The sequence below is a fragment of the Streptomyces sp. NPDC060027 genome (assembly GCF_042737005.1).
Lineage (GTDB): Bacteria > Actinomycetota > Actinomycetes > Streptomycetales > Streptomycetaceae > Streptomyces.
This window is the reverse complement of the sequence record NZ_JBHWVI010000007.1, coordinates 1-94,069: the sequence shown is the minus strand read 5'-3', so window position 1 is coordinate 94,069 and position 94,069 is coordinate 1. Positions and strand designations below refer to the sequence as shown.

Annotated in this window: 76 protein-coding genes and 1 pseudogene; 42 read left to right on the top strand and 35 right to left on the bottom strand. The window is 72.4% G+C overall.

What is annotated here, in order from left to right:
- Positions 1-19 precede the first annotated feature (19 nt).
- The gene (locus tag ACFWBT_RS03635) at positions 20-2,089 is read right to left on the bottom strand and encodes a HelD family protein (protein ID WP_385695370.1); all 2,070 of its coding nucleotides are present in this window, start codon (positions 2,087-2,089) and stop codon (positions 20-22) included.
- A gap of 378 nt (positions 2,090-2,467) precedes the next feature.
- On the opposite strand from ACFWBT_RS03635, the gene ACFWBT_RS03630 reads away from it, so the two are divergent.
- Positions 2,468-2,662: a hypothetical protein gene (locus ACFWBT_RS03630; RefSeq protein ID WP_385695367.1), complete on the top strand. Its 195-nt coding sequence runs from the start codon at positions 2,468-2,470 to the stop codon at positions 2,660-2,662.
- 386 nt (positions 2,663-3,048) lie between these two features.
- Here the strand turns inward: ACFWBT_RS03630 and ACFWBT_RS03625 are convergent, their stop codons facing one another.
- Positions 3,049-4,695, bottom strand: coding sequence for a DNA repair helicase XPB (locus ACFWBT_RS03625; RefSeq protein WP_266759973.1), 1,647 nt, complete (start codon positions 4,693-4,695; stop codon positions 3,049-3,051).
- A gap of 71 nt (positions 4,696-4,766) precedes the next feature.
- Here ACFWBT_RS03625 and ACFWBT_RS03620 point away from each other — a divergent pair.
- A pseudogene (locus ACFWBT_RS03620) lies at positions 4,767-5,174 on the top strand (zinc ribbon domain-containing protein); the annotation flags it as partial.
- Between the two features lie 104 nt (positions 5,175-5,278).
- Here the strand turns inward: ACFWBT_RS03620 and ACFWBT_RS03615 are convergent.
- A complete protein-coding gene (locus tag ACFWBT_RS03615; protein WP_385695363.1) occupies positions 5,279-7,822 on the bottom strand; it encodes a helicase-associated domain-containing protein in 2,544 nt (847 codons plus the stop codon).
- A gap of 196 nt (positions 7,823-8,018) precedes the next feature.
- On the opposite strand from ACFWBT_RS03615, the gene ACFWBT_RS03610 reads away from it, so the two are divergent.
- Positions 8,019-9,029: an HAAS signaling domain-containing protein gene (locus ACFWBT_RS03610; RefSeq protein WP_385695360.1), complete on the top strand. Its 1,011-nt coding sequence runs from the start codon at positions 8,019-8,021 to the stop codon at positions 9,027-9,029.
- 43 nt (positions 9,030-9,072) lie between these two features.
- Entirely contained in the window at positions 9,073-9,693 is a 621-nt protein-coding gene (locus ACFWBT_RS03605) for an HAD family hydrolase (RefSeq protein ID WP_385695357.1), read from the top strand.
- Positions 9,694-9,735: 42 nt separating this feature from the next.
- Here ACFWBT_RS03605 and ACFWBT_RS03600 read toward each other — a convergent pair whose 3' ends face one another.
- Positions 9,736-9,987 (bottom strand): hypothetical protein, encoded by a 252-nt coding sequence (locus ACFWBT_RS03600; protein ID WP_266759965.1) that lies wholly within the window; start codon positions 9,985-9,987, stop codon positions 9,736-9,738.
- A gap of 195 nt (positions 9,988-10,182) precedes the next feature.
- Between ACFWBT_RS03600 and ACFWBT_RS03595 the strand changes: the two genes are divergently transcribed.
- Positions 10,183-10,566 carry a cold-shock protein gene (locus tag ACFWBT_RS03595; RefSeq protein WP_351537385.1) on the top strand — a complete coding sequence of 128 codons (384 nt, stop codon included), beginning with the start codon at positions 10,183-10,185 and terminating at the stop codon, positions 10,564-10,566.
- 61 nt (positions 10,567-10,627) lie between these two features.
- On the opposite strand, the gene ACFWBT_RS03590 is transcribed toward ACFWBT_RS03595, so the two are convergent.
- From ACFWBT_RS03590 to ACFWBT_RS03575, 4 genes are all read right to left on the bottom strand, one after another.
- Complete coding sequence (locus tag ACFWBT_RS03590) at positions 10,628-11,491, bottom strand: 1,4-dihydroxy-6-naphthoate synthase (RefSeq protein ID WP_385695354.1); 864 nt, start codon at positions 11,489-11,491, stop codon at positions 10,628-10,630.
- A complete protein-coding gene (locus ACFWBT_RS03585) occupies positions 11,475-12,173 on the bottom strand; it encodes a futalosine hydrolase (RefSeq protein WP_385695352.1) in 699 nt (232 codons plus the stop codon). The genes ACFWBT_RS03590 and ACFWBT_RS03585 overlap by 17 nt, the downstream gene beginning before the upstream one ends.
- Positions 12,174-12,199: 26 nt before the next feature.
- Positions 12,200-12,697 (bottom strand): DUF2771 domain-containing protein, encoded by a 498-nt coding sequence (locus ACFWBT_RS03580; RefSeq protein ID WP_385695349.1) that lies wholly within the window; start codon positions 12,695-12,697, stop codon positions 12,200-12,202.
- A 75-nt stretch (positions 12,698-12,772) separates the two neighbouring features.
- Positions 12,773-14,197 (bottom strand): MFS transporter, encoded by a 1,425-nt coding sequence (locus ACFWBT_RS03575; RefSeq protein ID WP_385695347.1) that lies wholly within the window; start codon positions 14,195-14,197, stop codon positions 12,773-12,775.
- A 456-nt stretch (positions 14,198-14,653) separates the two neighbouring features.
- On the opposite strand from ACFWBT_RS03575, the gene ACFWBT_RS03570 reads away from it, so the two are divergent.
- The 3 genes from ACFWBT_RS03570 (at position 14,654) to ACFWBT_RS03560 (ending at position 20,369) form a co-directional block, all read left to right on the top strand.
- Positions 14,654-15,580 (top strand): DUF3027 domain-containing protein, encoded by a 927-nt coding sequence (locus tag ACFWBT_RS03570; protein ID WP_266759955.1) that lies wholly within the window; start codon positions 14,654-14,656, stop codon positions 15,578-15,580.
- Positions 15,581-16,188: 608 nt separating this feature from the next.
- Entirely contained in the window at positions 16,189-19,353 is a 3,165-nt protein-coding gene (locus tag ACFWBT_RS03565; protein WP_385695346.1) for a sacsin N-terminal ATP-binding-like domain-containing protein, read from the top strand.
- Between the two features lie 233 nt (positions 19,354-19,586).
- On the top strand, positions 19,587-20,369 hold the full coding sequence (locus tag ACFWBT_RS03560; RefSeq protein ID WP_385695344.1) for a calcium-binding protein: 783 nt from the start codon (positions 19,587-19,589) through the stop codon (positions 20,367-20,369).
- A gap of 15 nt (positions 20,370-20,384) precedes the next feature.
- Here the strand turns inward: ACFWBT_RS03560 and ACFWBT_RS03555 are convergent, their stop codons facing one another.
- Positions 20,385-22,784 carry a cation-translocating P-type ATPase gene (locus tag ACFWBT_RS03555; RefSeq protein WP_385695342.1) on the bottom strand — a complete coding sequence of 800 codons (2,400 nt, stop codon included), beginning with the start codon at positions 22,782-22,784 and terminating at the stop codon, positions 20,385-20,387.
- 150 nt (positions 22,785-22,934) lie between these two features.
- Complete coding sequence (locus tag ACFWBT_RS03550) at positions 22,935-23,210, bottom strand: DUF2530 domain-containing protein (RefSeq protein ID WP_385695339.1); 276 nt, start codon at positions 23,208-23,210, stop codon at positions 22,935-22,937.
- A gap of 239 nt (positions 23,211-23,449) precedes the next feature.
- On the opposite strand from ACFWBT_RS03550, the gene ACFWBT_RS03545 reads away from it, so the two are divergent.
- Complete coding sequence (locus ACFWBT_RS03545) at positions 23,450-24,901, top strand: NCS2 family permease (RefSeq protein WP_385695336.1); 1,452 nt, start codon at positions 23,450-23,452, stop codon at positions 24,899-24,901.
- A gap of 22 nt (positions 24,902-24,923) precedes the next feature.
- On the opposite strand, the gene ACFWBT_RS03540 is transcribed toward ACFWBT_RS03545, so the two are convergent.
- The gene (locus tag ACFWBT_RS03540; RefSeq protein ID WP_261701844.1) at positions 24,924-25,106 is read right to left on the bottom strand and encodes a BrnA antitoxin family protein; all 183 of its coding nucleotides are present in this window, start codon (positions 25,104-25,106) and stop codon (positions 24,924-24,926) included.
- A gap of 143 nt (positions 25,107-25,249) precedes the next feature.
- Between ACFWBT_RS03540 and ACFWBT_RS03535 the strand changes: the two genes are divergently transcribed.
- The 3 genes from ACFWBT_RS03535 (at position 25,250) to thpR (ending at position 27,881) form a co-directional block, all read left to right on the top strand.
- On the top strand, positions 25,250-25,687 hold the full coding sequence (locus tag ACFWBT_RS03535; protein ID WP_385695334.1) for a MarR family winged helix-turn-helix transcriptional regulator: 438 nt from the start codon (positions 25,250-25,252) through the stop codon (positions 25,685-25,687).
- Positions 25,688-25,798: 111 nt separating this feature from the next.
- The gene (locus tag ACFWBT_RS03530) at positions 25,799-27,163 is read left to right on the top strand and encodes an MFS transporter (protein WP_385695331.1); all 1,365 of its coding nucleotides are present in this window, start codon (positions 25,799-25,801) and stop codon (positions 27,161-27,163) included.
- A gap of 127 nt (positions 27,164-27,290) precedes the next feature.
- Entirely contained in the window at positions 27,291-27,881 is a 591-nt protein-coding gene (thpR, locus tag ACFWBT_RS03525) for an RNA 2',3'-cyclic phosphodiesterase (protein WP_385695329.1), read from the top strand.
- A 133-nt stretch (positions 27,882-28,014) separates the two neighbouring features.
- Here the strand turns inward: thpR and ACFWBT_RS03520 are convergent, their stop codons facing one another.
- Positions 28,015-29,007, bottom strand: a complete 993-nt coding sequence (locus ACFWBT_RS03520) for an aldo/keto reductase (protein ID WP_385695326.1) — start codon at positions 29,005-29,007, stop codon at positions 28,015-28,017.
- 154 nt (positions 29,008-29,161) lie between these two features.
- Here ACFWBT_RS03520 and ACFWBT_RS03515 point away from each other — a divergent pair, with 154 nt between their 5' ends.
- Positions 29,162-29,944 (top strand): SAM-dependent methyltransferase, encoded by a 783-nt coding sequence (locus tag ACFWBT_RS03515; RefSeq protein ID WP_385695324.1) that lies wholly within the window; start codon positions 29,162-29,164, stop codon positions 29,942-29,944.
- A 47-nt stretch (positions 29,945-29,991) separates the two neighbouring features.
- On the opposite strand, the gene ACFWBT_RS03510 is transcribed toward ACFWBT_RS03515, so the two are convergent.
- A complete protein-coding gene (locus ACFWBT_RS03510; RefSeq protein ID WP_385695321.1) occupies positions 29,992-30,675 on the bottom strand; it encodes an SGNH/GDSL hydrolase family protein in 684 nt (227 codons plus the stop codon).
- Positions 30,676-30,966: 291 nt separating this feature from the next.
- Here ACFWBT_RS03510 and ACFWBT_RS03505 point away from each other — a divergent pair, with 291 nt between their 5' ends.
- Entirely contained in the window at positions 30,967-31,968 is a 1,002-nt protein-coding gene (locus ACFWBT_RS03505; RefSeq protein ID WP_385695318.1) for a WD40 repeat domain-containing protein, read from the top strand.
- 84 nt (positions 31,969-32,052) lie between these two features.
- On the opposite strand, the gene serC is transcribed toward ACFWBT_RS03505, so the two are convergent.
- The 7 genes from serC to ACFWBT_RS03470 form a co-directional block, all read right to left on the bottom strand.
- Positions 32,053-33,171, bottom strand: a complete 1,119-nt coding sequence (gene serC, locus ACFWBT_RS03500) for a phosphoserine transaminase (protein WP_385695316.1) — start codon at positions 33,169-33,171, stop codon at positions 32,053-32,055.
- Positions 33,172-33,286: 115 nt separating this feature from the next.
- Positions 33,287-34,510, bottom strand: coding sequence for a cytochrome P450 (locus ACFWBT_RS03495; protein WP_385695313.1), 1,224 nt, complete (start codon positions 34,508-34,510; stop codon positions 33,287-33,289).
- A gap of 105 nt (positions 34,511-34,615) precedes the next feature.
- Entirely contained in the window at positions 34,616-35,836 is a 1,221-nt protein-coding gene (locus ACFWBT_RS03490) for a cytochrome P450 (protein ID WP_385695310.1), read from the bottom strand.
- The gene (locus tag ACFWBT_RS03485) at positions 35,833-36,471 is read right to left on the bottom strand and encodes an ATP/GTP-binding protein (RefSeq protein WP_385695307.1); all 639 of its coding nucleotides are present in this window, start codon (positions 36,469-36,471) and stop codon (positions 35,833-35,835) included. Before ACFWBT_RS03485 ends, ACFWBT_RS03490 begins: the two co-directional genes overlap by 4 nt.
- Positions 36,452-36,808, bottom strand: coding sequence for a DUF742 domain-containing protein (locus tag ACFWBT_RS03480; RefSeq protein WP_385695304.1), 357 nt, complete (start codon positions 36,806-36,808; stop codon positions 36,452-36,454). Before ACFWBT_RS03480 ends, ACFWBT_RS03485 begins: the two co-directional genes overlap by 20 nt.
- Positions 36,805-37,212, bottom strand: coding sequence for a roadblock/LC7 domain-containing protein (locus ACFWBT_RS03475; RefSeq protein WP_266759919.1), 408 nt, complete (start codon positions 37,210-37,212; stop codon positions 36,805-36,807). Before ACFWBT_RS03475 ends, ACFWBT_RS03480 begins: the two co-directional genes overlap by 4 nt.
- Positions 37,209-39,059 (bottom strand): ATP-binding protein, encoded by a 1,851-nt coding sequence (locus ACFWBT_RS03470; protein ID WP_385695301.1) that lies wholly within the window; start codon positions 39,057-39,059, stop codon positions 37,209-37,211. Before ACFWBT_RS03470 ends, ACFWBT_RS03475 begins: the two co-directional genes overlap by 4 nt.
- Positions 39,060-39,522: 463 nt before the next feature.
- Here ACFWBT_RS03470 and ACFWBT_RS03465 point away from each other — a divergent pair, with 463 nt between their 5' ends.
- A complete protein-coding gene (locus ACFWBT_RS03465; protein WP_385695380.1) occupies positions 39,523-42,459 on the top strand; it encodes an FAD-binding and (Fe-S)-binding domain-containing protein in 2,937 nt (978 codons plus the stop codon).
- Positions 42,460-42,478: 19 nt separating this feature from the next.
- Here the strand turns inward: ACFWBT_RS03465 and ACFWBT_RS03460 are convergent, their stop codons facing one another.
- Positions 42,479-43,456 (bottom strand): DMT family transporter, encoded by a 978-nt coding sequence (locus ACFWBT_RS03460; protein ID WP_385695378.1) that lies wholly within the window; start codon positions 43,454-43,456, stop codon positions 42,479-42,481.
- 339 nt (positions 43,457-43,795) lie between these two features.
- Here ACFWBT_RS03460 and ACFWBT_RS03455 point away from each other — a divergent pair, with 339 nt between their 5' ends.
- From ACFWBT_RS03455 to ACFWBT_RS03420, 8 genes are all read left to right on the top strand, one after another.
- Positions 43,796-44,599, top strand: a complete 804-nt coding sequence (locus ACFWBT_RS03455; RefSeq protein WP_385695298.1) for a TIGR03084 family metal-binding protein — start codon at positions 43,796-43,798, stop codon at positions 44,597-44,599.
- A gap of 23 nt (positions 44,600-44,622) precedes the next feature.
- On the top strand, positions 44,623-46,371 hold the full coding sequence (locus ACFWBT_RS03450) for an acyclic terpene utilization AtuA family protein (RefSeq protein WP_385695295.1): 1,749 nt from the start codon (positions 44,623-44,625) through the stop codon (positions 46,369-46,371).
- A complete protein-coding gene (locus ACFWBT_RS03445) occupies positions 46,368-47,966 on the top strand; it encodes an acyl-CoA carboxylase subunit beta (RefSeq protein ID WP_385695292.1) in 1,599 nt (532 codons plus the stop codon). Before ACFWBT_RS03450 ends, ACFWBT_RS03445 begins: the two co-directional genes overlap by 4 nt.
- A gap of 8 nt (positions 47,967-47,974) precedes the next feature.
- The gene (locus ACFWBT_RS03440) at positions 47,975-49,900 is read left to right on the top strand and encodes a biotin carboxylase N-terminal domain-containing protein (protein ID WP_385695289.1); all 1,926 of its coding nucleotides are present in this window, start codon (positions 47,975-47,977) and stop codon (positions 49,898-49,900) included.
- A 127-nt stretch (positions 49,901-50,027) separates the two neighbouring features.
- Positions 50,028-51,218, top strand: coding sequence for an acyl-CoA dehydrogenase family protein (locus ACFWBT_RS03435; protein ID WP_385695287.1), 1,191 nt, complete (start codon positions 50,028-50,030; stop codon positions 51,216-51,218).
- Positions 51,219-51,235: 17 nt separating this feature from the next.
- Entirely contained in the window at positions 51,236-52,801 is a 1,566-nt protein-coding gene (locus ACFWBT_RS03430; RefSeq protein ID WP_385695284.1) for a 4-coumarate--CoA ligase family protein, read from the top strand.
- Positions 52,798-53,532: an enoyl-CoA hydratase family protein gene (locus tag ACFWBT_RS03425; RefSeq protein WP_385695281.1), complete on the top strand. Its 735-nt coding sequence runs from the start codon at positions 52,798-52,800 to the stop codon at positions 53,530-53,532. Before ACFWBT_RS03430 ends, ACFWBT_RS03425 begins: the two co-directional genes overlap by 4 nt.
- Entirely contained in the window at positions 53,520-54,137 is a 618-nt protein-coding gene (locus tag ACFWBT_RS03420) for a TetR/AcrR family transcriptional regulator (protein ID WP_385695278.1), read from the top strand. Before ACFWBT_RS03425 ends, ACFWBT_RS03420 begins: the two co-directional genes overlap by 13 nt.
- Positions 54,138-54,197: 60 nt before the next feature.
- Here ACFWBT_RS03420 and pdxH read toward each other — a convergent pair whose 3' ends face one another.
- On the bottom strand, positions 54,198-54,836 hold the full coding sequence (gene pdxH / locus ACFWBT_RS03415) for a pyridoxamine 5'-phosphate oxidase (protein ID WP_385695376.1): 639 nt from the start codon (positions 54,834-54,836) through the stop codon (positions 54,198-54,200).
- A 441-nt stretch (positions 54,837-55,277) separates the two neighbouring features.
- On the opposite strand from pdxH, the gene ACFWBT_RS03410 reads away from it, so the two are divergent.
- A complete protein-coding gene (locus tag ACFWBT_RS03410; protein WP_385695275.1) occupies positions 55,278-56,378 on the top strand; it encodes a citrate synthase 2 in 1,101 nt (366 codons plus the stop codon).
- Between the two features lie 17 nt (positions 56,379-56,395).
- Here ACFWBT_RS03410 and ACFWBT_RS03405 read toward each other — a convergent pair whose 3' ends face one another.
- Positions 56,396-57,451, bottom strand: coding sequence for an isopenicillin N synthase family dioxygenase (locus tag ACFWBT_RS03405; protein WP_385695272.1), 1,056 nt, complete (start codon positions 57,449-57,451; stop codon positions 56,396-56,398).
- Positions 57,452-58,158: 707 nt separating this feature from the next.
- Between ACFWBT_RS03405 and ACFWBT_RS03400 the strand changes: the two genes are divergently transcribed.
- Positions 58,159-59,538 (top strand): PAS domain-containing protein, encoded by a 1,380-nt coding sequence (locus ACFWBT_RS03400; RefSeq protein ID WP_385695270.1) that lies wholly within the window; start codon positions 58,159-58,161, stop codon positions 59,536-59,538.
- A 144-nt stretch (positions 59,539-59,682) separates the two neighbouring features.
- Here the strand turns inward: ACFWBT_RS03400 and ACFWBT_RS03395 are convergent, their stop codons facing one another.
- Positions 59,683-60,438 carry an SIS domain-containing protein gene (locus ACFWBT_RS03395; RefSeq protein WP_385695267.1) on the bottom strand — a complete coding sequence of 252 codons (756 nt, stop codon included), beginning with the start codon at positions 60,436-60,438 and terminating at the stop codon, positions 59,683-59,685.
- Positions 60,439-60,818: 380 nt separating this feature from the next.
- Between ACFWBT_RS03395 and ACFWBT_RS03390 the strand changes: the two genes are divergently transcribed.
- Together ACFWBT_RS03390 and ACFWBT_RS03385 are read left to right on the top strand one after the other, a co-directional pair.
- Positions 60,819-61,511, top strand: a complete 693-nt coding sequence (locus ACFWBT_RS03390) for a metal-dependent transcriptional regulator (protein ID WP_385695264.1) — start codon at positions 60,819-60,821, stop codon at positions 61,509-61,511.
- Positions 61,512-62,485: 974 nt separating this feature from the next.
- Positions 62,486-63,352, top strand: coding sequence for an alpha/beta fold hydrolase (locus ACFWBT_RS03385; RefSeq protein WP_266759890.1), 867 nt, complete (start codon positions 62,486-62,488; stop codon positions 63,350-63,352).
- A 79-nt stretch (positions 63,353-63,431) separates the two neighbouring features.
- On the opposite strand, the gene ACFWBT_RS03380 is transcribed toward ACFWBT_RS03385, so the two are convergent.
- From ACFWBT_RS03380 to ACFWBT_RS03370, 3 genes are all read right to left on the bottom strand, one after another.
- Complete coding sequence (locus ACFWBT_RS03380; RefSeq protein WP_385695374.1) at positions 63,432-65,069, bottom strand: transporter; 1,638 nt, start codon at positions 65,067-65,069, stop codon at positions 63,432-63,434.
- On the bottom strand, positions 65,042-65,839 hold the full coding sequence (locus tag ACFWBT_RS03375) for an ABC transporter ATP-binding protein (protein ID WP_385695261.1): 798 nt from the start codon (positions 65,837-65,839) through the stop codon (positions 65,042-65,044). Before ACFWBT_RS03375 ends, ACFWBT_RS03380 begins: the two co-directional genes overlap by 28 nt.
- 111 nt (positions 65,840-65,950) lie before the next feature.
- A complete protein-coding gene (locus ACFWBT_RS03370) occupies positions 65,951-66,604 on the bottom strand; it encodes a bifunctional DNA primase/polymerase (protein WP_385695258.1) in 654 nt (217 codons plus the stop codon).
- Between the two features lie 305 nt (positions 66,605-66,909).
- Between ACFWBT_RS03370 and ACFWBT_RS03365 the strand changes: the two genes are divergently transcribed.
- Positions 66,910-68,295, top strand: coding sequence for a transcriptional regulator (locus ACFWBT_RS03365; RefSeq protein ID WP_385695255.1), 1,386 nt, complete (start codon positions 66,910-66,912; stop codon positions 68,293-68,295).
- A gap of 451 nt (positions 68,296-68,746) precedes the next feature.
- The gene (locus ACFWBT_RS03360) at positions 68,747-70,462 is read left to right on the top strand and encodes a hypothetical protein (protein WP_385695252.1); all 1,716 of its coding nucleotides are present in this window, start codon (positions 68,747-68,749) and stop codon (positions 70,460-70,462) included.
- 67 nt (positions 70,463-70,529) lie between these two features.
- On the opposite strand, the gene ACFWBT_RS03355 is transcribed toward ACFWBT_RS03360, so the two are convergent.
- Positions 70,530-71,828: an ABC transporter substrate-binding protein gene (locus tag ACFWBT_RS03355; RefSeq protein ID WP_385695249.1), complete on the bottom strand. Its 1,299-nt coding sequence runs from the start codon at positions 71,826-71,828 to the stop codon at positions 70,530-70,532.
- Positions 71,829-71,945: 117 nt separating this feature from the next.
- Between ACFWBT_RS03355 and ACFWBT_RS03350 the strand changes: the two genes are divergently transcribed.
- Together ACFWBT_RS03350 and purU are read left to right on the top strand one after the other, a co-directional pair.
- Complete coding sequence (locus ACFWBT_RS03350) at positions 71,946-72,446, top strand: hypothetical protein (RefSeq protein WP_266759878.1); 501 nt, start codon at positions 71,946-71,948, stop codon at positions 72,444-72,446.
- A 111-nt stretch (positions 72,447-72,557) separates the two neighbouring features.
- Positions 72,558-73,442, top strand: coding sequence for a formyltetrahydrofolate deformylase (gene purU, locus ACFWBT_RS03345; protein ID WP_385695247.1), 885 nt, complete (start codon positions 72,558-72,560; stop codon positions 73,440-73,442).
- Between the two features lie 223 nt (positions 73,443-73,665).
- Here purU and ACFWBT_RS03340 read toward each other — a convergent pair whose 3' ends face one another.
- Both ACFWBT_RS03340 and ACFWBT_RS03335 read right to left on the bottom strand, forming a co-directional pair.
- On the bottom strand, positions 73,666-75,090 hold the full coding sequence (locus ACFWBT_RS03340; RefSeq protein WP_385695243.1) for a zf-HC2 domain-containing protein: 1,425 nt from the start codon (positions 75,088-75,090) through the stop codon (positions 73,666-73,668).
- The gene (locus ACFWBT_RS03335) at positions 75,087-75,668 is read right to left on the bottom strand and encodes a sigma-70 family RNA polymerase sigma factor (RefSeq protein ID WP_385695240.1); all 582 of its coding nucleotides are present in this window, start codon (positions 75,666-75,668) and stop codon (positions 75,087-75,089) included. Before ACFWBT_RS03335 ends, ACFWBT_RS03340 begins: the two co-directional genes overlap by 4 nt.
- Before the next feature lie 493 nt (positions 75,669-76,161).
- Between ACFWBT_RS03335 and ACFWBT_RS03330 the strand changes: the two genes are divergently transcribed.
- Complete coding sequence (locus tag ACFWBT_RS03330; protein WP_266765737.1) at positions 76,162-76,521, top strand: STAS domain-containing protein; 360 nt, start codon at positions 76,162-76,164, stop codon at positions 76,519-76,521.
- Positions 76,522-76,737: 216 nt separating this feature from the next.
- Positions 76,738-77,250: an EF-hand domain-containing protein gene (locus ACFWBT_RS03325; RefSeq protein ID WP_385695239.1), complete on the top strand. Its 513-nt coding sequence runs from the start codon at positions 76,738-76,740 to the stop codon at positions 77,248-77,250.
- Between the two features lie 250 nt (positions 77,251-77,500).
- Here the strand turns inward: ACFWBT_RS03325 and ACFWBT_RS03320 are convergent, their stop codons facing one another.
- Positions 77,501-79,033 (bottom strand): class I adenylate-forming enzyme family protein, encoded by a 1,533-nt coding sequence (locus ACFWBT_RS03320; RefSeq protein WP_385695236.1) that lies wholly within the window; start codon positions 79,031-79,033, stop codon positions 77,501-77,503.
- A gap of 201 nt (positions 79,034-79,234) precedes the next feature.
- On the opposite strand from ACFWBT_RS03320, the gene ACFWBT_RS03315 reads away from it, so the two are divergent.
- The 4 genes from ACFWBT_RS03315 to ACFWBT_RS03300 all read left to right on the top strand — a co-directional run bounded on the left by ACFWBT_RS03315 (position 79,235) and on the right by ACFWBT_RS03300 (position 83,654).
- The gene (locus ACFWBT_RS03315) at positions 79,235-80,422 is read left to right on the top strand and encodes an amidohydrolase family protein (RefSeq protein WP_385695234.1); all 1,188 of its coding nucleotides are present in this window, start codon (positions 79,235-79,237) and stop codon (positions 80,420-80,422) included.
- A complete protein-coding gene (locus ACFWBT_RS03310; protein ID WP_385695232.1) occupies positions 80,422-81,576 on the top strand; it encodes an acyl-CoA dehydrogenase in 1,155 nt (384 codons plus the stop codon). Before ACFWBT_RS03315 ends, ACFWBT_RS03310 begins: the two co-directional genes overlap by 1 nt.
- A 9-nt stretch (positions 81,577-81,585) precedes the next feature.
- On the top strand, positions 81,586-82,713 hold the full coding sequence (locus ACFWBT_RS03305; protein WP_385695229.1) for an acyl-CoA dehydrogenase family protein: 1,128 nt from the start codon (positions 81,586-81,588) through the stop codon (positions 82,711-82,713).
- Positions 82,714-83,192: 479 nt separating this feature from the next.
- Positions 83,193-83,654 (top strand): ATP-binding protein, encoded by a 462-nt coding sequence (locus tag ACFWBT_RS03300; RefSeq protein ID WP_385695226.1) that lies wholly within the window; start codon positions 83,193-83,195, stop codon positions 83,652-83,654.
- A 463-nt stretch (positions 83,655-84,117) separates the two neighbouring features.
- Here the strand turns inward: ACFWBT_RS03300 and ACFWBT_RS03295 are convergent, their stop codons facing one another.
- Positions 84,118-85,044: a cyclase family protein gene (locus tag ACFWBT_RS03295; RefSeq protein ID WP_385695224.1), complete on the bottom strand. Its 927-nt coding sequence runs from the start codon at positions 85,042-85,044 to the stop codon at positions 84,118-84,120.
- A 96-nt stretch (positions 85,045-85,140) separates the two neighbouring features.
- Between ACFWBT_RS03295 and ACFWBT_RS03290 the strand changes: the two genes are divergently transcribed.
- The 3 genes from ACFWBT_RS03290 (at position 85,141) to ACFWBT_RS03280 (ending at position 88,452) form a co-directional block, all read left to right on the top strand.
- The gene (locus ACFWBT_RS03290; protein ID WP_385695222.1) at positions 85,141-86,052 is read left to right on the top strand and encodes an SDR family oxidoreductase; all 912 of its coding nucleotides are present in this window, start codon (positions 85,141-85,143) and stop codon (positions 86,050-86,052) included.
- A gap of 31 nt (positions 86,053-86,083) precedes the next feature.
- Positions 86,084-87,286, top strand: a complete 1,203-nt coding sequence (locus ACFWBT_RS03285; protein WP_385695220.1) for an acyl-CoA dehydrogenase family protein — start codon at positions 86,084-86,086, stop codon at positions 87,284-87,286.
- 107 nt (positions 87,287-87,393) lie between these two features.
- Positions 87,394-88,452, top strand: a complete 1,059-nt coding sequence (locus tag ACFWBT_RS03280; protein WP_385695217.1) for a Zn-dependent alcohol dehydrogenase — start codon at positions 87,394-87,396, stop codon at positions 88,450-88,452.
- A gap of 7 nt (positions 88,453-88,459) precedes the next feature.
- Here the strand turns inward: ACFWBT_RS03280 and ACFWBT_RS03275 are convergent, their stop codons facing one another.
- Positions 88,460-89,506 carry a GlxA family transcriptional regulator gene (locus ACFWBT_RS03275; protein ID WP_385695214.1) on the bottom strand — a complete coding sequence of 349 codons (1,047 nt, stop codon included), beginning with the start codon at positions 89,504-89,506 and terminating at the stop codon, positions 88,460-88,462.
- 71 nt (positions 89,507-89,577) lie between these two features.
- On the opposite strand from ACFWBT_RS03275, the gene ACFWBT_RS03270 reads away from it, so the two are divergent.
- Positions 89,578-90,912, top strand: a complete 1,335-nt coding sequence (locus ACFWBT_RS03270; protein WP_385695211.1) for an MFS transporter — start codon at positions 89,578-89,580, stop codon at positions 90,910-90,912.
- Positions 90,913-90,921: 9 nt separating this feature from the next.
- Here ACFWBT_RS03270 and ACFWBT_RS03265 read toward each other — a convergent pair whose 3' ends face one another.
- Positions 90,922-91,545, bottom strand: coding sequence for a flavin reductase family protein (locus tag ACFWBT_RS03265; RefSeq protein WP_385695209.1), 624 nt, complete (start codon positions 91,543-91,545; stop codon positions 90,922-90,924).
- A gap of 374 nt (positions 91,546-91,919) precedes the next feature.
- Between ACFWBT_RS03265 and ACFWBT_RS03260 the strand changes: the two genes are divergently transcribed.
- Positions 91,920-92,885 (top strand): hypothetical protein, encoded by a 966-nt coding sequence (locus ACFWBT_RS03260; RefSeq protein WP_385695206.1) that lies wholly within the window; start codon positions 91,920-91,922, stop codon positions 92,883-92,885.
- Between the two features lie 209 nt (positions 92,886-93,094).
- Here ACFWBT_RS03260 and ACFWBT_RS03255 read toward each other — a convergent pair whose 3' ends face one another.
- The gene (locus tag ACFWBT_RS03255) at positions 93,095-93,874 is read right to left on the bottom strand and encodes an enoyl-CoA hydratase/isomerase family protein (protein WP_385695203.1); all 780 of its coding nucleotides are present in this window, start codon (positions 93,872-93,874) and stop codon (positions 93,095-93,097) included.
- Positions 93,875-94,069 lie beyond the last annotated feature (195 nt).

Genomic DNA, 94,069 nt, shown 5'->3' with positions numbered 1-94,069 from the left:
CGCCGGGGGCCGCCGACGGTCAGGCCAGCTCGGCCGGGAGCGGCGCCGTGTGCGTCACGATCAGCCCGGACACGGCACGGGTGAGCGCCACGTACAGCCGGCGCAGGCCGGTGCGCTCGTCCGGTTCGCCGTCCACGACGGCCCGCGGCTCGTCCAGGACCACGTAGTCGTACTCCAGGCCCTTGGCGAGCGAGGCCGGCACCAGGGTCAGCCGGCTCTCGGCCGTCGTCTCCTCGCCGGGCCCGATGTACGTCCGCCCGGCCGCCGCCAGCGCCTCGGCGAGCACCGGGATGCGGGCGTCGGCGGCGATCAGCCCGACCGACCCCTCCTGGCCCAGCAACTCCTCCACCGCACCCAGGACATCGGCGTCCGCCGTGCTCGCGCGCACCTCGAAGAAGCCCGGGTTCTCCCGAACCGACGCGACCGGTGTGAGACCGGGCGCGATGTGCGGCAGCAGCCGGGACGCGTAGGCGATGACGTCCGTGGGGACGCGGAAACCCGCGGTCAGCTCCTCCACCACGGCGTCCCCCTTGCCCAGATGGCCAAGGGCCTCCTCCCAGCTCCGGGTCGCCCACGGGGTCGTCCCCTGCGCCAGATCCCCGAGCACGGTCGCCGAACCCGTCGTGCAGCGCCGCCCCACCGCGCGGTACTGCATCGGCGACAGGTCCTGCGCCTCGTCGAGCACCACGTGCCCCAGCGAGTGGGTGCGCTGGACCAGGTCCGTGGCCTCGTCGATCAGCACGGCGTCGGCGGCCGACCACTTGGCGGACTTCACGCTGCGCACCGGCTTCGCCCAGAGGATCTCCTTCTGCTCGGCCTCGTCGAGCAGCCCCTCCGCGTGCGCGGCGAGGAAGTCCGCGTCGGTCAGCAGCCGGAGCACGAGCTTCGCGGGGTCGACCTGCGGCCAGACCGCCTTCACGGCGGCCTTCACGGCGGTGTTGCGGGCGACGGCGTCCTGCACCCGGTCGTCGGGTGCCTCTCCCGAGCGCTCCATCTGGACCAGCACGGCATGCGCGATCCGCTGCGGAAGGGCCTGGTGCGCGGCGCCGTAGCGGATGTCGCGGTCGAGCAACTCCCGGACGATCTGTTCGAGTTCGTACGCCGGGACGCGCCAGCGCCGTGATCCCCTGACCACCATTACCGGCTCGGTCGGCAGGGTCACGTGCGAGCGGAGGGCCCGGCGCAGCACCTGCGCCATCCGGGCGTCGCCCTTGATCACGGCCGCGGTCGCGTCGTCGCCGCCCCGCACCTCGACATGCGCGACGAGATCGTCGACGGTCGCCTGCTTGACCTCCAACTCGCCGAGGGCGGGCAGGACTTGCTCGATGTAGTGCAGGAAGGACCTGTTCGGCCCGATGACCAGGGTGCCGGTGCGGGCGAGCCGCTCGCGGTGCGCGTACAGCAGATAGGCGACCCGGTGCAGGCCGACGGCGGTCTTGCCGGTGCCGGGACCTCCCTGCACACAGACCGAGCCGGACAGCCCGGACCGGACGATCTCGTCCTGTTCCGGCTGGATGGTCGCCACGATGTCGCGCATCGGGCCGACGCGCGGCCGCTCGATCTCCTGCTGGAGCAGCTTGCTGGTGGCCGCGGCCTCGGCCGGGTCGGAGAGGTGCTCGTCCTCGTAGGCCGTGAGGTCGCCGCCGGTGTAGCCGAAGCGGCGGCGCAGCCCGACATCCATCGGGTCCTTCTTCGAGGCCCGGTAGAACGGCTGCGAGACCGGCGCGCGCCAGTCGATCACCATCGGGTCGCCGCCGGCGTCATGCACATGCCGCCGCCCGATGTAGAACTGCTCGCCCTTCGCGCCTTCCGCCAGGTCGACGCCCGGCGCGTGCAGATAGTCGAGGCGTCCGAAGAAGAGCGGGGTGTGGCTGAGGTCGGCGAGGGCCTTGATGCGCTCGCCGATCTGCCGGTGCAGCACCTCGGCGTTCACCCAGTTCGCGGTGACATCGCGGATGTCGAGGTTCTCGGCGTCCTCGCGCATCGCGCGGAGCGCCGAACGGGAGTGCGCGAGGTGGGCGCGCTCGCGGGAGAGGGGGTCGTCTGACGCGGAAGGGGGGCCGGACGGATCGTCGGACAGGGTGGACACGGGGAATTGCCTCCGGGGCCTGCTGCGGGAGTGATTCAGGCGGTGAATCTCTGCGGAACCGGTGTGGAATCCGTGCGGAATCCGCGGGTGACTCCAGGTGCCGTCCGGTTTCCGGCCGGGCGGCGGCACTCCGTGAAGGGAGGCGGGCAAGACGAAAGATTCTAGGCGAGGGACGGATGCCGGTGCCAATGGGTTTTCCGGCGCCGGTTTCCGCACAGTGGGCATGAGCCGCCGTCTCAGGGGCGGGCTCCGGGGTCCCTAGGGGGTGGCGTCCGTCGCGAGGTGGAGGGCGGGCGGGCCCGGAGGTGGACTCGCGGGATGCCGAGGTTCGGTCGGAAGACCGACGCCGTTCGGGGAAGGGGGCCGCACCATGGAGGTATGAGTGCAGCCACTTTCACCCCAGGCCCTGCCCATCCCGGCGCCGCCGCCCGCGGGGCGACGGCCGTCACCTCCGTCCACCACCGCCACCGCCTCGGCGACGCCCTGCGCGCCGTGAAGGTCTTCGCGACGGCCGCGTTCGATGTCGTCGTGCTCGGCGAATACGGCGAGGAAGCGGGCGTACGCCGCCACTGACGTGTACGCCCGCTTCCCACCCCGCTGAACTGCACCCCTGCCTCACGCGGTGGGTTGTACACCCGGCTCACGCGGTGGGCTGTACGCCCGCTTCACGCGGTGGGTTGTACCCCTGCTTCACGCCGTGGGCTGTACGCCCGCTTCACGCGGTGGGTTGTACCCCTGCTTCACGCCGTGGGCTGCACCCCCGCCTCACGCGGTGAGCTGTACCCCCGCCTCACGCCGTGGGCCGCACGCCCGGCTCACGCGGTGATCTGTACGCCCGCCGGGCTGTAGGCCCGTCCTGGCCCGCTGGGCCGTCCGTCCCGCCGGCCGGTCCCCGTGCCTCGCGCGACGCCCTGTGCGCCCCGCGCGGCACCCTCACTGGTGACCCTCGCCGGGGGAGTTCACTCGCTGTCGCTCAGGAGTTCGTCCGCGTCCATGATCCGGTAGGCGTAGCCCTGCTCCGCCAGGAAGCGCTGGCGGTGGGCGGCGAAGTCCTGGTCGATGGTGTCGCGGGCGACCACCGAGTAGAAGTGGGCCTGGTGGCCGTCGGCCTTCGGGCGCAGGACGCGGCCCAGGCGCTGGGCCTCCTCCTGGCGCGAGCCGAAGGTGCCCGAGACCTGGATGGCCACCGTGGCCTCCGGCAGGTCGATGGAGAAGTTGGCGACCTTGGACACGACGAGCACACTGATCTCGCCCTCCCGGAAGGCGCCGAACAGCTTCTCCCGCTGGGCATTGCTGGTCTCGCCCTTGATGACGGGCGCGTTCAGGTGCTCGCCCAGCTCGTCGAGCTGGTCGATGTACTGGCCGATCACCAGGATCTGCTGACCCGCGAACTTCCGGACCAGTGCCTCGGTCACCTTCCGCTTGGTCGCGGTCGTGGCGCAGAAGCGGTACTTCTCCTCGGTCTCGGCGGTGGCGTACGCGAGCCGCTCGGAGTCCGTGAGGTTCACCCGCACCTCGACACAGTCGGCGGGCGCGATGTAACCCTGCGCCTCGATCTCCTTCCAGGGCGCGTCGAACCGCTTGGGCCCGATGAGCGAGAAGACGTCCGACTCGCGCCCGTCCTCCCGCACGAGCGTGGCCGTCAGCCCCAGCCGGCGCCGCGCCTGGAGGTCGGCGGTGAACTTGAAGACGGGAGCGGGCAGCAGATGGACCTCGTCGTACAGGATGAGGCCCCAGTCGCGGGAGTCGAAGAGCTCCAGGTGCGGGTAGACGCCCTTCCGCCTGGTCGTCAGCACCTGATAGGTGGCGATGGTGACCGGGCGGATCTCCTTGCGCGTGCCGCTGTACTCACCGATCTCGTCCTCGGTCAGCGAGGTCCGCTTCACCAGCTCGTGCTTCCACTGCCGGGCGGAGACGGTGTTGGTGACGAGGATGAGGGTGGTCGCTTTGGCCTGCGCCATGGCACCGGCCCCGACGAGTGTCTTGCCCGCTCCGCAGGGGAGCACGACCACACCGGACCCGCCGTGCCAGAAGTTCTCCACGGCCTGCTTCTGGTAGGGCCGCAGCGCCCAGCCGTCCTCCACGAGGTCGATGGCGTGCGCCTCGCCGTCGACGTAACCGGCGAGGTCCTCGGCCGGCCAGCCGAGCTTCAGCAGGGTCTGCTTGATCTGGCCGCGCTCGGAGGGGTGCACGGCCACGGTGTCGGGGTCGATCCGGTTGCCGACGAGCGGCGCGACGCGCTTGGAGCGCAGCACCTCCTCGAGGACGGGCCGGTCGGTGGTGGTGAGGACGAGTCCGTGGGCCGGGTGCTTGCTCAGGGTGAGGCGTCCGTAGCGGTCCATCGTCTCGGCGATGTCCACGAGCAGCGCGTGCGGGACCGGATAGCGGCTGAACTCGACGAGCGCGTCCACGACCTGTTCGGCGTCGTGTCCGGCGGCGCGCGCGTTCCACAGGCCGAGCGGCGTGATCCGGTAGGTGTGGATGTGCTCGGGCGCCCGCTCCAGCTCGGCGAAGGGGGCGATGACGCGACGGCAGGCGTCGGCCCGCTCGTGATCGACTTCGAGCAGGAGCGTCTTGTCGGACTGGACGATGAGGGGTCCGTTCACAGGGTTCCTCCGAGGGTGCCCCGGCCTTCAAGCCGGGGAGGGATTGGACTCCTGCGGAGCAGGACAGGGGAAACCGCAAGTGGGCCAAGCGCGTCGTGCGTGATCATGACTGCCTTGCGGTCGAGGACTTCCGCCCGAGGTTCCTCGCCAGGACCACGATGGCCCGCAAGGCCGCCGACGCTGCGATCGGTGCGACCAAACAGGCACTGATCCACATGGCCCGCAAGCACGGCCGTGAACTGCACCTCGTCAACCCCGCGCACACCACGATGGACTGTGCACAGTGCGGAGCGAGAACGAAGCACGCGCTGCCTCTTTCGGAACGAACCTACGCATGCACCGCGTGCGGAGCCGTGTCCTCCAGGGACAAGAACTCCGCCCGCGTGATGCTTGTCCGGGCTGGTCTCAACCCGGCTGGTGCTGATCGTGCAAGAGCTGACGGACCGCCGGTCCGCAGCCGACGTGAGCCAGGAATCCCCCTCCTTCAGGGGGAGGAGTCAAACCCGTCCCTTTCTGCGTGTCGTGGCGCGGCATCCGGCGCGGATGCTCGGCCAAACCTCCAGTGTGCCCTACCGGCGGGTGATCACGGCTGGTCGTCCGCCAGCTCCGCGACCCCCGTGACCCGGTGCAGCGGATAGGTCCGGACCTCGTCCGCCGTGTGGTCGTACGCCGTGACGAAGCCGCCCTCGACCCGGATGGGGGCGATGACGCGCTGGCTGGCGGCGCCCTCGGCGTTGACGTAGCCGATCCACACCGCCTCACCGGTCATGACGGCGGCCTGCATGGTGGCCAGGGTCTCGGCGGAGCTGGTGCGGGGCAGCTCGCCGTTGCCGGGGCGGTCGCCCGCCGGGTCCGCCTTGCGCGGGGTGGTCGAGGCGAGGTCACCGGCCCGGATGGCGCGGATCGCGGCGCCGAGAAGGGTGGCGTCCGGGACCGGCGGCCCCTCCGGGACGGGCTCCGGTGCGGTGCGCGGCGGGGTGCGGTGGGCGTGCGCCCTGGTGATCAGGACGTCACCCTCCGCGGACTCGGCGGCGGGTGCGAAGCCCATCGACCGGAGGCCCGCGAGAAGGGCCGCCGGGTCGGCCTGTGCGGCCAGCACCGTGGGCGCGAGCCGCCGGAGCCCGAGCCCCTGCGAGCGCTTGTCGGCGAGGATCTCGCTGAGCACCGCGTCGTCGTCGCAGCGGACGTACGCCGACGCCGCCCCGATCCGCAGATGGCCGTGCCGGCGCGCCACGTCGTCGATCAGATAGGTGAGCGGCTGCGGGATCGGCGTACGGGAGTGGGCGGTGAGGAAGGCGTGCAGGTCGGACGCCGAACGGCCCGCGTCGAGCGCCCGGCGCACCGAGCCCGGGGTGAACCGGTAGACGGTCGCCCCGCCCTTGGACTCGACGTCCGCGAGCACACCGAGGGTGTCGGCCAGGGGGCGCTTCAGGGGGCCGGGCGCGACCGCCGTCAGGTCCGCCTGGAGCAGGACGTGGTCGAGCGGTTCGGGGAGCAGCGGGGCGAGGAGCCGGGCGGCCCGGGCCGCCGCGGCGGCCCGCTCGGCGGGGGAGTGCGGCGCCGGGGCGGTCACCGGGTGGTGCCGCTTGTGGGCGGGGAGCTTGTCGCCGGGACCCGAGGGCTCCGCCCCCTTGGCGCCCGCCGCCTCCGGCAGACCCAGCAGGGCCCGGCCCTGCGCGGACAGCGCGCCCCGGCCGGTGACCCCGAGCAGCTCCGCCTCGGACAGCGTCCACCGGGCCAGCCGGGCGCGCAGGTCCTCCGGAGAGGGCCGGGCGCCGCGCTGCGGGCGTTCCCAGTACAGCCGGGCCAGGACGGAGTCCGCGGCGGGCGTGGCGCCCTCGGGGAGCGCGGCGAGGAGGGTGAGGACGCGGTGGCGGACCTCGGGCGCCGCGGAGCGGTCGAGTCCGGGGCCGAGCGCCGACAGCGTGCGGTCCTTCGTGTCCCGTCCGCCGACCAGCCCCGCCGTGCGGGTCGCCGCGAGCCACGCCGAGGCGAGCCGTGTCCAGCGCTCGGCGGCGGGCAGCTCCAGCCACTCGTCGTAGGCCGGGGTCGCCGCGTACCGCTCCTCCGCCTCGCCGTCCGACGCCACCAGGCCCGCCGCGTGGGCGAGTTCCACCCAGAACGCGGCGACGGGCTCGGAGACGTCGAGCGCCACCGCCGTCCGCTTCAGGTCGCGCACGCTGAGCCCGCCCGCGCGCAGCACCGCCGGACCGCCCTCGTGCCAGTCCTTCATCAGTTCCTCGACGGTCGCCAGCGTCGTGTACGCCTGGCCCGCCGCGGCGGCGTCCACAACCTGTGGACGGTGCGTCGTCGCGGCCTCGACCGCGGGCGCCACCGGCTCCGTCACCCGGTGCGCACGGCCCGCGCGCATATGCAGGGCGACCTCCCGGGGCAGGACGACCGTGCCGGGCCCCGTCGGCAGCAGCAGCCCCCGTCCGATCAGCCAGCGCAGATGCGCCGCCGGTTCGGCCGTCACCTGCCCGTACGGCGGCCCCCACACCAGCCGTGAGAGCACCTCCACCGCCTCGGCGGGCGCTTCGTCCAGCAGCGCCGACATCCGGGGCCGGTCGCTGAACAGGGCACTCAGCGACGCCACCGCCGACACGGAGTCATGGGTGCTCGGCAGCCCCGCCGCGGCCACGATCTCCTGGATGCGCCCCGGGGACATGCCCGCCGTGGACTCACCGACCGTCGGCCCGAGCCCCGTCGGGGACGGGTGCTGCGGCGACGGCGCGAGCAGTTCGCGTGCCGTCCGCACCAGCCGGAGGCGGTCGTCGCCGCCCCAGACGAGGGCCTGCTCGCGGAGCGTCCCGAGAGCGTGCGGGTAGGCCGCCGTGACCGTGGGGTCGCCGTCGTCGCCCGCGAGCAGCCCGAGCAGTTCGTCGTACGTCGCCGGTTCCGGCGCCACCGCCAGCGCCTCCGCCGTCTGGAGCGCGAAACGGTCCAGGCGCTCCAGGGCACGGACCACCGAGGCACGGGTGCCCGCCCGGGTGGCCAGCTGGGTGAGATCCGTGGGGACGGGCGTGATCAGGTCCGGACGGGACCGCAGAAGGGTGGACAGCGAGGCGTCGTCCCGCGCGCGGAGGGATTCCGCCAGGGACCGCTGAGCGGTCGTCTCGGGGCTCATCCTGTCAACGGTAGCGGGTGGCGGGCCCCCGGGGCCCGGTCCCCGGCCCGTGGACCGTCCACCGGCCGCGCGGTTCCGGCGGAGAGGGGAGCGTCGTACGGCTGCCCGAGCCCTGGGCGGGGCGCTCCCGCGCACGGAAAAACCGGTACCTTCGTCACCGCGGGGTATCCAACGCACCGGCCCCGGAGGGGACTTCGTGGGCATCGAGAGCGACCAGCTGGTCTTCGACTATCTGAGCCGGGTCGGCGACCTGGCCCAGCAGCGGCAGTTGCCGTCGGCGACCCGGATGCGCCTGGTCTCGGAACTGCGGGGCGAGATCGACCGCCGCAGGGCGAAGGGCACCCCCGACAGCCCCGCCGCCGTCCGCCGCATCCTCGACCGCCTGGGCACCCCCGACGAGATCGTCGCGGCGGCCGGACAGGGCACCGAAGGGCCCGGGCCCGGTACGCGGAGCCGGACCGCCGTGCCCACCCAGCGCGCCGCCGCCGAACCGGAGGAGCGCCCCAAGGGGCTGCGCCGCGTCGTCCCCCGCCCGCGTCCCGCGGAAGCGCGCCCCGCCGAGAGCGCCGGGGCCGACGACCCGTCCCCGCCCCACCTGGCGAGCGCGCACGAACTGGGCGACAGCGTGGGCCGGCCGGACTGGTGGCGCGTGGACAACAGCCCCTTCGGGCTCGGCGACAGCGTGCCGGGGTTCGTCGGCGGCGTGGAGATCCCCGACCTGCTCAAGCCGCCCCCGGGCGAGAGGGACCGAGGGGCCGAAGAAGGCGAGGGGGAGCCGAAACCGGCCAAGGAGAAGGCGGCGGCACCGGGCCCCGAGGACGAACCGGACGCCGAGGGCGCCGTCGCGCGCCGCCGCTTCCCGCGCCTCGGCGGCTACACCAACCCCCTGCTCCTGATCGCCGCCGCCCTCCTCGTCGCCGGCGCCCTGCTCGGCAACTGGTTCGCGCTCGGCCTCGGCTGGCTGATCGCCTACGGCTCGCGCCGGCTGACCCCCGCCGAGTCGAAGTGGGCCGTCCTCGTCCTGCCGGGACTGTCCGCCACGGCCGGCATCGTCTGGATCTGGGGCCGCACGACCGGCCGCTGGGGCACCCCCGTCGCCGAGGGCCGGATGAACGAGGCGATGACCGAGACCTGGCCCTGGATCGTCCGCGGCGCGGCCGTCGCCTCGGCCCTGTACCTGGTCTGGCGCTCCCAGCGCCGCACCTGACCGCCGAAAAGGCCTGGACCGGTTCCCCGGCGGCCCGGGCACAATGGTCGATATGACGTCCCCCGCGCTGACCGTCGGCTTCGACCTCGACATGACCCTGATCGACTCCCGCCCCGGGATCCACGCCTGCTACGAGGCGATCTCGGCGCGGACCGGGACGTACATCGACTCGGATCTCGTGGTCACGCGGCTCGGCCCGCCGCTGGAGGACGAGCTCGCCAACTGGTTCCCGGCCGGGGAGATCGCGGCCATGGCCGACCTCTACCGCGAGATGTACCCCGCGCACGCCATCACCGGCACGCTCGCGATGCCCGGCGCGCGCGAGGCCGTCGAGGCGGTGCGGGCGGCGGGCGGGCGCACGGTCGTCGTCACCGCGAAGTGGGAGCCCAACGCCCGGCTGCACCTGGACCACCTGGGGATAGGCGCGGACGAACTCGTCGGCAACCTGTGGGCCGAGCAGAAGGCGGTGGCGCTGCGCCAGCACGGCGCGAGCGTGTACGTCGGCGACCACACCGGCGACGTACGCGGCGCGCGCACGGCGCGGGCGTACTCCGTGGCCGTGGCGACCGGGCCGTGCGACGCCGAGGAACTCCGCGCGGCGGGCGCGGACGTCGTCCTCGGCGACCTCACGGAGTTCCCGGCCTGGCTGGAGAACTACCGCTAGACGGGCGGCGGCGCCACCACGGGACCGCCGGCACGGCCGCCGTCAGGTACGGGCGGCACGGGCCCGGCGGCGGCCTTCCGCGGCCGAACGGAACACGCCCGCGGCGGCCAGCAGGAATCCGACGCCCATGAGCATGCTCAAGCCGAACATGTACGTCGGAAAAGGATTCGTGCCGAGCAACAGCGGTGCCACGGTGACCAGTGTGGCCAACGCGCCGATGAAGAAGACTATGGCACCGGCACGGATCAGCCGGTCACCGGCTTCGAGAGAATTCGCTTGGGTTTTGTCACGCACCCGACCAGGGTAGTTCCCTGCGCGAAGGAACAATCCAGCGACGTCTTGTCACCAGCCGACGGACCATTAGCCTTGGTACCGGCGGGTCGGTGACCCGCTGTCGTGCTATCCAGAGGCGTTCACGGGCAGTTGCCGCTGCAACCACCCGCGCGGTTTCCAGAGCAGTTTCCGACGAGTACGAGGACGAGGACAGACGTGCCCACCGGCAAAGTCAAGTGGTTCAACACTGAGAAGGGCTTCGGCTTTCTCTCCCGCGACGACGGCGGCGACGTCTTCGTCCATTCCTCGGTCCTGCCCGCCGGAGTCGACGCCCTCAAGCCCGGCCAGCGCGTCGAGTTCGGCGTCGTCGCCGGTCAGCGCGGTGACCAGGCGCTCTCGGTGACCATCCTGGACCCGACCCCCTCGGTCGCGGCGGCCCAGCGCCGCAAGCCGGACGAACTGGCCTCCATCGTCCAGGACCTGACGACCCTGCTGGAGAACATCACACCGATGCTGGAGAAGGGCCGCTACCCCGACAAGGCCTCCGGCCACAAGATCGCGGGCCTGCTGCGCGCGGTCGCCGACCAGCTCGACGTATGACCCGCGCCCAGCGCCCTGCGGCCGCTCTCCGAGGAGAATCCGGAAGGGTCCTGGGGAGAGATCAGGGGAAGGCGAGAGCGTTCGGCCCGAGGGGCGGCACCAGCCCCTCGGCCGCAGCGCGCGTGAGCAGTCCGCGGATCGCCGCGTAACCGTCCTCGCCCAGATCGGCCGTGAACTCGTTGACGTACAGGCCGATGTGCTGGTCCGCGACCTTCGGGTCCATCTCCTGGGCGTGTTCCAGGACGTAGGCGCGGGACGCCTCCGGGTCGTCCCAGGCGGCGCGGACCGAGGCGCGGGTGGCGTCGGCGAGCGCCTGGAGCCGCTCCGCTCCCAGCGACCGCCTGGCGATGATCGCGCCCAGCGGGATCGGCAGCCCGGTGGTCCGCTCCCAGTGCTCGCCCATGTCGGCGAGTTTGTGCAGCCCGTAGTTCTGGTAGGTGAAACGCGCCTCGTGGATGACGAGCCCCGCGTCGACCTTCCCGTCCCGCACCGCCGGCATGATCTCGTGGAACGGCATGACCACGATCTCGCCGACCCCGCCGGGCACCGTCTCCGCGGCCCACAGCCGGAACAGCAGATACGCCGTCGACTTCTCGCTGGGCACGGCGACGGTGCGGCCCTTCAGGTCGGCACCCGCCTCCCGCGTCAGCACCAGCGGCCCGCAGCCCCGCCCCAGCGCCCCGCCGCACGGCAGCAGCGCGTAGGTGTCCAGGACGTACGGCAGCACGGCGTACGACACCTTCAGCGCGTCGAGTTCGCCGCGCTCGGCCATGCCGTTGGTGATGTCGATGTCCGCGAACGTCACGTCGAGCGCGGGCGCTCCCGGGATCCGGCCGTGCGCCCAGGCGTCGAAGACGAAGGTGTCGTTCGGGCAGGGGGAGTAGGCGATCCGCAGGTCTTCGGCGGGTTCAGTGCGTACGGTCATGTCGGTTCCAACTCTCCAGGAGGGGCGTCAGCTTCCCGAAAGCCTCGGTGAGTGCGGCGAGAGCGTCCCCGATGCGCCACGCGGCGCGGTCACGCGGGCCGACGGCATTGGACACCGCGCGGATCTCCAGCACCGGCACCCCGTGCGCGCCGGCCGCCTCGGCGACCCCGAACCCCTCCATCGCCTCGGCGAGCGCCCGTGGATGCCGGGCCCGCAGTTCGGCGGCGCGGGCGGCGCTGCCGGTCACGGTCGACACGGTGAGCACCGTTCCGACGCGTCCACCCGTGACGGCCGCGGCCTCTCGTACGAGTGATTCCGGTGGCCGGTGGCTGACGGTTCCGAAGCCGAGTTCGGTGACCGGGAGGAACCCCTCCGGCGCCTCCGCGCCCAGATCCGCCGCGACGATGTCGTCGGCGATCACGAGCGATCCCACGGGCGCGTCGGGCTGGAAGCCGCCGGCGACACCCGCGCAGACGACGAGGCCGTAGGGCGCGCCATCGAGGGCCGCGGCGGTCAGCGCGGAGGAGACCGAGGCGGCGGCGAGGGCGGGGCCGACACCGGCGGCGAGCAGATCGTGCCCACCGACCCGGTGGAGCGTCGCCCCCGGAAGCCGTATCTCATGCCCCGTGCCGGACGACACCCCGGCCACCGCGTCCCGCTCGGCGGGGACGGCGGTGGCCACGAGCACCCTCGGCCCGGCGGCAGCGATCAGGCGTCCTTCTTGAGCTTGAAGGTCCACAGACCGGACACGGTCTTGTCGCCCTCCTTGATGGAGACGAGCGTCGAGTTGCCCGTGGCCCCGTACTGCTCGTTGAAGAAGACACTGCCGGGAATCGTCCGGTACGTCTTCGTGCTGGCGTCGGTCAGCGGCTGACCGTTCATCAGGATCGTCCAGCCCTTGTCCGCGATGTCCGGGTCCACACCGAACCGGACGGTCTCGTCGGGGTCGACCTTGATGGACTTGATGTCCTTGTCCTTCAGGCACTTCGCCAGGTCCGCGGGCTTCACCGCGTCGCCGTCGTTGTAGCAGTCGGTCTCGGAGCTCACCGAGTTGTCGCCGACCGTGATGGTGGCGAGCGGCGTCGGCTTGTCGCAGGCGGACAGGACGAGGAGTCCGGCGGAAACGGCGCCGACGGTGGCGGCGGCGCGGCGGCGGCGCGCAGCGCGTTGTCCATTAGCGGCTCTGCCGCGGGGCAGGGAGGTCATGGCCGAAGGCTATCGGGCACGCCCACCCGAGCCCCCACGTGGGGTGCGGCGTGCCGTGCGTGGCCCCCGCGCGGCTCAGGAGGCCCGCTGCCGGGCCGATCCGCCGCGGCGCGCCACGGAGAGCAGTCCCCGCACGGTCGTCAGCCACCCCACGGCGACGATCCCGGCGGCCACGGAGAGGCCGAGCGAGCCGTTGAGCGGCATCGCGATGCCGATGGCTCCACCGAGGACCCAGGCCATCTGGAGCAGTGTCTCGGAGCGGGCGAAGGCCGAACTCCGGACGAGTTCGGGGACGTCGCGCTGGATCAGGGCGTCCAGGGACAGCTTGGCGAGGGCCTGCGCGAACCCGGCGACCGCGGCGAGACACGCCACGAACAGGGTGCCGAAGAAGATCGCCGCCGCGATCGCGACGGCCAGCACGAACGCCACCACCGTCACGATGATGATCTCCGGAGCGCGCTGTTTCAGCCAGGCTCCGACGGCCGTGCCGAGCGCGTTGCCCACGCCCGCCGAGACGACCACCAGGCCGAGCGAGACCGCCGCGCTCTTGCCGCTGAGCGGCTGCTGGCGCAGCAGGAAGGCGAGGAAGAAGATCAGGAAGCCGGACAGGCAGCGCAGCGAGGCATTGGCGCCGAGCGCGTGGGTGACGGCCGTTCCCACGGTCCGCAGTCCGGGACGCGGGGCCTTCTTCACGCGAGGGCCGTGCAGATGCTCCGCGTCGGCGGCGAGCAGCGCCTTGTCCTCGCCCTTGGCGGAGTCCACCTTGGGCGGCAGCGAGAACGACAGGAACGTGCCCGCGATGAAGATCACGAAGGCGCCGTAGAGCGGATAGCGCGCTCCCAGCGACTGGAGCAGGGCGGCGATCGGTCCGGCCACACCGGTGGCGAGGAGCCCGCCCAGAGTGACCCGGGAATTGGCTTTGACCAGGGAGAACGTCGGTGGCAGGAGCCGGGGCACGACGGCGCTGCGCACCACGCCGTACGCCTTCGACGCGACGAGCACGCCGAGCGCGGCGGGATACAGCTCGAAGGTGCCGGTGACGACCGCGCCCGACAGCATCAGCGCGAGCATCGCCCGGGCGAGCATCGAGCCCGCCATCGCGGCCCGCCGTCCGTGCGGCAGACGGTCCAGCAGCGGGCCGATCACGGGGGCGAGGAGCGCGAAGGGCGCCATCGTGATGCCCAGGTAGAGGGCGACCCGGCCGCGGGCCTCGTCGGTCGGCACGGAGAAGAAGACGGTGGACGCGAGCGCCACCGTGATCATGACGTCGCCCGCGCCGTTCACCGCGTGCAGTTCGATCAGTTTCCCGAGGCCCGACTCGCCCGCCCCGTGCGCGTGCGTCGCCTTGCGGATACCGCGCGCCGTCCGTGTCACCGGGAAGTGCAGGGCACGCCCCACCGCGCGGACGGACCCGGTCACCCGGCCCGATCCGCCGTTCCCGTTGCTCCCTTTGGCGCCACCGATACCGGTTGCTCCCTGGGGCGACCTCGCGGATGCCACTCCGTCATAGTGCCCCGACTTCGGGGTGCGTAGTGCGGTTACCGCGCGTATGAGGGCCGAGTGAGGGCCGAGTGGGGGGCAGACGGAGGCGATCAGGGGCGCCGGGCCGGTCGTATGCGGATCACTTTCCGGCGGGGCGAGACAGGTGGGGTGCGTGGGAGACTTTCGGTGCTGAGCGTCCGGGATGGCGCCGTGGAGCGGCAAAGATCCCGGCGCGGAGCGCCGAAGACGCCCGCCGGTGTGGGCCCAGGGGCCAGGAGAAGGTAGCGTGCGTAACGCGCATGCGGCGATTGTTCTCGGCCGCGCGCCTCTCGGCCATCCCGCAGAATGGATGGCGTAGGTGCGCCCGAGTGCGATCGGGCGCGGACGTCGACGCGGCCCACCGGTCCGCTCCGTCCGCACCCCCGCCGGAGGAATGGCGCACCCGTGAGACGGCGTAGGAGAGAAGCGATACCTGTGAGCGCAGCGACAACGCGAAGCCGCACCCCTGACCGCCTGTGCGCCGAGGCCGTCGACCTCGCCCGCGCGGCCGCCGAGGAAGCCGCCCATCCCGGCGTCGTCGGCGAGCATCTCGGGCTGGTCTCCGAGGGAGACCGCGTTGTCACGCACTTCTTCGAGTGCAAGGAACCGGGATACCGCGGCTGGCGCTGGGCGTCGACCGTGGCCCGCGCCTCCCGGGCGAAGATCGTCACCCTCGACGAGACGGTGCTGCTGCCCGGCACCGACGCGCTGCTGGCCCCGGAGTGGGTGCCGTGGAGCGAGCGGCTCCGCCCCGGTGACATGGGCCCCGGGGACCTGCTGCCCACGGACGCCGAGGATCTCCGGCTGGAGCCGGGCTACTCCGGCGAGGACGAGCCCGCGCCGAACTCCGCGGTCTCGGAGGACATGTTCGAGCTGGTGGAGGCGGAGGACGCGGAGGTGACCGCGGGGACACCCGCGAACCTGCCGATGGCTCCGCGCCGGGGCTCGATCGCGGCCGTGGCCGAGGAACTGGGGCTGCGGCGGGCCCGGGTGCTCTCCCGGTACGGGCTGCACGTCGCGGCCGACCGCTGGGAGGAGTCGTACGGGCCCAAGACGGCGATGGCGCAGGCCGCGCCCGCGTCGTGCGTCAGCTGTGGCTTCCTGAACCGTATCGGGGGCTCGCTCGGACAGGCGTTCGGTGTCTGTGCGAATGAGTTCTCGCCGGCCGACGGGCGTGTGGTGTCTCTGGCGTACGGGTGTGGTGGGCACTCCGAGGCTGCGGTCATGCCGAAGCCTCCGCGGCCGCCGGCTCCGGTGATCGACGAGACCCAGGTGGACCCGTTCCCGCTGCGTCCGTCCCCCGACTCGGGCTCGGTACCCGCGACGTCCGACGACTCCACGGCAGAACTGGGCCACTCCTAACGCCCCACCGGGGGGGGGACACTCTCCCCCCCCGGGGCACCCGGACACCCGGCGTTCGCACCATCCCCGGGGCCGGATACCTGGCGGTCCCGCCACCCCTGCCCGGACACCAGGCGTTCCGGTAAATCCCCCGGGGCCGGAGCATCACGTTCCCGTCCCCCCGCCCCCTGTCCCCCCGGAGGCCGGGAACACCGGTGTCCCCGCCACCTCCCGGCACGGGTGCCTGCCCCCCAACCTTCTTTCGCCCCCTCCGCCCCTACCCTTCCCACCCCTGGGGCTCCGCCCCGGACCCCGCTCCTCAAACGCCGGAGGGGCTGAATCTTGCACCCGCAGCGGACATCGCACGGGAGGGGCCGTGCCGGTACATCCCGAATGTCCGTCGCTTACGTTCGGATCGAGTGACAGTTCGCACAGATAGCCCACGTCTGATCCAGCGGCGACGGACTGGGATGTACCGGCACGGCCCCGACCCACCACGCACCCGCACCCGAGAACCGCCGAGGCCCCCGCACCCGCCCCGGCGGAAGCAAGAGAGAGCGCGCGGTACCTTCATGCCGCGACCCGGCGCTGCATTCGCGGTCGCGCCAGGCGAGAGGGAGAGTGAACCCGTGAGTAAGTTCGTGCGGCCGGCTGCCGAGGGCGCGGACCCGTTCGGTACGGCGCGCCTGCGCCGCGGCGTGCTGGACGCCTGGGCGACCAGCCCGGCCCGGTTCCGCGAGGACGCCAACGCCGAGGAGGACCTCGTCCTGGGCGGGTACCGCGACCGGCTCGTCGTGGAGCTCGCCCAGAACGCCGCCGACGCGTCCGCCCGCGCGGGCACCCCCGGCCGCCTGCGCCTCACCCTCCGCGACGGCGTCCTGGTGGCGGCCAACACCGGCGCCCCCCTCGACGCGGCCGGCGTCGAGTCGCTCGCCACCCTCCGCGCCTCCGCGAAGCGGGACGCGCACGACACGGCCGTGGGCCGCTTCGGCGTCGGTTTCGCCGCGGTCCTCGCCGTCACGGACGAGCCCGCCGTCGTCGGGCGGCAGGGCGGCGTCCGCTGGGCGCTCGCCGAGGCGCGCGACCTGGCCGCCGGCACCGCCGGGAACAGCCCCGGCCTCGGTGACGAGATCCGCCGCCGGGACGGCCATGTCCCGCTGCTGCGGCTGCCGTTCGCGGCCGAGGGCACCGCCCCGGACCCGTACGACACCGCCGTGATCCTGCCGCTGCGCGACACCGCCGCCGAGGACCTCGCCGAGCGTCTCCTGCGGAACATCGACGACGCCCTCCTGCTGGCCCTTCCCGGCCTGGAGGAAGTCGTCGTCGAGATCGGGGACGCGGAGGTCCGCACCCTGCGCCGCGGCAGCGCCGAGCACGGGGCCGTCATCGACGACTCCCGCGACGGCACGACCCGCTACCGCACCGTCGCCCACCACGGCCCCCTCGACCCCGCGCTGCTCGCCGACCGCCCGGTCGAGGAGCGGCTGCGCCCGCACTGGTCGGTGACCTGGGCCGTCCCGGTCGACGCCGAGGGAGCCCCGGCCCGCCCGCGGACGAGCCCCGTCGTGCACGCGCCGACACCGAGCGACGAAGCCCTCGGGGTACCGGCGCTCCTCATCGCCTCCCTCCCGCTCGACACCACCCGGCGCCACGCGTCCCCCGGCCCGCTCACCGACTTCCTGGTGGAGCGCGCGGCGGACGCCTACGCCGAACTCCTCGCCGCCTGGCGGCCGGTGGACACCGGAATCATCGACCTGGTGCCCGGCCCGCTCGGCAAGGGCGAGTTGGACGGCGCCCTGCGCCAGGCGATCCTGGACCGGCTGCCGCGCACCGCGTTCCTGCCGCCCGCCGCCCCGCCCGACCGGGCCCCGGCCGCCGACGACACCCCCGCCGACTGGCCCGAGAGCAGCCCCGCGGAGAACCCCACCGCCCTGCGGCCACGCGACGCCGAGGTGGTGGAGGGCGCGGGCGCCGAGACCGTCCGGGTGCTCGCCGAGGTGCTGCCCAGCCTGCTGCCCGCCGGGCTGGAACGGCGCGTGGAACTGCGCACGCTGGGCGTGGCCCGGGTCCCGCTCACCGAGGCCGTGGACCGGCTGGCCGGTCTGGAGAAGGACCCGGACTGGTGGCACCGCCTGTACGAGAGCCTCGCCGGGGTCGACCCGGACCGGCTGTCCGGACTGCCGGTGCCGCTGGCCGACGGCCGTACGACGATCGGGCCCCGCCAGATCCTGCTGCCCACCGCCGACGCATCGCCGGTGGCCCCCGACACGCTCGCCCGCCTCGGCCTCAAGGTCGCGCACCCGGACGCCGCCCACCCGCTCCTGGAGAAGCTGGGCGCCCTCCCGGCCACGCCCCGCGCGGTGCTCACCACCCCGCAGGTGCGGGCCGCCGTCGCCGCCTCGCTCGACGACGAGGGCGGAGCGTGGGACGAGGACACCCCGGACGCGGAGGAGCTGGCGGACACCGTCCTCGCGCTGGTCCGTGACGCGGCCCTCGAACCCGGCGACGAGCCCTGGCTCGGCGCCCTCGCGCTGCCGGACGACGAGGGGGAGCTCGTGCCCGCCGGTGAACTCGTGCTGCCCGGCAGCCCGTTCGCCCAGGTCATGCGCGAGGACGAACTCGCCTTCGTCGACTCCGAGCTGGCCGACCGCTGGGGCGAGCAGCCGCTCGCCGCCTGTGGAGTGCTCGCGGGCTTCGCCCTGGTGCGGGCCACCGACGTCGTCCTCGATCCGGACGAACTGGAGCCGCGCGACGCGGACTTCGCCGAACCCGACGACGCGGGCCTGCTGGACGCGGTGGACGTGTGGTGCGAGGACGTCCTGGACCGGCTGCCCGACTCGCCGGTGCCGCCCGTCGCGACCGAGATCGTCGCCGTACGGGATCTGGACCTGGTGGACGACGACCGGTGGCCGCAGGCGCTCGCCCTGCTCGCCCAGCCGCCGCTGCGGGACGCGATCACCCAGCAGGTGCGCGTTCTGCTGCCGGACGGTACGCACGAGATCGTCCGGCCGTACACGGCCTGGTGGCTGCGCGGGCATCCGGTGCTCGACGGGCGCCGCCCGGCCGGTCTGCGGGCCGCCGGCGGCGATCCGCTGCTGCGCGGCCTCTACGACGAGGCCGACGCGACCGGCTTCGACGACGAACAGGTGCTGCGGGCGCTCGGCGTCCGTACGTCGGTGGCCGCCCTGCTCGCCGAGCCGGGCGGTGCCGCCGAGCTGCTCGACCGGCTCGCCGACCCGGACCGTGAGGTCTCCGGCTCCCAACTGCACGCTCTCTACGGGGCGTTGGCCGACCTCGACCCGGAGCAGGTGACGCTGCCGGACGAGCTGCGGGCCGTCGTGGACGGCGAGGTGCGGGTGGTGGACGCCGCCGACGCGGTGGTCGTGGACTCGCCGGATCTGCTGGCCTTCACCGACGGGGTGCCGCTGCTGCCGGTGCCGCCGGCGCGGGCCGCCGAGCTCGCCGAGCTGTTCCAGGTGCGGCGGCTGAGCGAGTCCGTCACCGGCGAGGTGACCTCCGAGGGCGCCGAGCACGACGTACCGGAGTCCGTACGGGTCCTGCTGGGCCCCGCGACCCCCGCCACGTACGTCGAGCACGAGGAGCTCGTGGTCGACGGCACCGAACTCGACTGGCGCCGCACCCGGGACGGGGTGCTGCACGCCGCCACGCTGGAGGGGGTCGCCGCCGGACTCGCCTGGTCGGCGGGCCAGTGGCCGCGCCGCTTCGAGGTCGCCGCCCTGCTGGAGGACCCGTCCCGCACCGATGAACTGGCCCGGGACCGCTGGTTCGACTGAGGCCGGGACCGAGCACCGGGGTCGTACACGCCGAGGGTGTACGACCCCTTGGGCGGGTCCGCGCTGTGACCTTGGTCATATATGCATCAAGGTTTTCTCACTCGTACAACCATTCGCTCCCGTCACGGATCTGAGCACCGGAGTCAACAGACTTCACGATCATTTGGCCCCGTACGTGACCGCGAGTCGTGAGACGAGGAGCGTCTGGGGCCCCTTCTCGACCTGGGGAATACATGCGCATGCGTGCCACCCTCGGCGTTGTCACCGGCGCCCTGGCCCTCTCCGCTCTCGCCGTGCCTGCTGCGCAGGCCGATGAGGTCCACGGAGACACCACGATCTCGAACGTCGTGGTGAACGGCGGCAAGGCGGTCGTCGTCGGCGCGACCGCCAAGAAGACCATCACGGTCAGCTTCACCGTCAAGGACGCCTCGGGCGTCAACTGGGCGCAGGCGATCCTCTACCACGGCACGAACATCGACTCGTCCGACAGCGGTGCCGTCGCCAACGGCAGCGACGGCCGTGCCACCTGCACCGTGGTCAGCGCCACGACGTCGACCTGCAAGTCGACCTTCGACCTGGAGCCGGGCTCCAACCTGATCAACTCGGTGGCCGGCGGCTGGAAGGTCTGGGCGATCGCCACAGGCAAGGACGCCGACTACACGCAGAAGGACAACGCCAAGAGCTTCCAGGTCCAGCGCCTGTCGAAGCTGACGGTCAACGCCTCGCCGGAGCCGGTGAAGAAGGGCAAGACCATCACGGTCACCGGCACGCTGACGCGCGCCAACTGGGACACCCGCAAGTACGCGGGCTACACCGTCCAGCCGGTGCAGCTGCAGTTCCGCAAGAAGACCACCGCCACCTACACCGGCAGCCTCAAGACGGTGAAGACGGACAGCGCCGGCAACCTGAAGACCACCACGACGGCCACCGTCGACGGTTACTTCCGCTACAGCTTCGCGGGCACCTCGACCACTCCGGCCGTCAAGGCCACGGGTGACTACGTCGACGTGCAGTAATCCTTGAAGTAGCCCCTACGCGGGAACGCGGCGGTCGACCCACCTCCACAGGAGTTCCAGGACGGCCGCCGCCACCACCGAGATCAGCACCGCGATCCACGGCATCGTCGCGCCGACCAGCTTCAGCGCGAAGAAGTGCTGCAGCTGCGGCACGACGAGCACCAGCACGAACGCCCCGCCCATCGTGGCGACGAGGCAGATCCGCCACCAGGTGTACGGCCGGGCAATGATCGCCAGCACCCACATCGAGATCAGGAAGAGCGTCAGCGTCGCGGCGCTCGTCTCCGCGTCCAGCGAACCTTCCCCCGTGTAGTAGTGACGCGCGATCAGATACGTCACGAAGGTGGCCACCCCCGCGACGACCCCGCCCGGGATCGAATACCGCATCACCCGCCGCACGAAGTGGGGCTGGGCGCGCTCCTTGTTGGGGGCGAGGGCGAGGAAGAACGCCGGGACACCGATCGTCAGGGTGGAGAGCAGGGTCAGGTGGCGCGGCAGGAAGGGGTATTCGACCTGCCAGCACACCACCAGAATGGCCAGCAGCACCGAGTAGACCGTCTTCACCAGGAAGAGCGTCGCGACCCGGGTGATGTTCCCGATGACCCGGCGGCCCTCCCCGACCACCGAGGGCAGCGTCGAGAAGCTGTTGTTGAGCAGCACGATCTGGGCCACCGCGCGGGTCGCCTCGGACCCCGAACCCATGCTCACGCCGATGTCGGCGTCCTTCAGGGCGAGGACGTCGTTCACGCCGTCGCCGGTCATCGCCACCGTGTGCCCGCGCGACTGCAGGGCGGCGACCATGTCCCGCTTCTGCTGCGGGGTGACCCGCCCGAAGACGGTGCCCTTCTCCAGGGACTTCGCCATCTCCTCCCGCTCGTCCGGCAGCCGGCGGGCGTCCACGACCTCACCGGTGAGCCCGAGCTTGCCGGCGACCGCGCCCACCGACACCGCGTTGTCGCCGGAGATGACCTTGGCCTTGACGTCCTGGTCGGCGAAGTAGCGCAGGGTGTCGGCCGCGTCGGGCCGCAGCCGCTGCTCCAGGACGACCAGCGCCGCGGGCCGCGCCGCTTCCGCGACCCCGGGGTCGTCGAGATCCTTGGTGGTCCGCGCGAGCAGCAGCACCCGCAGCCCCGCCTCGTTCAGCCGTTCGGTCTCGGCGAGCGCCGCGTCGTCGGCGGGCAGCAGCACGTCGGGGGCGCCGAGCAGCCAGGTGCTCGACTCGCCGTTGCCCTCGCTGAAGCCGGCCCCGCTGTATTTGCGGGCGGAGGAGAAGGGCAGCGCCTGGGTGCAGCGCCACTCCTCGCTGTCCGGGTACGCGGAGATGATCGCCTGGAGGGAGGCGTTCGGCCGTGGATCGGACTCGCCGAGCGCGCCGAGGACCTTGCGCAGGTACGACTCGTCGCTGCCCCGCAGCGGCCGAAGCTCGGTGACGTCCATGCCGCCCTCGGTGAGAGTGCCGGTCTTGTCGAGGCAGACGGTGTCGATCCGGGCGAGGCCCTCGATGGCGGGGAGTTCCTGCACGAGGCACTGTTTTCGGCCAAGCCGGATGACGCCGATCGCGAAGGCGACGGAGGTGAGCAGGACCAGCCCCTCGGGAACCATCGGCACGATCCCGCCGACGGTCCGCGCGACGGAGTCCTTGAAGCCGTGCTGCTTGACGACGAGCTGGCTGATGACCAGGCCGATCGCGGTCGGGATCATCATCCACGTCACGTACTTGAGGATGGTGGAGATACCGCTGCGCAGCTCGGAGTGGACCAGTGTGAACCGTGACGCCTCCTCCGCCAGTTGTGCCGCGTACGCCTCCCGTCCCACCTTCGTCGCCGTGAAGGCGCCGGAGCCCGCGACCACGAAGCTGCCCGACATCACCGGGTCGCCGGCATGCTTGACGACCGGATCGGCCTCGCCGGTGAGCAGCGACTCGTCGATCTCCAGCCCGTCGGCCTCCGCGCAGGTGCCGTCGACCACGACCTTGTCGCCCGGGCCGATCTCGATGAGATCCCCGAGCACGATCTCCGACGTACTGACCTCGGCGGCGACGCCGTCCCTGCGTACGGTCGGTTTCGCCTCGCCGATCACCGCGAGCGAGTCCAGGGTCTTCTTGGCCCGCCACTCCTGGATGATGCCGATCCCGGTGTTGGCGATGATCACGTAACCGAACAGGCTGTCCTGGAACGGCGCCACGAACAGCATGATCAGCCAGAGCACCCCGATGATCGCGTTGAACCGGGTGAAGACGTTCGCCCGGACGATCTCGCCCACGGAGCGGCTGCTGCGCACCGGGACGTCGTTCACCTCACCGCGCGCGACCCGCTCGGCCACCTCGGCGGCGGACAGCCCCTCCGACCGCCGGGCGGCGGGTATGGGCACGGGGTGCACGGGATCGAGTTCGGCGCCCGCGTCGATGTGGGTCATGCAAACGACGGTACGTGCGGATATGCGGCTTCACCCGCCGAGTGCGCCAAAGATCCGACCTGGGAAGGACGGGGGCGGCGGGGAATGCTGCCGTGGGTGTAGGGGGAAGCCCTGGGGGAGCCTCGGGGAAAGACCCTGGGGGGAGCCCCGTTACTCCGTCGCGGGGGCCGGAGAGGGGCCGGCGGCCTGGGCGCGCTTGATCGCGGCGTCGCGCTTGCGGACGTACCAGATGCCGATCAGTCCGAGACCGGCGCCGGCCAGGCAGGCCCAGAGCCACCACAGGTGTCCGTGGTCGTCGAACCAGCCGTAGAACGGCAGCTGCACCAGGAAGAGGACGAACCAGAGGATCGTGCCGCCCGTGATGGTGGCGACGACGGGGCCCTCCAGGGGCTCCGGCGCCTCGTGCTTGGGGGTCCACTTCGCCATGTGCACAGCTTACGAGGGTCGGCGCCCGGTATCGCTCGCGCCCTCGCTCCCCTTGCGCGGCAAGGGTCTACGCGCGGAGATAGCGATTTCCGACTCATATGTTCATACTGAAACCGTCCGAGTCTGGCCAGTTGTGTTCGTATGAATCACCAACAGCGATCAGGGGGAAACCTGTTGGTGATCGACCGCTGACCAGACTCGATCATGTTCACCGTCCCCCTGCACGTTTGAGGACCCGCATGTCCACCTCGGCCGCCACCAAGGCCCCCGCCCCGCAGGAGCCGGAGTCCCGGCCCGCGCAGAGCGCCCTCGACCGCTACTTCAAGATCTCCGAGCGGGGCTCCAGCCTCCCGCGCGAGATCCGCGGCGGTTTCGCCACCTTCTTCGCGATGGCGTACATCATCGTGCTGAACCCGATCATCCTGGGCAGCGCGAAGGACATGTACGGGCACCACCTGGACAACGGGCAGCTGGTCACAGCGACCGCGCTGACGGCGGCCTTCACCACGCTCCTCATGGGCGTCATCGGCAATGTGCCGATCGCGCTGGCGGCGGGCCTCGGCGTGAACACGGTCGTCGCCCTCCAGCTCGCGCCCCGGATGTCCTGGCCGGACGCCATGGGCATGGTGGTCCTCGCGGGCTTCATCGTGATGCTCCTGGTCGCCACCGGACTGCGTGAGCGCGTCATGAACGCGGTGCCGCTGGGCCTGCGCAAGGGCATCGCCATCGGCATCGGCCTGTTCATCATGCTGATCGGCCTGGTCGACTCCGGCTTCGTCACGCGCATCCCGGACGTCGCCCAGACGACCGTCCCGCTCCAGCTCGGCACCGACGGTCACCTCACCGGCTGGCCCGTCCTGGTCTTCATCCTCGGCACCCTGCTCACCCTCGCGCTGATCGTGCGCAAGGTGCCCGGCGCGATCCTCATCTCGATCGTCACCATGACGGTCGTCGCGGTGATCATCAACGCCGTCACCACCATCCCGTCCTGGGGTCTGACCACCCCGAAGTGGCCCGGCAACCCGGTCGCCAGCCCGGACTTCGGGCTCGTCGGCCAGGTCAGCCTCTTCGGCGGCTTCGGCAAGGTCGGCGTGCTGACCGGCATCCTCTTCGTCTTCACCGTGCTGCTGTCGTGCTTCTTCGACGCGATGGGCACGATCATGGGCATCAGCGACGAGGCCAAGCTGACGGACGCGCAGGGCAACATGCCCGGCATCAACAAGGTCCTCTTCGTCGACGGCATCGCCGTCGCCGCGGGCGGCGCCACCTCCTCCTCGGCCACCACGTGCTTCGTGGAGTCCACGGCCGGTGTCGGTGAGGGCGCCCGCACGGGCTTCGCGAACGTGGTCACCGGCGCGCTCTTCGCCGTGGCCCTCTTCCTGACCCCCGTCGCCACGATGGTCCCGTCCCAGGCCGCCACCCCCGCACTGATCGCGGTCGGCTTCCTGATCATGTCCCACTCGATCAAGGAGATCGACTGGGCGGACTACACGATCGCCATCCCCGCCTTCGTGACCATGATGATGATGCCGTTCACCTACTCGATCACGAACGGCATCGGGATGGGCTTCATCACCTTCGTCGTGCTGCGCCTGGCGGCGGGCCGCGGCCGTGACATCCCGGTCGCCATGTACGTGGTGTCGGCGGTGTTCACGTTCTACTACCTGATGCCGGCCCTCGGTCTGACCTGAGCGGCGGCAGCCGTACGGAGTCTCACGTGACCCCGTAGAACTTCTCCGTCTCCTCGACCGCGGTCTGGAACCGCTCGTCGAAGTCGTCGCGAATGAGCGTCCGGACCACATAGTCCTGGACGCTCATTCCGCGTTTGGCGGCATGTTGTCGGAGCCGGTCGAGCAGCTCCCCGTCCATCCGCAGGCTGAGCACGCTGGTCCCCATGGAGCGAGGGTCGCCGCTTTCCGGCCGGATCCGGGTCACTTTCCGGAGCGATCTCACTCATATGAGTGATCCCGGGGTTCAGTTGCTCGCTTCGCGGGCACCCCGTTGGTCTTTAGCGAGAGTAATGAGTTACGCTAAAGAACATGCCTGACCTCACCCATGGCGACGACGAGGCCGCCGTGAACGCCTTGCGCTCCGCAGTGATGCGGTTGTCGCGTCGACTCAAGCACCAGAGGGTCGACGAGTCGCTGAGCCCCACCGAGATGTCGGTGCTCGGCACCCTCGCCCGTTGCGGCACCGCCACGCCCGGCGAGCTCGCCCGCAAGGAACACGTGCAGCCGCCGTCGATGACCCGCATCGTCGCGCTGCTCGAAGCCAAGGGTCTCGTCAGGCTGGAGCCGCACCCCGAGGACCGGCGCCAGAAGGTCGTGACGCAGACCGACAAGGCGGAGGCCATGCTCGAAGAGAGCCGCCGCAAGCGGAACGCGTTCCTGGCCGGACTGGTCGAGGCCCTCGACGAGGACGAATGGGCCAAGCTCCGCGAAGCCGCCCCCGTTCTGGAGAAGCTCGCCCACATCTGATCACCGGCGGCCCTCAGCCGATCCCCGATCCGCGAGGGCCACCCCCTTCCCCGCAAGCGCCGACGCCCCCCACGACGCCGACGTCCACGACTGCCCTGGAGGCGAGCCCTTTTGAGTTCGGGACCCGGAGCACACTCCGCCCCCGCACCAGCCACCCACGACTCCGAAGCCGCCCACGACTCCCCCCGTTCGTCCTCGATGTTCAGCTCGCTGAAGATCCGGAACTACCGCCTGTTCTTCCTCGGGCAGGTCGTCTCCAACACCGGCACCTGGATGCAGCGCATCGCCCAGGACTGGCTGGTCCTGAGCCTGACCGGCTCCTCCGCCGCCGTCGGCATCACCACCGCGCTCCAGTTCCTGCCGATGCTGCTCTTCGGGCTGTACGGCGGTGTCCTCGTCGACCGCCTGCCCAAGCGCCCCACGCTGCTGGTCACCCAGACGGCGATGGCCCTCACCGGCCTCGCGCTCGCCTTCCTCACTCTTTCCGGCCATGTCCAGGTCTGGCACGTCTATCTCGCCGCCTTCGCCGTCGGCCTGGCCACCGTCGTCGACAACCCGGCACGCCAGTCCTTCGTCTCCGAGATGGTCGGCCCCGGCCAGCTGCAGAACGCGGTCAGCCTGAACTCCGCCAACTTCCAGTCCGCGCGCCTGGTCGGCCCCGCCGTCGCCGGCCTGCTGATCACCGGCGTCGGCACCGGCTGGGCCTTCCTCCTGAACGGCCTGTCGTTCGTGGCCCCCGTCGCGGGCCTGCTGCTGATGCGCGCCCGCGAACTGCAGGCCGTCGAGCGGGCACCGCGCGCCAAGGGCCAGCTCCGCGAAGGCCTCCAGTACGTCGCGGGGCGCCCCGAACTGATCTGGCCGATCGTCCTCGTCGGCTTCATCGGCACCTTCGGCTTCAACTTCCCCGTCTGGCTGTCGGCGTACGCGGACGACACCTTCCACGCGGGCGCCGGGGCCTACAGCCTCTTCAACACCCTGATGGCGGTCGGCTCGCTGGCCGGCGCGCTGCTCGCCGCCCGGCGCGGCACGGCCCGGCTGCGCGTGCTGATCGCGGCGGCGATGGCCTTCGGCGCCCTTGAGGTGGTGGCGGCGACGGCACCCTCGCTCTGGCTGTTCGCGCTCCTGATGGTGCCGATCGGCATCTTCGGCCTGACGGTGAACGTCACTGCGAACACCTCGGTCCAGATGGCCACCGACCCGGCCATGCGCGGCCGCGTCATGGCGCTGTTCATGATGGTCTTCATGGGCGGCTCGCCCCTGGGCGCGCCGCTGGTCGGCTGGGTCACCGACGCCTACGGTCCCCGGGTGGGCTTCGCGCTCGGCGGACTGGTCTCGATGACGGCGGCGACGACGATCGGGCTGGTCCTGGCCCGCCTCGGCGGCCTGCGGATCTCCCTCGGCTGGCACCACGGCCACCCCCGGGTCCGCTTCGTCCCCCGCGCGCGGAGCGAGGAGCAGCTGGCCACCGCGGTGTGAGAGACGCCCTGGAGGCGGTCGGTCCGCTCGCGCGGCCGGCCGCCTCCCGCGTCACCCGGCCGGCCGGGCCGCCGGCCGCCTCGCCCGCTCCCGTGTGCTGATCGCCGTTCCCTGGAAGGCTGGCCGCATGAGACTCTTCGCGGCGGTACTGCCCCCGGCCGATGCGGTGCGTGAACTCGCCCCGGAAGTGGACGCGTTGCGGCGGGAGCCGGGCGCGGACGCGCTGCGCTGGACGGGCCGCCCCGGCTGGCACTTCACCCTCGCGTTCTACGGAGAGGTGGCCGAGGACACGGCCGCGGACCTCACGGAGCGGCTGACCCGGGCCGCCCGTCGCACCGGCCCGTTCCCGCTGTCCCTGCGCGGCGGCGGGCACTTCGGCGGGCGCGCCCTGTGGGTGGGGGCGGCGGGGGACACGGACACCATGCGGCTGCTGGCCGGCCGGGCGGAGGCGGCGGGCCGCAAGGCGGGCGTCGAGATGGAGGAGCACCGCCGCTACCGGCCCCACCTGACGGTGGCCCGCAGCCGCGACTCCGCCGACTTCAAGCCGTACGTCGCCGCCCTGGACACCTTTGCCGGGCGGCCCTGGACGGTGGGTGAGTTGTGTCTCGTCCGCAGCAACCTGCCGACGTCGGGAGTCCCCGGTGAGCAGCCACGTTACGAAACTCTGGTGAGCATGCCGCTGGGGGCGGGCGACGGGACCGGCCGGGCAGCCGGTTAACCTCGGTGGCGTGAACCCGAAGACCCGAAACCGGATCATGGCCGGTGTGCTCGTGCTGATGTTCGTCGTCGTGGCCCTGGCGGCGGCGGTCGGGTAGCGACCACCACCGCCGGACGCCGGGCGGGTCGCGCCGCTACCAGGCGAACGCCTCCGGGGACGGCCCCGGCCCCGGGAAGATCTCGTCGAGACCCTCCAGGACCTCCTCCGACAGCTCCAGCTCCACGGCGCGCAGCGCCGACTCCAGCTGCTCCGCCGTGCGCGGGCCCACGATGGGGCCGGTGACACCGGGACGGGTCAGCAGCCAGGCCAGCGCGGCCTCGCCGGGCTCCAGGCCGTGCTTCTCGAGCAGGTCCTCGTACGCCTGGATCTGTGTGCGTACGGCCGTGTTGGCGAGGGCGTCGGCGGACCGGCCGCTCGCCCGGCGGCCGCCCTCGACCTCCTTCTTGATCACACCGCCCAGCAGTCCGCCGTGCAGCGGCGACCAGGGGATGACACCGAGCCCGTACTCCCGCGCGGCCGGGACGACCTCCATCTCGGCGCGCCGCTCGGCCAGGTTGTAGAGGCACTGCTCACTGACCAGGCCGATGGTCCCGCCCCGGCGGGCGGCGATCTCGTTGGCCTGGGCGATCTTGTAGCCGGGGAAGTTGCTGGACCCCACGTAGAGGATCTTTCCCTGCTGCACCAGGACGTCGACCGCCTGCCAGATCTCCTCGAAAGGAGTGGACCGGTCGACGTGGTGGAACTGGTAGACGTCGATGTAGTCGGTCTGGAGCCGCTTGAGGCTCGCCTCGACCGCCCGCCGGATGTTCAGGGCGGAGAGCTTGTCGTGGTTGGGCCACGCGTCGCCCTCGGCGCCCATGTTCCCGTACACCTTGGTGGCGAGCACCGTCCGGTCGCGGCGGTCGCCGCCCTGGGCGAACCAGTTTCCGATGATCGATTCCGTACGGCCCTTGTTCTCGCCCCAGCCGTACACATTCGCCGTGTCGAAGTAGTTGATACCCGAGTCGAGCGCCGCGTCCATGATGGCGTGGCTGTCGGCCTCGTCGGTCTGCGGTCCGAAGTTCATGGTGCCGAGGACGAGCCGGCTGACCTTGAGCCCCGTGCGTCCGAGCTGTGTGTACTTCATGACTCACCAGCCAACGGGGTGGAGTGCGCTCTAGGCAAGAGCGGGTCGGGTGACGGAGCGCAGCTTCGTGTCGAAGGCCTGCGCGGAGCGACCGAACTTCCCTTCGGGGAAAACCAGTTGCCCCGCGCCCGGCGATCCGCTTGGCTCGTCGCCCGTGACCCGACCCGCCGCGCTCGACGCGCTCGTCCGCCCGGACCGCTACCCCCGCTCCTCCGCCTACGACCCCGGCTGGCTGCTCGGCCTGGACATGGGGCCGAACCCGCTGTGGCTGCTGGAGGACCTGGCGCGCGATCTGGACCTCCGGCCGGGCATGCGCGTGCTCGACCTGGGATCGGGGAAGGGGGCGACCTCGGTGTTCCTCGCGCGGGAGTACGGGGTGCGGGTCGTCGCGGCCGACTGGTGGGTCGCGCCGGAGGAGGTCGAACCCGTCCTCGCGGCGGCGGGTGTCGCCGGGGAGGTGACGGCGGTCCGGGCCGAGGCCCATCAACTGCCCTTCGAGGAAGGGAGTTTCGACGCGATCGTGAGCGTCGACGCGTTCGAGTACTTCGGCACCGCGGACGGCTATCTGCCGTACCTGGTGAAGTTCCTGCGGCCCGGCGGCCAACTGGGTGTGGCCACGCCCGCGTTGACCCGGGAGATCCGGGAAATCGGGTCGATCCCGGCGCACATCAAGGACGTGGTCGGCTGGGAGGCCCTGGCGTGGCACACGCCCGACTGGTGGCGGTTCCAGTGGGAGATCACCGAACTCGTGACGGTGACGTCGGCGCGCTTCCAGCAGGACGCCTGGCGCGACTGGCTGCTGTGGACCCGCGCCTGCGCCGAGCACCGGCCGGACGGCCGCGCCGCCCAGCAGCCGGTCATCGACATGCTCACCGCCGACGCGGGAGCCTTCCTGTCCTTCGCCCTGCTGAGCGCCCGCAGGCCGGTCGGCCCCTGACCCCGGACGCCCGCCCCGCACGGTGACCGGACAGCGCCCGGAACCGGTCAGGCGGACGTGGCCGTATAGGGCTCGCCCAGGTCCCAGGCCTGGTACATCGCCTCCGCGAAACCTTCCGCGATCTTGTGCTCGCCGCTCGCGTTCGGATGGGTGCCGTCGTACGTGTCGAAGGTGGTGTCGTACGAGAGGGGCGGGGACGCGAGCAGCAGCGGGGAGCGCGGTTCGTCGAGGTCGGCGACCGTCTTGGCGAGCAGCTCGTTGAAGGAGGCGACCTCGGCGGCGAAGGGGGCGTCGGACTCGGCGCGGACGTTCGGTATCACCGGGAGCAGGACCATGCGGACGCGCGGGTTCGCGGCGCGGGCCTCCTCGACGAAGGTGCGGGCGTTCGCGGCGGTCTGGACGGCGTTCGTGTAGAAGCCGAGGTCGATGAGGCCGAGGGAGACCAGCAGGACGTCGGCGCGCTGCGCGCGGACCGTCTCGCGGATCAGCGGCGCCATGTGCAGCCAGCCCTCGCCCCAGCCGGCCAGGTGGGCGCGGGGGAACTCCGGGTCCGCGTACTCGTGCGAGTCGGGGGAGTCCGTGGCCTTGTCGTAGAGCGTCTCGCGCGGGCCGACGATCTTGAACGGGCCCCCGTACGTCGCGCGCAGGTGCTGCCACATTCGGTAACGCCATGTGTGTTCGCCCGCGCTACCGATCGTCATGGAGTCGCCGACGGGCATGAACCTGAGCATCCGCTCATCATGGACGATCGGTCCGGGTGCCATGCGCCGTCACGGTGTGAGGCTGGACACGCCGCCGCGGGGCCCTACGGGGGGTCCGGCGGGGTTCACGGGGGCCGGCGGGTCGAGTGGAGCCGGCCGGGGTTCGCGGGGGTGCAGGCGGGCCTCCCGGGGCCGAGGGGCCGGCGGCCGTAGGACCGGTTGTAGCCGGGTGGGCCCGGATGGGGGCGCGGGGGTCGGTCTGCGTGGCGTGCGGAGGGTGGGGCCGACGTGAACGGACCGGTGGGATGGCAGGCTTGGGCCATGCGCCGATCGCCCTCGTTCCTCTCCGGAGCCGCCGCCGGAGCCGTTGCCGGAGCCGCCCTTGTCGTCGCCCTGGCGGCGCCCGCCCTCGCCGACGACGGGGACGGGGGATTCACCATCAAGGACTCCCGGATCACCGAGTCCAGCGGCCTCGCCGCCTCGCGAGCCCACCCCGGCATCTACTGGACCCACAACGACAGCGACGACGGGGCCTACCTGTACGCCGTCGACAGCAGGACCGGCCGGACCGTCGCGACGATCACCATGAGCGGGGTCGGCGCGCCCCGGGACGTCGAGGCGGTCTCCCTCGGCCCCGACGGTGATCTCTATGTCGGCGACATCGGCGACAACCTCGGCGGCACCTGGAACCACGTGTGGATCTACAAGCTGCCCGAGCCCAAGGTGCTCAAGGACCAGACGATCCGTGCCACCCAGTACGTCGTGAAGTACTCCGACGGCCCCCGCAACGCGGAGGCGCTGATGGTGCATCCCAAGACGGGGCGCGTCTACATCGCCGACAAGGACGAGGACGGCGGCCACCTGTACGAGGGTCCCGCCGAGCTCTCCGCCTCCGCCACGAACGTCTTCAAGCCCGTCGCCACCATCGACCTCTGGGTCACCGACGGCGCCTTCTCTCCCGACGGCCGGCAGCTCGCCGTACGCGGCTACTTCGGCGGCATCGCCTACGACTGGAACGGCGGCCGGATCAAGAAGACGGGCCGCCTGAACGTCCCCCTCCAGGGCCAGGGAGAGTCCGTCACGTACACCGCCGACGGATCGAAGCTCATGTACGGCAGCGAGGGCGCGGACAGCACCGTGCAGCCGGAGAGCGCGCCCGGGGCCGGCGGCGCGGAGTCCAAGTCGCCCTCCAAGGACGGCGGTTCCGGAGCCGACGGCGGAAGCGGCGGCACGATGAGCGGCGGGGTGAAGATCGGCGCCATCGCGGTCGCCGCCCTCCTCGCCGTGGTCTTCGGGTTCAAGAGGCTGCTGCGCCGCGACTGAGGGCCGTCCGCACGGCCGCTCCTCGACGGAAAAGGGGCGCCCGGCACGTTCACGCGCCGGACGCCCCTGATCTCGTAGGAACGGTTACAGCTTCTCGATCACGTAGTCGATGCACCGGGTCAGCGCCTCGACGTCCGCCGGGTCGATCGCCGGGAACATGGCGACGCGCAGCTGGTTGCGGCCGAGCTTGCGGTAGGGCTCGGTGTCGACGATGCCGTTGGCGCGCAGGGCCTTGGCGACGGCGGCGGCGTCGATCTCGTCGGCGAAGTCGATCGTGCCGATGACCTGCGAGCGCTTGGCCGCGTCCGTCACGAACGGGGTGGCGTACTTGCTGTCCTCGGCCCAGCGGTAGAGCCGGCTCGACGAGTCCTTCGTCCGGGCCGCCGACCAGGCGAGGCCGCCCTGGCCGTTGATCCACTCCAGCTGCTCGTTGAGCAGGAAGAGGGTGGCGAGGGCCGGGGTGTTGTACGTCTGGTTCTTGCGGGAGTTGTCGATCGCCGTGGGCAGCGAGAAGAACTCCGGGATGTGGCGGCCGGAGGCGTGGACGCGCTCGGCGCGCTCGATCGCGGCCGGGGAGAACACCGCGATCCACAGGCCGCCGTCGGAGGCGAAGGACTTCTGAGGGGCGAAGTAGTAGACGTCGGTCTCGGCGATGTCGACGGGCAGGCCGCCCGCGCCGGAGGTGGCGTCCACCAGGACGAGGGAGCCCTCGTCGGCGCCCTGCACCCGCTTGATCGGGGCGGCGACACCGGTCGAGGTCTCGTTGTGGGTGAAGGCGTAGGCGTCGACGCCCGCCTCGGCGACCGGCTCGGGGTGCGTGCCCGGGTCGGAGGAGACCACGGTCGGCTCGGCGAGCCACGGGGCGAGCTTGGCCGCCTTCGCGAACTTGGAGGAGAACTCGCCGAACGTGAGGTGCTGCGACTTGTTCTCGATCAGGCCGTGCGTCGCGACGTCCCAGAACGCGGTGGAGCCGCCGTTGCCGAGGACCACCTCGTACCCGTCGGGCAGGGAGAACAGCTCGCGCACGCCCTCACGCACCTTGCCGACCAGGTTCTTGACCGGGGCCTGGCGGTGGGACGTGCCGAGCAGAGAGCTACCGGTCGCGGCCAGCGCGTCCAGAGCCTCCGTCCGCACCTTGGAGGGGCCAGCGCCGAATCGTCCGTCGGCGGGCTTGATGTCAGCGGGGATCTGGATATCAGCCACGCCGGGAGCCTAGCCGTTCCGGGAAACCCCGTCGAAACGTCGTCCGGCGGCTGAGACGGGGCGGGTTGACGGCCGCCGCCGGAGGAGCCGTGACGGGCCCCTCCGGCGACGCGGCTCATTCGGCGATCAGCCGCACCGGCAGTTCGAACAGGTCGTTCTGGGTCACCACCGGCTTGTTGCGGAGCTCCGACACCGGGACGGCCAGGTCCAGGGCCGGGAAGCGCTCGTACAGGGCCGGGAGGGCGACGCCCGCCTCCAGGCGGGACAGGGCCGCGCCGGGGCAGACGTGGGGTCCGTGGCCGAAGGAGATGTGCCGGTTCTTGCTGGTGCGGCTGACGTCGAAGTCGCCCGCCGTCGGACCGTGGGCGTTCTCGTCGCGTCCGATCGCGCCGTACGACACGATCAGCGCGTCGCCCGCCGGGATCACCTTGTCGCCGACCGGGACGTCCTCCGTCGCGAAGCGGATGAGGACGTGCGAGGTCGGCGTGGAGTGGCGCAGGGTCTCCTCGACGACCGCGGACCAGTCGGCCTCGCCGGCGAGGACGAGGGCGCGCTGGTCGGGGTGGGCGGAGAGGTTGACCACCGCGTTGACGATCAGGGAGATCGTCGTCTCGTGGCCCGCCGCGACCATCAGCTGGAGCGTGGAGACGATCTCCGCGTCGGTGAGGTGGTCGCCGTCCTCGGAGGCCAGGATCAGCGCGCTGGTCAGGTCGTCGCCCGGCTCGGCACGCTTCGCCGCCACCGTCTCCGCCATGATCCCGGCCAGCTCGGTGAGGGTCGCGATGACCTCGGCGGGCGGGGTCTGCGTCGAGAAGAACTTCTCGAAGAGCTCCTTCAGGCGCGGCAGCCGGGACTCCTCGATGCCCATGAGGTCGGCGATGACGTACATGGGCAGGGGGTAGGCGAAGTCGGCCTTCAGGTCGACGACCTCCCCCGTGAGGTTGTCGAGCAGGCTCTCCGTCAGCTTCGAGATCCGCTCCCGCATCTGCTCCACCCGTCGCGGCGTCAGCGCCTGCGCCACCAGGGTGCGCATCCGCCGGTGGTCCGCGCCGTCCACCGTGAGCATGGAGCGGCCGGGGTTGGCGAGCCCGATCAGCGGCCAGTCGGGGGCGATCTCGCCGCGCTGCCAGGCGCCCCAGACGTTGATGTCCTTCACCAGACGGGGGTCCGTGAGCAGGGCACGTGCCTCGGCGTGGTGGGTGACCGCCCACACCGGAACACCGCCGGGCAGTTCGACGGCGGCGAGCGGCCCCGCTGCGCGCAGCGCGGCGCTCTCGCCGTCGAGGTCGGTGACGAAGGGGTCCAGGGCTATGCGGGTCTCTTCGGTACCGGTGGTCATGCGGGGGTGCCTCCAGGGGCTGAAGTGGGAGTACTGCGTCTTCCCGGGGCAGGGGAGAGCCCCGGACCCCGGCCGGACAGCGTGCCGGCCGGGCGCAACGGCGTCTCAGAGGACAGGTACGGGCGTGAACCGCACGGGCAGCTCGGTCAGGCCCCGCAGCCAGGGGGAGGGGCGCCGGGCCAGTGACGCGGCGGGCACGGCCAGGTCGATGTCCGGCAGCCGGTCCAGGACGACCTCGATCCCGGTGCGCGCGATGACCTCGGCGACCTCCTGTGCCGGGAACGGGCAGCGGTGTTCTCCGTGACCGAAGGAGAAGTGGGCGTTGTTGCCGCCGGTGAGCGCGGAACTGTCGGTGCGGACCTGGGGGTCGGAGTTGGCGCCCTGCAGGCCGAGCAGCAGCAGGTCGCCGGCGCGGACCCGGCGGCCGCCGAGCTGGGTGTCGCGGGAGGCCCAGCGCCCGGCCACGTTCTGGGTGGGGGCGTCCTCCCACAGCACCTCGTTCATGGCCTCGGCGACACTGTGCCGGCCGCCGAACAGCGAGGCCGCGAAACGCTCGTCGGTGAGCATCAGACGCAGCGAGTTGCCGATCCAGTCGGCGGTCGGCTGGTGACCGGCGGCCATCATGACCATCAGGTCCTGGGCGATCTCCTCCTCGCTGAAGCCCGAGGCGTCCGCGAGCATCCGGGAGACGACGTCGTTCGCCGGTGTCTCCTTGCGGTCGGCGAGCAACTGCGCCATGGAGGCGGCGAGATGCTGCTGTCCGGCCAGCGCGCCCTCGCGCCCGTTGATCATGTCGTTCAGGGCGGTCACCAGGCCCGGACCCTGCTCGTCCGCGAAGCCGTAGAGCGTGGCGAGGACCCGTACGGGGAGCAGGGCCGCGTAGTCGCCGATGATGTCCGTCTCACCCTTGGAGCAGACCGCGTCGATCAGCTCGTCGGCGAACTTCTCGGCCTGGGAGCGCAGTTCGGAGGGGTCCACGGCTTCGAGGGCGTTGCTGATCATCGCGGCGCGCTCGCGGTGCCGCTCGCCGACGGTGTACAGGATGGAGGGCTGCTTGCGGCCGATCATCGGCAGCAGCGGCCAGTCGTCGGGGATGCGGTCCCACTGGTTCCACAGGTCGGAGTCGCGGCTGAACAGCTGCGGATCGCCGGTGACCTGGTGCAGTTCGCGGTAGCCCAGCACCAGCCAGGCCGGAATGTCGCCGTCGAGGACGACCGGTACGACGGAACCGTGCTCGCGCCGCATGTCCCGGTACAGCTCGGCGGGTTCGGTCTGGAACCGTGGTCCGCTCAGGGGTACGGGCGCGGGGGCGGGTGTGGGGGTCACAGCGCCAACTCCGGGGATTGAAGGGCGCCTTCCTCGGCCGGGGCGCCGGGGCGGACGTAGAGGGACTGGATGTGCTCCACCAGCGTGATCAGCACCCGCTTGCTGGACTCCCGGGAGCGGGCGTCGCAGTCGATCAGCGGCACGTGCGGGTCGAGGTCGAGGGCCTCGCGGATCTGCGCGGGGGTGTGCGGGGGGCCGCCGAAGTCGTTGCAGGCCACGATGAACGGCGTGCCGTGGTGCTCCAGCCGGTCGATGGCGTACCAGGAGTCGTCGATACGGCGTGTGTCGACCAGGACGACCGCTCCGAGCGTGCCGGAGAACAGCCGGTCCCACAGGAACCAGAACCGCTCCTGACCGGGCGCGCCGAACAGGTAGAGGACGTTGTGGGCGTCCAGCGTGATGCGCCCGAAGTCGAAGGCGACGGTGGTGGCGGTCTTGCCGCGCACCTCGCTGATGTCGTCGACGGCCGCGCCGGCCTGCGTCATCGTCTCCTCGGTGTTGAGGGGACGTATCTCGCTGACCGAGCGGACCAGGGTCGTCTTGCCGACGCCGAAGCCGCCCACGATCACGATCTTGAGGCCGTTGTCGGCCGACGCCGACAGGGGCGCACGGGCGTCAGAGGTTACGGAGTCCAACGAGCACCTGCTCCAGGATGTCGGGATCGGGAAGACCGGAAGGAACAGTGGTGTGCGGGTGACGGGCGCTGACGCGGCCCGTGGAGAGCAGGTCGGAGAGCAGGATGCGGGTGATCGACACCGGCAGGTTCAGCTCCGCCGCGATCTCCACGACCGCCGTCGGCCGCTCGCACATCCGCAGGATCGCGGCGTGCTCGGACTGCATGCCCACCACCGGATCGCACTCGGCGACCACCAGTGTCACCAGGTCGAAGGGTGTGTCGGGTCCGGACCGGCTGCGTCCTCCGGTGAGGGTGTACAGCCGGTCGGGCGCGTCGTCCCTGCCGGGACGGCTCATGACGTCCGCGGAGGCGCGCTCAGGTACTCGCCGAGCTGTTCCACGAGTTCGCTCATGTTGTGCCCGACGAGTCCGGCGTCGGCGTCCTCGGCGGTGACGACGGCGAGGTGCGCGCCGTCGCCGGCCTCCACGATGAACAGCACCCCTCCGTAGAACTCGGCCATCGCCGAGCGCACGCCCCCGCTGCCGTCGCCGAACTCCACGGACGCCCCGTGGGACAGCGACTGGATGCCGGCGGCGATCGCGGCGAGCTGGTCGGCCTGGTCGACCGACAGCTCCGGAGTGCGGCACAGCTTCAGGCCGTCGCGGGAGAGCACGAGCGCGTGCCGTGCGCCCGGGGTGCGCTCAAGGAGGCCCTCGATGAGCCAGGTGAGCTTCTCGTCGGCGGTGATGGTGCCGGTCATGGGGTGGTGTCGCCTTCCGGGAACGAATGCTGGGTGGGGGTGCTGGCCGTGGCGGGGGCGGTGTCCCGTACGGCGGCTTCGTCGCGGGGGTCGTCCGTGCCGCGCTCGTCGTCGGCGGCGCGTCCGGGCCGCGGGTCCGGACGGTGGTCCTCGGCCCGCACCCGGTCCTCGGCCGGTGCGGGACCTTCGGCCCGTACGGCGTCGGGGGCGCCCGGCGCCGTGCCGCGTACCGCCTGGCGGAAGCTGCCGAAGCGGGCGGCCGACCGGGTCTTGGGGTCTTCGCCGGTACGCGGTTCGGGGGCGGCCGGGGGTGTCGCGTGCGAGCGGCTGCGCTCGGCGTGGGCGAGGGTGCGTCCGCGACGGCGCTTGGGCAGGCCGCCGGTGGACGCGGGGCCCTGCTCGTGCCGGGGCGAGTCGTGGGTCGGGACGGGGTCCGGGTCGAGGTCGTCGCCCGCGCGGGCGGCGGCGTACGACACGGGGGTCGCCGGGGTTTCCCGGGGCGGCCGGGTCTCCAGCGCGCCCTGCGGCCGCTCCGGCTCCGGCGATCCCTGGTCGGCCCGGGACCGGGGCGCGGAGCTGTGGCCGTCGACGGCCGTCGGGGCCGACGGGGCGGGCTCTTCCGGGACCGGGGCCGTGCCGAGCGGGAGGTTCGGCAGGGTGAGGAGGTCCTGCGGGATCAGGACGAGGACGCCGGTGCCGCCGCGGGCGGAGGGCCGGAAGGACACCTTCAGGCCGTACTTGCGGGCCAGTCGGCCGACCACCGAGAGACCGAGACGGGTGCCGGTGAGGCCGCCGAGCCCGGACCGGGGCCCGACGACGCCGGTGACGGCGCGTTCGGCGCGGCGCAGCTGGACGTCGCCCATCACCAGGCCGCTGTCCTCGACGGAGACGATGACACCCGCCGGGACCTCCTCGACGTACACATGCACTTCGGCGGTCGGCGGCGAGAAGTTGGCGGCGTTGTCGAGGAGTTCGGCGAGCGCGTGCATGACGCCCTCGGCGGCGTGCCCGGCGACGGCGGCCTCGCTGGCGGAGTGGACGCGCACGCGCTGGTAGCCGCCGATGCGGCCCATGGCGCCGCGCAGGATCGACTCCATGACGATCGGGCGTGCCCAGCGGCGTCCCGAGCGCGCGCCCGTCAGGACGGCGACGGAGTCGGCGAGGCGGCCCGCCTGGGCGGTGCGGTGGTCGAGGTGGAGGAGGTCGGCGAGGACGTCCTCGTCGGAGTGCCTCTCCTCCATGGCCCGCAGGTCGGCGAGCATGCTGGTGGACAGCGCCTGCATGCGTCCGGCCGCGTTGGCGGTCGCCGAGATCGCGGCGGCGCGGTCGCCGGCGGCCTGCCGGGCGCGCTCGGAGAGTTCGGCGTTGCGCTCGGTGAGCCGGTCGCGGTCGCCGGTGAGCAGTTCCCGCTCCGCGGCGAACTCCTCGGTGAGGCGTGCGCGTTCGCGTGCGGCGGCCTCGGTCAGGCGGATCCGGTCCTGGGCGGCGGCCTCGGCCGCGCGGGCGCGTTCGCGGGCGGCGTCGTCGAGCAGCCGGGCCCGCTCCTGGCTGAACTCCTCGGTCAGCCGGGCTCGTTCCTGGAGGAGCCGGCCGGCGTCCTGGCTCACGTTGTCGAGGCGACGGCGTACCAGTCGCGTGGTCTGCACGGCGCGGGCGGCCACGATCACGGCCACGCACAGCAGTACCGCGGCGGCGCCCGTTCCCCAGGCGAGGGGAACGCGTGCCGGTTCGGGGGCCAGCAGGACGGCGGTCACCACCGCGATCGCGGCCGGGACGGCGGCGGTCAGCGCGGCGGGTGCGGTGGCGCGCAGGGCGGGTCGTTCGCCGGAGGGCAGGGGCGGGGTCATCAATCGGTCCTCGGTCGTGTTCCTGGGGGGAGAACGTGTCCTCGGTCGTGTCCTCGGTCGGTCCTGGGCGAGAAGCGACACCTGGTGCTCAACTCGCGGTCACTATATGGGAGTTCGTGATCGGATTGGGAAGGTTCGGGAAGCGGTTTCATGATCGCCGCCGCATATCGGGGCCTTTCGGATGCGCGGCCGGGCGGCCGGTACCCGTGCCCGGCGGCATCCTGGAGACATGACGGATCTGGGTGGACGGCCGGACGGACTGCCGGAGGGGCGACCCGGGGGGAGGCCTCGGGGGCGGACCCGGGGACGGAGCGGTGGACGGCTCGGTGGACCTTCCGGGGGCGTGCCGGACGGGCTTCCCGAGGGGGCACCGGAAGGGCTCCCGGAGAGGCTGCGGTCCGAGCTGGTCGAGGCCGTGCGCGGCGAGGTCTCCTTCGACGCCACGGCACGGGCGCTGACCACCATGGACGCCTCCAACTACCGGCGCGTACCGCTCGGCGTCGTGGCCCCGCGCGACGCCGACGACGTGACCGCGGTTCTCGCGGTGTGCCGCGCCCACGGGGTGCCGGTCGTGCCGCGCGGCGGCGGCACCTCGATCGCCGGACAGGCCACGGGCACCGGAGTCGTCCTGGACTTCACCCGCCACATGAACCGGATCGTCGCGCTCGACCCGGACGCGCGTACGGCCGTCGTCCAGCCCGGTGCCGTCCTCGACCGCCTCCAGGAAGCCGCCGCCCCGCACGGCCTGCGCTTCGGCCCCGACCCCTCCACCCACAGCCGCTGCACCCTCGGCGGAATGATCGGCAACAACTCCTGCGGCTCCCACTCGGTCGCCTGGGGCACCACGGCGGACAACGTGCGGGAACTGTCGGTCGTCGGCGCGCGCGGGCAGTCGTTCCGCCTCGGCCGGGACGGACAGGGCGCCCCGGACGGCCTCCAGGCCCTGGTCGAGAGCGAGTTGGCGCTGCTGAGGACCGGCTTCCCGGACCTCCCGCGACGGATCTCCGGGTACGCCCTCGACGCGCTCCTGCCCGAGCGGGGCGCGGACGTGGCCCGCGCCTTCTGCGGCTCCGAGGGCACCTGGGGCGTCCTCACCGAAGCGGTCGTACGACTGGTCGAGGCCCCCCGCGCGCGGGCCCTGGCCGTCCTCGCCTACCCCGACGAGAGCGCGGCGGCCGACGCCGCCGCCGGTCTGCTGCCGCACCGGCCGCTGACCGTGGAGGGGATGGCCGCCGATCTCGTACGCGCCGACGCGGGACTGCCGCGCGGCGGGGCCTGGCTGTTCGTGGAGACGGGCGGCGGGTCACCGGCGGAGGCACGCGCGCGTGCGGACGCGATCGTGCGGGCGGCGGACGTACGGGCCGCCCTGGTGGTCACCGATCCGGCGGGGCAGCGGGCGCTGTGGCGGCTGCGGGAGGACGCGAGCGGCACGGCGACCCGGATGCTCGCCCCCGAGAACGGCTCCCCGCCCGGCCGGGGCCGCGGCCCCGGCGGCGAGGCATGGCCCGGCTGGGAGGACTGCGCCGTGCCGCCCGCCCGGCTGGGCGCCTACCTCCGCGACTTCCGGCGCCTGCTCGCGGACCACGGGCTGCGCGGCACGCCGTACGGGCACTTCGGCGACGGTTGCATCCACGTCCGGATCGACTTCGACCTGATCTCCCCGGTGGGCGTCGCCCGCTTCCGCCGCTTCTCGGAGGAGGTCGCCCGCCTCGTCGTCTCCCACGGCGGCTCCCTGTCCGGCGAGCACGGGGACGGGCAGGCGCGCGCGGAACTGCTGCCGGAGATGTACGGCGCCGGGATGGTCCGCCTCTTCGAACGGGCGAAGGACCTCTGGGACCCGGACGGCCTGCTCAACCCCGGCATGCTCGTCCGCCCGCACCGGCTGGACGAGAACCTGCGGTTCGCGGTGCTGCCGCACCGCCCGGTGGACGTGGAGTTCGGTTACCCGGCGGACGGCGGGGACTTCTCGGCGGCGGTGCGCCGCTGCGTGGGCGTCGCCAAGTGCCGTACGGCCTCCGTGCCGGGCGGCGCGGAGGTCATGTGTCCCTCCTTCCGCGCGACCGGCGAGGAGGCGCACTCCACGCGCGGGCGGGCCCGGCTGCTGCACGAGATGCTGGCCGGCGAGATCGTCACCGACGGATGGCGTTCGACGGAGGTCCGCGACGCGCTGGACCTGTGCCTGTCGTGCAAGGGATGCAGGTCCGACTGCCCGGTCGGCGTCGACATGGCCACCTACAAGGCGGAGTTCCTCCACCACCACTACGCGGGCCGCCGCCGCCCCGCCGCGCACTACACCATGGGCCGGCTGCCGGCCTGGCTCGCGGCGGTCACCCGCACCCGCTCGGCACGGCTCGTCAACTCCCTCGCGGCCCTGCGCCCGCTGGCCGCCCTCGCCAAGCGCCTGGGCGGCATCGCGCCCGAACGGGAGATCCCACGCCTGGCGCCGGAGACGTTCAGCCAGTGGTGGTCGAGACGGTTCCGGGACCGCGTACGGGCGTACGTGCGCCGGGGACGCGAGGGCCGGGCCGGGGAGCGACGGAACGCGGACGAGCTGTTCCCGGGCTTCGGCGGGAAGACGGTCCTCGTATGGCCGGACACCTTCACCGAACACCTGGCACCGTCCGTCGGACGCGCGGCCGTGCGGGTACTGGAGGCCGCGGGACTGGCCGTGCTGCTGCCCCCGCGGACGGCGATGCGGCACGGGCCCATCGGCGACGGGGTCACCCGGGGCCCCCTCCGCCTCAGCACACTGCTGCCGCGCCGCCGCCGGCGCGTCTGCTGCGGACTGACGTACGTCTCGACCGGCCAGCTCGACCGCGCCCGCACCGTGCTCCGCCGCACCCTCGACCTCATGGAGCCCTACCTCGACCTGGAGGACCTCTCGGTCGTCGTCCTGGAGCCGAGCTGCGCCGCCGCGCTGCGCACGGACCTCCCCGAGCTGCTGCACGACGACCCGCGCGCGGCGCGGCTGGCGGCGGCGGTGGTGACCTTCGCGGAGGCACTGGAACGGCACGCTCCGGGCTGGACGCCGCCCCGCGTCGACCGCCCGGCCGTCGGCCAGACGCACTGCCACCAGCACGCGGTCCTGGGCGACGCCGCCGAACGCCGGCTGCGCGACGCGGCCGGTCTGACCGGCACCCTCGCCGGGGGCTGCTGCGGCCTCGCGGGCAATTTCGGCTTCGAGAAGGGCCATGAGGAGGTGTCGAAGGCCTGCGCCGAGGAACAGCTGCTCCCGGCCGTCCGGGCGGCCGACGACACCGCGGTGATCCTCGCCGACGGCTTCTCCTGCCGCACCCAGCTGGCCCACCTGACCGACCGGCGCGGCCGCCACCTGGCGGAGGTACTGGCAGAGGCCCTGGAGAACGGTTCGCGGGGCGGCGGGCCAGCGGGATCCGCGTAAGTACACCGATGTTCGACCGCTATCCGTCCAGGTTCGCCTTGAGGCCCTTGGCCTTCCCGCGGCCCACCTGGGTGCGCACCGCGCCCATGCTCGCCGCGATGACCAGGGCGATGGCCAGGGACTCGGTGAGGGAGAGGGCCTGATCCAGGACGAGGAAGCCGGCGGTGGCGGCCACGGCCGGTTCCAGGCTCATCAGGATGGCGAAGGTGGCGGCGGGGAGGCGGCGCAGGGCGAGGAGTTCGAGGGTGTAGGGGAGGACCGAGGAGAGCATGGCCACCGCGGCTCCCAGGGCGACCGTCGTCGGGACGAGGAGCTTCGAGCCCGACTCGACGATCCCGAGCGGCAGGAACACCACCGCCGCCACCACCATGGCCAGGGCGAGGCCGTCGGCCTGGGGGAAGCGTCTGCCCGTCCGCGCGCTGAAGATGATGTACGCCGCCCACATGGCGCCCGCGCCCAGGGCGAAGGCGACACCCGCGGGGTCGAGGCTGCTGAAGCCTCCGCCGCCGCCGAGCAGGAAGACGCCGCCGAGGGCGAGGCCCGCCCAGAGCAGGTTCACGGCGCGGCGGGAGGTGAGGACGGAGAGGGCGAGCGGGCCGAGCACTTCGAGCGTGACCGCCGTGCCGAGCGGGATGCGGGCGACCGCCTGGTAGAAGAGGCCGTTCATCGCGGCCATGGTGAAGCCGAAGACGACCACCGTGTTCCAGTCGGCGCGCGAGTGTCCGCGCACCTTCGGACGGCAGACCAGCAGCAGCACGATCGCGGCCACCACCAGTCGCAGCGTCACCACGCCGAGGGCGCCCACCCTGGGCATCAGGCTCACCGCGAGAGCTCCGCCGAACTGCACGGAGATCCCTCCGGCGAGCACCAGGCCCACGGGTCCGAGGGCACCACGCCGACCGGAACCGTCCGCCGTGGGCGCACCGGCCGCGGGCACGGGCGCCAGGGCGGGGGCGGCCGAGGCCGGGGAGGACGGGGCGGCGCTGGGGGTGTTCACGGGACCTTCCAGGGGATCGGCGCGTTCGTTCATCATGCTGCACCTGCCAGTCCAGAGTAATGGACTCGGTCAGGCGTGTGAACTCGTTATGCAACTGTCTCAAAGAATGGCCCGGGTCGCCCGAGGAGGCGCGTGCCCGCGCCGGACGTCCGGGCCCCGTCCGGCACGCCGCACGTACCGTCGCCGGGTGGGACCGCGGGGCGGCGGCTTAGGGGCGGCGGCTTCCGTTCCGGACCGCGCCCCGGCGTCCGCCTGAATTAATGCAAGCATGCTTGCTTGTTTCTTCCGGCGCTGCCATGCTCCGTGCCACACACCGTCGTGTCCCGAGGGGAGCGCATCGTGTCCGACGCGTCGTCCGTGGTCTCCGTGATCGACGATCTGCACCGGGAGAGTGAGGAACTCGACCGGCTGGTAGGGGAGTTGGGCGAGGGACAGTGGGCCCTCGGCACGCCCGCCGCGGGCTGGACCGTCGCCCACCAGATCGCGCATCTCGCCTGGACCGACCGGTCCGCCCTGCTCGCCGTCACCGACGCCGAGGCCTTCGCGAAGGAGGTCGAGAAGGCGCTCGCCTCTCCCGACGGCTTCGTCGACGAGGGCGCGGACGAGGGCGCCGCACAGCCGCCCGCCCGGCTGCTGGCCGGCTGGCGCGAAGGACGGACCGCCCTGGAGACGGCCCTGCGCGCGGCACCCGCCGGAACCCGGTTCCCCTGGTACGGCCCGCCCATGTCGGTCGCCTCCATGGCTACCGGGCGCCTCATGGAGACCTGGGCCCACGGACAGGACGTGGCCGACGCTCTGGGTGTGGTGCGCCCACCCACCGACCGGCTCAAGCATGTGGCCCGAATCGGCGTACGGGCCCGTGGCTTCGCCTTCATCGTGCACGGCCTCACCGCACCCGCCGAGGAGTTCCGCGTGGAACTCCAAGGCCCCTCCGGCGAGCTGTGGACCTACGGCCCGGCCGACGCCCCGCAGCGTGTCACCGGCCCCGCCCTCGACTTCTGCCTGCTGGTGACCCAGCGCGCCCACCGCGCCGATCTCGCCGTACGGGCGGAGGGCCCCGACGCCGACCGCTGGCTGGACATCGCGCAGGCCTTCGCCGGTCCGCCGGGTGCCGGGCGGGAGCCCAAGGAGGCCGGCCGGTGACCGGGGAGCAAGGAGGCCGGCCGGTGACCGGGGGAGCCGCGACCCCGGCCCGCCCGCTGCGCATCGGCAACGCCTCCGGCTTCTACGGCGACCGCTTCGACGCGCTGCGCGAGATGCTCACCGGCGGCCCGCTCGACGTCCTGACCGGCGACTACCTCGCCGAACTGACCATGCTGATCCTCGGCCGCGACCGGCTGAAGGACCCCGGGCGCGGCTACGCCAAGACCTTCCTGCGCCAGCTGGAGGAGTGCCTCGGCCTCGCCCACGAGCGCGGCGTACGTCTCGTCACGAACGCGGGCGGCCTGAACCCGGCCGGACTCGCCGACGCCGTGCGGGAGCTGGCCGGCCGGCTCGGCATCCCGGCGCGCGTCGCCCATGTCGAGGGCGACGACCTCACGAACCCCCAAGCTCTCGGCCTCGCTCGACCAGGGGGGATCCCCGCCGGCACCCTCGCCGCGCACGCCTACCTGGGCGGGGCGGGCATCGCCGCCTGTCTGCGCGAGGGCGCGGACATCGTCGTCACCGGGCGCGTCACCGACGCCGCGCTGGTCACCGGGCCCGCCGTCGCCCACTTCGGCTGGGGGCCGGACGACCACGACCGGCTCGCGGGCGCCGTCGTCGCCGGGCACGTCCTGGAGTGCGGCACCCAGGCCACCGGCGGCAACTACGCCTTCTTCGCCGACCACGACCCGGCCCGGCTGCGCCACCCCGGCTTCCCGCTCGCCGAACTCCACGAGGACGGGTCGAGCGTCATCACCAAGCACGACGGCACCGGCGGCCTCGTCGACGTCGGCACGGTCACCGCGCAGCTCCTGTACGAGACGCAGGGCGCCCGGTACGCGGGGCCCGACGTCACCGCCCGCCTCGACACGGTCGCGCTCACCCAGGAGGGCCCGGACCGGGTGAGGATCGACGGCGTGCGCGGGGAGGCTCCGCCGCCGACCCTCAAGGTCGGCCTCAACCGGCTCGGCGGCTTCCGCAACGAGGTCGTCTTCGTCCTGACGGGGCTCGACATCGAATGCAAGGCGGAGCTCGTGCGGGCCCAGCTGGAGGCCGCCTTCGACACCGCCGAGTCCCGCCCGGCGGAGGTCCGCTGGGACCTCTCCCGCACCGACCACCCCGACGCCCCCACCGAGGAGACCGCGAGCGCCCTGCTCCGCCTCGTCGTGCGCGACCAGGACCAGAGGGCGGTCGGACGGGCGCTGAGCGGAGCCGCCGTGGAACTGGCGCTGGCGAGCTACCCCGGATTCCATGTGATGGCGCCGCCCGGCCCGGGCTCGCCCTACGGGGTCTTCGAGGACGTGTACGTCCCCCAGGACGCCGTGGATCATGTGGCGGTCCTCCACGACGGGCGCCGGGTCGCCGTGCCCCCGGCCCACGACACCCTCGTACCGGAAACCCCCGAAGAGCCGCCCCTGCCCGTGCCGTTGCCCGCGGGGCCGACCCGGCGGGCCCCGCTCGGACGGGTCGCGGGGGCGCGCAGCGGGGACAAGGGCGGGAACGCCAACGTCGGCGTCTGGGCGCGCACGGACGGCGCCTGGCGGTGGCTGGCCCATCACCTGACGACGGACACGTTCCGGAGTCTGCTGCCGGAGACCCGTGATCTGAAGGTCGTCCGTCACGTCCTTCCCAACCTCCGCGCCCTCAACTTCGTGGTCGAGGGGATCCTCGGCGAGGGCGTCGCCTCCCAGGCCCGCTTCGACCCCCAGGCCAAGGCCCTCGGCGAATGGCTGCGCTCCCGTCACCTGGATATCCCGGAGGCCCTGCTGTGACCGTGCTTTCCTCCGCGCTCGACATCAAGAGTCCCGAGTACGCGGCCCATCGCGAGGCCATGGTCGGCAAGCTCGCCGATCTGGAGTCCGAGCATGCCAAGGCGCTGGCGGGCGGCGGCGAGAAGTACGTCGCCCGGCACCGCGGACGCGGCAAGCTCCTGGCCCGTGAGCGGATCGAGCTGCTGCTCGACCCGGACACGCCCTTCCTGGAGCTGTCGCCGCTCGCGGCCTGGGGCAGCGACTACGCGGTGGGCGCCTCGCTCGTCACCGGGATCGGCGTCGTCGAGGGCGTCGAGTGCCTGATCACGGCGAACGACCCGACGGTGCGCGGCGGTGCCAGCAACCCGTGGAGCCTGAAGAAGGCGCTGCGGGCGAACGACATCGCGCTCGCGAACCGGCTTCCCTGTATCAGTCTGGTCGAGTCGGGCGGCGCGGATCTGCCGTCGCAGAAGGAGATCTTCATCCCCGGGGGTGCGATCTTCCGTGACATCACCCGGTTGTCGGCGGCGGGCATCCCCACGGTGGCCGTGGTCTTCGGGAACTCGACGGCCGGGGGCGCGTACGTCCCCGGCATGTCCGATCACGTGATCATGGTCAAGGAACGGGCGAAGGTCTTTCTCGGCGGGCCGCCGCTGGTGAAGATGGCCACGGGCGAGGAGAGCGACGACGAGTCGCTGGGCGGCGCCGAGATGCACGCGCGCGTGTCGGGCCTCGCGGACCACTTCGCCGTCGACGAGCGGGACGCGCTCCGGCAGGCCCGGCGGGTGGTCGCCCGTCTCAACCACCGCAAGGCGTACGGCGATCCCGCTCCGGCGGCGCCCCCGAAGTACGACGAGGACGAACTCCTGGGGATCGTCCCGGGCGATCTCAAGCATCCGTTCGATCCGCGTGAGGTCATCGCCCGGATCGTCGACGGCTCGGACTTCGACGAGTTCAAGCCGCTGTACGGGACGAGCCTGACCACCGGCTGGGCGAGCCTGCACGGCTATCCGGTCGGCATCCTCGCCAACGCCCAGGGCGTGCTGTTCAGCGCCGAGTCCCAGAAGGCCGCCCAGTTCATCCAGCTGGCCAACCAGCGCGACATCCCGCTGCTCTTCCTGCACAACACCACCGGCTACATGGTCGGCAGGGAGTACGAGCAGGGCGGCATCATCAAGCACGGCGCGATGATGATCAACGCGGTGAGCAACTCGCGGGTCCCGCATCTGTCGGTGCTGATGGGCGCCTCCTACGGCGCCGGCCACTACGGGATGTGCGGGCGCGCCTACGACCCCCGCTTCCTGTTCGCGTGGCCCAGCGCCAAGTCGGCCGTGATGGGACCGCAGCAGCTCGCGGGCGTCCTGTCGATCGTCGCCCGGCAGTCGGCCGCCGCGAAGGGGCAGCCCTACGACGACGACGCGGACGCGGCGCTGCGCGCCATGGTCGAGCAGCAGATCGAGTCCGAGTCGCTGCCGATGTTCCTGTCCGGGCGGCTGTACGACGACGGGGTCATCGACCCGCGCGACACCCGCACCGTCCTCGGCCTGTGCCTGTCCGCGATCCACACGGCGCCCTTCGAGGGCGCGCGCGGTGGCTTCGGCGTCTTCCGGATGTGAGGAATCACGTGATTTCGAGTCTGCTGGTCGCCAACCGGGGCGAGATCGCCTGCCGGGTCTTCCGTACCTGTCGCGAGGCGGGGGTGCGCACCGTCGCGGTGTATTCCGACGCGGACGAGAACGCCCTGCACGCGCGGGTGGCGGACGCGGCGGTGCGGTTGCCGGGCGCGGCGCCCTCGGAGACGTATCTGCGGGGCGAGCTGATCGTGCGGGCCGCGCTGGACGCGGGCGCGGACGCCGTGCACCCGGGGTACGGGTTCCTGTCGGAGAACGCCGGTTTCGCGCGGGCGGTGATCGACGCGGGGCTGGTGTGGGTCGGTCCGTCGCCGGAGGCGATCGAGGCGATGGCCTCCAAGACCCGTGCGAAGAAGCTGATGGGACTCGCCCCGCTGGAGCGGGTCACCGCGGCGGACCTGCCGGTGCTGGTCAAGGCGGCCGCGGGCGGCGGCGGGCGCGGGATGCGGATCGTCCGCGAACTGGCCGACCTCGACGCCGAGCTGGAGGCGGCCCGCGCGGAGGCCCTGAGCGCCTTCGGGGACGGGGAGGTGTTCGTCGAGCCGTACGTGGAGGGCGGCCGGCACGTCGAGGTGCAGATCCTGGCCGACGCGCACGGCACGGTCTGGCCGCTGGGCACGCGGGACTGTTCCCTCCAGCGGCGTCATCAGAAGGTCATCGAGGAGGCGCCGGCTCCCGGGCTCGACGACGAGCTCACACGGACGCTGTACGACCTGTCCGTGCGGGCCGCCCGCGCGGTGGACTACGTCGGCGCCGGCACGGTCGAGTTCCTGGTCGCCGACGGCACGGCGCACTTCCTGGAGATGAACACCCGTCTCCAGGTCGAGCACCCGGTGACGGAGGCGGTGTTCGGGGTCGATCTGGTGGCCCTGCAGCTCCGGGTCGCGGAGGGGGAGCGGCTGGAGAGCGACCCCCCGCGCGCGCGGGGCCACGCGGTGGAGGCCCGGCTGTACGCGGAGGACCCGGCGGGCGCGTGGGCGCCGCAGACGGGCACGCTGCACCGGATCGCCGTCCCGGACGGCGTGCGGCTGGACACGGGTTTCACCGACGGGGACGGCGTCGGCATCCACTACGACCCGATGCTCGCGAAGGTCGTCGCGCACGCCGGAACGCGCGCGGAGGCCCTGCGGAAACTGTCCGGCGCGCTGGAGCGGGCCACGATCCACGGGCCGGTCACCAACAGGGATCTCCTCGTGCGGTCGCTGCGGCACGAGGAGTTCGCCGGGGCCCGGATGGACACGGGCTTCTACGACCGGCACCTCGCCGCGCTGACCGAGCCCGCTCCCGATCCGTACGCCCCGCTGGCCGCCGCTCTGGCCGACGCGCACGGCCGTTCGCGGTTCGGCGGCTGGCGGAACCTGGCGTCGCAGCCGCAGACCAAGCGCTATCTGATGCACGGCGCCGAGCACGAGGTCACCTACCGGCACACTCGTGCGGGGCTCGCGGCCGACGGGGTGCGGGTGGCGCACGCCGACGCGGACCGTGTCGTCCTCGAAGTGGACGGCGTACGGCGGACGTTCGAGGTCGCGCGGTACGCCGACGGCCAGGTCTTCGTGAACGCCACCGCGCTGACCGCGCTGCCCCGCTTCCCCGATCCGGCCGCGGACCGGGCTCCCGGTTCGCTGCTCGCGCCGATGCCGGGCACCGTCGTCCGGGTCGCCGAGGGACTGGCCGAGGGTGCCGTCGTGCGGGCGGGCGAACCCCTGCTGTGGCTGGAGGCGATGAAGATGGAGCACAGGATCTCCGCGCCGACGACAGGAACGCTCAGCGCCCTGCACGCCGTCGTCGGGCAGCAGGTCGAGGTGGGCGCGCTGCTGGCCGTCGTACAGGAGGCGGCAGCGCGGGAACCGGTGCCGCGGGAGCAGGCCGCGCAGGAGCAGACCGCGCAGGATCAGGCACCGCGGGACGACGCCCGGTGAGAACGCGCCCGGTGCCGGGGCGCCGGGCCGCACCACCGCGCGGACCTGAGCCGCGCGGGCGCGAACAGCCAGGTACAGGCCGCACTTTCCGTTCCGAACCTCCGAACCTCCGTACCGAGGAGCCGTCATGAGTCCTGTCACAGAGACCGACGAACACAAGGCGCTGCGTTCCGCGGTCGCCGCTCTAGGCAAGCGCTACGGCCGCGAGTACCTCACCAAGGCCGTCGCCGAGGGCGGCCACCCCGACGAGCTCTGGTCCGAGGCGGGCAAGCTCGGCTACCTGGGGGTGAACCTCCCGGAGGAGTACGGCGGCGGAGGCGGCGGCATCGCGGAACTGTCGATCGTGCTGGAGGAGTTGGGCGCGGCGGGCTGCCCGCTGCTGATGCTCGTCGTCTCGCCCGCCATCTGCGGCACGGTCATCGCCCGCTTCGGGACCGAGGAGCAGAAGCGGCGGTGGCTGCCGGGCCTCTCGGACGGCACCCGCACCATGGCGTTCGGCATCACCGAGCCCGACGCCGGCTCCAACTCGCACCGGATCACCACCACGGCCCGCCGTGACGGCACCGACTGGGTCCTGAACGGCCGCAAGGTGTTCATCTCCGGCGTCGACATCGCCGACGCCACGCTCATCGTGGGCCGCACGGAGGACGCGCGCACGGGCAGCCTCAAGCCCTGCCTGTTCATCGTCCCGCGCGACACCGAGGGTTTCGGGCGGCGGCAGATCGACATGGAACTGGCCAGCGCCGAGAAGCAGTTCGAGCTCACCCTGGACGACGTACGGCTGCCGGCCGACGCGCTCGTGGGTGGGGGCCCCTCCCACGCTTTCGGCAGTGGGGGAGAGGACGCGGGGCTGCTGCAACTGTTCGCCGGGCTCAACCCGGAGCGCGTGATGACGGCCGCGTTCGCGATCGGCATGGGCCGTTTCGCGCTCGCCAAGGCCGTCGGGTACGCGCGGGAGCGCACCGTCTGGAAGGCGCCGATCGGCGCGCACCAGGCCATCGCGCACCCGCTGGCGCAGGCCCACATCGAACTCGAACTGGCCCGGCTGATGATGCAGAAGGCGGCGTTCCTGTACGACTCGGGGGACGACATCGGGGCCGGGGAGGCCGCCAACATGGCCAAGTACGCGGCGGGGGAGGCCTGCGTACGGGCCGTCGACCAGGCCGTGCACACCCTCGGCGGCAACGGCCTCACGCGGGAGTTCGGCCTCGCCTCGCTGATTACGGCGGCGCGCGTGTCTCGTATCGCGCCGGTGAGCAGGGAGATGATTCTCAACTACGTCTCCCACCAGACCCTGGGTCTGCCCAAGTCGTACTGACCGCTCTAGGAGGAACCGTGTTCCGCAGCGAGTACGCCGATGTACCGGCCGTCGAGGAACCCATCCACGACGCCGTCCTGGGCCACGCCGCCGAGCGCGGCGACACACCCGCGCTCGTCGACGGCGTCGACGGGACCACGCTCACCTACGCCCAACTCGACCTGTTCCACCGGCGACTGGCCGCCGCGCTGGCCGAGGCGGGGCTGCGCAAGGGCGATGTGCTGGCCCTGCACAGCCCGAACACCATCGCCTTCCCGACGGTCTTCTACGGGGCCACGCGCGCCGGGGCGTCGGTCACGACGGTGCACCCGCTCGCCACTCCGGAGGAGTTCGCCAAACAGCTGCGGGACTCCTCGGCCCGCTGGATCGTGACCGTCTCGCCCCTGCTGGACGCGGCCCGGCAGGCCGCCGAACTCGCGGGCGGGGTACGGGAGATCTTCGTGTGCGACCCGGCACCCGGACACCGTTCGCTGGCCGACCTGCTGAGCGGTTCCGCCCCCGAACCGCAGGTCGACATCGACCCCGTGGAGGACGTGGCGGCGCTCCCGTACTCCTCGGGCACCACCGGCGTCCCCAAGGGCGTGATGCTCACCCACCGCTCCATAGCCACCAATCTCGCGCAGCTCTCGCCGGCCATGCCGATGGGCCCCGGCGACCGCATCCTCGCCGTGCTGCCGTTCTTCCACATCTACGGGCTGACGGCCCTGATGAACGCGCCCCTGAGGCAGGGCGCCACCGTCGTCGTCCTGCCCCGCTTCGAACTCGACACGTTCCTGGCCGCCATCCAGGAACACCGCATCACCGGCCTGTACGTGGCGCCGCCGATCGTCCTCGCGCTCGCCAAGCATCCGGCGGTCGCCGAGTACGACCTGTCGTCCCTGGAATACATCATCTGTTCGGCCGCGCCCCTGGACGCGTCGCTCGCTGCCGCGTGCTCGGCACGGCTGGGGCTGCCGCCGGTGGGCCAGGCGTACGGCATGACGGAGCTGTCGCCCGGCACCCACGTCGTCCCGCTGAACGCCCAGGACGTGCCCCCGGGGACCGTCGGCAAGCTCGTGGCGGGCACCGAGATGCGCATCGTCTCCCTCGACGACCCGGGCAAGGACCTGGGCGTCGGAGAGCCCGGCGAGATCGTCGTCCGGGGTCCCCAGGTCATGAAGGGCTATCTGGGCCGCCCCGACGCGACCGCCGCGATGATCGACCCGGACGGCTGGCTGCACACCGGGGACGTCGGCCGCGTGGACGCCGACGGCTGGCTGTTCGTCGTGGACCGGGTCAAGGAACTCATCAAGTACAAGGGCTTCCAGGTCGCCCCCGCCGAGCTGGAGGCGCTGCTGCTCACCCACCCCGGCATCGCCGACGCCGCCGTCGTCGGGGCCTACAACGAGGACCACAACGAAGTCCCGCACGCCTTCGTGGTGCGCCAGCCCGCCGCCGCCGACCTGTCCGAGGGAGAGGTGATGATGCACGTCGCCGAGCGCGTCGCCCCGTACAAGCGGGTCCGACTCGTCACCTTCATCGACGCCGTCCCGAGGGCGGCCTCCGGGAAGATCCTGCGCCGGGAACTGCGAGGCCGTTCATGACCGTCGTCCGCACGGCGCGGGAGCGCGCCGTCACCACCCTCACCCTCGACTCGCCGGCCAACCGCAACGCCCTGTCGGCCGCCCTCGTGGGCGAGCTGGCCGACGCGCTCACCCGCTGCGGCAAGGACGACGAGACCCGCGCGGTCGTCCTGACCCACACCGGGAACACCTTCTGCGCGGGCGCCGACCTGCGCGAACCGCCGCATCCGGACGCCTTCGTCGGGCTGCTGCGGCAGATCGTCGAGCTGCGCAGACCCGTCGTGGCCCGGGTGACCGGGCACGTCCGGGCGGGCGGCCTCGGCCTGCTCGGGGCCTGCGACATCGCGGTGGCCGGCCCGGAGGCGAGCTTCGCCTTCACGGAGGTACGCATCGGGGTCGCCCCCGCCGTGATCTCGCTCCCCCTGCTGCCGCGCACCGACCCGCGCGCCCTCGCCCGCTACTACCTCACCGGCGAGCGCTTCGACACCGCCGAGGCGGTCCGCACGGGGCTCCTGACGGCGGCCGGCGAGGACGTGGACGCCGTACTCGCGCCCGTTCTGGACGGACTGCGCCGGTCGTCCCCGCAAGGCCTCGCCGAGACGAAGGAGCTGCTCACGGCTAAGGTGCTGGAGGCCTTCGACCGGGACGCGGCGGACCTGACCGCGCTCTCGGCCCGGCTGTTCTCCTCCGCGCAGGCCCGCGAGGGGATGACGGCCTTCCTCGAACGACGGGATCCCGCATGGGTGGTGTGAGCGCGACGGAGCACGCGGCACGTACTCCGCACGTCCCCAAACAGGACCGCAGCCGGGCCACCCGGCAGCGGCTCCTGGCCGCCGCCGTGGCCTGTCTCGCCGAACACGGCTGGGCGGGCTCCACGGTCTCCGTCGTCGCCGAGCGCGCCGGGGTGTCCCGGGGCGCGGCCCAGCACCACTTCCCCACCCGTGAGGACCTCTTCACCGCGGCGGTCGAATACGTCGCCGAGGAACGCTCCACCGCCCTGCGCGCCCTGTTCCCGGACGGCCCCGCCGACCGGCGTGTCGTCGTCGCGGCCCTCGTCGGCCTCTACACCGGGCCGCTGTTCCGGGCCGCCCTGCACCTGTGGGTCGCGGCCTCCAACGAGCACCCGCTCCGTTCCCGGGTGACCGAACTGGAAGCCCGCGTAGGCCGCGAGAGCCACCGCATCGCGGTGGACCTGCTGGGCGCGGACGAGTCCCGGCCCGGGGTGCGCGAGACGGTGCAGGGACTGCTCGACATGGCGCGCGGGCTCGGCCTCGCGAACCTGCTCACCGATGACGCGGCGCGCCGGGAGCGGGTCGTGGCGCAGTGGGGCGCGATCGTGGAGGAGGCGCTGGGCTGAGCGAGCCGGGGGCCGGACGCCCGGGGGCGGGCGGCGGCCGGGGCCGGCACCGCTCGCCGGTCAGGGGCTGAGCCGCTCGATCCGCCAGCTGCCGTCCGCCTCGGCCGCGTAGCGGAGCCGGTCGTGGAGGCGGTTCTCGCGGCCCTGCCAGAACTCGACCGTCCGCGGGGCGATCCGGAAGCCTCCCCAGTGCGGCGGCACCGGCACCTGTTCGCCCTCCGGATAGCGCTCGCTCAGCTCCGCGTACGAGGCGTCCAGTTCGGCGCGCGAGGAGATGACCGTGGACTGCGTGCTCGCCCAGGCGCCGAGCTGGGAGCCGTGCGGGCGGGTGCGGAAGTACGCGGCGGTCTCGTCCCGGCCGGTGCGTCGCGCCGTCCCGGTGACGATGACCTGCCGGGCCATCGGGTGCCACGGGAAGAGCAGCGAGATGTACGGGTTGCGGGCCAGCTCCAGGGCCTTGCGCGAGTCGTAGTTGGTGTAGAAGACGAAGCCCTGCTCGTCGTACTGCTTGAGCAGCACGGTGCGCGAGCTGGGCCGGCCCTCGGCGTCCGCCGTGGAGACGACCATCGCGTTCGGCTCGTGCACGAAGCCGTGCACCGCGGCCTGCGCCGCCTGCTTGAACCAGCGGGAGAACTGGTCCATGGGGTGCGCGGCGAGATCGCTCTCGTCGAGGCCCTCGGCGCGGTAGTGGGCCCGCATGGCGGCGGGGTCGGCGGCGATTTCCTCGTCCGCGGCCTCGGCGGCCTCGGCCGCGCGCCGGATGAGGGGCTCGGTCGTGGATTCGTCCGGGAAACGATCGGTCACGCCGTCATCCTGCCGTATCCGTGCCCGCTCCCGCGGGCGGGTGTCCTTCGTCACGCAGTGGCACTCAGTGCCGCGCACTCTCCCCAAAGGTGGCACTCGGAGATATCGTGCTGCTGCCGTTCCGGTTGGATGACCGGCCGCACGGGGCATCACCGGAGTGACCGTTTCGGACCGCGAGTCGGCGGAGATCTTTCGAAGACCATTCGAGAGTCTTCGGAGAACGACCGTGGAACCGGCTCGCGAACCGCACGATCGTCGACCGTCACCCCTGATAGGGCACAGGGTCACCGAGATCCCACAACATCATTTGTCGTACACATCACGAGGAGCCGCCTGATGTCCGACTTCGTACCCGGACTCGAAGGAGTCGTCGCGTTCGAGACGGAGATCGCCGAACCGGATAAGGAGGGCGGCGCCCTCCGGTACCGGGGCGTCGACATCGAGGACCTCGTCGGCCATGTCTCCTTCGGGAATGTCTGGGGACTCCTCGTCGACGGAGCCTTCAATCCCGGCCTGCCGCCCGCCGAGCCGTTCCCGATCCCCGTCCACTCCGGTGACATCCGTGTCGACGTGCAGTCCGCGCTCGCCATGCTCGCCCCGGTCTGGGGCCTCAAACCCCTCCTCGACATCGACGAGCGAGAGGCCCGCGAGGACCTCGCCCGCGCCGCCGTCATGGCGCTGTCGTACGTCGCCCAGTCCGCCCGCGGGCAGGGTCTGCCGATGGTCCCGCAGAACGAGATCGACAAGGCCCACTCCGTCGTCGAACGGTTCATGATCCGCTGGCGCGGCGAGCCCGACCCCAAGCATGTCGCCGCCGTCGACGCCTACTGGACCTCCGCCGCCGAGCACGGCATGAACGCCTCCACCTTCACCGCGCGCGTGATCGCCTCGACGGGCGCGGACGTCGCCGCCGCGCTCTCCGGCGCCGTGGGAGCCATGTCGGGCCCGCTGCACGGAGGCGCCCCCTCCCGCGTCCTCGGCATGATCGAGGAGATCGAACGCACCGGGGACGCCGACGCCTACGTCCGCCACGCCCTCGACAAGGGTGAACGCCTGATGGGCTTCGGCCACCGCGTGTACCGCGCCGAGGACCCGCGCGCGCGGGTGCTGCGCCGCACCGCGCGCGAGCTCGGCGCCCCCCGCTTCGAGATCGCCGAAGCCCTGGAGAAGGCCGCTCTCGCCGAGCTCCACGCCCGCCGCCCGGACCGTGTCCTCGCGACGAACGTCGAGTTCTGGGCGGCCATCGTCCTCGACTTCGCCGAGGTCCCGGCCCACATGTTCACGTCCATGTTCACGTGTGCCCGTACCGCGGGCTGGTCGGCGCACATCCTGGAACAGAAGCGCACGGGCCGCCTGGTGCGCCCCTCCGCGCACTACGTGGGCCCCGGCTCGCGCGGCCCCCAGGAGATCGAGGGATACGGGGACATCGCCCACTGACCCCCGTACGCCGGTCATCACGCGGGAGTGAGCAGCTCCGCGTGATGACGGGCGGCGACCAGCGGGTGCGCCCGCAGCTTGCCCTTCAGCTCGTTGAAGCCGTACTCGGCGAAGAGCGGATTCGACGGATCGTCGGTGACGCCGGGCGCGGCGGAGGCGTGCGGGAACGGCAGCGGCTCGACCCGGGCGTCGAGGCGGGGGTTGTAGAAGAACGGCACCGAGAACCGCTCGGTGGCCCCGGCCGGGCTCACCACCCGGTGGTTGGTCGCCACGAGATACCCGTTGGTGGCGACCTCCAGGAGCTCACCCAGGTTGACCACGAAGGCGCCCGGCAGCGGCGGCACGTCGTGGAAGCGGCCGTCCTCGCGTTGCACCTGGAGCCCGCCGACCTGATCCTGGAGCAGCAGCGTCAGGAATCCGTAGTCCTTGTGCGCTCCCACGCCCTGGTCGGCACCGTCGCCCGCGCTCCCCGGATACCGCACCAGCTTCAGATGCGGGTGGGCCCGCTCGCCGAAGACCGGGTCGTAGAAGCCGGCCGGAGCCCCGATCGCGGTCAGCAGCTCGCGCAGCAGCCGTGCCGCGACCGTGCTCAGCCGTTCGATCCAGGCCAGCGCCGCCGTCCGCAGTTCCGGCAGCGCGGCCGGCCACTGGTTCGGCCCCTCCAGCCACCAGTACGCGGGCTCGCCGGGACCGGGTGTCCGCGCGGCCCGCTCGGCCCCGATGTCGAGCTGGTCCCGCCAGTCCCGGCTGCCGCCGGTCCGCTCGTCACCCGTCCGCGTGTACCCGCGGAAGTGCGGCGAGCCGATGTTGTCGATGGCCAGCCGGTCGGCCTCGGGGAGCGCGAAGAACCGGTGCATGGCCCGCAGCAGCGCGCCGGTCTCGGCCTCGCTCACCCCGTGCCCGATGAGCTGGAAGAACCCCACGTCGTGGGCGGCGCTGTGCAACTGCGCGTGCAGCAGCGCTCGCGCCTGGGGGCCGCGGTCGGCGGCGGAGAGATCGATGATCGGAAGCTGCTGGTACGAGGGGAACCGCTGCCCGCTCGGGGCAGGCGTGGAAGACGTGTTCGTCGTCATGAGATGCGTCCGCGGGGTGTACGGGTGCCCGGGCGGCCGCCAGGGGTGGGGCGGGGGCCACGGGTGCCAGATGGAGGAGAGAAGCGGTGCGAAGGGGGCCGGTCAGGCTGAGCGCCGACAGCCCATGCTCGTGACGCGCACGAAATCCACGTGGCGGCGTCGAACGAGCATCGGAGGCATGGGCACAGGATACTGCCGCCCCCGCGATCCTCCTGTGACCCGGGTCACTCCGGCCGAACGCTCCCCCGGGCCGAACACCGCACACGCAGACGACCCGCGAGCTCGGGTCCCTCCGCCGTGAGGCGAAGGAGCCGGCCGGACGCACCGGCGAGCTCGCGGGTCGGGTGACTGCGTTGGATTGGGCCGGCTGCATGCGCATCGCGCATGCCGGTCCGGCGCCGAACCGAGTCCGACAACGGGCCGTCAGCCCGCAGTCACCTCGTATGTCCGGGTTTCCGTCATGAGCCGAACCACCTCCTCTCCTACGTGGGCAGCACTCTATGAAGACATCCGGGGAGCCTCAAGCGATTTACGGAGAGGGGAGCGGGACGGGTGCTCGTGGGGCGGACGGGGCGAAAATCCGGCGTACAACGATTTCGTCCAATCTTCGGGGAACGAGGTGTGGGCTGGGTCACGTTCGAGTTGAATGGAGACCAGTGAGCGAACTGTCGCGCCGTACACACGGACGCAGCCTGCAGGGGGTCCAGGTGAGTGCTTCCCGGCGTAGTGGGACCACCGAGCTGGGGCCGGACGAGCCCGAGCCGGATGGTTCCGATCTGCTTGCCGCGCTGCTGGACGGCATGGACGCGGCCCTGTGCGCCTTCGACGCCGACGGGACCGTGACGCACTGGAACCGCGAGGCCGAGCGCATTCTCGGGTGGACGGCGGCCGAGGCCGTGGGGCGGCACGGCTTCGCCGGCTGGGCCGTGCGGACCGCGGACGCCGAAGAGGTCGAGGCCCGGCTGATGTCAACGATGGAGGCCCCAGGCCGCCAGGTGCACGAGTTCGCCCTCCTGACAAAGGACGGCGGCCGCGTCCTCGTCCGCACCCAGTCCGCCGCCGTCCGCGGCCCGGACGGCAAACCCGCCGGGGTGTACTGCGCCTTCAGCGAGGTGCACGCCCAGATCGACCTCGAACGGTCCATAGCCCTGAGCGAGGCGCTGTTCGAGGACGCCAGCTGGGGCGTGGTGCTGGTCGACGCCGACCTGCGGCCCGCCGTGGTCAACGCGCACGCCGCGAAGGCACTCGGGACCGGACGCACCTCCGTTCTCGGCCGCCCCCTGGGGGAGCTGCTCTCCCAGGGCGTCGAGGAACTGGAGAGCGCCTTCACCCACGTCCTGTCCGAGGGCGCGCCGCCCGCGCCCGCGGAGTTGTGGGTGAGCGTGCGCACGCCGGAGGGCGAGAAGCGCCGGTGCTGGCGCAGCGGCTTCCTGCGGCTCGCCTCGCCGCTCGCCGAGGAACCCGTACCCCTGGGTGTCGGCTGGCTCTTCCAGGACGTGACCGAGGCCAAGCAGACCGAGCAGGAGGCGGCGCTGCTGCGCTTCCGCGCCAACCAGCTGCACCGCGCGGCGCGGGCCGCCGCGGAGTGCGAGGACCCGGGCGAGGCCGCCACCGTCCACCTCGACTTCGCCCTCGCGGGCTTCGCCGACCACGCCCTGGTCGACCGGGTGACCGGGGGCCGGCTCGTGGACGGGGAGGGGCCCGTACGGCTCGTCCGGACCGTCGCCACCCCCGCCGGGGCACCCGGGCCGAGCATCCTCACCGGCAAGGCCGGACTGCCCGTGCGCTACGCCGAGGGGCACCCCGCGCTGCAGTGCGTGGAACGCGCCGGGTCGGTACGGGCCGACGCGGGCGCGGCCGACGCCGAGCAGGCGCGCGAGTGGGCTCTCGCCCGCCAGTGGCCGCGCGACGCCGTGCACGCCCTGTGCGCGGTGCTGCGCAGCCGCGGGCGGACGCTGGGAGTCGTGACGTTCCTGCGGAGCGCGGGGCGCAGCAGGTTCGAGCGCACGGACGCGATGTACGCGGAGGACGTGGCCGTACGGATCGCGATGGCGCTGGACCTGGAGGAGCTGACGGGACGGCCCTGAGGCCGCCCCCGGGACGCGAACTCCTCGCGGCCTCCCCCTGGACCGTCGGGCCTGGAGCCGTCGGGCCTGGACCGCCGGGCCTGGGGCCGCTGGGCCTGGGCCCGCCGGGGGTGCGTGCCTCTGGGTGCCCCCCCGTACGTCCGCTCAGCGGCGGTAGAAGATCCGGTCCCCGTACTCCGTCATGATCCGTCCGTTCCACTCGTGGCCGCCGTCGACGTTGCCCGAGCGGAGCAGGGGCGGTTCGATGCCGCGGTCCGCGAGGGCGCCGGCGGCGGTGGCCATGACGGCCTGCAGGAGGGCCGAGGTGACGACGGTCGAGGCGGGGGCGAAGGGTGCCTCGATGGAGTCCACGGTGAGTTCCGCGTCGCCGACCGGGATCCTCGAGTCGAGGACGAGGTCGCAGTGGTCCTTGAGGTAGGTGCCCGACACGTGCCGGGACGTCGTCTCGGTGGCGTAGGCGACGGAGGTGACGCCGATGACCTTCACGCCCAGGGCGCGGGCGTTCATGGCCATTTCCACGGGGAGCGCGTTGCGGCCGGAGAGCGAGATGATCACCAGCAGGTCGCCGGCGCGGAGCGGGCTGGAGTCGAGGACCGCGCTCGCCAGACCGTCGACCCGCTCCAGGGCGGAGCCCAGCGTCGCGGGCATGACGTCGACGCCCACGACTCCTGGCACGGCGAGCAGATTCATCAGGGCGAGGCCGCCCGCGCGGTAGACGATGTCCTGCGCGGCGAGCGAGGAGTGCCCGGCGCCGAAGGCGAAGAGCCGGCCGCCGTCGGTGACGGTGTCGGCGATCAGGGCCCCGGCCGCCTCGATCTCCCCGGCGTCCTCGTCCCGTACCTGCCGCAGCAGGCCGATCGCGGCGTCGAAGAACTGCCCGGCCAGCTTGCTGTCGCTCATCGGCGGAGCCCCTTAGAAGTCTCGTCGCTTGGACGTCTCGTCGGCGTCGGGGTCGGCACGGGGCGGACGGGCGGCTGAACCGGTTCCCCGGTGCGGCCGTACTCCCCTCGTGTCGCGGATCACGTTGCGGTCTGGACCACTGCCCTGTCAATACGACCCTCGGGCGCGGTCCATGACGGTCGGAGGTGGTCCCGGGCGCCCCTGCCGCGGCCCGCGCGGGCGGGCCGGGGCCCGTGTCCGCACGGTTTCCGGGCACTCGGCGGCAAGCGGTTCGGACGGCGAGGCACGGTTGTCAGTGCTATGCGTCAGAATTGAGTTCAGGGCCAGCGCACACGCCGGTGGACCATCGAGTCTCCGGCAGAGCTAATCGAGGGGCACGAATGTCCGGACTGATCGACACCACGGAGATGTATCTCCGCACCATCCTCGAGCTGGAGGAGGAAGGCGTTGTCCCCATGCGCGCCCGGATCGCGGAGCGGCTCGACCAGAGCGGCCCGACGGTGAGCCAGACGGTGGCGCGGATGGAGCGCGACGGTCTGGTGGCTGTCGCCAGCGACCGGCATCTGGAACTCACCGACGAGGGACGGCGCCTGGCCACACGCGTCATGCGCAAGCACCGCCTCGCGGAGTGTCTCCTCGTCGACGTGATCGGTCTGGAGTGGGAGCAGGTGCACGCGGAGGCGTGCCGCTGGGAGCACGTGATGAGCGAGGCGGTGGAGCGGCGCGTGCTGGAGCTGCTGCGCCACCCGACCGAGTCGCCGTACGGGAACCCGATCCCGGGCCTGGAGGAGCTGGGCGAGAAGGACGGCGCCGACCCGTTCCTGGACGAGGGCATGGTGTCGCTGGCCGAGCTCGACCCGGGTCTGGACGGCAAGACCGTGATCGTACGGCGCATCGGTGAGCCGATCCAGACCGACGCGCAGCTGATGTACACGCTGCGACGGGCGGGCGTGCAGCCCGGCTCCGTGGTCAGCGTGACCGAGTCGGCGGGCGGGGTCCTCGTGGGCAGCGGCGGCGAGGCCGCGGAGCTGGAGGCCGACGTTGCCTCCCATGTGTTCGTCGCCAAGCGCTGACGCCGTCGGCGGGCGTACCGGCTTCCCGGTGCCCGCGCCTTCCGCGCCCGAGCCCCCGGTCCCCGGAACGGGTGCGCGCCCTGCCCGCGCCCGCGCCTCGGCGGACCGTGCCCGCGGTGCCCGGTCCTCCGGTGTCCGGACCTCCCGAGGCGTCCAAACCTCCCGGGGTGTCCGGACGTCCGGTGCCGATGCTTCCGGTGCCCGGGATTCCGGTACCCCGGGTTCCGGTGGCCGGAATTCCGGCGCCCGCCCGGCCGGTATCCATGGTTCCGGATATCGGCCTTTTCCCCGCCCGAGTTTCCGGTGCCCGCGAGGGGCAGCTCCCGGGCGTCGACGCAGGGGCCGGCAGTCGCTGACCTCCACGTCGGCGCCCGGGCGCACGCCGGACACCGTGGAGCGCCTTCCGTCCGGCGCACCCCTGGGTGTGTCAACTGCTGTGGCTGTAGGGGTAGTTGTGATGTTTTCGCGACCTGGCCGAAACCAAGATTCAGTGTGCGGAATCGCAGCGCCGGGACCATTTGCGTGCGAGGCTGTCGCGTGAGGCATATGACCTGAGGGCTCTTGACCGTGTCCGAGAGCGATGGTGTGCGGTCGGGGAGGGGGCGTAAGGATGTGCCGCAGATGTGGAGAGGGCCCCGGCGCCGTCTGGCGCCGGGGCCTGTCCTCCCCTGTGCTGACCCGGAGCCCCGAGCTCTCAAGGTCATTCCCCTCGGACCGTTTTCCCCGAGCGGTCCGCCTCCCGCTGAAGATCTCCCCGCGGCGGCGGCGGTCAATCCTCGCGGGTGGTCACTCGAACGAGGGGTGTTGCGGCCAGAAAGGCCATTCTCGAAACCCCATTCGATAACGTGACGGTGTGGCGGGAGTACACATACGGACACTGAGCAGCAGGAGCAGCGGCAGAAGCGGTACGAGTGGACCGGCCGGATCGAGCGGGAGCGAGCGGGTCCGAGCGAGCTAGGGGGGTGCCATTACCGATGGTGCGGCGCATCGACGTGACGGGAGCGGGCGGCGTACGCCTCGCCGCCTGGGAGTTCGCCGATCCTCCCAAGAGCGACCAGCCGAGGGCCTCCGAGGCGCCCGGCGTGCTGTTACTGCACGGCCTCATGGGCCGTGCCTCGCACTGGGCGTCCACCGCCCGCTGGCTCTCCGAGCGGCACCGCGCCATCGCCCTCGACCAGCGGGGCCACGGCCAGAGCGACAAGGGCCCGGAGGCCGAGTACACACGTGAGGCCTACGTCGAGGATGCCGAAGCCGCCCTCGACCAGCTCGGCCTCGGACCGGCCGTCCTCATCGGCCATGCGATGGGCGCCCTGACCGGCTGGCAGCTCGCCGCCAAGCGCCCCGATCTCGTCCGCGCCCTGATCATCTGCGACATGCGGGCCTCGGCACTGGGTGCCGCCTCGCAACGCGAGTGGGAGGACTGGTTCAAGGCCTGGCCCGTTCCCTTCGCCACGCTCGCCGACGTACGGAAGTGGTTCGGCGAGGACGACCCCTGGGTGGAGCGCCGCAACCCCTCCCGCGGCGAGTTCTACGCCGAGGTGATGCACGAGTGCCCCGACGGCTGGCGCCCGGTCTTCGAACCGGAGCAGATGCTCAAGTCCCGCCAGACATGGGTGTACGACGCCCACTGGGAGGAGCTCGCCCAGGTCCAGTGCCCCGCCCTGGTCGTACGGGGCCTCGACGGCGAGCTCGGCCGGGCCGAGTCCCAGGAGATGGTCCGGGTCCTGCCGCGCGGCCAGTACGCGGAGGTCGCCGACGCCGGCCATCTGGTGCACTACGACCAGCCGGAGGCGTGGCGAGCCGCCATCGAGCCGTTCCTCGACGGAGTACTCACCAGCTAGCACGGCCCCTGTCCCCGGCGGTCGGGACCGCCGGAGCGGGCACCGGCGCGTGACCCGGCCGGCGCCGCCCGGCGCGGGCTCACCCCTTGCTGACCGCAGCCAGGATCTCCGGCAGGCGCCGGGCCGTCCGGGGCGCCGCCAGCCGCAGCCCGAGCAGGGTGATCAGGGCCCCGTAGACGGCCCCCACGGGCAGCAGCAGCCAGCTCCACCGGTCCCCGTCCGCGCTCACGTTCAGCCAGATCGTGAGGGCGATGACGGGGGCGGCCAGCAGAGCGGCCGAGACCATGCCGCCGAAGATGGAGATCCAGGCGAGGCCGGCCTGACCGGGGGCCACGTTCTTGTAGCCCTCCTGGGGGATGGAGTACGGAAAGCGGGCCGAGGACCAGGCGCCGGTCGCCAGCATCGCGCCGAGCAGCGCGAAGGACAGGCCGAGCACCTCGGGCAGCTGCCGCCAGGCATCGAGCAGCGAGGTCGTCAGGACGGTCACGAGCGTCGCGTACGGCAGGGTGATCACCAGCAGGGCCAGCGCACGCCCGCGCAGTTCGACGTACGCGTCACGGGTGGAGGAGATCGTCATCGCGACCATCCAGAACGCGGACGTGTCCTGCCCGAACTGGTTGTACATCTGGATCCCGAGCATCCCCGCCGCGAAGCACGCGAAGTAGACCGTGCCGGTCCCCTGAAGGGCGTTGAACACCGGCACGATGAGCCCGATGGCCAGCGAGGTCACCCACGCCGCCTTGGTCTTCGGATCGCGCCACACGTACCGCAGACTGCGCTCCATGACCGTGCCGGTGCGCCCGGCCGGCAGCAGCCGCCCGATCCCCGACGCGCCCCGGTCCCGGGCGGCGGGCTCCGCCGCCTGGAGCGTCGACCCGTCGGGCGAGGTCATCAGCCGCGTCAGATGGCGGGACCAGAGGGTCAGCAACCCCGCCAGGGCGGCCGCGCACAGCGCGAGTTGGGCGATCCCGCTGCCGTACGATCCGTCGCTCACCGAGTCCACCGCGCCGATCGCCGACGCGGGCGGCACCCAGCGCAGCACGTCCGCCACCGGGTCCAGCGTCGACAGCCCGCCCGCCGAACCGAGGCGCTGCGCGCCGAAGTTGACCAGCTGCACGCCGACCGCGACGACCAGTCCGCTGAGCACCGCCAGATCGCGGCCCTTGCGGCTCGACAGCAGCCGGATGTTGGCGGCCGCGACGGCCCGCGCGAGGGCCACACAGACCAGCAGGGCGAGGACGAGCGCGACGGCCGCCGTCACGTACGCCGCCGTCCCGTGCGCGACCGAGGTCACCGAGCCGACCAGCAGACAGAGAGTGAAGAGCGGCCCGATGCCGACCAGTGAGGCGGCCAGCAGCGCCCGGACGAGCGGCTGCGGCCGCAGCGGCAGCATCACCAGCCGCGTCGGATCGAGCGTCTCGTCGCCACCGGGGAAGAACAGCGGCATCACGGCCCAGCCGAGCGCCGTCACCGTCACGAGCGCCACGGCGACGGTGGTGGCGTGCGCGTTGCCGCGCAGCGCGATCAGCCCGATCAGCTGGAGCGCGGCGACGAACAGGACGAGCACCAGGGAGACGAGGTAGGCGGCCCGCCGCCCGGCGGACTGCCGCAGCCCGTTGCGCAGGAGCGACAGCTTCAGACGGACGACGACGGGAGTGATCGACGCGGCGGAGACGCCGGGGCCGGCGCTCACCGGGGAGCCCCGCCGCCCAGCCAGTCCAGGTCGGTCGCGGTGCCGCGGCCGTGCGCGCCGACCAGTTCCAGGAAGGCCTGCTGGAGCGAGGGCGCGGTGCCGCGCACCTCCGCGAGCGGGCCGTACGCGCGGATGCGTCCGGCGGCCATGACGGCGACCCAGTCGCACAGCGACTCGACCAGCTCCATCACGTGGGAGGAGAAGACGACGGTGGCGCCGGAAGCGGTGTACCGCTCCAGGACACCGCGGATGATCTGCGCCGAGACCGGGTCGACGCCCTCGAACGGCTCGTCGAGGAAGAGGACTTCGGGGTTGTGGAGGAGGGCGCAGGCCAGACCGATCTTCTTGCGCATGCCGGTCGAGTAGTCGACGACGAGTTTGTGCTGCGCGCCCGCGAGGTCGAGGACGTCGAGGAGCTGGGTGGCGCGCTTGTCGACCTCGGCACCGGGCAGGCCGCGCAACCGGCCGGTGTACCCGAGCAGTTCCCGCCCGGAGAGCCGCTCGAAGAGCCGGAGCCCCTCGGGCAGCACGCCGATCCGTGCCTTCACCTCCACCGGGTCGCGCCACACGTCGTGGCCGACCACCTCGACGGTGCCCTGATCGGGCCTGAGCAGCCCGGTCACCATCGACAGGGTGGTGGTCTTGCCGGCCCCGTTCGGACCGACGAGCCCGATGAACCGGCCCGCGGGCAGCTCCAGATCGATCCCGGCGACGGCGACCTGTTCCCCGAACCGCTTCCAGAGCCCTCGCACGCGTACGGCGGGCACGTCGTCGTCCTTCGCTCCCTCGGTCATGTAGGCACCCTAAAGGCCGACGGGCCGGCCCGGGGTGTGGAGAACCGCGCGACCAGCCACGACGGAACGCGGCCGCCGGACCATCGCTCCGGCGGCGCGGATCGCGTTTCGCTACCGGTCCCGTCCGCAGGCGTAGGCCAGTGGCGAGATCAGCTCCTCCGCGTCCGGCAGCCAGCGGTTCGCGTGCGTCGGCCGGCAGGCCCACTGCACGGCACCCCGGGAGCCGAACCGGGTGGGCGGCGCGGCCACATAGGCACCCTCGCCGAGCGCGACCAGGTCGAGCGAGGCCGGCGGCCAGCCCAGCCTCCGTACGAGATCGGGCACCTTCGCCGCGGCGCCGGGAAGCACGAAGAAGTGCATGCGCCGGTCCGGCGTGCAGGTCACAGGACCGAGGGTGAGCTCCATCCGCTCCATGCGGGCGAGCGCCAGGAACCCGGCCGACTCGGGCACGTCGATGGCGTCGAACGTACGCCCCGTGGGCAGCAGGATCGACGCCGTCGGCTGCATCGACCAGAGCCGGCGCGCGACGGTCGCACTGCCCGTCGCCTGATTCGCCCAGTCCTCGCGCGCCGGATGCGCTCCGGGCACGGCACAGGCCGGCTCTCCGCAGGAGCAGTGCTGCACCCCGTCGGCCGCTTCCAGCCACGTGCCGGGGAACACGTCCCAGTGGCGTTCCTCGGCATAGCGCACGGCGGCTTCCTGCAGCGATTCGCCACGCTGCTTCGGGATCTGTGCGGACTCGGTGCCTGCGATGGTCTCTTCCACGTGGGACTCAACTCCCGGGTCCACCGCGGGTTACGGGGGACACGCGCGCTGGGGAGGGGCATCGATTCCGTGCCTGGGGCGCATGGATGCACGTGTGGGGGCGCGCAGGAGGAACGGCAGCCGGTAGTGGGTAATCAGGGGTGGGGTCGGGCAACCGCCCTTACCCCGGCAATCCTCACATGTCTCGCATCTTCGGCATGTCTGCGGGGCATTGATCTTCCTGGCCGACTTCTTTCGACGGGTCGGCCGGTGAAGACACGTCAACTCGGTGCGTGGGCAGGCACCGCAGCCACAGGGGGTACGCCATGGCCGCAAGGCCACTCATCGCCAGGCAGCCGAACGAACGACTGCAGGCACTCATCCAGGAAGCGGGCTGCTCGAACGCCGGGCTGGCTCGCCGGGTCAACATGTGCGGGGCGGAACACGGACTCGATCTGCGCTACGACAAGACGTCCGTGGCGCGCTGGCTGCGCGGCCAGCAGCCGCGTGGACGGGCTCCGGCGATCATCGCCGAGGCGCTCGGCCGCAAGCTCGGCCGGACGGTCACGATCGACGAGATCGGCATGGCCAACGGCAAGAACCTCGCGTCCGGCGTCGGTCTCCAGTTCTCGCCGACGATACTGGGCGCGATCGAGCAGGTCTGCGAGCTGTGGCGGAGCGACGTTGGGCGGCGGGACTTCCTGTCCGGCTCGTCCGTCGCCTCCTCCGCGCTCGTCGAGCCGAGCCGCGACTGGCTGATCTCGTCGCCGGACTCGCAGGTCGCCCGCTCGGCGGGCCCGCGGGTCGGGCTCTCCGACGTGGCGGCGGTCCGCGCGATGACCCAGGCTCTCGTCGAGCTCGACCACCAGTACGGCAGCGGGCATGTGCGCCCGGTCGTCGTGCACTACCTGAACAGTGTGGTCTCCGGGCTGCTCGCCGGCTCCTACCGGGAGGCGGTCGGACGTGAACTGTTCGCCGCCGTGTCCCGGTTGACGGAGCTCGCCGGCTACATGGCCATCGACACCGGTCAACCCGGGCTCGCCCAGCGGTACTACATCCAGGCACTGCGGCTCGCCCAGGCGGCCGGGGACCGCGGTTACGGCGGTTACGTCCTCGCCGCGTCCATGAGCCACCTGGCCGCCCAGCTCGGCAACCCGCGCGAGATCGCGCAGTTGGCGCGCGCGGCGCAGGAGGGGGCACGCGGGCGGGTGACGCCGCGAGCGGAGTCGATGTTCCTCGCGGCCGAGGCGCGCGGGCACGCGCTGATGGGCGACGCACGTGCCGCGCAGGTGGCGTCCGGGCGGGCCGTGACCGCTCTGGAGGGCGCCGACGCGGCCTCCGGGGACGACCCGACGTGGATCGCGCACTTCGACGAGGCCTATCTGGCCGACGAGTTGGCCCACTGCCACCGGGACCTCGGCCAGGCCGAGGCAGCCGCGCGGTGCGCCGAGGAGTCTCTCGCCGGTCATCCCGAGTCGCGTGCCCGCCGCCGCGCCATCGGCTATGTCCTGCTGGCCACGGCACAGGTCCAGCAGCGCGAGGTGGAGCAGGCCTGCAACACCGGTCTGCGCGCCGTCGAACTGCTCGGCACGCTCCGTTCCAACCGGGGCGCCGAGTATCTGGAGGACCTGCAGCAGCGCCTGGAACCGTTCCGGGACGAGGCGGTGGTACGGGAGTTCGGGGCGCGCATGGAGTTGCAGGCGGCGGCGTGAACGCACGGGTGGGGCACGTGGGTTGAGTGTCCGTGTCCCGGCGCGGACGGACCGGTGCGGGTCCCGGCGGGGGCGCACGCCGCGTGCGCCCCACGGGAACCGCGGCGCGCGGGATGCGGGGTGCGGGGTGCGGGGTGCGGGGTACGGCGTACGGCCGGGCCGTATCGGCGCGGGGCGCGCTCGCGCGATCGCCGGGGTCCGGTGCGGGCGTGATCGTTTATCTCACGCTCCCTGCCGCCGCGCACGTGAACATATGGCCTGTACCGGCGTGAACGCCGGGAAAACGAGAGCGCTGTGAGCGGAGGAAGTGAGATACAGCGCATTCGGGGGCGGTTTCGTTACCCGTGTCACAGGGTGCGGGGGTCGGGTTCCGTGCTGCGTGGCACCGGGCTGCGGGGACCCGGTAGCGTGAGCCGACGATCCCGAAGGTCCCCCATTCGTAGGAGTCCCGGTGACGCAGAGTGGACAGGGCGAGGAGCCCTCGGCGCGGCCCGCGCGCGAAGGCATCGTGCTGCCCTCCGACGGCAGCGAGCCGCTGCTGCCGGGTACGACGGGTGACAGTGCCACCCCGGCGGGTGGTCAGGCCTGGGGCAGGCCGTGGGGCCCCGACCAGCCGGCCGCCCCGGCGCCGCAGCCCGGCGACGGCTGGGGAGCGCCGGGGAACGGCACCCAGGCGTGGGGCGCCGCCGAGCCGTCCCCGCCGACGCCCTCCACCCCGGAGTGGGGCGCCTCCGCGTCCTCCGGGTCCCAGGGCTGGCCTGCTTCGGACCCGCACGGCTCCCAGCAGGCGCAGGGCTTCGCCCAGCCGCAGGCGTCCGGCGCCGGACCGCTGCCGCCCGAGGCCGCGCAGGCGTCGTCGTACGGCGCGCGGAACGGCTATGCGCCGGGGGCGCACGGCTCGCAGGCGGCGTCCGGCTACGACGGCTATGACGGCTACGGGGCCCAAGGACAACAGGGGCAGCAGGGACAGCACACCGGACAGTCCGTGCCGCTTCCGCCCGGCGGTGATGACGGGGCGACCCAATACATCCCCTACATTCCGGCCGCCCCGGGTGGCGACGAGGGCGCGACGCAGTTCATCCCGCCCGTCGCCGCCGCGCCGGACGGCGCCACCCAGTACATACCGCCGGTGGGACCGGGCGCGCTGCCGCCGGAGGTCCAGGCCGACGCGACGCAGTTCCTCGGGCGGACGCCGCAGGGCGGCCCGGGTGCCGGATCCATGCCGCCCGCGGCCGGTTCGGACGCCGATGCCACGCAGTACATCGCTCCCGTGCCCGCGCAGTCGGCCGGGTCCTACGGAATACCCTCCGGCGCGCCGGAGGAGCGACAGCCCCCCGCCGAGTTCGACAACCTCTTCCGCAGTGAGCCGGAGGTGCACGGGTCGACGCAGATGATGCCGCGCATCGACGCGTCCGCACCCCAGGCCCCGCACGACGCGTACGGCGCGCAGGCCGCGCCCGGCGCACCCGGGGGCCGGGCCGCCGCACGGCGTGGCGGCGCGTCCGACGGCGACGGAGCGGGCGGCGGTGGCCGCAGCCGTTCGCGCGTCCCGGTGATCGCGGCCGTCGGCATCGGCATCATCGTGCTCGGCATCGGCGCCGGAGCGGCACTCAGCGGCGGCGGAGGCGATGACGGCAAGAAGGAGGACACCGGCAAGCCGGTGTCCGCGTCGGCGCCCGCCACGCAGGGCTCGTCGGCACCCGCCGCCGACCCGGCGAAGGCGCAGGCCGTCGAGCTGGACAAGCTCCTCGCCGACAGCAGCGACAGCCGTGACGCGGTGATCAACGCCGTGGCGGACGTGAAGGTGTGCAACAACCTCGACCAGGCGGGCAGTGATCTGCGGGACGCGGCCAAGCAGCGGGGCGAGCTGGTGACCCGGCTCTCCGCTCTCGCGGTCGACAAGCTGCCGAACCACGCCGAGCTGTCCTCCGCCCTCACCAAGGGCTGGAAGGCCTCCGCGGCGGCCGACAACCACTACGCGGCCTGGGCCGACCAGGTCAAGGACAAGAAGGGCTGCCGCAAGGGCCACGCCCGCACCACCGGTCAGACCCTGGCGGCCAACACGGCCAGCGGTACGGCCTCCACCGAGAAGGAGAAGGCCGCGAGGCTGTGGAACTCCATCGCCTCCAAGTACGGCTTGACGCAGCGGGCCCGCACCCAGCTCTGACCCCTCCGGGTGGCCGGGGCGGGAGCCGCCCCGGCCGTGGACGACGTCCGTCCGGAGTGTTTCCGTCCTAGTCCGCGTTCTTCAGCGTCTTCGACATGGTGACGAACCCGCGCCGTGCCGCCGTCAGCTGACCGTTGCGTACGACCTGGAACGTCACGTCGGAGTTGATGAGGCGCGGGAAGCCGACGGCCGCGATCATGTCCTCGAAGCGCCAGCTGAGCGTCGGCGTGAGCCCGCCGGTGCTCACCTTCAGGCCGTTGTCGAGCGTGCGCCGGATGGTGAGCGAAGTGACCTCGCCCGAGCCGATGGACTCGATGACCTTCTTCAGCACGGTGTAGGCGATCCAGGTGGTCTGCACCCCGGAGTCGTCCGGCTCGATCCGGTTGTCGCCGAAGGCCTGCTCCTTGATCACCTTGCGCATCCGGTCCCAGCGAGGGTCGCTCGCCGTCGGGTACCAGCCGGTGACGTACGAGCCCTCGTAGGGGCCCGACCTGCCGCCCGTGGCGTCGATCTGCGACTGGTCGACGCTGCCGATGACGGTGCCGGTGCGTACCTTCGGGTAGCTCGTGCTGTCGCGCCGGAACGAGTCCATGAAGGTGTTGGTGCGGTCGCCGAGCGCGGGGACCACACAGCCCCGCACGGCCGCGTCTGAGGTCGCGTGCCGGAGCGCCTGCTCCGTCGGCACGGAGTACTCGGTGGCGTCCTCGGCCGCCCGCTGGTCCGCGGCCTGCGCGTGTCCCTGCGATTTCAGGCCGGAGTTGAGCAGCACCGGGAGCTCGTCACCGGCGATGGTGTCGGGGCGGATGAGCGAGACCGGGCCGCAGTTCCTGCCGAGCTGCTCGCCGAGGCCGGCCAGCAGGGCCGGCTGGCCGCCGTTGACGGGGTAGGAGAGGGGGCTGGTGAACTCGTCGTCGGTGACGCCGTAGCCCCCTATGTAGGGGATGCCCGCGCTTTGCAGCGGGGCGAGGAACGATGTGCTGTGCTGGCTGTACGAGCCGACGACCGCGACGACGTTCTCGGCGGCGGCCCGCTCGGCGCAGTGCGCGGCGGAGACCGACTCGTTGTGGTCGTTGCAGGTGAGGACCTCGAGCTTCCGGCCGTTGATGCCGCCGTGGGCGTTGACCCAGCGTGCGTAGGCCTTCGCCAGCGCCGGCATTCCGGGCTTGTTGGTCGCGCTGGTCTTCTCCGGGGCCCAGGTCATCACCCTGACGGGGCCATCCCCGGAGCCCCCCGTGGCACCAGGGATGGCCCCGCACCCGACGGTGACCGACGCGCACGCCACCAGCGCGCTCGCGTACAGCAGCGTGGCCTTTAAGGGCCGGGGCGGAGCGGGGGAGGTGGTGCGAGTACGTCGCCTACCGGTCATGGACAGGCACGATTCCCTCACACCGAGAACCCTCGTGTGACCTTGGGTCGACAGGGGGTGACGCAGAGGTGAATTGCGGGGGCCGATGAACTGATTTTCACAGGGAACGTACGATCGGTGACCGTGCAAGGTTCGGAGAACTCTTCCCGTCGCGGCCGTCGCTCATCCACCATGGGCGGCATGCCACTGAACGACATGCCGTGGTGGCGCTGGCGCAGCAATGTGCGCTCCGCGCTGCACATGCTTTCCGACCCCGCCTTCCAGCGAGACGTCTGGCTCGCCGGTGTCGACGGCTACGGGGACGTCACCGACGCCGTGTACCGCCTGGTCGAGGACACCTGGCTGGACAACTGGTCGGCCGAGAAATACGTCGGCACGATCTTCCGCGACTCCCAGGAGGCGGCCCTCGTGGACAGCGCCGTCCTGCGGGTGCTGCGGATCATGCACCAGGTCGGACCCGACGCGCCCGTCTCCGCCTATCTCGACCACCAGGCGTGGCCGGAGGCCCTGCAGGCCGCGCGCGCCGCGCACGTACGGCTGGCGGCGAGCGACGGCGAGGACCCGGACGCGCCTCCGCGCACGCTCGAGGTCCTGCGCATCATGACGCGGTCGGCCTAGCGGTCGGCCCAGCGGTCGGCCTGGAGGTCGGACGGTGGCGGGCGCCCGCGGGGCGTCCGGGTGGCGGGACGACAGTCCGCCCAGGGCGCCTGGTATGGGACCCTGTCCCGCATGAATGAGCCGTCCGTCCGCGGGGCCGCCCCCGCCGCCGAGCAGTACGTCCTGACCCTCTCGTGCCCCGACAAGCAGGGCATCGTGCACGCCGTGTCGAGCTACTTGTTCATGACCGGCTGCAACATCGAGGACAGTCAGCAGTTCGGCGACCACGACACGGGTCTGTTCTTCATGCGGGTCCACTTCTCGGCGGAGTCGCCGGTGACGGTGGAGAAGCTGCGCGCGAGCTTCACGGCCATCGGTGACGCCTTCCACATGGACTGGCAGATCCACCGGGCCGAGGACCGGATGCGGGTCGTCCTCATGGTCAGCAAGTTCGGCCACTGCCTGAACGACCTGCTCTTCCGCGCGCGGATCGGCGCGCTGCCCGTCGAGATCGCCGCCGTGGTCTCCAACCACACGGACTTCGCGGAGCTCGTGGGGTCGTACGACCTTCCCTTCCACCACATCGCGGTGACGAAGGACACGAAGGCCGAGGCCGAGGCGCAGCTGCTGGAGCTGGTGCGCGAGAAGGACGTCGAACTGGTCGTCCTCGCCCGCTACATGCAGGTCCTCTCGGACGACCTCTGCAAGCAGCTCAGCGGCCGCATCATCAACATCCATCACTCCTTCCTGCCGAGCTTCAAGGGCGCGAAGCCGTACCACCAGGCGCACACCCGCGGGGTCAAGCTCATCGGCGCCACCGCGCACTACGTCACCGCCGACCTCGACGAGGGCCCGATCATCGAGCAGGAGGTCGAGCGGGTCGGCCACGACGTCACCCCCGACCAGCTGGTCGCCATCGGCCGTGACGTGGAGTGCCAGGCGCTGGCCCGCGCGGTGAAGTGGCACGCGGAGCGCCGCATCCTGCTGAACGGCCGCCGGACGGTCGTTTTCGCGTAAGGGCGTTAGGGCGGGTGCTGCCCAACGGTGCGCGGGCCGCTCCTGCGTACCGGCCTGCGGGCGTGATGGCGCACTGGTCTGCGGGCCGCTCCTGCGCACCGGCGTGAGGGCGTGGCGGCGCACCGGCGTGAGGTGCTGCGGCCTGGGTGGCAGCACCGGCGGGAGGTGCTGCGGGCTGGGTGGCCGGGGGCACGCGGTCCGCGGCTCCGCCCCCGCGCCTCGGCTACATCCGGCTCAGTGACGCCGCCGCGAACAGCACGTCCCTGATGGCCTCACGGTCGCCGTCCTGTCCGGCGGCGGCCTCCTCCGGGCACACATGGCCCGCCGCCAGGCGGCAGAATTCCACCCCGTCCAGCGCGACATGGGCGACCTCGCGCTCGGCGGAGCCGACGGCTCCGGGCGAGTCGAGCGGGATGAGCCACTCGCCGCCGCCGGAGCCCTCGATCTCCAGGCGCAGGCTGCGCCCCGGAGCGCCCGCGGTGACGAGATGCCGGGTCGGCGGGGCCGACAGCCCCGCCCGGCGCCGCTCGGCGAGCGACACGGGCAGCATGCGCGCGGCCAGGTCGATCATCCGGTGGAGGTGCCGGGGAGCGGGCGGCTCGTACGGGTAGTCCACCGCGTCGGCGATGTCCCCCGCGTGCACCCAGCACTCGAAGGCCCGGTCCAGCAGCGAGTCGCTGAGCGGCAGTTCGAAGCCGCCGTACGCCACGGTGAGCAGTCCGGAGCCCGCCCCGCGCTCGACCGCGCGGGCGTGGGAGGCGCCTCCCTCCACGAACGACGCCGTCCGCACGATGGTGTGGCTCTGCTCCCGCCAGGGCCGGCGCACGGACCGGGTGGGCGGGACGTTCGACGCCCGCCAGTACGCCTCGGTGCGCTCCTGCGGCGTCGGCCGCTCGGCGCCGGTGCCGCCGAGCGGGTCGTCCAGGCCCAGCGCGACGGCGACCAGTCCGTCGACGCTCAGCAGATGGGCGATGACCCCGGCGACCGTCGTCCGGCGGCTCGTGGGCCCGTCGCCCTCGAACCAGCGCAGCCGCACGGGCGCGTGCCACTCGGAACCGCCGATGTCCTGGAGCAGGGCGTCGAGCCGGGCGGTCTCGGCGTCGTACGGAGCGGCCCACTCGGGTACCGGGATGCGCGGTGGGCGCCGGTCGAGGCAGCTCGTCAGGACGCGGGTGCGCAGCGTCGGGTCCAGGTCCAGGCTCTCCGCGGGATGCAGCAGCCCTACCGCCTCGCGCAGCCGCAGCGCCTCGTCCGCGCACGAGCCGCAGTACCCGAGGTGTTCCTCGACGGCCGTCGTCTCGTCCGCCGAGCAGGCGGCCAGCGCCCACGCGCCGAGCAGTGACTTCAGGACCCGGTGTTCGAGGACGAGCGGCGCCGGGCCGGGCGTGGCGGCCGGTTCGGGCAGTGCCAGTCCGGTGTCCTCGACGGAGGTGCGCGGCGGGGGTATGCGCGGGGGCCCGCCCGGGCCCGGTGCGGCGTCGCCGCCGCTCCCGGTGAGGCCGGGGTCAAGGGACTCCCGGGAGCCCCGGCCGTCCTCGCGCCCGTCCTCGTACGGGTCCTGGTGCCCGTCCTCGTACGGGTCCTCGTACCTGTCCTCGTGCCCTTCCTCGTCGTCGAACGACTCGAACCGGTCATTTCCTTCGGTCACCGCGCACCCCCGAACTCGGGCGGGGCGCCGGCGGGTCCGGTGTCGTGGGCGGTGGACAGGAGCTGGAGGCCGAGGCGGAGCCGACGGCGGGCCTCGTCCTCGGTGACGCCGAGGTCGGCGGCGGCCTGGCGGTAGTCGCGGCGCTGGAAGTACGCGAGCTCCAGGGCGGCCCGCAGCGGGGTGGGCATGGAGGTGACGATGTAGTCCGCGCGGGCGGCGACGGACGCGCTGCGCACTTTGCGCTCCAGCTCCTCGGCGGTGCCCTGGCCGCCCTGGGCGAGCGCGGCGGTCTCGGTGGCACGCAGGCGCTGCACGGCGAGACGGTGGGTCAGCGCGGCGACCCAGGAGCGCAGGGGGCCCCGCTTGGGGTCGTACGCGTCGGGGTTCTCCCAGACGTGGGCGAAGACCTCGCGGGTGATCCCGTCGGCGGCCCGCTCGTCTCCGAGCACGCGATGGGCGAGGCCGTGCACCAGCGAAGCGAACCGGTCGTAGAGCTCACCGAGCGCGGCCGCCTCCCCGCGGGAGAGCCGCTGCTGCATCTTGCGGTCCCAGCGGGGCGGTGCGTCCTGCTTCGCCATGCGGCCCCCTCACCTCTGGTAGTGCCCGGCGCCCGTCCGTGTGTCCGGCCGGTGTCCCGGCCGTGTCCCCTGTCGCTGTCCAGCCATGCGGTGCCGCTGTCCAGACTGTGTGCAACTGCTGTCCTGAATGTAGTCGGCACGTCCGACAGCGCACGCCCCTTTGCGTCAATGTGCGCCCCTGGACTGGCCATGGATGGTAGAGGCGTGGCGCTTCCACCCCCGGACCTGGCCACAACAGACCGTATGCGACTGAAAGTGACCCCTCCTGAAGGATTTTCGACCGTAGACAGGCGTTTCTTCCTGCGGGGATCCGTGTTTCATGGAACTGCGGGTGGGCAGCCGCGCTGGAAGGAAGCGTACGGAGTGCTTCCGTTTCTGCTGGGCGAGGCGAGCGAGAGGCGTGGCGGTGACGCTCAAGGTGACCGACGTGACCGACGTGACCGACGGCGAGGGCGGCGCGGGCGGCACAGGGAGTACGGGCGGCCGGGGTGCCGTGAGCCGCGAGGTGGGCGAGTGGGCCGTGCTGCGGGTGTCGGGTGAGCTCGACCTCGTGACGTCGCCGGCGCTGCGCCAGAGTGTGCACGACGTGGTGGCCGAGGGTCGGCACAGCATCGTGCTGGACCTCTCCGGGGTCGTGTTCTGCGACTCCAGCGGGGTCGGCGTCCTGATCGCCGCGCGCCGCCTCATGCGCTCCTGCCGCGGCCGTCTGCGGCTGATCCTGCCCGCCCAGGGAGCGGCTGACGGCTCCCATGTCAACCGCGTCCTCGCGGCCCTCGGCGTGCGCCGCCTCTTCGACGTGTACCCCGACGTCGACGCGGCCGTCGACGAGGAGTCCCGCCCGCTGTCGGCCTGACACCACCCGCCGGGCACCGTGCCCGCGCCTTCGCCCGGAGTGACGCCCCCTGCTCACAGCGCGACGCACCGCCACGCGGTTGTTCCGGAATTCCCGCGGTCTTGGTGCAACCGTCGTTTTCCCGCTCCCTGGGCGGCCCGGTCGTCGTACGCTCCGTTCCAGATGAACCGCAGTCCGGCCGAGGCCGGCTGAGAAGTGAGGCGGTCCGAACACACCATGGTCAGCACCGAGTACGAGCGCAGGATTGCCGCCCGGTTCGCCGGCTTCGACCAGGACGGCAACGGCTACATCGACCGCGAGGACTTCAACGTCGCGACCAAGGCGGTGCTCGCCGCCTTCGGTACGACGGCGCGGTCGGACAAGGGTCAGGCCCTGTACATCGGAGCCGAGGCGTTCTGGCAGGGCATGGCCGGGATAGCGGACCGGGACGGCGATCAGCGGATCACCCGCGAGGAGTTCGTCAGCGGCGCGGTGAAGCGGCTGCGCGACAACCCCGAGCGGTTCGCCGAGATCGCCCGCCCCTTCCTGCACGCGGCCCTCGCGGTGGCGGACACCGACGGGGACGGCGCGGCCACGGTCGAGGAGACCACGCGCGTCCTCAGGGCCCTCGGAGTGGGCGACGACCTCGCCACCGCGGCCGCCGCCGCCCTGGACGCGGACGCCGACGGACGGATCGGCGAGACGGAGGTCGTGAGCGCGTTCGCCCGCTACTTCACGGTGCCGGAGTAGCGCGGGCCGGGTCCCATGGGATTCCGCCCGGGAGAGCCCGTGGACCGACCCGGCCCGGGCTCTCCCGGAGACGCCCGACCGACCGCGACCCTGGCCGGTCCACGGCTCTCCCGGGGACGGCCGGCCGACCGCGACCCCGGCAGGTCCACGGCTCTCCCGGAGACGGCCGGCCAACCGCTGACCCCGGCCGGTCCACGGCTCACCCCAGGGACGGTCGACCGCTCACCCCGAGAGGCTGGCGCCCCCCGCCTCAGCCCGAAAAGCGTTCCCTGAGCCGGTACTTGAGCACCTTCCGCAGCGCCTCGTTGCGCGGAAGGGCGTCCACGACCTCCAGCTGCTCCGGCAGCTTGTGCACGGACAGCCCCTCCCCGCGCAGATACGAGGTCATCGCGGCCAGGGTCAACTCCTCCGCTCCCGGAGGCTGTTCGACCACCGCGCAGACGCGTTCCCCGCGCTCGGCGTCGGGCAGTCCGATCACGGCGACGTCCCCGACCGCCGGGTGCCGGTGCAGCAGGTCCTCGATCTCCTTCGCGGAGATGTTCTCGCCCTTGCGGATGATGATGTCCTTGACCCGGCCCGTGAGAACCAGATGCCCGCTCCCGGTCAGATGCCCGACGTCCCCGGTGATCAGGAACCCGTCCCCGTCGAACGCCTCCGCCGTCTGCGCCGGGTTCAGATACCCCTGGCACACGGCCTCCCCCCGGAGCCGTACGTCGCCGTCGACGCCACGGGGCCGGGAGGCTCCCGCCGCGTCCACGATCCGTATCTCCATGCCCTCCGGGGGCCTGCCCTCCGTTGTCGCGAGGTTCTCGGCCGTGTCGTCCGGCGCGCCCATCGTGATCATCGGGACCTCGGTCATCCCGTACCCGTGGGTGAGCTGCACTCCCATCTCCCGGACGACGGAGTGATAGACCTCGGGCGGCTTCGGGGCTCCGCCGCCCGCGAGCAGCCGCAGCGTGGGAATGACCGGCTCCCCCGGCTGTCTGCGCTGTTCGGCGAGGAACATCGAGTAGAACGCGGTCGACCCGCCCGCCACCGTCACCCCGTGCTCGCGGTAGTCCTCCAGGGCGGCGGGCAGCGCGAAGTGCTCGAACATCACGGCCGGGAAGCCGTACAGCAGCAGCATCACCGTGTAGTCGGGCCCGGCGATGTGCGCGTACGGGAAGGCCATCGAGCCCACGTCGTCGGCGGACAGCCGCAGCGCGTGGGCGAGGCAGGAGCCGCCGGCGATCAGCGAACGGTCGGTGTGCAGCACGCCCTTGGGGTCCGAGGTGGTGCCCGAGGTCCAGTAGATCCAGCGGACGGAGGTGCCGTCGGAGGGCGGGGCGGGCAGCACGGCGGGATCGCCCTCCGGCAGCGCGTCGTACGCCTCGAAGACGTTCTTCGCGCCGAGCCGGTGCGCCATCGCGGTGTGGTCGAAGCCGCGCCACTCGCCCGGCACGGCGAAGTACTCCGCCTTCGACTCCCGCAGCGCGAAGCCGACCTCACGGTCGCGGTAGAAGGGGATGACCGGCGACTGGACGGCGCCGATACGGGCCAGCGCGAAGGACAGCAGGGCGGTCTCGATGCGGGTGGGCAGCTGCCAGGCGACCACCGTGCCGGGACGTACGCCCCGGTCGTGCAGGCCCGCCGCCACCCGCTCGGCGCGGTCGCGCAGCTCGCCGAAGGTCAGGGAGCGGTCCCCCTGGAGCAGGACGGGCCGGTCGGGGGTGAGGTCGGCACGGCGGGCGACCAGCTCCCACAGTGTGCGCGCGGAACTCAGGGCGTGTGCGGTGTCGTTCACTTCGACCCCCTGTGGTTCGTTCACTCGGACACCCGTAGCTGACGGGCAGTCAGATCGTGCGCAGAGCGTAGGGCTCGCCGCCTTGTCGGTCCATAGGTGCGGGGCTAGCCTGCTTGTGAACAGAGATCTGACGACCCATCAGATACGTCGTGGGGGACACGGACACCCTCAGACGGACCCGTACGCCAGGCGGAGGGGACCATGACCGAACTGCCCCGCATCATCAGCGTCGACGACCACGTGATCGAGCCCGCGCACCTCTTCGAGACCTGGCTGCCGCGGAAGTACCGGGAGCGCGGTCCGCAGCCGCTCACCGCCGGGATCGGTGAACTCGCCTACGTCGCGGGCAAATACCAGATCACCATGGACCCGGACGGTCCGCCGACCGACTGGTGGATCTACGAGGACCTCAAGTTCCCGTACAAGCGCAACATCGCCGCCGTCGGCTTCGACCGCGACGAGATGACGCTGGAGGGCATCACCCGCGCGGAGATGCGGCGCGGCTGCTGGGACCCTGTCGAGCGCCTCAAGGACATGGACCTCAACCATGTCGAGGCCAGCCTCTGCTTCCCCACCTTCCCGCGCTTCTGCGGCCAGACCTTCGCCGAGGCGCACGACAAGGAAGTGGCCCTGGCCTGTGTGCGGGCGTACAACGACTGGATGGTCGAGGAGTGGTGCGGCGGCAGCGGCGGCCGGCTGATCCCGCTGTGCCTGATCCCCCTGTGGGACATCGACCTCGCGGTCGCCGAGATCCGCCGCAATGCCGCGCGGGGCGTGAAGGCCGTCACCTTCTCCGAGATCCCCACCTATCTGGGACTGCCCTCCATCCACTCCGGCTACTGGGACCCGTTCTTCGCGGTCTGCCAGGAGACCGGGACGGTCGTGAACATGCACATCGGCTCGTCGTCCCAGATGCCCGCCGCGTCCCCGGACGCGCCCCCCGCCGTCCAGGCCTCGCTGTCCTTCAACAACGCGATGGCCTCCATGATGGACTTCCTGTTCAGCGGCGTCCTGGTGAAGTTCCCGCGCCTCAAACTCGCCTACTCCGAAGGCCAGATGGGCTGGATCCCGTACGCCCTGGAGCGTGCCGACGACGTCTGGTCGGAGCACCGCGCCTGGGGCGGGGTCAGGGACCTGATCCCGGAGCCCCCGTCGACGTACTACTACCGGCAGATCTTCTGCTGCTTCTTCCGCGACAAGCACGGCGTCGCGTCCCTGGACGTGGTGGGCCGCGACAACGCCACCTTCGAGACCGACTACCCGCACGTCGACTCGACCTTCCCGCACACCAAGGAGGTCGCCCTCGACCATGTGAAGGGCCTCGACGACGAGACGATCCACAAGCTGATGCGCGGCAACGCCATCCGCATGCTGGACCTGGATCTGTAGTGGATCTCGCCTGCACGCCCGAGGAGGAGGACTTCCGCGCACGCCTGCGGGCGTGGCTCGCCGGGGTCCTCCCGACGCTGCCGCCGAAACCGTCCCCGGACGACTGGCCCGCGCGACGGGCGTACGACCTCGGCTGGCAGCGGATGCTCTACGACGCCGGGTACGCCGGGCTGCACTGGCCCGTCGACGCGGGCGGCCGGGGCGCCACGCCGACGCAGCACCTCATCTACCTGGAGGAGACGGAGAAGGCGGGCGCTCCCTACGTGGGGGCCAACTTCGTCGGGCTGCTGCACGCCGGGCCGACCATCGCCTCCGAGGGGAGCGCCGAGCAGCGGGCGCGCTGGCTGCCGCCCGTGCTGCGCGGCGAGGAGGTCTGGTGCCAGGGCTTCAGTGAGCCGGACGCCGGCTCGGACCTCGCGGCGCTGCGCACGCGCGCCCGGCGGGACGGCGACGACTACGTGGTGAGCGGGTCCAAGATCTGGACCTCCCACGCCGAGGTGGCCGACTGGTGCGAGCTGCTGGTGCGGACGGACCCCGCCGCCCGCAAGCACCGGGGCATCACCTGGCTCGCGATGCCCATGGACGCGCCCGGGATCACCGTCCGGCCGCTGCGGACCCTCGCGGGCTCCACCGAGTTCGCCGAGGTCTTCCTCGACGAGGTGCGTGTCCCGGTCGCCAACCGCGTCGGAGCCGAGAACGACGGCTGGCGCGTGACCATGGTGACCCTGTCGTACGAGCGCGGCACCGCCTTCGTCGGCGAAGTGGTCGCCTGTCGGCGCGTGTTGGCCGAGGTCGCGCGCGAGGCCCGGAAGAACGGGCGCTGGGACGACGCCGTGCTGCGACGCCGTCTCGGCCGGCTGAACGCGGAGTTCCGCGCGCTGTGGCGGCTCACCCAGTGGAACGTCAGCGAGGCCCAGGGGACGGGGGGAGTGCCCGGCGTCGGCGGTTCGGTCTTCAAGCTCAGCTACTCGCAAGCCCGTCAGGAGCTGTTCGACGCCGCCGCCGAGGTCCTCGGCCCCGAGGCCCTGGACCTGGGACGGGAGTGGACCCTGGACCGGCTGTCCTCGCTCTCGTACACCATCGCGGCCGGCACCTCGCAGATCCAGCGGAACATCGTGGCCGAGCGGATCCTCGGCCTTCCCAAGGGGAGGTGAGTTCGGAACATGGACTTCAGGCTCACCGACGATCAACGGGCTCTGCGGCAGGGCGTACGGGAACTGCTGGAGGGCCGGTTCGGCCGGGCGGCCCTGCGCGCGGCCGTGGACCGGGGGGAGGGGGAGCGCGGGGGTGTCCTCGACCGGGAGCTGTGGCGTGAGCTCGGTGCGGCGGGGTTCTTCGCGCTGCGCCTGCCCGAGGCCGACGGCGGCGTCGGGCAGGGCCTTCCGGAGGCCGTGCTGGCCTTCGAGGAAGCGGGGCGGGTCCTGCTGCCGGGCCCGCTGATCGCCACGCATCTCGCCGCGGGCGCCGTGGCCGGGGCGGCCACCGGCGAGGTGGTCGTGACCTCCGTCGACGAGGGGCTCGTGGAATGGCTGGACGAGGCCGACATCGTCCGCGGGGACGCCGCCGGAGCCGAGCCGCTGGCCTCGGTGGACCCGCTGACCCCCCTGCACCGGCTCCCCGCCTCCGCAGCCCCGCGCCCCGCGAGCGGCGCACTCCGTTCCCCCCGGACGGCGGGCGACGCACCCCGTGCCCCCCGGACAGGCGGAGGTCCCGGCGGTCCGCCTGTCCAGGGCGACCCTGGGGGCTTCCCGGTGTCGGACGTGCCTGGGGGCTCCCCGGCCCGGGACGGGCTTGGCTTCCCGGTGCCGGGCGGGCCCGGTGGGTCCCCGGTGCCGGACGCGCTCGGTACCGGGGAGCCGTCGGCCGGGGACGCGCTCCTCATATCCCTTCTCACCGCCGCCGAGCAGCTAGGGAGTGCCGCCCGGACCTGCGAGGCGGCCGTGCAACACGCCCGGACGCGCGAGCAGTTCGGGCAGCCGATCGGGGCCTTCCAGGCGGTGCAGCATCTGTGCGCGGGCATGCTCGTGCGGGTCGAGATGGCTCGCGCGGCCGTCTACGCCGCCTCGGTCACCGCCGACCCGGTGGATGTCGCGGCGGCCCGGCTGCTCGCCGACGAGGCCGCCGTGCGCGGCGCCCGCGACTGTCTCCAGGTGCACGGCGGCATGGGCTTCACCTGGGAGTCCGACATCCATCTGCACCTGAAGAGGGCGTGGATACGGACACACCGTGCGGGTGGCACCACGAGGAGCGAGGAGGAGCTGGCGGACGATCTGCCGGCCGGGACGGCCTAGAGGGCCTCTGTCCTGGGGCGCCGCGGGACGCGGGCGAGCGGATGTCGCGGATCGTGGCGGAGCGGAATCACGGAGCGTTGAGACCTGGTTGTGTCCTAGGCGTGACTTGTCACGGCCTGGAGTCGGCGCCGAGCTCCGGTACCTTGTGTGGGATGCGAGTGGTTCTGAGGCTGAGCCATCCCGGTGTTGCCCCTGAGGCCGCACCGAACCCGGCGATGCACGCCGCTCGCGAGGCAGGACGGACCCCCGTACCTGCCTGTTCGACTCCCCGTGGCGAGCGTCGCACAGTATGCCGCACGCGTACTCCTTCGCGCTGGAATATGCCCGAAGCGCTTGTTGGGGTGACTGTACGTCAACCATGCTGTCTCGCAAGGGAATCACGTTCCGTGATCCTTGTTCTGGCCATGCAGAAAATGGCTACGATCGTGGCCCTTGTGAGGCGCGAGGCGATGTGTCCGCCGGTTCGGATGGTGTGAGCGGTGCAGGTGCTTCAAGTGCAGCTGGAGATCAGGCCCGACCCCGCAGAGGTGGGGCGAGCCCGGCGGTGGGCCCGTTCCAGGCTCACGGGGTCCGGGATAGAGGCCGATGAACCGCTCGCCGAGACGCTGATCCTGCTCGTCTCGGAGCTTGTCACGAACGCCGTGGTGCACACCGGGTGTCCGGCCGTCCTGCGCCTCTGTCTGCCGGGCGGTGCCGGGGCGGCCACCGTGCGCCTCGAGGTGGCCGACACCAGCGCCCGGCCGCCGATTCCCCGGCATGCCGAGGGCGACGAGACCAACGGCCGCGGCCTGGAGCTCGTCGACGGCCTCGCGGACCGCTGGGGCTGGAGCCCCGAGGGCGCCGGCAAACGTATCTGGTGCGAGGTGGACCGCTGCGCCACGGGCGCCTCGGCGAGAACCGTGTACCCGGGCTACGAGGGCTTCGCGTACGAGGCGGTCTAGTTCCGTGCCTCGCACGCGTGCCGTGTAGGGCGGTCCGGATTCTCTCGTGCGTGGGTGTGTCAGACCGCGGGACGACGGGCGCGTTTTCGTGCATGTATGCACGAAACGTCTGTACACGGCCGCCGTGGTGGCCGAATGCGCCGGGCCGTGCTTCCGTACGCGCTGTCTCAAAAGGGATGTAGCGCAATAAATCGCTGAGCGGGTGTTGACGTGGCGTGTCCGTTTGATCACGCTTGTGTTCAGCGATTCGCCGCGAGGGGACGGCGAGGGTTCCGGTGACGGGAGCCCTCGGCGAGTGTGGGTCGCGATTCGGCGTCGACACCTCCAGGGCCAAGGGGGGCGGGGTGGGCGCGCCGGAGACGGATGGCGGCGCGCGCTGCCGTGCCCGGGGCGAGGTGGGGGACCTCCCGGTCGGGCGCAGTCGAGAGTGGGGGAAGCGCGCCGCCAGCCGGCCCTCTGCCGACTAGAGCACTGCCACGGGTGCCACGGGTGTGCCCGTGCCGCCGACGAAGGGTTCCGGCATCGCCGACAGCAGGAACGCGTAGCGGTTTTCTTGTCCACAGGCTGTGGACAACTCTTCGAGATTCCAGTTCTGGCCTTGCAGCATCCCCATCTCGACCAGGTCGAGCGCGTGGACGGGCAGCCACAGGTCGTCGATCTCGGGCGGGAAGATCTCGAAGGTCAGGGTGTCGTTGGCGACCGCCGCGACATCGCGCGCGTGGAACCACTCCGGGGTGCGTACCGACAGACCCGGCGACGGATATCCGTACCCGTGCTTGTCGCCCGCCAGATACACCTGGATCTGCCCCGTCCGTACGAGCACGATGTCGCCCGCCCGTACCCGCGTGCCCGCCAACTCCTCAGCGGCTTCGAGGTCTTCGGGGGTGACCGGGTGTCCACCGGCCAGCCGGTGTTCGCCGCGCGCCCGCGCCACGTCGAGCAGGACACCGCGCGAGACGATGTGCCGCGGCTTGTCGATCCCGCTGAACTCGGCGCCGCCGTGCGGCGTGACGGTGCCGGCCGGGCGGCCGTTGTAGAGCTTGCCGGAGTGCGAGACATGGGTCAGTGCGTCCCAGTGGGTGGCCGCCTGGAGCCCCATGGTGACGGCGTCGTCGCTGCACGCCACCGTGCCGGGGCCGAAGATCTCCTGGTTGATCTGCACCATCGTGTGCAGCGGATTGACCCGCCCAGGGATCATCCCGGTCTGCACGCCGTCCTGTCGGAGGGGGAGGGCGAGCGGCACGCGGCGCCCGGTCCGCACGGTCGCGGCGGCCTCTCGTACCACCTCGTCGGTGATGAGGTTCAGCGTTCCGATCTCGTCGTCGGCCCCCCAGCGCCCCCAGTTGTTCACGCGCTTGGCGATCTCGTGGAACTCGGCCGGCAGTGACATGAGTCCTCCCCGGGGGCTTGTCTCCAGGTATCCGACGGGTCGTAGAATCCGAGTTGAATCTAACGGACCGTCAGAAACTGCGGGAAGGGGCCGGGCGTGGGGAACTTCTTGGCGGGCAAGGTCATCGCCGTCACGGGCGCGGGGCGGGGGATAGGCCGGGCGGTCGCCCTCGCCGCGGCGGCCGAGGGCGCGCGCGTCGTCGTCAACGACTACGGCGTGTCCGTCGAGGGTGCCGAGCCCACGAGTTCGGTCGCCGACACCGTCGTCAAGGAGATCGAGGCGGCGGGCGGCGAGGCGGTCGCGGTGGCCGACGACATCTCGACGATGGCGGGCGGGCAGCACGTCGTCGACACCGCGCTCGCGTCGTACGGGCGGATCGACGGAGTGGTGTGCGTGGCCGGCATCCTGCGCGAACGGATGCTCTTCAACATGTCCGAGCAGGAGTGGGACCCGGTGGTCGCCACCCACCTCAAGGGCACGTTCACCCTCTTCCGGGCCGCCTCGGCGGTGATGCGCAAACAGGGCTCGGGCACGCTGATCGGTTTCACCAGCGGCAATCACCAGGGCTCGGTCGCGCAGGCCAACTACAGCGCGGCGAAGGGCGGGATCATCTCGCTGGTGCGCAGCGCGGCTCTCGGGCTCCACAAGTACGGGGTCACCGCGAACGCGGTCGCGCCCGTCGCCCGTACCCGCATGTCGGCGAACGTGCCCATGGAGCTGAAGGAGATCGGCGAGCCGGAGGACGTGGCCGCGCTCGTGGTCTACCTGCTGTCGGACCGGGCCCGCGCGGAACGCATCACCGGGCAGGTCTACACGATCGCCGGGCCCAAGATCGCCGTATGGGCCCAGCCCCGCGAACTGCGCGCCGGATACGCCGAGGGCGCCTGGACCCCGGAGAAGATCGCCGACTTCCTGCCCGGGACGGTCGGCGTGGATCCGATGCCGCTGCTGGAACAACTGGAGGCGATGGCCCGGGCCGCGGCGGAGAAGACACGCCCCAACGCGTGAGTCCGGCTTCGGCCCCCTGGGAGGAGAGCGCGTGGATTTCGCATTCGGTCCGCAGGACGAGGCCTTCCGGCGCGAGGTGCGGAGCTGGCTGGAGGAGCACCTGGCCGTCGCTCCCACGCGCCGCGCCTGGGAGCGGGAACTCGGCGGGGGCGGCTGGATCGGGCTCGGCTGGGCGGAGGGCGGGTACGGGAACCGGCGCGCCGACCTGACCCAACAGGTCGTGTGGGCCGAGGAGTACGCCCGCTCGAAGGCGCCGGCACGGTCCGGGCACATCGGCGAGAACCTGTTGGCGCCGACGCTCCTCGCCCATGGGACGCCGGAGCAGAAGCGGCGCTTCCTGCCGCCGATCGCCCAAGGTCGTGAGCTGTGGTGCCAGGGGTACAGCGAACCCGGCGCGGGCTCGGACCTGGCGGCCATCCGGACGACTGCCGAACGGGCGGTGGACGCGGGCGCGGTCGGGGTGACTGGCGTGCGGGACCAGGGGGCGGTGTCGGGGGTCTTTCGTGTCACGGGGCAGAAGATCTGGACCTCGCTCGCCCACGAGGCCGACTGGTGCTTCGTGCTCGCCCGTACGGAGCCGGGGTCCACCCGCCACCACGGCCTGTCCTTCCTCCTCGTTCCCATGGACCAGCCCGGCCGCGTCGAGGTCCGTCCGATCCGCCAGATGACCGGCACCAGTGAGTTCAACGAGGTGTTCTTCGACGGGGCGGTGGCGCGGGCCGAGCACGTGGTCGGCGGGGAGGGGAACGGCTGGCGGGTCGCCATGAGCCTGCTCGGATTCGAGCGCGGCGTCTCCACCCTCGCCCAGCAGATCGGGTTCGCCGAGGAGTTGGGGCGCGTACTGCGGGCGGCTGTCGCCACGGGCGCGGCCGGCGATCCCGTCGTACGCGACCGGCTCGTGCGACTGTGGGCCGAGTTGCGCACGATGCGATGGAACGCCCTGCGCACGCTGGGGAGTTCGGGGAGCCCCGGGGACGCGGGGGCGCCGAGCGTGGCGAAGCTGTTGTGGGGCGGCTGGCATCGGCGGCTCGGTGAGCTCGCGGTGCAGGTGCGGGGGGCCGACGCGGCGGTGGGCCCGGCGGACTGGTCGGCGGAGCGGCCGTACGAACTGGACGCCACCCAGCACCTGTTCCTCTTCAGCCGGGCCGACACGATCTACGGCGGCTCGGACGAGATCCAGCGCACGATCATCGCCGAGCGCGCGCTCGGTCTGCCCAAGGAACCCCGGGGATAGCCACGGCCCACCCCGGTACGGCCAGGAAAAGCCCGATACGGCCCAGGAACAGCCCGGTACGGCCCAGGAACAGCCCGGGGTGCCCCGGGAAGAGGGGAGCTGGCGCGATGCGAGGCGTGATCTTCGACGGAAAGCGGACCCAGGTCGTGGACGATCTGGAGATACGGGACCCGGGACCAGGAGAGGTCCGGGTGGCGATCTCCGCCGCCGGCCTCTGTCACAGCGACCTGTCCGTGGTGGACGGGACCATCCCCTTCCCCGTCCCCGTGGTACTCGGCCATGAGGGCGCGGGCGTGGTGGAGGCCGTGGGTACCGGCGTCACCCATGTCGGGCCCGGCGACCATGTGGCGCTGTCCACGCTCGCCAACTGCGGGGCCTGCGCCGAGTGCGACCGGGGGCGGCCCACGATGTGCCGCAAGGCGATCGGCATGCCGCAGCGGCCGTTCGCGCGAGCCGGGCAGCCGCTCTACCAGTTCGCCGCCAACTCGGCCTTCGCGGAACGCACGGTCGTGAAGGCCGTGCAGGCGGTCCGGATTCCGAAGGACATCCCGCTGACGTCCGCCGCGCTGATCGGCTGCGGCGTCCTCACCGGCGTCGGAGCGGTCCTGAACCGGGCCCGGGTCGACCGGGGCGACACCGTCCTCGTCATCGGCACGGGCGGCATCGGCCTGAACGTCATCCAGGGCGCACGGCTCGCGGGCGCCCTGAGGATCGTCGCGGTCGATTCCAACCCGGCCAAGGAAGCCGTCGCCCGCCAGTTCGGCGCGACGCACTTCCTGACCTCGACGGACGGGGTGAAGGACATCCTCCCCACCGGCGCCCAGCACGCCTTCGAATGCGTCGGGCGCGTCGAACTCATCCGCCAGGCGGTCGACCTGCTCGACCGCCACGGGCAGGCGATCCTCCTCGGCGTCCCCCCGGCGACGGCCGAGGCGTCCTTCCTCGTCTCCTCGATGTACCTCGACAAGTCCATCCTCGGCTGCCGTTACGGCTCCTCCCGTCCCCAGCGGGACATCGCCCTGTACGCCGAGCTGTATCGCGAAGGCCGGTTGCTCCTCGACGAGTTGGTGACGGCGACGTACCCGGTCGAGGACTTCGAGAGGGCGGCCGAGGACGCGCACGCGGGGAAGGTGGCGAGGGCGGTGCTGACGTTCCAGCGTGACTGATGCGACGTCATGGGTTCACGGAGGCGAAGGAGTTACCGCCCTCGGCTCCGCCGGTCACGTCGACTCCCGCGCTCGACCTGAAGGTGCGCCGGTAGGTGGTGGGCGTGACGCCGAGGGTGGCCTGCAGGTGCTGGCGCATCGACTGGGCCGTGCCGAAGCCGGCGTCGCGGGCGACCTGGTCGATGGACAGGTCGCTGGACTCCAGGAGATGGCGGGCGTGTTCGACCCGCTGCCGGGTGAGCCACTGGCCCGGGCTGACGCCGACCTCCTCCCGGAAGCGACGGGTGAAGGTGCGCACCGACATGGATTCCTGCTCGGCCATGTCCCGCAGCTGGATGGGCTCGTGGAGACGGCCGAGCGCCCAGGCGCGGGCGGCGGTCGTGCCGGCCGACTGCGCCTCCGGCACCGGGCGCTGGATGTACTGCGCCTGGCCGCCGTCGCGATGCGGCGGTACGACGGTGCGGCGGGCCACCTCGTTGGCGACGACGGCGCCGTGGTCGCGGCGTACGAGATGGAGGCACAGGTCGATCCCGGCCGCGACACCGGCGGAGGTGAGGACGTCGCCGTCGTCGATGAAGAGCACGTCCGCGTCGACGCGGATCTGCGGGAAGAGTTCCTGGAAGTGCTCGGCGTGCATCCAGTGCGTGGTGGCCGGGCGGCCGTCGAGATACCCGGCGGCGGCGAGGACGTAGCTGCCGGTGCAGATGGAGACGAGGCGGGTGCCGGGGCGGACGTGCGTGAGGGCGGCGGCCAGCTCCGGGGTCAGGATGCCCTCCTGCTGGACGGGTCCGAGTTCGTAAGAGGCCGGGACGACGACGGTGTCGGCGCCGGCCAGTGCCTCGGGGCCGTTGGCGACGAGGACGGAGAAGTCGGCGTCCGTCTCGACGGGGCCGGGCGGCCGGACCGAGCAGGTGACGACCTCGTACAGCGGCCGTCCGTCGGTGTCCCGCGCCTTGCCGAAGATGCGCTGCGGAATGCCCAGCTCGAACGGGAGCAGCCCGTCGAGGGCGAGCACGACGACACGGTGGCGGCGGAACGAACCCGAAATGGCCATGGCCCGATCCTAGCGAATGCTGTCCTTCAGGCCAGTGGTTCGCCGGGTCGCCCTCCCCGAAGATCTGTGACGTGACCCAGACAAGCGAAGCCGCCCCGGCCCCGGAGGACTCCCGGCCCACCCGTCCCGCCGCCGCTCACCGCCTCCACCGTGCCTGGTTCGTCGCCGCCGTCGCCTTCGTGACGATCATCGGCGCCGCGGCCTTCCGATCGCTGCCCGGTCTGCTGATCGACCCGCTCCACCAGGAGTTCCACTGGTCGCGCGGCACGATCAGCGCGGCGGTCTCCATCAACCTCGCGCTCTACGGACTCACGGCGCCGTTCGCCGCGGCGCTCATGGACCGGTTCGGCATCCGGCGCGTGGTGGCGGTCGCCCTGACCGTGATCGCGGTCGGCTCGGGCCTGACCGTGTGGATGACGGCGGCCTGGCAACTGCTGCTCTGCTGGGGCCTGCTGGTGGGCCTCGGCTCCGGTTCGATGGCGCTCGCCTTCGCGGCGACGGTCACCAACCGCTGGTTCACCGAGCGCAAGGGCCTGGTGACGGGCATCCTGACGGCGGCCTCGGCGTCCGGCCAGCTGATCTTCCTGCCGCTGCTGTCCTGGATCGTCACGCGGCACAGCTGGCGTCCGGCCGCGGTCACCGTGGCGCTCGCCGCCCTCGCGGTCGTCCCCTTCGTCTGGCTGCTGCTGCGCGACCACCCGGCCGACGTGGGCCAGAAGCCGTACGGGGCGGCGGAGTTCGTGCCGAAGCCCGAGCCGGTGCGGGGTGCCGCCCGGCGCGCGGTGACCGTGCTGCTCTCCGCCGTCCGCACGGGCCCCTTCTGGCTGCTGGCCGGGTCGTTCGCGATCTGCGGCGCCTCGACGAACGGCCTGATCCAGACGCACTTCGTGCCCGCGGCCCACGACCACCACATGCCCGTCACGGCGGCGGCCTCGCTCCTCGCGGTCATCGGTGTCTTCGACGTGGTCGGCACGATCGCCTCGGGCTGGTTCACCGACCGCTTCGAGCCGCGCCGCCTGCTGGCGATGTACTACGCCCTGCGCGGCATCTCGCTGCTCTTCCTCCCGATGCTTCTCCACCCGACCGTGCACCCGCCGATGATCCTGTTCATCGTGTTCTACGGCCTCGACTGGGTCGCCACCGTGCCGCCGACCCTGGCCCTGTGCCGGGAGCAGTACGGGGAGGACAGCGCCATCGTCTTCGGCTGGGTCCTCGCCTCCCACCAGGTCGGCGCCGCCCTCGTCGCCTACCTCGGCGGCGTCGCCCGCGACCACTTCGGCAGGTACGACGTGGTCTGGTACGCCTCGGGCGCCCTGTGCGCGGCGGCCACGCTGATGGTGCTGGTGATCCGGCGTCGCCGGCCGACGGCCCCCCTGGCCGTCACGGTGTCGACCGCGACCGCCTGACGGCCCGGGTCAGGTGAGGAACCGGCCCTTGTGGAAGAGCAGCGGCGGCACGTCCGCGTCGCCGTCGCCGCTCGTGCCGAGCGCGTCCACCCGGCCCACCACGATCAGGTGGTCCCCGCCCGTGTGCACCGCGTGGATCGTGCAGTCGATCCAGGCCGCGGCGCCCGCGAGACGGGGGGAGCCGGAGACCGGAGCGGCGTCGTGGACGACCCCGGCGAACTTGTCCGCGCCGCTCACCGCGAAGCCGCGGCACAGGTCGCCCTGGTGGGCGCCGAGCACGTTGACGCAGAAGGAGCCCGCCCGGGCGATGCGCGGCCAGGTCGTCGACGTACGGCCGACCAGGAAGCAGATCAGTGGGGGGTCCAGCGAGAGGGAGGCGAAGGACTGGCAGGCGAAGCCGGCCGGGCCCGCTCCGTCCTCGTCGCCGGCGGCCGGTGCCGTCACCACGGTGACGCCCGTCGCGAAGTGGCCCAGCACCCGCCGGAATTCGGCCGGGTCGACCGGCGCCCGCTCGTCGTCGCCGACCGCGCGCAGATCCGGGCGCGGCAACGCCTCGACGGGCCCCGCGACGGTGGGGGCCCCGGCCGACCTGAGGTAGCGGACGGCGGCGGCGGCCATCCCTGCGTGTCCCATCACACCGACCATTGAAGCTGACGGTGTGTCAGATGGGAAGGGGTTCGCGAGGCCGGGACGGCGGCGGCGCGACAGGCCGGGGTGCCTGGCACCCCGACAGGTCGGGGTGCACGGCACCGGATCGCCGCCGACTCGGAAGGTATCGGCGTGGTCGGCTCCGGGCAGGGCCGCGCCGTCGCCACCGGCAGCCTGTACGGTGCCGCGCTCGCCGTGTACGGCGCCACGCTCGCCGCCGCCCCGGACCCGGCCCCGCTGGTCGGCCCCACCTGCACGGGCCCCCGGCCAGGCCCGCCGGAGAGGGTGGTGGGACCCCTCGATGCTGGTGGCGGGACCCCTCGGAGAGGCTCGTGTTTCGCCCGCGTATCTTTCGGCCCATGGGGTGGGGAGATTCCGGGCGGCCAGCGCGCACCCGGTCGGCCTGGGCCGGCTTCGAGGTCAGTCTCGCCGCGGCGATCTGCGCGGCACAGGTCGCGGTCGCGGTCGCCGTCCGGTGGGTCGGGACGTTCGACGACGACGACCACGGCGTGGGACTGGGCGGTGGACCCGCCGGCGTCGGCTTCCTGTGCATGCTGGTCTTCGGGCCGCCGCTGCTCGCCGTCCTCGGACTGCTGCACACGGTGATGTATACGATGCCGGCGGCCACGCTCGCCCGGCTGGTGACCCGGCGCGCACCCGGTCCCCAGGCCGCCTGGCACCTGGGCTTCGTGCTGGCGCTCGGCACCCTCTGGGCCACGCTCGCGGTCGTACTCGGCGGCCTCGCGCCCACTGGGGCCACGGCCCTGCTGATCGCCGTGTCCGGTGTCCCGCCGACCCTGGGTGTCGCCCTCATGCGGCGGCGCGAAAGCGTCACCGGGCACCGGCCGAGCGGCCACCGCGTCTGGTTCCGCTCGGCGCTCGCGGCCCTCGGGGCATGCGGACTGGTCGTCGCGGCGGGCACGGTGGGCCTGGTCACCGGACTCATCCAGGAGTACGAGCCCCCGAGGCTCGGCGCCGACAAGCTCACCGGCGTCTGGCGCGGCGATCACGGGGCCGTGCTGCGGCTGCGCGCCGACGGCAGGGCCGAACTGACGTCGATGCCCGCCCAGCCCGAGTTCGGGGATGTGAGCACCAAGGAGTTCACGCGCTGCGACGGCACCGGCAAGTGGTTCCTCGACACCAGCGGCCGCTACGACCCGTACGCCGGCGGGGGCGCCGAGGAACGGGACGGCGTCGTCGTCCGCGTCGGGCACTGCGGCCACGACACGTACTGGACCATGGGCGGCACCGTGGCCGACCCGGAACTGTTCGTGCTGTTCGGCGACCCCGACGCGGGGGATCTGCGCATCCTGAAGCAGGACTGAACGGGACTGAACGGGTCTGGACGGGACGGGACGGGTCTGGACTGAGCGGGACTGGGCTGAACGGGACTGAACAAGGGGGCTGGCGGGACCGGCGGGGCTGGCGGGGCTGAACAGCGGGACCGGCGGGGTTGGCGGGGCTGGCCGGACCGAACGGGCAGCCCTGATCTCGCTCGGGCCGGCCGGGCTCCGCCCGCTGGAGTCGGGCCCGGTCAGCGGCCCTCGTAGCGGGGGGTCCGCCGTTCCACGAAGCTCGCCACGCCCTCGTTGGCGTCCACGGTCGTCATGTTGATCTCCTGCGCCGCCGCCTCCGCCGCGAACGCGCTGCCGCGGTCGGCGTCCAGGGAGGCGTTGACCAGCTGTTTGGTGAGGGCGAGAGCACGGGTCGGCCCGGCCGCGAGCCGCTCGGACCACTCGCGCGCCGTCTTCTCCAACGCCTCGGGCGGTACGACCCTGTTGACGAGCCCGATCCGCTCCGCGTCCGCGGCGCTCAGCGCGTCGCCGAAGAACATCAGCTCCTTGGCCCGCTGCGGACCGACGAGGCGGGGCAGCAGATAGGCCCCGCCGCCGTCCGGTACGAGTCCCCGGCGCACGAACACCTCGATGAACCTGGCCGGTTCGGCCGCGAGGACGAGGTCGCACGCGAAGGCGAGATGCGCGCCGATCCCCGCCGCCGTGCCGTTGACGGCCGCGATCACCGGCTTCTCGCAGTCGAGGACGGCGGCGATCAGGCGCTGCGCGCCCAGCCGGACGGTCCGGGCGACATCGCCGGGCACCCGCTCCCCGGCGGGCGGACCGCCCCGAAGATCCGCGCCCGCGCAGAACCCGCGGCCGGTCGCCGTGATCACCACGGCCCGCACACCGGGGTCGGCGGACGCCGCCGCGAGGAGCGCGATCACGCGTCCCCGCTGGTCCCAGGTGAGGGCGTTCATCGCCTCGGGCCGGTCGAGGGTGATCCACGAGACGGCGTTGTCAGTGGCGTGACGTATCAATGAGTCGAGGGGCTTTTCGGTTGATTCGTGAGATGCGCGGCTCTTGGACCCTGGGGATTCGGGAGCTTCGCGGGGCGCACGGGGGGAGTCGGTCATGAGGGTGCTCCGTTTCGTACGGCGGTCGGGGGCGGGCCTGTCGCGCGGCGGGCGTGACCCGGCGGGCGCGCGTCGGCCGGCCGGTGCGCGGGCCCGTGC

Coding starts and splice junctions, on each gene's coding strand:
- ACFWBT_RS03630 (WP_385695367.1), top strand. CDS start 2,468: ATGAGTGCAGCCACTTTCACCCCAGGCCCTGCCCATCCCGGCGCCGCC.
- ACFWBT_RS03615 (WP_385695363.1), bottom strand. CDS start 7,822: ATGAGCCCCGAGACGACCGCTCAGCGGTCCCTGGCGGAATCCCTCCGC.
- ACFWBT_RS03605 (WP_385695357.1), top strand. CDS start 9,073: ATGGTCGATATGACGTCCCCCGCGCTGACCGTCGGCTTCGACCTCGAC.
- ACFWBT_RS03590 (WP_385695354.1), bottom strand. CDS start 11,491: ATGACCGTACGCACTGAACCCGCCGAAGACCTGCGGATCGCCTACTCC.
- ACFWBT_RS03580 (WP_385695349.1), bottom strand. CDS start 12,697: ATGACCTCCCTGCCCCGCGGCAGAGCCGCTAATGGACAACGCGCTGCG.
- ACFWBT_RS03560 (WP_385695344.1), top strand. CDS start 19,587: ATGCGCATGCGTGCCACCCTCGGCGTTGTCACCGGCGCCCTGGCCCTC.
- ACFWBT_RS03555 (WP_385695342.1), bottom strand. CDS start 22,784: ATGACCCACATCGACGCGGGCGCCGAACTCGATCCCGTGCACCCCGTG.
- ACFWBT_RS03550 (WP_385695339.1), bottom strand. CDS start 23,210: ATGGCGAAGTGGACCCCCAAGCACGAGGCGCCGGAGCCCCTGGAGGGC.
- ACFWBT_RS03545 (WP_385695336.1), top strand. CDS start 23,450: ATGTCCACCTCGGCCGCCACCAAGGCCCCCGCCCCGCAGGAGCCGGAG.
- ACFWBT_RS03540 (WP_261701844.1), bottom strand. CDS start 25,106: ATGGGGACCAGCGTGCTCAGCCTGCGGATGGACGGGGAGCTGCTCGAC.
- ACFWBT_RS03535 (WP_385695334.1), top strand. CDS start 25,250: ATGCCTGACCTCACCCATGGCGACGACGAGGCCGCCGTGAACGCCTTG.
- thpR (WP_385695329.1), top strand. CDS start 27,291: ATGAGACTCTTCGCGGCGGTACTGCCCCCGGCCGATGCGGTGCGTGAA.
- ACFWBT_RS03520 (WP_385695326.1), bottom strand. CDS start 29,007: ATGAAGTACACACAGCTCGGACGCACGGGGCTCAAGGTCAGCCGGCTC.
- ACFWBT_RS03510 (WP_385695321.1), bottom strand. CDS start 30,675: ATGCTCAGGTTCATGCCCGTCGGCGACTCCATGACGATCGGTAGCGCG.
- ACFWBT_RS03505 (WP_385695318.1), top strand. CDS start 30,967: ATGCGCCGATCGCCCTCGTTCCTCTCCGGAGCCGCCGCCGGAGCCGTT.
- ACFWBT_RS03495 (WP_385695313.1), bottom strand. CDS start 34,510: ATGACCACCGGTACCGAAGAGACCCGCATAGCCCTGGACCCCTTCGTC.
- ACFWBT_RS03480 (WP_385695304.1), bottom strand. CDS start 36,808: ATGAGCCGTCCCGGCAGGGACGACGCGCCCGACCGGCTGTACACCCTC.
- ACFWBT_RS03475 (WP_266759919.1), bottom strand. CDS start 37,212: ATGACCGGCACCATCACCGCCGACGAGAAGCTCACCTGGCTCATCGAG.
- ACFWBT_RS03470 (WP_385695301.1), bottom strand. CDS start 39,059: ATGACCCCGCCCCTGCCCTCCGGCGAACGACCCGCCCTGCGCGCCACC.
- ACFWBT_RS03465 (WP_385695380.1), top strand. CDS start 39,523: ATGGACGCCTCCAACTACCGGCGCGTACCGCTCGGCGTCGTGGCCCCG.
- ACFWBT_RS03435 (WP_385695287.1), top strand. CDS start 50,028: ATGAGTCCTGTCACAGAGACCGACGAACACAAGGCGCTGCGTTCCGCG.
- ACFWBT_RS03425 (WP_385695281.1), top strand. CDS start 52,798: ATGACCGTCGTCCGCACGGCGCGGGAGCGCGCCGTCACCACCCTCACC.
- ACFWBT_RS03420 (WP_385695278.1), top strand. CDS start 53,520: ATGGGTGGTGTGAGCGCGACGGAGCACGCGGCACGTACTCCGCACGTC.
- pdxH (WP_385695376.1), bottom strand. CDS start 54,836: ATGCGGGCCCACTACCGCGCCGAGGGCCTCGACGAGAGCGATCTCGCC.
- ACFWBT_RS03410 (WP_385695275.1), top strand. CDS start 55,278: ATGTCCGACTTCGTACCCGGACTCGAAGGAGTCGTCGCGTTCGAGACG.
- ACFWBT_RS03405 (WP_385695272.1), bottom strand. CDS start 57,451: ATGACGACGAACACGTCTTCCACGCCTGCCCCGAGCGGGCAGCGGTTC.
- ACFWBT_RS03395 (WP_385695267.1), bottom strand. CDS start 60,438: ATGAGCGACAGCAAGCTGGCCGGGCAGTTCTTCGACGCCGCGATCGGC.
- ACFWBT_RS03390 (WP_385695264.1), top strand. CDS start 60,819: ATGTCCGGACTGATCGACACCACGGAGATGTATCTCCGCACCATCCTC.
- ACFWBT_RS03385 (WP_266759890.1), top strand. CDS start 62,486: ATGGTGCGGCGCATCGACGTGACGGGAGCGGGCGGCGTACGCCTCGCC.
- ACFWBT_RS03375 (WP_385695261.1), bottom strand. CDS start 65,839: ATGACCGAGGGAGCGAAGGACGACGACGTGCCCGCCGTACGCGTGCGA.
- ACFWBT_RS03365 (WP_385695255.1), top strand. CDS start 66,910: ATGGCCGCAAGGCCACTCATCGCCAGGCAGCCGAACGAACGACTGCAG.
- ACFWBT_RS03355 (WP_385695249.1), bottom strand. CDS start 71,828: ATGACCGGTAGGCGACGTACTCGCACCACCTCCCCCGCTCCGCCCCGG.
- purU (WP_385695247.1), top strand. CDS start 72,558: ATGAATGAGCCGTCCGTCCGCGGGGCCGCCCCCGCCGCCGAGCAGTAC.
- ACFWBT_RS03335 (WP_385695240.1), bottom strand. CDS start 75,668: ATGGCGAAGCAGGACGCACCGCCCCGCTGGGACCGCAAGATGCAGCAG.
- ACFWBT_RS03325 (WP_385695239.1), top strand. CDS start 76,738: ATGGTCAGCACCGAGTACGAGCGCAGGATTGCCGCCCGGTTCGCCGGC.
- ACFWBT_RS03315 (WP_385695234.1), top strand. CDS start 79,235: ATGACCGAACTGCCCCGCATCATCAGCGTCGACGACCACGTGATCGAG.
- ACFWBT_RS03305 (WP_385695229.1), top strand. CDS start 81,586: ATGGACTTCAGGCTCACCGACGATCAACGGGCTCTGCGGCAGGGCGTA.
- ACFWBT_RS03295 (WP_385695224.1), bottom strand. CDS start 85,044: ATGTCACTGCCGGCCGAGTTCCACGAGATCGCCAAGCGCGTGAACAAC.
- ACFWBT_RS03280 (WP_385695217.1), top strand. CDS start 87,394: ATGCGAGGCGTGATCTTCGACGGAAAGCGGACCCAGGTCGTGGACGAT.
- ACFWBT_RS03275 (WP_385695214.1), bottom strand. CDS start 89,506: ATGGCCATTTCGGGTTCGTTCCGCCGCCACCGTGTCGTCGTGCTCGCC.
- ACFWBT_RS03265 (WP_385695209.1), bottom strand. CDS start 91,545: ATGGGACACGCAGGGATGGCCGCCGCCGCCGTCCGCTACCTCAGGTCG.
- ACFWBT_RS03260 (WP_385695206.1), top strand. CDS start 91,920: ATGGGGTGGGGAGATTCCGGGCGGCCAGCGCGCACCCGGTCGGCCTGG.